This window comes from Noviherbaspirillum sp. ST9 (assembly GCF_048799745.1).
Lineage (GTDB): Bacteria > Pseudomonadota > Gammaproteobacteria > Burkholderiales > Burkholderiaceae_D > Noviherbaspirillum.
On sequence record NZ_JBLWFR010000007.1, the window covers coordinates 337,977 to 419,194 of the forward strand.

The window sequence follows — 81,218 nt, forward strand, 5'->3', positions numbered from 1 at the left end:
TTCTTGTTCAGTTGCGCGAGCATGCGCTGCTGGCGTTCGAGCTCGTCGATCCGGCGCTGGATGGCTTTCATCCCCTCGCCGTCCTCGGTGCGGCGCATGTCCGGCAGCGGCGACTTGGACCGGCCTGACTCCGCATTGCCTCCGCCGTCGAGATTGGCCTGCGCCAGCGCCTCCGCCTTTATCGGCTTGCGGTCATGCTTGGCATTGACGAGGATGACTTCAAGCCCGGGATCCATGGGCTTGAACTTGAAGGTGTCCGGCGGCGCAAATCGCACCGCCAGCATCGCACCGTGCAACAGGACCGACGCCGCGATAGCGATGGTCAACGTGCGGTTTTCAAGAATGAGCATGACGCGGGGACGGACTAGCGATTGCAGAAGCCTTGGATTTTACGATAAAGCCTGCCGCAAATCGGCTTAGTTTTCATTCCTGTACCGATTCTGCATTCGACTCGGTTTCGGCAATGGCAATTTCGTCATCTTCGATCGTGACAGCGTCCGTTTCAGCGGTCGCCGTTGTCACTTCGATCAGACGTGCTTCCACCGTCAGTTCAACTTCATCCCAGCGGATGAGGTCGAGCTTGACCTGCGTGCCGCGCGGCGATTGCGGCATGCCCGGCAGGCGGATGATCAGCGGGATATCGACCAGGCGCAGCACTTCATCCTTGAGCACGACGGCGTTGACGTGCTTGGCATTTTCCTGCGCCAGCCAGCGCAGGCACCAGTAGCGCTCCATGTTGGACTGGAAGTCCGCATAGGCGGCATAAGCAGCGTCGAATGCCGAGACGATCGCAAACAGGTCGGCGTCCTTCGGCTTGAATGGCGCGACCAGCGGCGCGGTCACGCCGTGCTCGGCGCAGGCGAGGATCTGCCACTGGTTGACGAGGTCGGTATAGCGGCGCAGCGGCGAGGTGCTCCACGCATACTGGTCGACGCCGAGTCCCTGGTGGGGGGCCGCATGCGTCACCATCCGCACCTGCATCTTGGCCGCCCAGCCGCCTCCGCCACCACCCTGGGCGCGATAAATGCCGGGCACGCCATGGTCGTGCATCAGCTTGCCCCAGGTGCTGTTGGCGAAGATCATCAGTTCGGCGACGATCTTGTCCAGCGGCGCGCCACGCTTGCGGCGGACGATGGATACGACGTCATTCTCGACATAGAAATTGAAGTCGACGCGATTGGTCTGCTCCGACTTCAGGCCGAAGCTTTCGCGCTTGGCCATACGGCCTTTTTCAAGCACCTGCGCCCATTGCCAGAGCAATTCGATGTCCGCCTTGTGCGCGTAATCGCCGGCGCCGGCAGCGAGATTTTCCTCGGTCACGACGTCATCGAGATCGTTGTGGCGCAGGTTGGCCGCAATCGGCACGGCCTCAGCGCGGGTCTCGGTCGAGATCACCGTCCAGGTCGCGGGATCCAGGGTCGCGTAAAGCGACAGGGCCGGGCAAGTGCGTCCCTCGGCAAGCGTGAAGGCTTCCACCAATTCGTCGGGCAGCATGGTGATTTTGTCGCCGGGCATATAGACGGTCGACAGACGCTGGCGGGCGATCGCATCGAGGGCATCGTTGCGCTTGATGCCGAGACCTGGAGCTGCAATGTGGATGCCCACGCGAACTTTGCCATCGGCAAGGTGTACGACGGAGAGCGCATCATCGATTTCGGTGGTCGTCACGTCGTCGATGGAAAACGCCTTGACGTCCGCGACGGGGAGCGAGGCCACTTCCGGAATCGAGATCGCGGGGAAGCGCGTCCCCTTCGGAAAATGCTCAAACAGGAATTTCGACAGGTGCAGTTGCTTGGGCGAGGTAATGCCGCCGGCAGCGAGCATCAGCCGTTGCTGCGTCGTTTGCATCGCGACGCTGGCTTCTTCGAGCGCCTTGTATTCAATGCTGTTCTTATCGGGCTTGAACAGCAGCTGCATGACGATCGGCCTGAGCGCCTCGGGAAGCTGGTTTGCCTTGAGCTGTTCGACGTACTGCGCCTGCACAAGTGCCTGCTGCTTCTTCTTTTCAATGCCGGCAAGAGCCGCCTTGAGCGATGCCTCGGGCGCGGCCTTGTACCGGCCCTTGCCCTTCTTGTAGAAGTAAATGGGGGAGGTATGCAGTTTCAGCAGCAGTCCGGCTGCTTCGTGCGGCTTCGGCTCGTGGCCGAAGTACTCGCTGCCGAGTTCGGCATAGCCGAACTCTTCCTGGCCCGCGACTTCCCACAGGAAATCGAGGTCGACTTCTTCCGCGACCGTCTTCGCCTCATTCAGCAGCTGGGCCGGCTCGGGCAAAGCGAACTGGAACAGAATGTCGCGTGCCTTCACCTTGGTACGCTTGCCGGTCGGTAGTTCGACTTGGTAAGCCTCGCCCTGCTGTGAAAGTACGGTACCGGCCTTGAAGTCGCCGGATTCCTCAAAAAATAAATTCATCGATTGCCAAGCCTGTCAGCTAGAGTAAGTTGCGTGCGCGGGGCCTTGAGCTCCGAGATCGCAGGCAGGAAGAGTTCCGTCACGAGCAGCACGCCATTCCTGCGGCGGTACAAGCAGCGCCGCGCAAAAAGCGGCGCCTTGAATCCCTCATGTCCCAGTGCGGCACGCGCCCGCTCCACCAACGGATGCTGTGCACTCAGGCGCGCGTACTGAAGACTGCCCCGAATGACACGGGGGTCGCCAAACAGCGTCGTGCCGAGCGAGCGTTCTCCCAAGGTGCCGAAGAACGGCCAGTCAGACGCCGTCGCGGTCAAGGGCACGATCGTGTGCGCAAACACCACGGGACGGCCGTCGCATTGCAGCAGCACTTCGCGCTCCTGCACATGGCTGCGGCGCGGCAACTCCACCATTTCGGCTTCGTCGGTCAGGCACATGCCGCGCTCCTGACGCAGGCGGCGCACGCGGAAATGCTCGCTGCGGCCCATGAGCTTTTTCGTCAACGACATCGTGTCCGTCAGCCAGCCACGCATTTCCCGCGTCGGATTGACACCGTTCACATGCCACACCCAACGCGCATGCCCAACTGCATGCCCCCTCACGCGCGCGCTCCCGCCGTGATGCCGCAGAATGCCAGCACTTCATCCAGGTACTGCGCGAATTCCGAAATGCCGTGGTCGCTGCCTTCGATGATGTGATGCCGCGCACCGGGGTAATGCGCGGTCATCTCGCGCCAATCGAGCACTTCGTCCCCGGTTGCCGCCATCAGGAAATAGCGCTCCGGGCGCGTGATCCTGCCCACGGCCAGTGCCTTCAACTGTTCGATGTATTCGCGCTTGAATTCGAAAGGCGCGTCGCTGTGGTACGCCGTCGTCACGCCAACATATTTTTCCAGGTCGCGGGGCGGCTTTACGGCCGGATTCAGCAAGACTGCCCGGCAGCCGAATTTTTCGGCCAGCCACGTCGCGTAATACCCGCCCAGCGAGGAACCGATCAGGGTCACATTGGCCGGATCTGCCGAAATCAGCCTCTCGGCAAGGGCTACGGCGTCGCGCGGCGAAGCCGGCAATTGCGGACACAGGTACGCGTTTTCCCGGCCGAGTGCCGCCATGCGCGCACCGATCAGGCGCGCCTTGAACGACAGCGGCGACGAACGAAATCCGTGCAGGTAGAGGATCATTGCGAAAGCGCGTCCAGGATCTTTTGATGGACGCCGCCGAATCCGCCGTTGCTCATCACCAGTACGTGGTCGCCCGGTTGGGCCGCTTTCACGATCGCCTGGACGAGGACGCCGAGATCGTCATAGGCGCCCGCCTTTGCGCCTAGCGGCGCCAGGGCCTCGCCGAGATTCCACCCCAGTGCGTCCTTGCCCGCCTTCGCGCCATAACCGAACACCAGGTCAGCGTCGGTCAGGCTGCCCGGCAAGGCACCTTTCATGGTGCCGAGCTTCATTGTGTTCGAGCGGGGTTCAAGCACCGCCAGGATGCGCTGGCCGCCGACCTTCTTGCGCAAGCCGCCAACCGTCGTCGCAATCGCGGTCGGGTGGTGGGCGAAGTCGTCGTACACCGTAATATTGTTAACGACGCCGCGCACTTCCATGCGGCGCTTCACATTCTCGAAGCGGGATAGCGCTTCGATCGCCAGTGCCGGCGGCACGCCAACGTGGCGCGCGGCGGCGATGGATGCCAGCGCATTAAGCCGGTTGTGTTCGCCCGTCAGCGACCACTCCACCGTGCCCTGCACTTCCCCGTTGAAACGCACGTCGAAACTGCCATCCTCGTGGTCCTTCAGCGACCAGCCTTCGCCGTCATTGCCACCGAACCATTCCTTCTCGCTCCAGCATCCGCGCGCGATCACGCGCTGCAGGGATTCTTCGCGGCCGTTGACGACCAGACGACCAACCTTGGGCACGGTGCGGACGAGGTGGTGGAACTGGGTTTCGATCGCGCCAAGGTCCGGGAAGATGTCGGCGTGGTCGTATTCCAGGTTGTTCAAGATCGCAGTCTTCGGCCGGTAATGGACGAACTTGCTGCGCTTGTCGAAGAAGGCCGTGTCGTACTCGTCGGCCTCGATCACGAAGAAATTGGAATCGTCGGCCTTGCCAGCCAGGCGCGCGGAAATGCCGAAATTCATCGGCACGCCGCCGATCAGGAAGCCGGGATCGTAACCGGCATCTTCCAGGATCCAGGCGAGCATCGACGACGTGGTCGTCTTGCCGTGCGTGCCGGCCACCGCCAGCACCCATTTATTGCGCAGGATGTGCTCGCCGATCCACTGCGGGCCTGATGTATACGGAAGGCCGCGGTTCAGGATCTCTTCCATGAGCGGATTGCCGCGCGAGACCACATTGCCGATGACAAAAAGGTCCGGATTCAGGTCGATCTGCTCCGGCCCGAAGCCTTCGGTCAGTTCGATGCCTTGCGCCTGCAGCTGCGTGCTCATCGGCGGGTAGACATTGGCATCGCAGCCGGTGACCTTGTGCCCTGCTTCCTTGGCCAGCACCGCGAGTCCGCCCATGAAGGTGCCGCAGATGCCGAGAATATGGATGTGCATTGTGAAGTTTCAGAATGAATAAAAAACTCTGACTGAAATCGGCCGCAAAAGGTCAAACACCATGCAGGCCGCCAAATTCCGCAGAACCCGCAATTTTACCCGAGCCCGGGTCCTGCGCCCCAGAACCTGTTCTAACGTATCATCGAGGCCCATGAGCAATTTCACCACTAATACAGAGATGCTGCGCGCGGAAATCGCCGCCGCCGCAGCCCGCCTCATCGCGGAGGACGGCGCGGATTACGCCACAGCCAAGAAAAAGGCGGCGAAACAGGTGCTCGGCAACACGAAGGTACGCGGCGAGATCATGCCGGATAACGCGCAGATCGAAGACGAAGTGCGTGTATACAATGAACTTTTCTTCGCGGACACCCAGCCCGCGCGCCTGCTCCACCTGCGCAAGCTGGCGGTGCGTCTCATGGACGACCTCGCCCGTTTTTCGCCCTACCTGACCGGCGCCGTCCTGAATGGGACAGCGGGAGAGCACTCCGATATCCATGTGCAGCTGTTTCCGGAAAGCGCAAAGGACGTCGAAATTTTCCTGCTAAACAAGAATGTGGATTTCGAAGTGTCGGAGTCCAACCATTTCGGCGGCCGGGCAGAACCGGTTGAAACCGTCAGTTTCATGTGGCACAACGAAGGCGTCCACCTTGCCCTGTATGAAGCCGACGATGTCCGCGGCGCGATGAAACCCGGACCCGATGGCCGTCCCGGACGCGCAAATGCGGATGCCGTGCGTGCTTTAATTGCAGACTCAGAGCAAAAATGAAGAAAAATGCTGTTCTTTTCGGCGGGGTTGCGATCCTCTTTGCCGTTTTCGGGATTTTTTTCGCCAACCAGCGGCTTTCTCCCGCCCCGGCGCAATCTTCTGCTGTCAGCTCATTTCTGTCGAAGTCCATGAAGGATCCAAACGGTCAGGAACAACCGCTCGGCCAGTGGAAGGACCGTACGCTCGTCGTGAACTTCTGGGCAACCTGGTGCGCTCCCTGCGTAGACGAAATGCCGGAGTTGTCTGCATTGCAACAGGAAATTTCTTCTCAAAATATCCAGATTCTTGGCATTGGCATTGATTCTGCTTCGAATATCGCCGATTTCGCCAGGAAATACCGAATCAGCTACCCGCTGTACGTCGGCGGAATGAACGGAAGCGAACTGTCTCGCGCACTGGGCAACCAGGGAGGCGGCCTGCCCTTTACGGTCATTATCGGACGCGACGGACAGGTAAAGAAGACCTATCTGGGCCGCCTGAAAATGGAGGAACTGCGGAAAACCCTTACTGGGCTCTAGTCGCGAAGGCATCTTTTTTCCTTGCCAGCGCGCATCATTTGGCGGCAAAATGCGGCATCCTCGTCAAACGGAGTTGTAACTCCATGGCAAAAAAACTTCTTCTGGTCAATGGCCCGAACCTGAACTTGCTGGGCACACGTGAACCGGAGGTGTACGGCTCGACGACGCTGGGTGATGTCGAACAGGCTGCGAACGCGCAAGCGACCGCAGCCGGCGCGACCATCGCCTGCTTCCAGAGCAACCATGAAGGCGCACTGATCGACCGTATCCACGCCGCGAAGGCCGAAGGCGTGGATGCGATCGTCATCAACCCGGGCGGACTGACCCATACCAGCGTCGCCCTGCGCGATGCCCTGGCCGGTGTCGCCATTCCGTTTGTCGAAGTACATATCTCCAATGTCCACAAGCGCGAGAGCTTCCGGCATCACTCCTATCTGTCCGCAATTGCGGTTGGCGTGATCTGCGGGCTGGGCGTCGACGGATACCATAGCGCGATCGAGTTCGCACTCAAAAAGCTGTAATTTTCAGTAATTTTCAATATCTCGCCTGCAATCAACTTATAATTGTGGCGATTCCAATTGTAATAAGTACACAAAACTGAGGGATTTCATATGGATCTACGAAAACTCAAGACGCTGATCGACCTCGTCGCCGAATCAGACATCGCCGAGCTGGAAGTCACCGAAGGCGAAAGCAAAGTCCGTATCGTCAAATCCTCGGGCGCACCGCAGAACCAAGTGGTGATGATGCAGCCGCAGTCCATGCCGCACACGGTGTCCGCCCCTGCCGCCGCACCCGTCGCCGCCGCTCCGGCCGCAGCGCCTGTCGCAGCCGCGCCGTCCGAACCCGAAGGCCACATCGTGAAGTCGCCGATGGTGGGCACCTTCTACCGCTCTTCCTCCCCGGGCAATCCGCCGTTCGTCGAAGTCGGCGCCACGGTCAAGGAAGGCGACACCCTGTGCATCATCGAAGCGATGAAGCTTCTCAATGAAATCGACGCCGACGCCTCCGGCGTGATTAAGCAAATCCTGGTGGAGAACGGCCAGCCCGTCGAATTCGGCCAGCCGCTGTTTGTGATCGGTTAAGAGGTGCGCATGCGGCCTCTCTATATATAGAAGCCGCGCACTTCCCCTCCTTCCAAAAAACGACACAAGCAAGACACCCCGCCATGTTCGAAAAAATTCTCATCGCCAATCGCGGCGAAATCGCCCTGCGCATCCAGCGCGCGTGCCGTGAAATGGGCATCAAAACCGTGGTCGTCCACTCCGAGGCCGACCGCGAAGCCAAGTACGTGAAGCTCGCCGACGAATCCGTCTGCATCGGCCCCGCGCCGTCGTCGATGAGCTACCTGAATATGCCGGCGATCATCAGCGCGGCAGAAGTGACCGACGCGGAAGCCATCCACCCCGGCTACGGCTTCCTCTCCGAGAACGCCGACTTCGCCGAGCGCGTCGAGAAATCCGGCTTCGTCTTCATTGGCCCGCGTCCCGAATCGATCCGCATGATGGGTGACAAGGTGTCGGCCAAGCACGCGATGATCAAGGCTGGCGTGCCCTGCGTGCCCGGCTCGGAAGGCGCGCTGCCGGAAGACCCGAAGGAAATCATCCGTATCGCTCGCAAGATCGGCTACCCGGTCATCATCAAGGCAGCAGGCGGCGGCGGCGGACGCGGCATGCGCGTCGTGCATACCGAAGCCGCGCTGCTCAACGCCGTCACCATGACCAAGTCGGAAGCCGGTGCTGCCTTCGGTAATCCGGAAGTCTATATGGAGAAGTACCTGGAGAATCCGCGCCACGTGGAAATCCAGATTCTCGCCGATGAATTCAAGAACGCCGTCTGGCTGGGCGAGCGCGACTGCTCGATGCAACGCCGCCACCAGAAAGTGATCGAAGAAGCGCCGGCGCCGGGCATTCCGCGCAAGCTGATCGAACGCATCGGCGACCGCTGCGCCGAAGCCTGCCGCAAGATCGGCTACCGCGGCGCAGGCACGTTCGAATTCCTGTATGAGAACGGCGAGTTTTACTTCATCGAGATGAACACCCGTATTCAGGTGGAGCATCCGGTGACCGAAATGATTACCGGCGTCGACCTTGTGCAGGAGCAGATTCGTATCGCGGCTGGTGAGAAGCTACGTTTCCGCCAGCGCGACATAGAACTGTCGGGCCACGCGATCGAATGCCGCATCAACGCCGAAGACCCGTTCAAGTTCACCCCGTCACCGGGCAGGATCGTTGCATGGCATGCTCCGGGCGGTCCCGGAATCCGCGTCGATTCGCATGCCTACGCCGGCTACTTCGTTCCGCCGACCTACGACTCCATGGTCGGCAAGGTGATCTCGTACGGCGCCACGCGCGAACAGGCGATTCGCCGCATGCAGATCGCGCTGTCGGAGATGGTGGTCGAAGGCATCCAGACCAACATCCCCCTGCACCGTGAACTGATGGTAGATGCGCGCTTTATCGAAGGCGGCACCAACATCCATTACCTCGAGCAGAAACTGGCAGACAAGCCCGACCTCCCCAAGGGCAACGGCAAGTCCTCCAAGTAAACAAGGCATCATTATGAGCTGGACCGAAATCGTCATTGAAGTTGCACGCGACCACGCGGAGGCATTGTCCGATGCGTTGATGGATGTAGGCGCGCTGTCGGTTTCGGTCGAAGATGCCGACGAAGGCACCGATGCGGAAAAGCCGATGTTCGGCGAGCCCGGCATGGAGCCGACGGAAGCGGCATGGGACCATAGCCGCGTCGTGGCACTGGCCGACGAAAGCGCGGACTTCGCGGCAATCGTCGCTGCCGCCGCGGCGGAATGCGGTATTGACGTCCCGCCGTACAGCTTGCGCGCCGTCGCCGAGCAGGATTGGGTACGCCTGACGCAGTCCCAGTTCGAGCCGATTCATATCGGCAAGAACATCTGGGTCGTGCCTAGCTGGCACGATGCGCCAGATCCGAATGCACTGGTCCTCGAACTCGATCCTGGCCTGGCCTTCGGCACCGGCAGCCATCCAACCACCCGCTTGTGCATGGAATGGCTGGAAGCGCATGCCGCGCAAGGCTTGTCGGTGCTCGACTACGGCTGCGGCTCCGGCATCCTCGCCATGGTCGCGAAGAAGCTGGGGGGCAATCTCGTCTGCGGCGTCGACATTGATCCGCAAGCAATCGAATCGGCGCGCTTCAACAGCGAACGCAACCGCTGCGAAATCGACTATTATCTTCCGGAAGAATTCTCCACCGCGGCCCAACAGAAGACCTACGATATCGTGGTTGCCAACATTCTCTCCAGCCCGCTGAAACTGATGGCGCCGATGCTGTCGTCCCGCGTCGCGCCGGGCGGTCGTCTGGTTCTCTCGGGCGTCCTTGAACGTCAGGCCGACGAGGTCGCCGCGGCCTATGCTCCCTTCATCAAGCTGTCCGTGTGGGCCGAGCGCGAAGGCTGGGTTGCCCTCTCGGGGCAGTCCGCCGCCAACTAAGCAGCAATGGCGCTTGCTACCCAGTGCCCGCATTGCCAAACGACATTCCGGGTCGCGCATGACCAGTTGAAACTGCGGGCCGGCCTCGTCCGCTGCGGGGCCTGCAAGCAGATCTTCAACGGCATCGAAAACCTGCTTCGTCCGGAAGAGCTGGAGCAGGCTGTCAGCCGTCCGGCACCCGACGTCGCCCGCCCTTCAGCCCCGGAACCGATAGCCGAACCGACTCCGCCTGTGCAGGAGAAAACTGCGCCGAGCGTGGATTTTGACCTCGGCGACACGGAGCCGGAGATGGAAACGCCCGCTCCGCCGAAGGTATTTCCGGACTCATCCGACACCACTTTGGCTGAAGCAGAGAAGGAAGAATTCGAAACATCGACTCCTGCAGATGCGCCGCAGAAGGATGATCCTCTGCTTCGCATGACGCTGATGGATTTTGCCCATGAGCGCCGCGAGCCCGTCATCGAAGCGCCACCGGACGAACCCACCGCAGGCGAAGAAGAAGACCCGATCGAACAGGCAATCGACGACCTCGAAAGCAAACCCTGGCGCAAAGAGCAGGATGCATCCGACTTGGCCGAGGGCGATGCGCTCGACCAGGCGGAAGCCGCGGAATACGAGGAACCAAGCTTCGTCAAGCAGGGCCGGCGCAAGGAACGCATCGGTCAGGCACTGCATGTGTTCATGGCCATCGGATCGATCGTGCTGTTCATCGGACTGATTGCGCAAGGCGGATACGTCTTTCGCGACCAGATTGCCGCATGGTTCCCATCAACCAAGCAGGCACTGATGAATGCCTGTTCCAAGCTGGGCTGCCAGGTCGGCCTGCCCGCGCAAATCGAATCCGTGTCCATCGAGTCCAGCGAACTGCAATCACTGGCCCCCGACACCAACACCTTCTCCCTCACCGTCCTGCTGCGCAATCATGGCGCGACGCCGCAAGCCTGGCCGAACATCGAGCTGACGCTCAACGACAATAACGAGAAACCGCTTGCGCGGCGCGTATTCGTTCCGCGCGAATATTTGTCTGAGCCGGCAGACTTGAAAAAGGGATTCAATCCGCGCTCCGAGCAGGCGGTCAAAGTGCATTTTGAATTGGCGCAACTCAAGGCGTCGGGTTATCGGGTTTATCTGTTTTATCCGTAACAAACTTTGAGGAAATCCCTGAGCGGAATCGCTGCGAGTCCGGCTACAATCACCCATCTTTCTTTGGCAGGCAACCATGACATCCTTAATTTGCGGCTCGCTCGCTTTCGACTCCATCATGATGTTCGGCGGGCGCTTTTCCGAGGCCCTGCTGGCTGACCAGCTGCACAAGATCAACGTCGCCTTCCTCGTGCCGGAACTGCGCCGCGAGTTCGGCGGCTGTGCGGGCAATATCGCCTACAACCTGAAGTTGCTCGACGGCGATCCGCTGATCATGGCGACCATCGGACAAGACGGCGCCCCCTATCTAGAGCGCCTCGACCGGCTGCAGATCTCGCGTCGCTGCGTGCGCACTATCGACAGCAGCTATACCGCCCAGGCATTCATCACCACGGACGCCAACGGCAACCAGATCACCGCTTTCCACCCCGGCGCAATGACGATGTCGCACCAGAACAAGGTGGCGGACGCCGGAACCGTGAAGCTCGCCATCGTCGCCCCGGACGGTCGCGACGGAATGCAGCAGCACTCGGTCGACTGCGTGGACCTCAACATTCCCTTCATCTTCGACCCGGGCCAAGGCTTGCCGATGTTCAACGGTGCCGAACTGGAACACTTCATTGAACTGGCCACCTATGTCGCGGTCAATGATTATGAAGCGGAACTCTTGACCGAACGCACCGGCCTGACGCTCGACCAGATCGCCAAGCGCGTATCCGCACTCGTTGTCACGCGTGGGGAACAGGGTGCAGAGATCTTCACCGACGGCCAGCGGATCAACATCCCGTGCGTGCAGGCCGACCAGGTGGTCGATCCGACGGGGTGCGGCGATGCATTCCGCGCCGGCTTGTTGTATGGGATCACGAATGGCATGGACTGGGTGACCACGGGTCGATTGGCCAGCTTGATGGGTTCGATCAAGATCGCATCCCAGGGCGGCCAGAATCACAAGCCGAGCCGGCAGGAGATCGAAGACCGCTTCCAGAAGGCATTCGGATACCGGTTCTGACATCCGCGGAGCCCGGCGTGATCGACGGGAGGTTGCATGCGTGTTCGTGTATCGAAACTTGTTCTTGCAATGACCATGGTCCTGCTTGCCGCCTGCTCCTCCAATCCCCCGGCCCCGGTCATGTCTACCAAAGGCAGCACGATCGTCGAGACCGGTCGTGTGACGGACGTACGTGACGTCACTATTCGCGGTGGCCGTCCTTCCGGCGTAGGCTCATTCATCGGCACCATCATTGGCGGCGTTGCGGGAAGCAAGATCGGAAGCGGCACGGGCAGCACCGTCGCAGGTATTGGCGGCGCTGTCGCCGGCGGAGTGGCGGGCCAGCGTGTGGAAGAAGCGGGCAAAAGCAATGCGTCCACTGAGCTCATCGTCGAGCTCGATAGCGGCGAGCGTCGTACCTTCAGGGTCAATCCGGGTGAACCCTATCGCATCGGCGATGCGATCAGGATTACGACGGTCAATGGTGTGTCCACTGTCGCCCGCTATTAAATCCGGTCTGACAGTACCGCTCGGACACCTGATTCAAATCAGCCGGCCTCACCCAGCAGCACTTTCCTGACGCGTTCTACAGTCAAGGACGAAGCGCTCACTTCAATCACTTTCCGTTTATTGGTATGACCGTGGGTGATCGCCACGGCACTCTTCGGCACCGACAGCATGTCGGCGAGGAAGCGAACCAGCGCTTCATTGGCCTTGCCTTCGATCGGCTGCGCCTGCAGCCGGATCTTCAGCACATCGTCCAGTACGCCGATGACTTCACTCTTCTTGGCATTGGGCGTGATCTGCACAGAAATCCGGATTCCTCCCTGCGCTTCCGAACACCAGTCGCGCGTCATGCGAGCGACATGACCAACTGGGTCACGAGCATCAGGCCAATGCGCAGCAGGATGAACAGGACAAGGGGAGAAAGATCGATGTTGCCGATCAGCGGGACGATGCGACGCAAAGGACGGAGTAGCGGCTCGTTCAGTGCGCGGATGAAGGGGGCTAGCGGCGCATGCGGGTTTACCCAGCTGAAGACGACCTCAATGAGGAGCAGGCCCATGAAGCCATAGAACACCCACTCGAAGAAACGCATCAGCGACAACAGCACCAGAAATTGCGGATGGAAGCGCGACGCGACGGCGAGGTCGATCGCCACGGCGATCACGATCACGACAAGAGCGGCAATCAGGCTGGCCCAGTCGTATCCGCCAACGCCCGGAAGCATGCGACGCAACGGCCGTACGAGCCAGTCGGTCAACTGGAACGTAAATTGTCCGAGCGCGGCCGGTGGCCGGACCCGCACCACCTGCATCCAGAAACGCAGGAGCAGCACGCCGCCCAATACGGCCGCGACGGTATCGACAATCAACGTGAGGATGCTGTTCAGCACTATCTGATCTCCAAAAATAAAAAGCCCGTCGTGCGGCAAGCGCCACACCACGGGCATTTTGCCTGAACTTAATCAGGCATCCAAGCAAGCTCGTCGCGATTACGGACGGGTGCCGGTCGGGAACGGCCAGGCCGCTGCCGGATTCAGCACAGTCTTCACAGCGGGAGCAGCAGCGGCTGCTGCAGCGGCAGGCTTGGCTGCCGGCTTCTTGGCAGCTGCCTTCTTGGGAGCAGCGGCCTTCTTCGGAGCTGCAGCCTTCTTGGGGGCAGCGGCTTTTTTCGCAGCAGGCTTGGCAGCGGCCTTCTTCGGCGCAGCAGCTTTCTTGGCTGCCGGCTTCTTGGCGGCGGCCTTCTTCGGCGCTGCAGCTTTCTTTGCTGCCGGCTTCTTGGCGGCTGCCTTCTTCGGTGCTGCTGCTTTCTTCGCTACCGGCTTCTTGGCGGCTGCCTTCTTCGGTGCTGCTGCTTTCTTCGCTACCGGCTTCTTGGCTGCTGCCTTCTTCGGTGCTGCTGCTTTCTTTGCTACCGGCTTCTTGGCGGCTGCTGCCTTCTTCGGTGCTGCTGCTTTCTTCGCTACCGGCTTCTTGGCGGCTGCTGCCTTCTTTGCTACCGGCTTCTTGGCGGTTGCGGCCTTCTTCGCTACCGGCTTCTTGGCTGCTGCTGCCTTCTTCGGAGCTGCTGCCTTCTTGGCGGCCGGCTTCTTCGCCGCGGCTGCTTTCTTAGCAGCGGGTTTCTTTGCTGTTGCCATTTGTTTCTCCTTCACGTGATGAGAAAGTTCAAACTACGAGGTTGGAAACCCGCATCGACCATCGCGATGATCCACGCGGATTATTCATCGGCACAAGCAAACTGCTGTTTGCGCTAATGAATTCGGCACCAGCTGAACTGCTGCATCACCTCAGACATGCAGCACTTCAGCCTCAATCGACTACGCCCTCTCTTCTTGAAATCACTGCCGCGCGTCGGCAGTGAAGGAGGTCATGGCCGCGCGCTCAAACGGCGCTGCGAACCGCGAAGCCAAAAAAAACGCCGGCAGCAAAGCCGGCGTGGGAATACAGTTTCTGAAAACCCAACAGGTTTTTCAAAGAAAAAGCCGCCTTGCCCGACAAAGTCGAGCACAGCGGCTGAATCACAGAAGATCGAATCGTTCGTCTACTGTCCATTAAGTTCGGTTGTAGCCTCTCGGTTTTGCAGTCTCTTTCCCGCTTTACCGATGGCGAGTCGACTGCTGTCTCTCCATCCGCTCGAAGCTATCGACACGGGATCGTTTCTTGTTCATTCCCAGCTCAGTGCACCACCGGTCTGGTATTCGATCACTCGAGTCTCGAAGAAGTTGCGCTCCTTCTTCAGATCGATCATCTCGCTCATCCACGGGAAGGGATTTTCTTCCTGCGGGAACAGCGGATCGAGTCCGATCTGCTGTGCGCGACGATTCGCGATGAATCGCAAGTACCCTTTGAACATCGGTGCATTCAATCCGAGTACTCCACGCGGCATTGTATCCTCTGCGTAGCGATATTCCAACTCTACTGCACGCAAAAACAACGCTTTGATCTCTTCGCGGAACTCACCAGTCCACAAGTGCGGGTTCTCGAGCTTGATCGTGTTGATGAGATCGATCCCGAAATTGCAGTGCATCGACTCGTCGCGCAGGATGTATTGATACTGCTCTGCTGCTCCCATCATCTTGTTCTGACGACCGAGCGCGAGGATCTGCGTGAAGCCGACATAGAAGAACAATCCTTCCATCAGGCATGCAAATACGATGAGTGAACGCAGCAGAGTCTGGTCCGCTTCGACGGTGCCAGTCTTGAATTCGGGATTGGTCAGCACGTCGATGAACGGGATCAGGAACTCGTCCTTGTCGCGGATCGATGCGACCTCATGGTACGCATTGAAGATCTCGCCTTCGTCGAGGCCGAGCGACTCAACGATGTACTGATACGCGTGCGTGTGAATTGCTTCCTCGAATGCCTGGCGCAAAAGATATTGGCGGCACTCGGGTGCGGTGATGTGGCGGTAGGTGCCGAGCACGATGTTGTTGGCGGCGAGCGAGTCGGCGGTGACGAAGAAGCCGAGGTTGCGCTTGATGACGCGGCGCTCGTCTTCGGTCAGGCCGTTCGGGTTCTTCCACAGCTCGATGTCGCGCTGCATGTTGATTTCCTGCGGCATCCAGTGGTTCGCGCAGCCGGCGAGGTACTTGTCCCATGCCCACTTGTACTTGAACGGGACGAGCTGGTTGACGTCGGTCTGGCCGTTGATGATGCGTTTGTCGGCGGCGTTCACGCGGCGCGTTGCGTCGCTGGCGGCGTGCGGCTTGGCGACCAGGGCCGGGTTCAGTGCGATGTCGGATTGGCTGGAGCGCAGAACCGAGGGCGTCACGGCGGCGAGCGCCGGCTGCGGTTGCGGAGCTTGAGCGGGTTTTGCGACCGGGGTTGCTTCGTCATCCCAACTTAGCATGGCTGTTCTTCCTTACAGAGGTATTGTAGTTGTCGTTGCGTGATGTTCAAGGAAACGGCGCGGCGAGGATGCCGCGCCGTTCACATGCAGCGTGTTACTGGCAGGCTTCGCACTCTTCGAATCCGGCGTCACCGGGGCGCAGCGTGCAGACCGGGCCGGCCACTTCGGTCGGGATCGACATGCCGGCAGCGGCAGCATCGGCCGTTGCGCTGCCCATGTTGGCGGACACCGCGTTGAGCGCGCCGGCCTTGGAGGTCGACTTCTCGGCATGGGTGGCGCCGATCGTGCGCAGGTAGTAAGTGGTCTTCAGGCCGCGCAGCCAGGCGAGCTTGTAGGTCTCGTCGAGCTTCTTGCCGGAAGCGCCCGCCATATAAATATTGAGCGATTGCGCCTGGTCAATCCACTTCTGGCGGCGCGAGGCGGCTTCGACCAGCCACTTCGGATCGACTTCGAACGCGGTGGCGTAGATATCGCGCAGGTCTTGCGGGATGCGGTCGATCTTGGCCAGGCTGCCGTCGAAGTACTTCAGATCGGCAACCATCACTTCGTCCCACAAGCCGCGCGCCTTGAGGTCGCGCACCAGGTTCTCGTTGATCTCGGTAAATTCGCCCGACAGGTTCGACTTCACATACAGGTTCTGATAGGTCGGCTCGATGCAGGCGGAGACGTCGATGATGTTGGAGATCGTCGCCGTCGGCGCGATCGCCACGCAGTTCGAGTTGCGCATGCCGTGGGTCTTGATGCGGTCGCGCAGCGCGGTCCAGTCCATCGATTCGGAGGTGTCGACTTCCAGGTAACCGCCGCGTTCTTCGGCCAGCAGCTTGAGGGAATCCTGCGGGAGGATGCCGCGATCCCACAGCGAACCGCGGTAGGAGCTGTAGCGGCCGCGCTCTTCCGCCAGTTCGGTCGATGCCCAGTAGGCGTAATAGCAGACGGCTTCCATCGAACGGTCGGCGAACTCGACGGCTTCCATCGACGCGTACGGTACGCGCATCATGTGCAGGCAGTCCTGGAATCCCATGATGCCCATGCCGACCGGACGGTGGCGCAGGTTGGAGTCGCGCGCTTTCTTGACGGCGTAATAGTTAATATCAATCACGTTGTCCAACATGCGCATCGCGGTGCGGATGGTTTTTTGCAGCTTGGCGTGGTCGAGCTTGCCGTCCTTCATGTGGGCAGGCAGGTTGACGGAGCCGAGGTTGCAGACCGCGATTTCGGAATCGTTGGTGTTCAGCGTGATCTCGGTGCACAGGTTGGAACTGTGGACGACGCCGACATGCTGCTGCGGGGAACGGATGTTGCACGGATCCTTGAAGGTGATCCACGGATGGCCGGTCTCGAACAGCATGGACAGCATCTTGCGCCACAGGTCCATGGCCTGGATCTTCTTGAACAGCTTCAGCTCGCCGCGGGCCGCCTTGGCTTCGTAGCCCAGGTAGGCTTCCTCGAAGGCGCGGCCGAACTTGTCGTGCAGGTCCGGGACGTCGGACGGCGAGAACAGGGTCCACTCGCCCTTTTCCATCACGCGCTTCATGAACAGGTCGGGAATCCAGTTCGCGGTGTTCATGTCATGGGTACGGCGGCGGTCGTCGCCGGTGTTCTTGCGCAGGTCGAGGAATTCCTCGATGTCCATGTGCCAGGTTTCCAGGTAGGCACAGACGGCGCCCTTGCGCTTGCCGCCCTGGTTCACCGCGACTGCGGTGTCGTTCACCACTTTCAGGAACGGGACCACGCCCTGGGACTTGCCGTTGGTGCCTTTAATATGGGCACCGAGTGCGCGCACCGGGGTCCAGTCGTTGCCGAGGCCGCCGGCGAACTTGGCCAGCAAGGCGTTCTCTTTAATAGCCTCATAGATGCCATCCAGGTCGTCCGACACGGTGGTCAGGTAACAGGAGGACAGCTGCGAACGCTGGGTGCCGGAGTTGAACAGCGTCGGCGTCGAGCTCATGAAATCGAAGGACGACAGCAGGTTGTAGAACTCGATGGCGCGTGCTTCGCGGTCGATTTCGTTGAGCGCCAGGCCCATGGCGACGCGCATGTAGAACGCCTGCGGCATCTCGATGCGGGTGCCCTGGATGTGCAGGAAGTAGCGGTCGTACAGGGTCTGCAGGCCGAGGTAGCCGAACTGCAGGTCGCGTTCCGGCTGGATGGCGTCGGCCAGTTTCTTCAGGTCGAACTGGGACAGTTTGTCGTCGAGCAGGTCGGCGGCGATGCCCTTCTTGATGAATTTCGGGAAGTAATCAATATAGTGTTGCTGCGCGTCGGCCTGCGCAACTTCCTGGCCGAAGACTTCCTTGCGGATGGTGTGCATCAGGAGGCGTGCGGTGACCTTGCTGTAGGCCGGGTCCTTTTCCATCAGCGCGCGCGCAGCCAGGATGGCGGACTTGTGCAGCTCTTCGACGGGCACGCCGTCGTACAGGTTCTTGACGGTCTCGGCCAGGATCGCTTCGGCGTCGACGTGTTTTTCGAGGCCGACGCAGGCGGAGGTGATCAGGCTGCGGACCTGGTTCAGGTCGAGCGGACGGCTCTGGCCGTTTTCGGTGACGTGCAGTTGCGGCGCATCGACGGCCTTGACGGATTGCTGTTGCGCACGTTCTTCCATGCGTTTGGCGCGATAGAGCACGTAGGCGCGGGCGACGTCGTGTTCGCCGGAACGCATCAGGGCCAGTTCGACCTGGTCCTGGACGTCTTCAATATGGAAGGTGCCGCCGGCGGGCTGACGGCGCACCAGCGCGGCGACCACGCCGGAGGTAAGCTGCTCGACCAGCTCGCGCACTCGCGCGGAGGCGGCACCCTGGCCGCCGTTCACTGCGAGGAATGCCTTGGTCATGGCGATCGAGATCTTCGACGGCTCGAAGCCGACGACCGCGCCATTGCGGCGGATGATCTTGTAGTCGCCGAGGCTGACCGAAAGGGTTGCCAGAGCTTCGGTCGTCGCTGCTTGCGGCGTGACCAGACCGAACTCGGTGGGGGACTTCATGGAAATTTCCTGGGACGTGTGCATCTAGCCTCCTTCGACTATAGGTGCCCGCAGCCATGCAGCTGCTTATTTATGGTTATTAATTAGAACGCCGGGTCATGCCGGGGTTCACGTACTGCAGATGGCGCTTGCGCGATGTCGAAGACAGGCATCGCTATGCGCATCCGGGGGCGGAGCTGTTCAGGACTCGCCCGCCAACACACTTTGCACTGAGGTACAAGCTGAACAGCCCATTCAATGGGAAATCGCAACACCACTATATCTAGTGGTATGCGTTGCGACTGAGACTAATTCTAGTGTCAGGTCTGGGAGAGCGCAATATCTTTTTTACTTGATCTGCAATAATTTTGACGCCGGCGGCCCGTTGACTTTTTTAATCTGCCATGAACGGGAATCGCGGAAGTGGTGCGCTCTGCGCACCCTGCCCTTTGTGAATCAAGGACTTGCGGAAATGCGGCCAATCGAAGAAGGGACCGGGATCGGTCTTGCGGCCGGGGGCGATGTGTTCGTGTCCTGCAACATCGGCAAGCGGGTAGCGCGCGCACAGCGCGAGGGTGAGTGAAGCCAGCGATTCGTACTGGCGTGGGTCGAAGTCCTCGAAGTCGGTGCCTTCAAGTTCGATCCCGATGGAGAAGTCGTTACAGCGTTCGCGCCCGCAGAATGTCGATGCACCCGCATGCCATGCCCGGTCATTGGCCGACACGAACTGGATCACCGCGCCGTCGCGGCGGATGAGGAAGTGCGCCGACACGCGCAGCGCGCGCAACTGGTCGAAGTACGGATGCGCATCGCAGTCCAGCCGGTTGAGGAACAGGTCCTCTATATAAGAACCGCCGAACTCGCCGGGAGGCAGGCTGATGTTGTGGATCACCAGCAGGCTGACCGCGGCGCCTTCGGCGCGCACATCGAAATTCGGCGATGGCGAACGCGTCACATCGGCCGCCCAGCCATCCTCTCCCAGTTGGAATTGCATCATGTGTCCGGTTCATGGATGTCCAGGCGCTGCATCCGGTAGCGCAGCTGGCGGAAGCTGATGCCCAGCAGCTCGGCCGCCTGGGTGCGGTTGAAGTGGGTTTTCGCAAGCGCGCGGCGGATGATCTCGCGTTCGACGTCGTCGAGGTAGTCCGGCAGCGAGTGCGGCAGTTCGCCCTCTGGAATGACCGGTGCAAGCACTTGCGGGCGATGGGGTGTAGCGGGGACCGGCTCCGGTGGCGGCACCGGAAGACTTTCCTCCTGCACTGGTTGCGGCGCGGCCGGAGCCGCGGTTTCCACTGGTGCAGGGCAGGATTTCAACGCCAGGTCCGCCACTTCGATGACGCCGTCATTGGCGAAGGCCAGTGCGCGCTCGAGGATGTTTTCCAGCTCCCGGACATTGCCGGGGAAGGCATAGGACTTCAGTGCATCGAGCGCCTCGGGCGACAAGACAGCCTTTCCTCCCGCGGGTGCGAGACGCTCGAGAAGCACGTCGGCCAGCAGGCCGATATCGTCGAGGCGCTCGCGCAGCGGCGGCAGGCGCAGCTCGATCACGTTCAGCCGATAGTAGAGGTCCTGGCGGAAACGACCCTTTTCGACACATTCGGCCAGGTTCTGATGCGTGGCGCTGATGACGCGCACATCGACCGGCTCCTCGACCGTCGCGCCGACCTTGCGCACGCGCCGTTCCTGGATGGCGCGCAGCAGCTTGACCTGCATCTGCAGCGGCAGGTCCGCCACTTCGTCGAGCATCAGGGTGCCCCCATTGGCCGCCTGGAAAAAGCCGTCGCGATCCTCGCTGGCGCCGGTGAAGGCACCCTTGCGATAGCCGAAGAACTCGGCTTCCATCAGGGCCTCGGGGATGGCGCCGCAGTTGACGGCAATGAAGGGTTTGTCCGCGCGCGCGCTGTGCGCGTGGATATCGCGCGCGGCCAGTTCCTTGCCACTGCCCGACTCGCCGGTAATCGATACCGGCGCCATGCTGCGTGCCAGGCGCGCAATCTGTGAACGCAGGTCCTGCATGACCGGAGACTGCCCTGTTAACCGGGAACGTGCCGCCGCCGCGGGCGTGCTCGATGGCCCTGCCCCGCCTTCAATCTTGTGCATGCGCAGCGCCGACTGCACCAGCAGGCGAAGCTGGTCCAGGCCGACCGGCTTGGAGAGGTAGTCGAAGGCACCTGCCTTGAGCGCGGCAACCGCATTATCGGCGCTACCGAAAGCGGTAATGACCGCGATTGGCGTGTTGCGGAAGGTACTGGCAACTTCGCGCACCAGCTCGATGCCCATGCCGTCCGGCAGGCGCATGTCGGTCAGGACGAGTGCGTATTCCGCCTGTGCGAGGCATGCCCGCGCCGCAGTCAGGGATTCGGCGCAGTCGACATCCAGGCCCATTTTTACCAGCGTGATGTCGAGCAATTCACGCAGGTCGGCCTCGTCGTCGACAACAAGAATACGGGGTGCAGTCATGGCGGAGATTCAGTTCCTTCAGCTTACAGCGAAGTCAGTTACGGACGGCAAAGCTGATGACGAACCGGCCGCTCGGCTCGTCGGCGCCATCGATCGACATCGACATGCGGTATTCATAATCCAGCATCGCATCGTTATTCAAACACAATTCACGCGCCACGTAGAGTCCCAGCCCGGTTCCCTTGCTGGACGTTGTATAGAAGGGTTCGAACAGGTGCGACCTGACCTCGGGCGTGATGGCGGGACCGTCGTCCTGCACGTGCAACTCCAGGCGATTGGCCTGGGGCGAAACCACTTCCAGGCGGATACTGCCATCCCGCCCGCTCGCATAGCGAAGGGCGTTGGTCAGCAAGTTCACCACCACTTCGCGCAGGTGCAGCGGGTCGAACCGGACGCGGATTCCCGCCATGCTCCCCAGCCTGATCATGTCTGGCGGCACGCGGTGACTTTCATGGAATTCGTCCAGAAGCTCTTCCAGGAAGGGCTCCAGTTCCAGCGGGTCGCTGTTCGCATGCGCCTTGCGCGACAGCTTGAGAATGTCTTCGATCATCTGGTTCAGGCGAACCACATTGTCCCCGACAATATTAAGCAGGCGCACCTGCGTCGGCTCGACTGCGTCCTCCTTGAGCAGCGAAGCGGCATGCGCGATGGCGGAAAGCGGATTGCGCACCTCATGGGCGATGCTGGCCGTCAGGCGTCCCATGGAGGCAAGCTTGAGCTGCTGCGCCTGGTTCTCGATCTCGGTCACGTCCTGGACGAAAATGACCGAACGGTCCTCGGCCAGGCCGGCGCTCTCGACCTTCCCGAAACGCAGCTTCAGGTGCGTCACGAGTTCACGCCGCAGGTCGCGCGGCATGCTGCTGGTCGTGTCGCCGGGTTTGATCATGACGAAAATGGGTGCGTCGGCATCGTCGTCCCGGCGGTTCCGCCACGCCAGGAATGCATCGGCGATCGGCGCCAGCGGCGGGAAGTCGGTAATCTTCCAGCGCGCCTTGCCATTTGGCATGGCAAACCCGAGCATCCGCTCGGCGGCCGGATTGCCGGCGAATACTTCCGTGTCGGCGCCGACGACCAGGATGCCGTCCCCCATGTCGGCGATCACCAGCCGGTTGATGGCTTCCTGGACCTGAAGCTCATGCCCGCGCTGGGCTGCCAGGTTTTCCTGCTTGATCAACTTGGCCGCGAGGCGGTTGATCACGAAGATCGCCGCAAAGAAGGCCGCGCCGTACAGGCCGGCGCGCGACGGCGAGACGTCGGACATGGAATGCAGCAGCTGATAGCCGCTTTCCGACAGCATGATCAGCGTCACGACCGAAACGAAGAACAATGCGAGGACCAGCGGCGCCAGCACCGCCGCACCGGCCAGCGGGAACAGGTACAGGATCGCCAGTCCGCTGCGTGCGCCGCCGGCCGTCACGTACAGCAGCGAAATCGCGGCGATATCGACCATCAGCTGCACCAGCAGCTGCGTGATGAAATGCCGCCGCCAGTACACCGACGACAGCGCGAAGACCACGGCCACGATGCCGTAGGCAAGGAATTTGTCCCAGCTGTCGGTCACTTCGACCGCTTCCACGCCACGGACGGCATTGAATCCAAAATAGAACAGCAGGACGACCGCAATGACGATCCGCGTCACGCAGAACGTTTGCAGCGTGCGCCAGAACGTTTCGCGGGTTTCCTTGAGACGGGGGACATGCATCATGCCCGCCCTGTGTGCACGCGGAAGGCGCAAGTCATGCGGAGGTGCCGGATGCGGAATGCTGCAAACGATGTTCTTCGCTGCAGAATTGCATCCCGGATGGCAGGGAGACGGCTTCCGAAGCCGGGATGTAGGTGCCGCAGTGGGCGCAGCGCACCATGGTTTCGGGGGCGCCAGGAGTGGACGGTTGCGGATTGTCGTGCGCGGCCTTCACGCGCTGCTTCTTGCCGTAGGTCAGCCACATCACGATCGCGAACGCGACCAGCACCCACAGCAGGATCTTCATGCAAGACCCCGGTGCAGCACGACTTCCATGACGAAGCGGCTGCCGACGTAGGCGAGCAGCAGGGTCGCAAAGCCGGTCAGCGTAAAGCGCAATGCGGTCTTCCCGCGCCAGCCGCGCCAGAAACGCCCCGCCAGCAAGGCGCCGAACAGCACCCAGGACAGCATGGTGAAGATCGTCTTGTGATCCCACTTGAAGGCGATGCCGAACAATTGTTCGGAGAACACGATGCCGGACAGTACCGTCAGCGTCAGCAGCACGAAGCCGAATCCGATCAGGCGGAACAGCAGCTTTTCCATGGTCAGCAGCGCGGGCAGGCGGTCAATCGCGAGTCCGAGCCACCCGCCCTGCCCTGCCCCGGGATGCGCATGAAGACGCGACTCCTGCAGCGCCATCAGGACAGCGTGGAAGGCGGCAATGGTCAGGCTGCTGTAGGCAAGGATGGCGATGGCCACGTGCCAGGGAAACAACGCCGACTTGCCCTCGAGGGGAACAACGCTGCCGGGGAACAGGACCGGAAGAACCACAGCAAGCGCGGCGGTGGGCAATACCAGCACGCGCAGGCCGTCCAGCGTCAGGTTGCGGTTTTCAAGCCAGTAGGCGCCAACGGAAATCCACAAAGTCGCCGACAGCATGATGGCGAAACCGATGCGCAGCGAACCGGGACCGACCATATCGACCCAGAGCGCGCCGCCATGGAGCAGCCAGGCCACTGCCGTGCCGGCGGAAATCGCGCCGCGCTGCCGTAAAGGCAAGAATGCGCAGGTCGCGTACAACAGTGCCGCCAGGACGAAGAAATAGGTATGCATTGCCGGATAGGGAGGTAAACAGACCCTGAGTTTACACCATGTCGGACCGCCGCCGGACCGGAAGGAAACGAACGGAGTCCGGACGATGCCGCTTCGTCAATCCGGCGCCCTGCCGGTCGAAAGCTGATACTTTTTCAACTTGTCATACAGGGTCTTTTTCGGGATGCCGAGCCGGTCCGCTGCGGCGGCAACGTTGCCCTCCTGCGCGGTGAGCGCTTCCGCGATCAGCGCGCGCTCATAGGTATCGACCCGTTGTGGCAGGGTGTCGCCTCCCTGTGCGTCAGGTGCCGTTGGCATTTCGGCCACGCCGAGGACAAGACGGTCGGCAAAGTTGCGCAGTTCGCGGACATTGCCTGGCCATTCGCGGGCCTGCCACTCCGCCATCTGCGCCATGCTCCATTGCGGCACCGGCCGCTGGTAGCGCAACGCCGCCCCCTGGACAAAGTGTGCCAGCAGCAAGGGGATATCCTCCCGCCGGTCCGCCAGCCGCGGGAGATCGATGCCTACGACGCCGATGCGGTAATAGAGGTCCTCGCGGAATCCCCCCTGAGCGCTCAGCCGCAGCAAATCCGCCTTGCTGGCCGCGACGATCCGGCAGTCGATGCGAATGGGGTCATTGCCGCCAAGCCTTTCCAGGCGGCGCTCCTGCAACACGCGCAACAGCTTGACCTGCAAGGCGAGCGGCATGCTTTCGATTTCATCGAGGAAAACCGTGCCGCCACTCGCATATTCCAGTTTCCCGATACGTCGCTTTACAGCGCTGGTAAAGGCGCCGGCCTCATGGCCGAAAATTTCGCTTTCGAACACGCTTTCCGGCAGTGCCGCGCAGTTGATCGCGACGAATGGCCCCGTACGTCCGCTGGCGCCGTGCAAATGCCGCGCGACGACCTCCTTGCCGCTGCCGGTCTGGCCATTGATCAATACATCCGCCGGGGTCGGTCCCACCGAGCGGATCATGGTGCGGACACGCTCAATGGCCGCCGACTGTCCGATCAGCGCGGGCATGTCGGGGTGTGACGCCCATGCGGCTTTCAGGCGCCGGTTCTCCATCACCAGCCGTCGCTTCTCCTGCGCGCGCCTGACTGTTTCCACCAGGCGTTCCGCGGCAAACGGCTTTTCGATGAAGTCGTAGGCGCCGGCGCGCATGGCCTCCACGGCCATGCTGACATCGCCGTGCCCGGTCACGACAATCACCGGCAGGTCGGGATCGCTGGCGACGGTATCGGCCAGCAATTCCAGGCCGGAGCGCCCCGGCAGCCGCACATCCGTAACGAGCACGCCATCGAACCCGGCGTGCAACCACAATCGCGCTAATTCCGCGCTTTCGCAGGCACGCACCGCGAACCCGCCCAGCTCAAGCGTCTGCGCGGTCGCCATACGTACCGCCTGCTCATCTTCTACCAGGACAACTTCGCCCGTTGTTTCATGCACTCGCAAACCTGCCTCCCTCCTGATTGGTCGCCTCGGCCGCGCCGGGCAGCCGCACGACGAACTCCGCACCGCCGTTCGCGTGGTTACGCGCGGTCAGTTGACCGTTCATGGCCTGCACGATCGACGACGAAATCGCCAGCCCAAGACCCAAGCCCTTGCCCGACGCCTTGGTCGTGAAAAACGGTTCGAACAGGTGTGGCGCGACCTGGTCCGGAATACCGGCGCCACTGTCGCGAATCGTCACGAGCGCATCGCCCCCTTCACGTTCGAGGCTCACCTCTACGCGGCGCACCGTGGCGTCCTCCACGGCATCCAGGGCATTTCGCATCAGGTTGATCAGCACCTGTTCCGTCCGCACGGCGTCGCCGATGACCTGCACCGGTTCGCGAATGTGGAGCGCAAACTGCACGTCATGGCGGCGAAATTCGCTGTCGAGCAGGAGCGCGGACGCCTGAATGGCCTGGGCCAGATCCACCGTCGACACCGTCCCGTGACTCTTGCGCGCGAACCCCTTCAGTTGACCGATGATGGCGCCCATGCGCGCGCTGGCGGCACTGATCTGCGCCAGGTTTTCTCCCGCCTTGTCGCCCTGCCCCCTTCCGAGGAAAGTCACGGCATTGTCGGCAAAAGCGCGAATAGCGGCCAGCGGCTGGTTCAGCTCATGCGTCATGCCGGCGGCCATCTGCCCCAGCATCGCCAGCTTGCCGGCCTGCACCAGTTCGTTCTGCGTCGTGCGCAACAGGTGTTCGGTTTCCTTCAGCTTCGCGTACTTCGATTCCAGTCGTTGGTTGGCTTCCAGCAGTTCCTGGGTGCGTTGCGCGATGTTCCGTTCGAGCTCGTCCGCCGCACGCTGCAGCGCCATGCGCGATGCGATTCGTTCTTCAAGCCGCCTGCGCCGCTGCTGCATGGCCCAGTAGGAGACACCTGCGACGGCCAGCAACAGCGTGGCAGCCAGCGCCGCCAGAGCGGCGGACTTATGAATGCGCGCCTGCGAGGGGAACAGCATCAACTGCCACCCGAGGCGCCCGACGGGCTTGGAGAGGTGCTCCCCGAAACCTGCCTGGTCGGATTTGTTCAGCGTGGCAATGGGCCGAATCTCCTGACCAACATATTGCAACGTGCCGTCCACGTACTTTCTTTCCTTCTCGTCCAGCCGGCGCATGCTGTGATACCGCCAGGCCGTCCGGTTGCTGAGGAAGACGACGCCGCTTGCGTCGGCAAGCGCGATCGGTTCTTCGCTGCTGCGCCACGTCTGCTCGAATTCGGAAAGGCTGATCTTGACTGCAATCACGCCGATGGGCGGCGCCGGTTTGGCCGCATTTTGCGCATGGACAGGCTGTGAAATGAAGTATCCAGGCTCGCTGGTCGTGTTGCCGATTCCATAGAAGCGCCCTGCACGGCCTTCGATGGCGTCGCGGAAGTACGGCCGGAAGGCAAAATTCTTGCCGACGAAGCTGAGCGGCTGGTCCCAGTTGCTGGAGGCGATGGTATTGCCGTTGCGATCCATGATGTAGATGGCACTGACCTTGGCCTGACGCTGGACCAATTGCAGGGTCAGGTTGAGGCGCTGGACGAGATCCCTGTCATTCGGGCGGGCAATCGCATTCGGGACATCCGGATGGTAGGCCAGGGTAAAGGGCAGGGTTTCGAACTTCTCCAGTACCGATTCGAGATCGAGCGCGATGATCTGCAGGTGGCGGTCTCCGGCAGCATGGATGTCCGCCCGCGCGCGGTGCATCGCCACCAGGTAGACGACAAGGACGACCGCCAGCACGCATGCCGCTGCAAGGCTGATGAGCGCCGGTCGTTTGCTGAACATACGGTCGTCCTGGCCGTCCTCGCCGTCATGGATGCCAATGCCGCCGTGCGAGGGGAAGAGACGGCTGCCGGCCAATACATCAATCTGGTTCGTAATATTACCCCCTGCTCGAATATGCCAGCACAACAAGTGTCAACGCAGGAAACGCCCATCCTTGCCGATCATGGTCAGCTCGACGAACTCGCTCCCTGTGTGGTCGTCCGGCCCGTAGGTCACCATCAATCCGCCGAAATCCACCTTGCGCATGGACTCCAGCCCTCGAATGAATGCCTCGCGGGTAAGTTGGCGGCCCGCCCTGCGCAAGCCTTCGACCAGCACCTTCGCCGCCACGAATCCCTCCATGGCGGCATAGGAGACGGTGGCGCCATGGGCAGCAGCGACCGACTTGAACTCCTGCCCGAGCGGCGTCGACACCAGGTGCGGTGCCGGTGTCACCTGCGACACGATGACGCCGATGCCGTCGGCGCCAAGGTTCTTGACGAAGGATTGCGAGGAATTATTCGAAAGGGTCATTACCTGCATACGGCTGCCGGCGGACCGGATTCCCTGGATCAACGCCGTCGTCGTCGTCGCGGATCCGACGATGATGATCGCTTGCGGATTGGCCTTGAGCGCCTCCTGCACGGCGGCCGAGGTATCCGGTTTGGCACGGTCGAACCGGCCGACGACGGCGGGAACCAGTTTGTACGCCTGCATCGCCGTGTTGAACCCCGCCAGCGCGTCGCGCCCAAAGGAATCGTCGACATGCAGGATGCCGATGTCGCGTATGCCGACCGTCGCAAAATGCTCTACGCCCTTGGCCACCTCATCCTGGTATTTCGCCCGGACGTTGAACAGCAGACGGTTGACCGGCGTATGGAATGCAGCTGCGCCCGTGCTGGGCGCCACCAACGGCACGCCGGCCGGAATCAGGACCGGAAGGATGGCCTCGGTATGCGGCGTCGCGCGATTGAGAAACATCGCAAAGACACGGTCCTGGCGTACCAGCTGCTCGGCATTGCGCGCAGTGACTGCTGGATCGAACCCGTCATCGAGCGTCCGTATCTCGATCTTTCGCCCATGCACGCCTCCCGCCCGGTTGACCGATTCGATATAGGCCTTTGCGCCCTCGTTCATTTCCTTGACGGCCCCGGCGACCTGGCCGGTCAGCGGCACGGTCTGGCCAATCAGGATGAGCTTGTCCGTGACGCCGTCCTCTGCCGAGACCGCGGTCGAAACGCAGAGAGCCAGCACCGCGGTAATGCGTCTTTTCCAGTTCGCTGCCATGGATTTTCCTCGCAAAGTCTCTGTCGAATGAACCGGGTCGCTTGTCCTCGGTCAACTGACTGCAGGCAATGCAGGCTCCGTGCCATCGCAAAGACACTCTCCCGAGCCGCGGATTTCCGTCGCCCCGTGTCTTCCCGAGAGCGAAAAGCCGCACTGCGGCGCTGTGCAATTTGCGGGTTTCCGCTTTGCCAGCGATGCCCGGGGTAACGAACCGTATCGGGTAAAATGGCGGCTGTCCTTGCAGCCGTGCCTCCCGCACCGGCCCTCCCCCATTTCTTGATACATCGTCATCCATGCTCGATAACCTGACACAACGACTGGCGAAAGTCGTCAAAACGATGCGCGGCGAAGCGCGCCTCACCGAGTCCAACACCGCTGAAATGCTGCGCGAAGTCCGCCTTGCGCTGCTCGAGGCCGACGTCGCCCTGCCCGCTGTGCGCGAATTCATTGCCAAGGTGAAGGAAAAGGCATTGGGCGAAGAGGTGATCGGCTCGCTCACCCCAGGCCAGGCACTGGTCGGCGTGGTCCAGCGCGAGCTGGCCTCGCTCATGGGCGCCGATCTCGGCCCGGAAGCCTCGCAGCTCAATTTCGCGACCCAGCCGCCGGCCATCATCCTCATGGCCGGCCTGCAAGGTGCAGGTAAGACCACCACCGTCGGCAAACTCGCCAAGTACCTCAGGGAAGAGAAAAAGAAGAAGGTCCTGACCGTCTCCGCCGACGTCTACCGTCCTGCGGCAATCGGCCAGTTGCAGACCGTCACCGGCCAGGTCGGCGCCGATTTCTTCCCTTCGTCGCCCACCGACAAGCCGGTCGATATCGCCATGGCCGCCCTGGACTACGCGAAGAAGCATTACCACGACGTGCTCATCGTCGACACTGCGGGCCGCCTCGGTATCGACGAAGCGATGATGCAGGAGATTGCCGCCCTGCATGCCGCCCTGAAACCGATCGAAACCCTGTTCGTCGTCGACGCCATGCTCGGCCAGGACGCGATCAACACGGCCAAGGCCTTCAACGATGCCCTGCCCCTGACGGGCGTGGTGCTGACCAAGCTTGACGGTGATTCCCGTGGCGGCGCGGCCCTCTCGGTGCGCCACGTCACCGGCAAGCCTGTCAAGTTCGCCGGTGTCGCGGAGAAGCTCGACGGCCTCGAAGCCTTCGATCCGCAGCGCATGGCCAACCGCATCCTGGGCATGGGCGACATCCTGGCCCTGGTCGAGGAGGCACGCAAAGGCGTCGACGTCGAGGCTGCCAAGGACCTGGCAGAGAAGATCAAGGGCGGCGGCAAGTTCGACCTGAACGACTTCAAGGCCCAGCTTTCCCAAATGAAGAAGATGGGCGGCCTCTCCGGCCTGCTCGACAAGCTGCCCGCGCAGCTCCAGCAGGCCGCGGGCAACGCGGACATGGGCCAGGCTGAAAAGCAGGTGCGCCGCATGGAAGGCATCATCAATGCCATGACGCCCCAGGAGCGCGCCAAGCCAGAACTCATCAAGGCATCCCGCAAGCGCCGCATCGCTGCCGGCGCAGGCGTGCAGGTGCAGGAGGTCAACCGCATGCTGTCCCAGTTCGAGCAGATGCAGTCCATGATGAAGAAGCTCAAGGGCGGCGGCATGATGAAGATGATGCGCAGCATGAAGGGCATGCTGCCCGGCGGCATGCGCTGATCCTCCTCTGGAAATACCTTGAAGGGTGCCCCGTCTGACAGGGGTATCCCTTCGAGAGAGAAGAAACTCCCTCCGACACGCCAGACTCTCTCTCCCGATCTCCTCTCTGCACCTCTCCACGCCAAGACGCAGGTAGTCCTACACGGGCTATCGGAACAGACACTCCCGCATCGCCTCCTCCCTCGAAGAACCAATGCCAGCAAGGCTCTTCGGCCCACTGCTCTATTCTGCAGCACTCTCGCAGAGGCACCTTCGACGCGCCCTCTGGCGCTCTCGAGAGGCGCCAGAGGGAAGCGCGCAGAGGAGAGTTGGTGTGCTCAATGCGCTCCGCTCACCGTTTTCTCCTATGAAGATCACGTGGCACAGAGTAGACAAATTCATGTGAAAACGATCAAAAAACACTTGCATCCCTATGAAAACCGCACCACTATTAGCGGTGCGTGATTTGACGCAATTTCCCAACACATTCTGTGAAGGAGGCTCGAAGATGGCAACAGCCAAGAAACCCGCGGCTAAGGCAGCCGCCAAGAAGGCAGCTCCGGCCAAGAAGGCGGCAGCTAAGCCCGCAGCAAAGAAGGCAGCTCCGGCCAAGAAGGCAGCAGCTAAGCCCGCAGCAAAGAAGGCCGCTCCGGCCAAGAAGGCAGCAGCTAAGCCCGTAGCAAAGAAGGCAGCAGCAAAGCCGGCAGCAAAGAAGGCCGCTCCGGCAAAGAAGGTCGCCGCCAAGAAGCCGGCAGCCAAGAAGGTAGCAAAGCCGAAGACCCCGCGTAAGCCGAACGCAGCGTTCATGAAGCCGATGACGCCGTCCGCAACCCTGGGTGCAGTGATCGGTGCAAATCCGCTGCCGCGCACTGAAGTGACCAAGAAGGTCTGGGACTACATCAAGAAGAACAAGCTGCAGGACCAGGCTAACAAGCGCATGATCAATGCGGATGACAAGCTCAAAGCTGTGTTTGGCGGAAAGAAGCAAGTGTCGATGTTCGAAATGACCAAACTCATTTCCAATCACCTGCAATAATCTGTCTTTCCCAAGGCCAAACAAAAACGCCCGCATCGCGCGGGCGTTTTTGTTTCCGGCCTTGAGCAGCTAGTGCTTCACCTTATAGTCGGCAATCCCCTTGCTGAGCGTTTCAACCTCCTCGCAGTGCCTCCCGCAGATCTTCTCCAGCCGCGCCAGGTGCTCCTCCGCCTTCGACAATTGATTCGTCTTCAAGTAGGCCCAGCCAATGTACTCGTTCGCACCGCGATGGGAAGGCTCCAGCCGTAAAGCCTCGTGGTAATGGCGGAACGCATCGTCCATGCGGTCGATCTGGCGATAGGAATAGCCGAGGTAGTTATGGATGTCCGCATTGCGCGGATCGTTCTTTACAGCCCGGCTGAATGCGTCCACCGCGGCCTGCCAGTTCTTGGCCTCCACGGCCTTTTTGCCGCTCGCGAAGTCGGCGTTCTGCACGTTCACTTGAGGGAGCCATTCAGTGTCGGCGGCCAGGCAGGAAAACGGAATTGCAAGCATGCATGCGATCAGCGTCCTTTTCATTCCGGCGTCTCCTTGTAGTAGGGATACACCGGAATATACGGGGGCTGGGGGCGAACCGGCCCCGGACGCTGAGAATTATTGAGGATTCGCCTGTGCCACTGCGGGGACTGCCTGGAATTCCCACTGCTTCCAGGCCGCCAGTACCGCGTTTGGGTATTCCGGCCGGCCGCGGCTGCCGTTGTAACGACCCAGGGCCAGGTAGAGATTGCCCGCCTCCTGGTCGAGATAAAGCCGCAGGATGGAGCACCCGTAGCGGAGATTGGTTTGCATATGGAAGAGCTTGCGGCGGTCGCCATCGCCGATTACACGCGTCCAGAATGGCATGACCTGCATGTAGCCATGCGCCCCTACGGGCGAAACCGCGTACTTGCGAAAGGCGGATTCAACCTGGACCAGGCCGAGCACGAGTGCAGGATCGAGCCCCGCACGCTTGGCCTCATACCAGGTTGTCTCGAGGAATTCCCGGCGCACCTGCCAGTCCGGCAGGCGCTTCTTGAGGCGCGTGGACATCTCGCCAAGCCAGTGCAGGTACTTGATGCGTTCTTCGATACTGACAAATTGCGGCTTGGGCGGGCGTGCATCGGCAATCGCGTTCGCCAGTGCCAGGCGGACGCCGTCTGCCAACGCTTCTTCTTTCTGGTTTCCGGCAAAGGTTGTCGCTGAAAGCGCCAGCAGGGCAGCAAGCACACATTTCTTCACAAGCCGCACCATGTGCCCTGCCCCTTTTTTATCACGCGGAAATACGCGCCTTGATGAAGCCAGCCATTTCCGCCATCGGCACGGCCGTTGCAGCCGTGTCGCGCCGGCCCTGATATTCCAGTTTGCCGTCCTTTAGGCCGCGGTCGCCGATGACCACACGATGAGGCACGCCGATCAGTTCCCAGTCAGCGAACATCGCCCCCGGACGTTCGCCACGGTCATCGAGCACCACGTCGACGCCGGCCGCCAGCAGAGCGTCATACAGCTTGTCCGTTTCGGCTTTCACCGCTTCGCTGCGGTCGTAGCCCATCGGGCACAGCACGACTTCGAAAGGCGCAATGGCGGTCGGCCAGATGATGCCCTTGTCGTCGAAATTCTGCTCGATGGCGGCGCCGAGGATACGGGTAACACCGATGCCGTAGCAGCCCATCTGGATCGACTGCGGCTTGCCGGTTTCATCCAGGTACGTCGCCTTCATGTCTTCGGAATAGCGCGTGCCCAGCTGGAATACATGACCTACCTCGATGCCGCGCTGGATGGCGAGCGTGCCCTTGCCGTCGGGCGAGGGGTCGCCGGCCACGACGTTGCGAATGTCGGCAACAACCGGCTCCGGCAAGTCGCGACCCCAGTTGGCGCCGGTGAAGTGATAATCCTCTTCGTTCGCGCCACAGACGAAATCGTTCATGTTGGCGACCGTGCGGTCCGCCACCACCTTGACCGGCTTCTTCGTGCCGATCGGCCCCAGGTAGCCCGGCTTGGTGCCAAAGCACTCGAGAATTTCGCTCTCGCTGGCGAAACGGAAGGTCGACAGTCCCGGGACCTTGCTGACCTTGACTTCATTCAGGTCGTGGTCGCCGCGCAGCAGAAGCAGCCAGATTTCGCTTTCCGCGCCTTCCTTGTCGACGGCGAGGACGATGGATTTCACTGTCTGCGCCAGCGGCAGGCCCAGCAGTTCGGCCACATGCTCGCACTTGGCCTTGCCGGGTGTAGGCGTCTTGACCAAGGGCTGCGTCGCTGCGTCGCGGGTCGCCGTCAGGGCGACGGCTTCCGCTGCCTCGATATTCGCTGCGTAATCGGATTCCGGGCTGTACACCAGCGCATCCTCGCCGGTATCGGCAATCACATGGAACTCGTGCGAGCCGGATCCGCCAATCGCGCCGTTGTCCGCAGCCACCGCGCGGAACTGCAGGCCGAAACGGTTGAAGATGGCGACGTACGCGTCGTACATGATCTTGTACGACCTCTGCATGCCCTCCACGTCACGATCGAAGGAATAGGCATCCTTCATGGTGAACTCGCGTCCCCGCATCAGTCCGAAGCGCGGGCGGCGCTCGTCGCGGAACTTGGTCTGGATATGGTAGAAATTGATCGGCAGCTGGCGGTACGATTTGATCTCGGTGCGCACCACGTCCGTGATCACTTCCTCGGACGTCGGCTGGATCGCATAGTCGCGGCCGTGGCGGTCCTTCACGCGCATGAGCTCGGGGCCCATCTTGTCCCAGCGATTGGTCTCCTGCCACAGTTCGGCCGGTTGCACGACAGGCATCAGCAGCTCGACGGCGCCGGCCCGGTTCATTTCTTCGCGAATGATGTTTTCCACCTTGCGGATCACGCGCAGTCCCATTGGCATGTAGGTATAGATGCCCGAACCGAGGCGTTTGATCATCCCCGCGCGCATCATCAGCTTGTGGCTGACGATTTCAGCGTCCGACGGAGCTTCCTTGAGAGTGGAAATAAAAAAACGTGATGCGCGCATGACGGTGAATTCTTTTTAAAAAGAGAGAGTTATAATCGACTCAATTTTAAAGGATTAGCTGGCTGATGCATCCTTTCCCGACATATTTGATTCACACCGGGCCCGCAGTTAGGGCACCGGATGATGGCTGCGTGTGATTACACGTGCAAAATTTGTAACGATGAGGATCGTCTAGCCGCAGAAAGTTTTGAGGTGCAACATGCTGGATCGTGAAGGCTTTCGCCCGAACGTCGGCATTATCCTGCTTAACGCCAACAACGAGGTGTGGTGGGGCAAGCGGGTGCGGGAACACTCCTGGCAGTTCCCGCAGGGCGGCATCAAGTTCGGCGAAACACCCGAGCAGGCCATGTTTCGGGAGCTCGAAGAAGAAGTCGGCCTGAAGGCCGAACATGTCAAGATCATTGGACGTACACGCGACTGGCTGCGCTACGAAGTTCCGGACCGTTTCATCAAGCGCGAGGTGCGTGGACACTATCGTGGACAGAAGCAGATCTGGTTCCTGCTGCGCATGGTGGGCCGCGATTGCGACATCAACCTGCGCGGAACCGACCATCCCGAATTCGATGCATGGCGCTGGCACGACTACTGGGTGCCGCTGGACGTGGTCATTGAATTCAAGCGTGACGTGTACCAGAAGGCGCTGCAGGAGCTGTCGCGCTTCCTGACCCGACCGTCGGGCGGCAATGCGCAGCGTAACGGCGCGCGCTACCTGAGGCAGAACCACGGCACACGCAGCACAGGCGGCAATGCGCAACCTGTTGCGGCAAAACCAAAGACTGAATCCTGATGGCAGATAAATTCCACACCGTGGTGGCGGCGACCCTCCTGATGGTCGCCGCCGTCGCCCATGCGCAGTCGCGATTCGAGGAAGATTTCGACGACAAGGATAAACCTTGGCAGGAGATTGCGGTCCAGTTGCCTGCGGCGCCCCAGCCGGGCGACCTCGTTCCGTTCTACGTCAGCGCCACGGCGACACAATCCTTTGCAATCGATACCCGCTCGGTGAGCGTGGGACAGGACGGCGTGATTCGCTACACCCTCGCTGCGGTGAGCGACGCGGGCGCAAAGAACATCAGCTACGAAGGCATCCGCTGCGCGACCTATGAGCGGAAGCTGTACGCATTCGGCCGCAATGACGGGAGCTGGTCGCGTTCGCATCGCGACCAGTGGGAGCGGATTCAGTCGAACGCCGCCAATCGACAGCACGCGGCGCTGACGAAGGATTTCTTCTGCGTGGAGAAAACGGTCGCCGGCTCGGCGGAAGACATCGTCCAACGCCTTCGCCAAGGGCAAACCCTGGCACCGCAAAGCAACCGTTGAATGGAAACCGGACTGCGCGTCCGGTGTTTATCAGAGCAGGACCAGGTTGTCCCGATGGACCAGCTCAGGCTCTTCCACGAACCCGAGGATCGACAGAATTTCCGTTGACGGCCTGCGCATGATGCGGCGCGCATCCGAGCTCGCGTAATTGCTGATGCCACGCGCAACCGGGCGGCCTGTTTCGTCGGTGCACGTGATGACATCTCCACGCCCGAATTCGCCCGACACCTCGATAACGCCAATGGGCAGCAGGGACTTTCCTTCGGCTGTCAGTTTCTGCACCGCGCCTGCATCCAACACAACCCTGCCCGCCGTCTGCAGATGATCCGCCATCCACTGCTTTCGCGCCGTGAGCTGAGCCGTCTGGGCAACCAGCTGCGTACCGATGGCTTCGCCGGCAGCCAGGCGCGTCAGGACCTGCTCCTCCCTCCCCCAGGCGATCACGGTGTGCGCGCCGGACGTTGCGGCACGACGTGCAGCCAGGATCTTGGTGAGCATGCCGCCGCGCCCAATGCCGGTCCCCGCCCCGCCTGCCATCGCTTCAAGAGCGGGGTCACCGGCCTTCGCCTCTCGCACCAGGGTCGCCGCCGGGTCCTTGCGTGGATCAGCGGTAAACAGCCCTTTCTGGTCGGTCAGGATGATCAGGGAATCACCCTCGATCAGGTTGGCGACCAATGCGCCGAGGGTATCGTTGTCACCGAACTTGATTTCGTCCGTCACGACCGTGTCGTTTTCATTGATGATGGGCACGACACCCAGTCGCAGAAGGGTGAACAGGGTCGAGCGCGCATTCAGGTAACGCTCTCGATCGGCGAGATCGGCGTGGGTCAGCAGGACTTGCGCGGTGCGCAGGTTGTGTTGGCGGAAGCTGGTTTCGTAAATCTGCGCGAGGCCCATCTGGCCAACTGCGGCACATGCCTGCAACTCGTGCACCTCCGTCGGGCGCTTGTCGAATCCAAGCCGCTGCATGCCTTCGGCGATCGCGCCGGAACTAACGAGCACGACCTGCTTGCCGAGCGACCGGAGATGCGCGATCTGCTCCGCCCACTTCGCGATGGCGGCGTTGTCCAACCCCTTGCCGTCGTTCGTCACGAGCGAGGAGCCGACCTTGATGATGAGGCGCTTGGCCTTTTGGATGACGGAATTCATTGTTCTTTATCAGAAACCGCCATCATGCCAGAGGATGGCGTGACCTGTTGTTATTCGATAACCTTGAAACGGGGATCGTCGGGATCGATCGACACGATGCCACGCGCCTCTTCCGCCATCTTCGTTTCTTCCGCGCGATATTCCTGGGTGCGTTGTTCGGCGAGGTATTCGTAGATCGCGATGATCAGGTCTTCACACCCCTCCCGCGTCAGCGCGGAGATCTCAAAAACCGGCCCCTTCCAGCCGAAGCGCTTGACGAAATCCTTGACGCGCTTCGTGCGCTCTTCTTCCGGCACCACATCAAGCTTGTTCAGCACCAGCCAGCGCGGCTTCTCATAAAGCGATTCGTCGTACTTCTTGAGCTCCTTGACGATTGCCTTTGCCTCTTTTACCGGATCGACCTTGTCGTCGAACGGGGCAATGTCAACGATGTGCAGGAGCACGCGCGTGCGCTGCAGGTGGCGCAGGAACTGATGCCCGAGTCCGGCTCCTTCCGCGGCACCCTCAATCAGGCCGGGGATGTCGGCAATGACAAAACTCTTCTCGTGGCTTACCCGCACGACCCCGAGGTTCGGGTGCAGCGTCGTGAACGGATAATCGGCGATTTTCGGCCGTGCGTTGGAGACCGCCGTGATGAACGTCGATTTGCCCGCGTTCGGCATACCGAGCAAGCCGACGTCCGCCAGCACTTTCAATTCCAGCTTGAGCTCACGACGCTCACCAGGCTTGCCGTCCGTCTTTTGGCGCGGTGCGCGATTGGTGGACGACTTGAAATGGATATTGCCCCAGCCGCCCTCGCCGCCCTTGGCCAGCATGACGCGCTGACCGTGCTCGGTCAGATCGGCAATGATTTCACCGGTGTTAATGTCGCTGATCAGTGTGCCGACCGGCATCCGCAGCTCGACGTCGTCTGCGCCCTTTCCGTAGCAGTCGGAGCCGCGGCCGTTTTCGCCGCTGCGCGCCTTGTGCAGCTTGGAATAGCGGTAATCCACCAGGGTGTTGATATTGCGGTCGGCGGTCGCCCAAATGCTGCCACCCTTGCCGCCGTCGCCGCCATCCGGGCCGCCGAACGGCCGGAATTTTTCGCGGCAAAACGACGCGACGCCGTTACCGCCGTCACCAGCAATCACTTCAATTTTTGCTTCGTCGATGAACTTCATGTTTTGCCGCCAAAAATGGCGCTTGATAGAGATGAATGAATATGATGCTACAAACTAAAAAGGCCCTACCATCGGCAGAGCCTTTTAGTCGAAGGCTTTCGCCTTTGCTGCCGTGTCAGTTCCGCATTAAGCCGGAACGACGGTCACGGTGTGACGCTGCAGCGGGCCTTTGGTGGTGAACTGCACCTTGCCGTCGATCAGAGCGAACAGGGTGTGGTCCTTGCCCATGCCGACGTTTTCACCAGCGTGCACGCGGGTGCCGCGCTGACGAATGATGATGCCGCCTGCATTGATTGCCTGGCCGCCGTAAACCTTGACGCCCAGTCGTTTCGACTCGGAATCGCGACCGTTGCGCGTAGTGCCGCCGCCTTTTTTGTGTGCCATTTCAGACTCCTTGGTATCCGGTGTGTTCGATCAGGAATTAAGCGTTGATCGAAACGATTTGCAGTTCGGTGTAGTTTTGGCGATGGCCTTGACGCTTCTGGTAGTGCTTGCGGCGGCGCATCTTGAAAATCTTCACCTTGTCGTGGCGACCGTGCGCCACTACCGTAGCCTGGACCTTGGCACCTTCGACCAGCGGAGCACCAAACTTGATGGTGTCACCAGCGCCCACTGCGAGCACTTGATCGAGAGTGATTTCGGAACCAATGTCAGCCGGTATCTGTTCTACTTTGAGTTTTTCGCCAGCAGCAACCTTATACTGTTTGCCGCCGGTTTTTATGACCGCGTACATGTGAAACCTCATCGAATGATTGTGAATGAACTTTTTCTCCTGGCACTCCGCTGAATCAGCTGGCGGAATCAGGAAAACCCCTAATTATACATAGACTTAGCTCTGGGGTCAAAACCTGCTTTCAGCCGCTGAATGGAGGGCAAAAATGCCAATTGAGAAAATGGCAACTACCATATCCATGGCAGAAGCGGGGGATTGTCAGCGTATAATTCACGAAATTCACGTTTTTTCGCAGGTTTACCTTGTCTGCCGCCCTCCAACCCACCTCCCAGAACACCATCATCCAGCCGATCAGCGCCGACATGGAAGCTGTCAACGCTGTCATCCGCCGCCAGTTGTATTCGGAAGTCCCCCTGGTTAACCAGATTGCGGAATACATTATCAGCGCCGGAGGCAAGCGGATCAGGCCGGTCCTGGTCCTCCTGGTGGCGAATGCCTATGGCTACAAGGGCACCCATCATCACGACTTGGCAGCAGTCGTGGAATTCATCCACACTGCCACCCTGCTGCATGATGACGTTGTGGACGAATCGTCCTTGCGCCGCGGACGCAAGACAGCCAACGCGCTGTTCGGCAATGCTGCTTCGGTCCTCGTCGGCGATTTCGTCTATTCGCGCGCCTTTCAAATGATGGTCGCGGTGAAAAACATGCGCGTGATGCAGATCCTCGCCGACGCCACCAATGTCATCGCCGAAGGCGAGGTGCTGCAACTGCTGAACATGCACGATCCGGACGTGACTGAAGAGCGCTACCTGCAGGTGATCCGCTCCAAGACCGCCAAGCTGTTCGAGGCAGCCGCGCAGTTGGGCGCACTGATCGCCGGGGCGTCCGACGATGCAATCGAAGCTGCGGCTGAATTTGGACGATCGATCGGCACTGCGTTCCAGCTTGTCGATGACGTGCTCGATTACTCCGGCAATGCAGCCGACATTGGCAAGAATGTTGGCGACGACCTTCGGGAAGGCAAGCCGACACTGCCTCTGATTTACCTCATGCAGAACGGCACGCCGACGCAACGCGATCTCGTGCGCGCCTGCATCGAGAACGGTGACGAGCAGCATTTCGACGAAATCTTGAGCGCGATTACGGGCTCGGGCGCCTTGGAATACACGATGCAGGCGGCCGAAAAAGCATCCGCGCGCGCAGCAAATGCAATTTCGTCGATGCCGCATAGCGTTTTCAAGGATTCTCTGCTACAATTATGCGCTTTCGCGGTTCATCGGAATCATTGATCATCCGTTGATACAGCAATCGGGGTGTAGCTTAGCCTGGTAGAGCGCTACGTTCGGGACGTAGAGGCCGGAGGTTCGAATCCTCTCACCCCGACCAATTTTGCATATGCAAACTTCCAATATGCAGATTTCCTTACGGTGACCCTTTGGATGCCGTTCCCTTATGGGCCCAGATTCTCGGGCTCGTCTTACTGTTACTCATCTCAGGTTTTTTTTCAATCTCGGAAACGGCGATGATGGCCTTGAGCCGTTACCGCATCCGGCATCTTGCCAATGCGGGCAATCGACGCGCCACGCTTGTCCTCTCCCTGCTTGAACAAACCGAACGTCTCCTCGGCGTCATCCTGCTTGGCAATAACATGGCGAACACGGCGACCTCCGCGCTCGCCGCAACCTTCGCAATCCACTACTTCGGTGAAAGCCAGTATGCTTTGGCCATCGCCTCGACCGGAGTGGCATTTGCCATCATCATTTTTGCAGAGCTGACGCCCAAGGTGATCGGTGCAACCTACCCTGAGCGCATCGCGCTTCTGATCGCGCCGGTACTGCGACTGCTGACGATTGTCATGAGTCCTCTGGTGTGGCTGACCAATTTGCTCGTCAGGCGCCTGTTGCGTCTGCTGCGCGTACCGGAAAAGCCGGTCGAGAACGCGATTTCGGCAGAAGAACTGCGCACCATCGTTCTCGAAGGCGGTAATTTCATTCCGCAAAAGCACAAGAGCATCCTGCTCAACCTTTTCGGACTCGAACAGATCTCGGTGGAAGACGTCATGACGCCGCGGTCACAGATCGAGGCGCTCAACCTTGCCGTTCCCGTGGAAGAAATCGTGCGCCAGCTGACCACCTGCTACCACAACAAGCTGCCGGTGTACGAAGGCGAGATCAATCGCATCGTCGGCATCCTCCACGTGCGCAAAGCGATGGCGCTTTTCAATCATGAAGAGACACTGACCGTCGAGCACTTCCGCGAACTGTTGACGCCACCCTATTTTATTCCTGAAGACACGGGCGTCTTTACGCAACTTCAGTATTTTCAGGAAAACCACGAACGCCTGGGCATCATCGTCGACGAATACGGCGAAGTGCAGGGACTTGTGACGCTGGAGGACATCATCGAGGAGATGATCGGAGAGTTCACCACATCCATGCCAGGCGCGTCGCGCACCGATTCGTTTGGATGGAACGAGCAAGGGGAGTGTTTGCTTGAAGGGGCGACGCCACTTCGCGAAATCAACAAGCATCTTGGCCTGAACCTCCCCCTGGACGGCCCGAAGACGCTGAATGGCTTGCTGCTGGAGGAGCTTCGCGACATCCCGGAAGCCCATGTGAGCCTGAAATTGGAGGGATGTATTGTCGAAACCATCCAGTCGCAGAACCAGGCAATCAAGGTTGTGAAAGTCATACGGATCTAATGCGGGTTTTACATACTGTTACAGATTTCCGCGAAAGACGTTTCTGTGGCGTCACACTCCTGCAGGATGATGATGACTGTTTGTCACATTATCTTTACAAATCAGATGCCTATAGGCATTATCTAACGCAACTTGGACGATTGTGACTCGAAATCCGGCTTATTAAATGGCGGCAGTTCTCCCCAATCAGGCTACCAGCCCGATGATGTCTGGTCTTGCACGCGCCTTAGTGCAAGCCGGGCGCCTGTCCGCTCAGCAAGCCGAGGCGCTTCACAAGCAATCTCAGGCGGACAAGACGCCATTCATCGACGTACTGCTGAGCAGCGCTGCCCTCGATGCGCGATCGCTGGCCGCGTTTTGCTCCGAGACCTTCGGTTATCCCATCATCGATGTGTCGGCCTACAACCTCAGCTATCTGCCTGAAAACGTCATCGACGCGAAGCTGATGCTGAAGGAGCGCGTCATCGCGCTCGCCAAGCGGGGCAACAAGGTATCGGTGGCGATCTCCGACCCGACCAATACGCATACCCTGGACCAGATCAAGTTCCAGACGGAGATGACGGTCGAACCGGTGATCGTCGAGCATCCGGTCCTGCTGCACCTGATTGAAAAGCTGAGCCAAAGCGCCGAGCAGCATCTAGACGAACTGATTGGCGACGATTCCGATATCGATTTCGGCGACGAGGAAGCAGCGGCGGCCTCGCCGCAAGCGGATTCCGGCAGCGACATCGATGACGCGCCGGTGGTCCGCTTCCTGCAGAAAATCCTGCTCGATGCGATCAACATGGGCGCGTCGGACCTTCATTTCGAGCCCTTCGAGAAGTTCTACCGCATTCGTTTCCGCATCGACGGCGTGCTGCGCGAAATCGCCCAGCCGCCGCTAGCAATCAAGGAAAAGCTCGCCTCGCGCATCAAGGTGATTTCCAAGCTGGACATCTCCGAAAAGCGCGTGCCGCAGGACGGCCGCATGAAACTGGTCGTGTCCAAGAACAAGGCCATCGATTTCCGCGTCAGCACCCTGCCCACCCTGTTCGGCGAAAAGATCGTGATGCGTATTCTCGATCCGTCCCAGGCGCAGATGGGTATCGATGCGCTGGGTTACGATCCGGACCAGAAGGAGTTGCTGCTCAAGGCGATTGAACGTCCCTATGGCATGGTGCTCGTGACCGGACCGACGGGCTCCGGCAAAACGGTGTCGCTCTATACCTGCCTGAACATCCTGAACAAGCCCGGCATCAACATTTCGACCGCTGAAGACCCTGCCGAAATCAACCTCCCCGGCGTCAACCAGGTCAACGTGAACGACCGCGCGGGCCTCACCTTCGCGGCTGCGCTGAAGGCATTCCTGCGCCAGGATCCGGACATCATCATGGTCGGTGAAATCCGCGATCTTGAAACAGCCGATATTGCAATCAAGGCAGCGCAAACGGGCCACATGGTGTTCTCGACGCTGCACACCAACGACGCGCCATCGACCCTCACACGTTTGATGAACATGGGCGTTGCCCCCTTCAATATCGCGTCGTCGGTCATCCTGATTACTGCGCAGCGGCTTGCCCGCCGCCTGTGCACCTGCAAACAGCCCACTGCGATACCGGACGAAGCCTTGCTCGAGGCAGGTTTCAAGGAAGAAGAGCTGGACGGCACCTGGATGCCGTACAAACCTGTCGGATGCGATCGCTGCAACGGCAGCGGCTACAAGGGACGCGTCGGCATATATCAGATCATGCCGATCTCCGAAGAAATTGAACGCATCATCCTTGCCCATGGAACCGCCCTTGAGATCGAGCACCAGGCCAAGGTCGAAGGCGTGAAGACGCTGCGCGAGGCAGGCCTGGTGAAGGTCAAGTCGGGGCTGACGAGCCTCGAGGAAGTGCTCGGCTGTACCAACGCATAAATTGTTAGGGGTAGAACATGGCAACTGGTGCCACTAAGACCGTAGGCGCGAAAGAACTTATCTACACCTGGGAAGGCAAGGACAAGGCTGGAAAAATCGTCAAGGGTGAGCTTCGCGCGGGCAGCGAAACCATTGTCAATGTGACGCTCCGCAGGCAGGGCATCCTGGTTACGAAGGTCAAGAAGAAGTCATTCAGTTCCAGCAAAAAGATTACCGACAAGGACATTACGCTGTTCACCCGGCAACTTTCGACAATGATGCGAGCCGGCGTTCCGCTGCTGCAATCCTTCGACATCGTTGGCAAGGGCCACTCCAATCCCTCCGTTTCAAAGTTATTGCAAGACATCAAAACGGACATCGAGACCGGCAGCAGCCTGAACCAGGCATTCCGAAAGTACCCCATGTACTTCGACGGCCTGTTCTGCAATCTCGTCGCAGCCGGCGAGCAGGCCGGTATTCTGGAAAGCCTGCTTGACCGCCTCGCAACCTACAAGGAAAAGACGCAGGCAATCAAGGGCAAGATCAAGTCCGCATTGTTCTATCCGATCTCGATTCTCGTCGTGGCGTTTGTTGTTACTTCGGTGATCATGATTTGGGTCGTACCGGCGTTCAAGGAAGTCTTCACGAGTTTCGGCGCGGATTTGCCGGCGCCAACGCTCATGGTGATGGCCATGTCCGACTTCTTCGTCGCCTACTGGTACATCATCTTTGGTGGTCTGTTTTCATCCCTGTATCTCTTTTTCCAGTCGTGGAAGCGCTCGGCAAAAGTGCAGCGTGTCATGGACAAACTACTGCTGCAGGCACCGATTTTCGGCGAAGTCATTCGCAAGGCAACGATCGCACGATGGACACGTACCCTGGCCACCATGTTTGCTGCGGGCGTCCCCCTTGTCGAATCGCTCGACTCCGTCGGCGGTGCATCTGGCAACATTCTTTACGTTGAAGCGACGAAGAAAATCCAGACCGAGGTAAGCACCGGTACGAGCCTGACAAGTGCCATGCAAAACGCGAACGTGTTTCCAAACATGGTCACACAAATGGTTGCGATCGGCGAAGAATCGGGCGCGCTTGATCAGATGCTCAGCAAGGTCGCCGATTTCTATGAGGCTGAGGTTGACGATGCGGTTGAGTCGCTTTCAAGCCTCATGGAGCCGCTCATCATGGCGATTCTGGGTGTTTTGATCGGCGGCATCGTCGTCGCGATGTACCTGCCAATCTTCAAGCTCGGCGCGGTTGTCTGATGCTCGATCTCATTTTTTCGGCTCCGCCTGCAACTACGTTTCCTACAGTCGTTGCCGCCATCTTCGGTCTGATGATCGGCAGCTTCCTGAACGTCGTGATCCATCGGATGCCCAGGATGATGCAGCGGGAGTCAGACAACTATGTCGCGCATGAAAGCGGCAAGGATTTGCCGCACACGGATCGATACAACCTGATGGTGCCGCGATCCGCCTGCCCCCACTGCGGGCACCGCATCACTTCGCTGGAAAACATCCCGGTCATCAGCTACCTCTTCCTTGGCGGGAAATGCCGCAAGTGCAAGGCCCCGATTTCCATCCGCTATCCGATGGTCGAACTGCTGACCAGCACGCTCTCGGCGATCCTGGTCTGGCGCTTCGGCAGCGGGATGGCAGGGCTGGCGACACTGTTGTTCGCCTACCTGCTGATCGCCATGACCTTCATCGATGCGGACACCCAGTTGCTGCCGGATGACCTGACCCTGCCGATGCTGTGGTGCGGATTGCTGGTGAATCTGAACGGCACCTTTGTTCCACTTCACGAGGCGGTCATTGGCGCGGCCGCCGGCTACCTCAGCCTGTGGACTGTCTACTGGCTGTTCAAGCTTGCGACCGGCAAGGAAGGCATGGGTTACGGCGATTTCAAACTCCTTGCCGCCTTGGGGGCGTGGCTGGGATGGAAGATGCTGCCGATTATCATCCTGCTGTCCTCTGTCGTCGGCGCGGTCGTCGGCATCTCGCTCATCCTGCTGTCCCGGCTGGGACGGCACAACCCTATTCCATTCGGCCCTTACCTCGCGGCCGCCGGCGTCATCGCCCTGTTCTACGGCAAACCGCTGGCACAGACCTATCTCGGGTTCGCGGTCTAGCATGACGGGTTCCACTGGCGGCACCCGCACGTTCTCCGTCGGACTTACCGGCGGAATCGGGAGCGGGAAAACAACCGTCGCCGACATGCTGGCGGCCCGCGGCGCGGCCATCATCGATACCGACCAGATTGCGCACGCACTGACCGCTCCCGGCGGCATGGCGATTAACGAGATCCGTGCGCAATTCGGCGACGCCTTCCTCACGCCGGAAGGCGCCATGGACCGGGCAAAGATGCGAGCCTACGTGTTCGCCGAACCGGCAGCGAAAGCGCGGCTCGAGGCGATTCTGCATCCCTTGATCAGGATCGAAACCGAAAAGGCCGCTGAGGCGGCCGGGGGGGCGTATGTCGTATTTGCCGTCCCGTTGCTCGTCGAGTCCGGCTCATGGAAGCAGCGCGTCACCCGCGTGCTCGTCGTCGATTGCGCTGAAGAGACGCAGGTGCGCCGCGTGATGAGCAGAAGCGGACTGCCCGAAGCGCAGATTCGCGCCATCATGGCGGCGCAGGCTTCGCGAAGCGACCGCCTCGCGGCAGCAGACGACGTGATCGACAACGACGGCGATGCGATGGCACTCGTGCCGCAAGTCGATAAACTCCATGCGCTGTATACTTCCCTGGCGGCGGCAAACGGATAACGTATTTGCAATGCCCGTCTCGGGGAGGATTTGCTTGACCTGCAATATTTGTATTTTTTTATGGGTTCGTTCAGAATCACGTAATTATTTCCAGCCCAACCTTTATTGCTAAAGGGACGCCACTTTGATCATCTACGAATACCCATTCAATGAGCGTATTCGCACTCTGCTGCGGCTGGAAGACCTTTACGAGAAGTTCATCTTTTTCCTGCACCAGGAGCATCCGCAGCAGCACCATGTTGCGCTCGCCACGATTTTCGAAATGCTCGAAGTCGCAGGCCGTGCCGACCTGAAATCGGACCTGCTGCAGGAACTCGAGCGCCAGAAGCAGACCCTGCTGGGTTTCAAGTCCAATCCCAATGTCGCGTCCGAACGCCTCGACGAAGTGCTTTCCGACGTGGATCGCAGTCTCGTGGCGCTCATGGGCTCCCAAGGCAAGACCGGGCAGAACATCCGCGACAACGAATGGCTGATGAGCATTCGCGGCCGCACGATCATTCCTGGCGGCGCCTGCGAATTCGACCTGCCCTCGTACTACGCGTGGCAGCAACGCTCGCCGCAGCAGCGCTTCAACGACATTTCCGGCTGGTTTGCGCCGCTGGTACCGCTCTTTGACGCGATCAGCGTCGTGTTGCGCCTGCTGCGCGAATCCGGCCGCTCCACCAAGACCATCGCGCAAGCCGGGAGCTACCAGCAAATGCTGCAGGGCAAGGTGTACCAGATGCTTCGCCTCGGTATTGACGATGCACTCGGAGCCATTCCGGAAATCTCCGCCAACAAGTACATGCTGTGGGTGCGCTTCACCTCGCAGGACGGCGACATGAAACCGAAGTCGTTCGAGAACGATGTACCATTCGAGCTGGCTTTGTGTAATTTCTGAGGTGTTTCATGGCAACCGTAGTTGATTGCCCCACTTGCGGCAAGAAAGTCGAGTGGACGGAGGCGAACAAGTACCGTCCGTTCTGTTCCGAGCGATGCAAGCAGATCGACCTGGGGGCGTGGGCGGAGGAGAAATACACCATCCCCGCCGTCAATCCTCCCAAAGAACTCGACGACGGTGACCTGCCGCACTGATCTTCCGTCTTACCGGTTTGATCCCGGAATCCCGTATTTCCGCAGTTTGTTCGCGATCATCGAGTGCGAGGTCTTGAGCCGCGCCGCGAGCTTGCGGCTGGACGGATACTGCGGATAGAGGCGCTCGAGAAAAGCGCGCTCGAAGGATTCCATCGAACTGTCCCAATCCTGTCCTTCATGGCCGTTTCCGGCCGCTTCCGCCGTCATGATGCTGCCCTCGGCAAGATCGAGGTCCGCAGCGTCGAGAACGCGCTTGTCGCTCATCGTAATGGCGCGGAATACCACGTTCTGCAACTGCCTGACATTGCCCGGCCAATGGTTTGCCACGAGTGCGGCGCAAGCTTCGGCGCTCAGCCGGCATATGGGCTTTTGCGCCTGCGCGCAGGCGCGTTCGATGAAGTGCCGTGCCAGCAGGAGGATGTCGTCGGGCCGTTCGCGTAAAGCCGGCACTTCCAGATGCAGCACGTTGAGGCGGTAGAACAGGTCTTCGCGGAAGGCGCCGTCGGCCACCATTTTCGACAGGTTGCGATGGGTGGCGCTGATGATGCGCACATTGACCTTGATTTCCCGGTCGCTGCCGATGCGACGGAATTTGCCGTCGTTCAGGAAGCGCAGCAGCTTGGCTTGCAGGTAGAGCGACATTTCCCCGATTTCATCCAGGAAAACCGTTCCGCCGTCGGCCATTTCGATCAGGCCGGGCTTGCCGCCGCGCTGCGCACCGGAAAACGCGCCGGACATATAACCGAAGAGTTCGCTCTCGGCGAGGCTCTCAGGCAACGCGGCACAGTTGAGTGCCAAAAATGGAGCGCCGCTCCGCGAACTGGCGGCATGGCACGCCTGCGCGACGAGTTCCTTGCCTGTACCGGTTTCTCCAGCGATCAACAGAGGCGCATCGACGATCGCGACGCGGGCGGCGCGAGCCTTCAGCGCACGGATTGGCTCGGAATCACCGATGATCGCGTCAAAACCGCCCCCGCCATGCTGGAGCGCGTGAAGACGGCCGCCAAGACGGCGCGGCGCGTGCAGGGTAATCACGCCACCGATGGTCTGTCCGATGGCCGAGTTGATCGGCTCCGAGACGGGTGTGACTTCGAGCAGGAAAGGCTGTCCTTGCAGGCGTACCTCGCGCGGTGGCGCCTGAAAGCCGGTTTCCAGCAATTCCGCCTGCAGGCTGGTTTCACCGAAGAGCTCGTGCAGGGATTTGCCGTTCAGCTCGCTCTCGCTCATGTCGGCGACAGCCGCCGCCGCGGCATTGGCAGCCACGATGCGGCCGTCCGCGTTCACGGCCATGACGGGATCGGCCAGGGCGGCCATCAGCGTGTCGAGGTGCAAGCGACGACGGGCGCCGGGCAGGACATCGACGACTTTGACGTCGAGCACGCCGGAGACGCGCATGAAGTCCGCGCGCAGCGACGGCACCAGGTTTTCCGTCAGTTCGGGAATGTCGATGAAGACGTCGGAGGAATCGACTTCCACTGCGACCACGTTCATGTTGCGGCGTGCCAGCACAGCCAGGATTTCGTGCGCAATGCCTACACGGTCGGCAAACTGGACATCGATACGCATGGTCGACGGTACTCGTTTCTCGGGAGCCAAAGGATGCGGAGCCGGGAAGGCTCCAATCGTGGCCACTTTACCTGCCCGCCGCACGGGCGACAAGCTATACCGGCTCGGCGATGTACGTCCGCGTCGAATAGGTGAAAGGATGCAGCCCGCCGGATGCGCGCACTGCCTTCAGCCGCCCAAGGTCGAAGGCCTGCAGGTGCTGCAGGACGACCTGGTTGATGGACATGGTGGCTTGCATCAGCAGCAGGTCGACGCTCTGCTGTGCGGCCGAGCGGGCCTCGTCCGCCGCAGGCTCGGTCTTTTTGCGCCGAGACTCCTCGGCGGCGCCGGCCACGCTGCGAAATACATCAGCCAGCGTAATCGTGCCCAAGGGTGACGCGCAATACCAGGCATCGCGCGTCTTTTCGTCACGGCTGAGCAGGCCGGACTGTGACAGGTTGCCGAGCAAAATGCGCACCGCGCGTGCGCTCTGCCCGAGGGACTCCGCCAGCGCCGTCGTCGTTACCGCCTTGGGATTGGCGATGACGATACGGGCCAGCAGTTCAATGGCCATGGAAAATCGTGCATGCAGTTGCTGGTCGCCGAATAGGAACTCCGGAATGCCAGGCGTCTCCATGGCACGGGCGTTCATGCACGCACCTCTTGCGGAACGACAATCGGGCGGTTGCTCTTGCCGTAACGATCCATGAACAGTCCCTCCGTATCGATTTCCGGCCGCTTGCCGGATACCAGGTCGGCCAGTACGCGGCCCGCGCCGCAGGCCATGGTCCAGCCGAGCGTGCCATGGCCGGTGTTGAGGAAAAGGTTGCGGTATGGCGTCGGCCCCATGACCGGCGTGCCGTCCGGCGTCATCGGACGCAGGCCGCACCAGAATTCCGCCTTCGCCACGTCGCCGCCCTTCGGGAACAGGTCGACCACCGAGTGTTCCAGGGTTTCGCGGCGTGCGTTGCGCAGGGTGAGGTCGTAGCCGGAGATTTCGGCCGTGCCGCCGACGCGGATGCGGTCGCCGAGGCGGGTGATGGCGACCTTGTAGGTTTCGTCCATGATGGTCGATTCCGGCGCGAACTTGGCGTCGTGGATGGGCACCGTGATCGAGTAACCCTTGATCGGGTAGACCGGAACGCGGATACCAATGTCGCGCAGCAGCAGCGGCGAATAGCTGCCCAGCGCCAGCACGTAGCTGTCGGCCTTCAGGTCGCCTTCCGAGGTGCGGATGCCGGTGATCTTGCGTTCGTCGGCGAGCAGACGCTGGATCGATACGCCGTACTTGAACGTCACGCCGGCCTGCTCGGCCATGGCGGCGAGCTGTTGGGTGAACTTGAAGCAGTCGCCAGTCTCGTCGTTCGGCAGGCGGAGTGCGCCGACGAACTTCTCGCGCACGTTGGCGAGCGCCGGCTCGACACCGACGCAGCCGGCCGGATCAAGGACTTCATACGGGACGCCATAACGCTGCAGGACGGCGATGTCGCTCGCGGACGCATCGAGCTGCTTCTGCGTGCGGAACAGTTGCAGCGTGCCTTGGGTACGGTGGTCGTAGCTGATGCCGGTCGCCGCACGCAGCGCGATCAGGCAGTCGCGGCTGTATTCGGCGAGGCGGACCATGCGACCCTTGTTGGTTTCGTAGCGCGACGTGGTGCAGTTGAGCAGCATCTGGAACACCCAGCGCCACATGTCGGGATCGACACCCGGGCGGATCACCAGCGGGCTGTGGCGCATCAGCAGCCATTTCATTGCCTTGACCGGAATGCCAGGTGCAGCCCAGGGCGCGGAATAGCCGGGAGAGACTTCACCGGCATTGGCATAGCTGGTCTCGAGGCCGGCCGCCGGCTGGCGGTCGATCACCGTCACCTCGTGGCCCTGCTGCGCCAGGTAATAGGCCGATGCGGTTCCGATGACGCCGCTTCCCAATACGATAACTTTCACGATAGTCCCTCTGCTAGGTGGTCAAATGCTGAATTCGGTTGATGGCTGGCGTTGCGCCGCGCGCGGTGTTTGCGTATCGACGTAGTCGCGGTGATAACGTGCGCCGAGGCTCGTCAGGATTTCGTAGCCGATGGTTCCCGCCAGTGCGGCGACGTCGTCCACGGGCTGCGAAGCGGAAATGAGATCGACATATGCGCCGGCGTGGACGCGGTCGGCCGACACGTCTGTCACATCGAGGGCAAGCGTGTCCATCGACACATTGCCGACGACAGGTACCGGAACGCCATCGACATGCGCGAAACCGCGTCCGCTGAAACTGCGCAGCCATCCATCCGCATACCCGGTCGCGATCGTAGCAATCCTTCGGCGCCCGGCCGCGCGATAGGTGCCGCCATAGCCCACGCAGTCGCCGCGGTCGATGACGCGTGTCTGGATTACCCGCGCCTTCAGCGTTACCACGGATTGCATGGGATTGGATGCGCCCTGGACGGGTGCGATTCCGTAAAGCGCCGCACCGGGGCGGACGAGGTCGCCATGGTATTTCTGACCGAGAAAAATTCCGGACGAATTGGCAAAACTCGTGCGGCATTGCGGAAGCTTTTTCCGCAATGCCTGGAATGCTTCCAGCTGCGCGGCATTCATCGGATGGTCCTGGCGCTCGGCACAGGCAAGGTGGGTCATGAGGTAGCACAAGTCGATGCCACGCAGGAAATCCGGGTCGTAGAGCCAGTTCTCGACTTCCTGGCGCGACAGTCCGAGACGCGACATGCCGGTATCGACCTGGACGACCGCGGGCAAGCGGCGAGCGGCGATACGTGCTGCCTGGCGCCAGCCGGCGACTTGCGACGCGCTGTTCAAGACGGGAATCAGGCGATGCTCGACGAACTCGAGCTCGGTGTCCGGCAGCGGTCCGTGCAGGACGAAGATGTCCGCAGAGGCTGGAAGGTGCGGACGCAGCGCGATGCCTTCATCGAGATGGGCAACGAAGAAGTGGTCACAGCCTTCCGCTGCGAGCGCCTTGGCAACGTGAATGGCACCGAGCCCGTAAGCATCGGCCTTGACGGCGGCACCGCAGCTTGCGCCGGCGAGTTGAGAGCGCAGGAAGCGATAGTTGGCGCGAATCGCCCCCAGGTCGATGGTAAGTACCGCTCCGGCTTGCTTTTCCCGATCCGCCATTGTCCCCTCGTTGCGTGTCATCGACCGGGCTAGGCCTGTACCGGTCATCTTTCGCAACAGTTCAGCAACTGGCGTGCCAGAAGAATTAGTTCAATTAATTCAAGGAGTTAGCTGAAATTCGAGCAATATGCCAGGCGAGCTGGGTGTATACAAAAATATACAGCGGACGTTCGGTCACGACCTAAGCAATTGAAAGGAAAGGATATTTACTGAGCGGAACAGGCTGTACAATAAAATGTACATCGTATTCAAAAGTATACAGGGTGTTACGCCGCCAGATCTGTATAGCGAATGCGATCCAGCCACTCAATCAGGGGGATGGTCGCCGGTAGCAGTGGCTCGACGCCGAGCGTCCCCTGCCAGGCAAACGCCTGCCCTTCCAGGCTTTGCGGCTCGCCGGACCATTCGCGGCTGATGTAGAAATGCAGGCGGACATGCGCGTGCGGGTAGACATGCTCGACACCACACCACGGTTCGGCCGAGAGCACCTGCACGCCAAGCTCCTCCACGAATTCGCGCTTGAGCGCATCGAGGATGTCTTCTCCCGGCTCCACCTTGCCGCCAGGGAATTCCCAGTAGCCGGCGTAGGGTTTGCCGTCGGGACGCTGGCCGAGGAGCACGTCGCCGTTCGGTTTCATAAGGATGCCGACGGCGACATCGATCGGTGATGCTGTTGGTTTTGACATGCGGGGAAAGCCTTATTGCCGGATCTTCCCGGCATGGTCCTTGGCGAATTGCCAGGCCACGCGGCCCGACCGGGAGCCGCGCTGCAACGCCCAGCGCAGGGCGTCGGCCCGGGCCTCCTCGATTTGCTGCGCGTTGCAGCCGAAGTGCCGCAGCCAGTGCCCCACGATGTCGAGGTAATCGTCCTGCTTGAACGGATAGAAGGACACCCACAGGCCGAAGCGCTCGGACAGCGAAATCTTTTCCTCGACCGTTTCGCCCGGGTGCAGGTCGCCGTCCTCGGTGTGCACGTAGGTTGCGTTGTCCGACATGCGCTCCGGCATGAGATGGCGGCGGTTGGAGGTCGCGTAGATGAGAACGTTGTCCGACTGCGCCGTCAGGCCACCGTCGAGCGCCACCTTCAGCGCCTTGTAGCCGCCCTCCCCTTCCTCGAAAGACAGGTCGTCGCAGAAGATGACGAAGCGCTCGGGTCGCCCCGCGACGAGATCGACGATGTCGGGCAGGTCACCCAGGTCGTCCTTGTCGACTTCGATCAGTCGCAGCCCCTGGGACGCGTACTGGTTCAGGCAAGCCTTGATCAGCGAGGACTTGCCGGTGCCGCGCGCACCGGTCAGCAGCACATTGTTGGCCGGGCGGCCTTCGACGAACTGCTTCGTGTTCTGCTCGATCTGCTGCTTCTGCGGCTCGATGTTGTGCAGGTCGGAAAAGGCGATGCGTGCCACATGGGCCACCGGCTGCAGGTAGCCCCGGCTGCCCTTGCCACCCGGCTTGCGCCAGCGGAAGGCGTTCGAAACATCCCAGTCCACGTCGCGCGCGGCGTGCGGCAGGAAGGCTTCGAGGCGCGTCAGCAGCGCTTCCGCGCGTTCGAGGAATTGATCGAGTTGCGTCATGTCAGGAACGATAGTCGGCGTTGATGCTCACGTACTCGTGCGAGAAGTCGCAGGTCCAGATCGTCGCGGCCGCATTGCCGCGGGCCAGTTTCACGCGGATCGTGATTTCGCTCTGCTTCATCACGCGCTGGCCGTCTTCTTCCTTGTAATCGGGATTGCGGCCGCCGTTCTTCGCAACCCAGACGTCATCGAGGTAGAGGTTGATCTTGCTGACATCCAGGTCGTCGATGCCGGCGTAGCCGATCGCGGCGAGGATGCGGCCCAGGTTGGGGTCGGAGGCGTAGAAGGCGGTCTTCACCAGCGGCGAGTGGCCGATGGAATAGGCAATCTGGCGGCACTCCTCGACCGAGGTGCCGTCTTCGACCGTGATGGTCATGAACTTGGTGGCGCCCTCGCCGTCACGCACGATCATCTGCGCCAGCTCCTGGGAAATCGCCGTCACGGCAGCGGCCAGTTCGGCATATTCCGGCGAAGCGATGTCGTTCACTTCCAGCTGGCCCGCGCCCGTGGCGATCACCATGAAGGAGTCATTGGTCGACGTGTCGCCGTCGATGGTGATGCAGTTGAAGGATTTGTCGGCCGCCGCCTTCACCATGTGGTCGAGCACCGACTGGGCGACCTTGGCATCCATCGCGAGGTAGCCGAGCATGGTGGCCATGTTCGGCTTGATCATGCCCGCGCCCTTGCTGATGCCGGTCAGCGTGACCTGTTTGCCGGCGATCGTCACGGTGCGCGACGCGGCCTTGGGCTGCGTGTCGGTCGTCATGATCGACTCCGCGGCGTTGTACCAGTTGTCGGCCTTCAGGTTGGCAATCGCGCTCGGCAAGCCAGCCTTGAGGCGGTCGACCGGCAGCGGCTCAAGGATGACGCCGGTTGAGAACGGCAGGATCTGCGAGGGTGCGCAGCCCAGCAGGGCGGCGAGCGCCTCGCAGGTCGCGTTGGCGTTGGCCAGGCCTGCTTCCCCGGTGCCGGCGTTCGCATTGCCCGTGTTGATGACCAGCGCCTGGATGGGCGCGCCGGACATGCGGACACCTTCGAGGTGCGCCTTGCACACCTGGACCGGTGCGGCGCAGAAGCGGTTCTTGGTAAATACACCCGATACCGTGGCAGTCGGCGCCAGCTTCATGACCAGCAAGTCCTTGCGGTTGGCTTTGCGGATTCCTGCTTCGGCAAAACCCAGTTCGATCCCTGCAACGGGTTTCAGGTTGGCGGCGATGGGAAGGGGGAGATTGACGGCCATGGCGTTCGGGTGGATTGAGTGACGGAAAAAGAACGCTATTTTAAACCGTCGCGGGAGGGGGCGCTCCGTTGCGGTGGTCACAACGGAGCAGGAGAAGCGGCCGTCAGGCGGCAGCCTTGGTGGACGGCGTCTGGTGCAGGATGATCTTCTTCAGCTCCGGCACGCAGGAACCGCAGTTCGTGCCGCATTTGAGCTGCCCCTGCAGCGACGCCAGGACGGCATCCGGTGTCCCCTGGTTGATCCAGTCGTGCTTCACCAGCGCCTCGTTGATTTCCGTCTCGGCAATGTTGAAACAGTTGCAGACGATCCTGCCGCGCGCCTTGAAACCTTGCGGCGCCTTGGTCGACGGCATCAGCAGGAGGCGACCGAGGGCGGCCACGGGCTGTTCACCTTCAAGGTATTCCTTCAGCCAATGCTCGGCCGAGGTGTCACCGGCGAGCGACACTGCCGCGAGTTTGCCGTCCAGAACGCGAATATGCCGCGCGTTGCCGCGACGGACATCGTCGTAGCGCAAAACTTCCGCGCCCGCGATGCCGAACTGCGTTTCGATCTCCTGCACCAGCGCCGGGTCGGCGGGATAGTCGTCCGCTGCGCGGAAGAAGACTCCGACCTTGTCGCGGCCGAACAGCGTGCAGGATGCATAGCTGAAGCGCCGCATGAACGGCCGCAGCGCCGCCTGCAGAGCGAGTGCCTTGTCCTGGTCGATCCAGCCGAACACCAGGAAGCGCCACGGCAGCTCCGCCTTCAGGATCTTGACCGCGGCATGCTTCAGTTCGGGTTGCTTGGAACTCGGGCAGAACGCCGGCAGGGTCAGCGCATTGACGCCGAAGGTACCCTTGCCGTCGCTGCCACGGCCGGACACGTATTCCTCGCCCCAGTGCATGCCGATGAAGGCTTGCCCGACACGGATATCATCGCTCGCCACAGCAGGCAGGATCTGCGAACCGCGCTTGCTGGTCACATGCACGAGGTCGCCGTTGGCGATCATGCGGCGGTCCATGTCGGTCTTCGACATCATGACGGCCGGTTCAGATGCGTGCGAGAACAATTGGGCCACCGTACCGGTACGGCTCATGCCGTGCCACTGGTCGCGCTGGCGCCCGGTCGTGAGGCGGAACGGGAAGCGCGCGTCGACCGGTTCGGCAACCGGCTGGTAGACGGTGTTGACGAATTTCGCCTTGCCGCTGGCCGTCGGGAACACGCCGTCCTCGTACAGGCGCTTCTTGCCCTCCGCCGCCCCCTCCGGGAACGGCCATTGCTGCGGCCCCTGCTCGTCCAGAATCTGGTACGAGAGGCCAGTGATGTCGAGGTCGCGGCCACGCGTGGATTCGCGGTGCTCGTTCCAGATTTCTTCGGTGCCAGCATAGGGGAAGATCGTCTTATCCTTGCCCATCAGCGTTTCCAGCCGGCGCGCGAAGTCGACCACGATTTCCCAGTCGTGCCGTGTTTCCGCAGGCTTGGGCAGCACAGATTTGAAGCGCGTGATGCGGCGCTCGGAATTCGTGACCGTGCCTTCCTTTTCGCCCCAGGTCGTCGCAGGCAGCAGCACGTCCGCGTAATCGACGGTGGCAGTCGTTTTATAGGCTTCCTGCACGATCACCAGCTCGGCCTTTTCAAGCGCCTCGCGCACCAGCTTCTGGTCGGGCAGCGATTGCGCGGGGTTGGTGCAGGCGATCCACAGGATTTTGATTTCGCCATTGCGCACGGCCTCGAACATTTCGACTGCCGTCTTGCCTGGCTTGGACGGTACGTCGTCGATGCCCCACAGGCGCGCGATCTCGGCGCGGTGTTCCGCATTGGCCATGTCGCGATGCGCAGACAGCAGGTTGGCCAGCCCGCCCACTTCGCGGCCTCCCATCGCATTGGGCTGCCCGGTCAGGGAAAACGGTCCCGCGCCGGGCTTGCCGATCTGATGCGTGGCAAGGTGGAGGTTGATCAACGCCGCATTCTTGGCGGTGCCGGACGTCGATTGGTTCAGGCCCTGGCAGTAAAGCGAGAGCGATGCCTTCGATTGGCCGAACCAGCGGGCAGCCGTCGCCAGGTCTTCCTGCGAGATGCCGCAGGTTTCGGCAACAAACTGCGGTGTGTAGTCGCGCACCGTGCGCTTCAGTTCGTCGAAGCCCTCGGTGTGCGCGTTGATGTAGTCTTCGTCGATCCAGCCTTCCCACAGGCAGATATGCAGCATGCCGTTGAACAGCGCGACGTCCGTTCCCGGAAGGATGGGCAGATAGAGGTCGGCGTCACGTGCCGTGTCGGTCCGGCGCGGATCGGCCACGATCATCTTCTGCGAACGGTTTGCCTTGCGCGCCGCTTCAATCCGGCGATAGATGATGGGATGCGCGTAGGCCGTGTTCGAGCCGACGATGAAGATCACTTCGGCGTGATCAAAGTCCTCATAGCAGGCCGGCGGCGCATCGGCGCCCAGCGTCTGCTTGTAGCCGGCAACAGCGCTCGACATGCACAGGCGCGAATTGGTGTCGATGTTGTTGGTGCCGACCAGGCCCTTGGACAGCTTGTTGAAGACGTAATAGTCCTCCGTCAGCAGCTGGCCGGAGATATAGAAGCCGACGCTGTCCGGTCCATGGTCGCGAATGGTGCTGGCAAACTTCTTCGCGATGAAATCCAGAGAATCGTCCCAGGACGCCTTGTCGCGCGCGCCATCACGCGAGACGCGCATTTCCGGGTACAGGGCGCGCGCCTGCTGCTGCAACACCGGATTGGCGGTCAGGTGGAGCGTGCTGCCTTTGGTGCACAACCGGCCGAAATTGGCGGGATGATCCGGATCGCCGCGCACGCCGGTGATCTTCTCGCCATCGCTCTCGACAATGACGCCGCACCCGACGCCGCAGTAACAGCAGGTGGCTTTCGTTTCGCGTAATGCACTCATTCGGCCTTGACCTCGATCGCCAGGGACTTCAATTCTTCGGCGTCGAGGAAGACCTCGCCGTCTTCCACCTTGACGCTGAATCTCTGCGTGCAGCCTTCATCGGGGGACACCGCACAGCCCGAATCAAGCTGGATGTTCCAGTTGTGCAACGGGCAGGCGACGCGCTCGCCGAACACGATCCCCTGCGATAGCGGGCCGCCCTTGTGCGGGCACTTGTCGAGCAGGGCAAAAATCTTGTCTTCGCTATTGCGGAAAATCGCCACGTCGGGCTTCGCTGCCCGGTTGACGACCCGTGCGCCGAGCACGGGGATGTCTGCGACGTTGCAGACGGCTTTCCATTGTTGCGGCATGTGCTTTCCTTTATTTCAATTGGACGATGTGCACGGGGGCGGCCCGGTCGAACGATCCATGGAGCATGCAGGTGCCGAGGATGGCGGAAGTGGCCGCGACGGCCAGCACGATGGCTGCAAGATAGATGGTCATGGTCGTTCCTTTCAAAAAAATCAATCGGAACCGCCCGGCGGATTGCTTCGTTACACGCTCAGCGGTTCAAACTGGCGCGCGTCAACCTGGGCCTTTTCCTGCTCATGCCAGGGGTCCGGCTCGCCGTCCAGCGAGAACAGCAGCCGCTCGTACAGCGCCTTGCGGTTCTCCGCGTCCTCCAGCACTTTCTTCTTCACATGGTCGAGGCCTACACGTCCAATATAGTGCACGGTGCGCTCGAGGTACCAGCCCTCTTCCCGGTAGAGCTGCAGGAAGGCGCCGGAATATTCCAGCACTTCCTCGTGCGTCTTCACCTTGACGAAGAAATGGGCAACTTCCGTCTTGATACCGCCGTTGCCGCCGACGTAGATCTCCCAGCCGGAATCGACGCCAATCACGCCCACATCCTTGATGCCGGATTCGGCGCAGTTGCGCGGGCAGCCGGAGACGGCGATCTTCACCTTGTGCGGCGCATACATCTTCCACATTGCACGCTCAAGCTGCTTGCCCATCTCGGTGGAATCCTGCGTGCCGAAGCGGCACCATTCCGAGCCGACGCAGGTTTTCACGGTGCGCAGCGCCTTGGCGTACGCATGGCCGCATGGCATGTCTAGCTCTTTCCACACGGCCGGCAGGTCTTCCTTCTTCACACCCAGCAGATCGATGCGCTGGCCGCCCGTCACCTTGACGGTCGGGATCTGGTACTTGTCGACGACGTCGGCGATGCGGCGCAAGTCCTTCGCAGTGGTCTCGCCGCCCCACATGCGCGGGATGACGGAGTAGGTGCCGTCCTTCTGGATGTTGGCGTGCGCGCGCTCGTTGATGAAACGCGATTGTGGATCGTCCTTCGCCTCGTGCGGCCAGGTGGAGATCAGGTAGTAGTTCAGTGCCGGACGGCAGGTGGAACAGCCGTTGGGGGTGCGCCATTCCATGAACTTCATGGTGTCGGCAATGCTCAGCAGCTTGTTCACCTTGATCGCATCGCGCACTTCCTGATGCGTGTGGTCGGTGCAGGCACAGACCGGCTTCGCCTTGCTCGACATGGAGTAATCGCCACCCGCGGTCGCCATCAGGATCTGTTCGACCAGCCCGGTGCAGGATCCGCAGGAAGCGGATGCCTTCGTATGCTTGCGCACGTCTTCCAGGGTGAACAGGCCCTTTTCCTTGATCGACTTGACGATGGTGCCCTTGCACACGCCGTTGCAGCCGCAGACCTCGGCGTCGTCCGGCATCGCTGCGGCACGGGTAAAGCCTTCATGGCCGGTGTCGCCCGGGCGGCCGGTGTTCGATTCGCCGAACATGAGCGTGTCGCGCATTTCGGTGATGTCGCGGCCTTCGCGCAGCAGCTTGAAATACCAGGTGCCGTCTACCGTATCGCCGTACAGGCAGGCGCCGACCAGCTTGTTGTCCTTGATGACCAGCTTCTTGTAGACGCCGCCTATCGGATCGGACAAGACGATTTCTTCCGTTCCTTCGCCCCCCATGAATTCACCGGCGGAGAACAGGTCGATGCCGGTCACCTTCAGCTTGGTCGAGGTGACGGAACCCTGGTAGCGCCCGATGCCGAAGTTGGCGAGATGGTTGGCGCACACTTTCGCCATTTCGAAGAGCGGCGCGACGAGCCCATACGCCGTACCGCGATGGTTCACGCATTCGCCCACGGCATAGATGCGCGGGTCGTAGGTTTGCATGGTGTCGTTGACAACAATGCCACGGTTGCAGAACAAGCCTGCCGATTCGGCGAGCGTCGTGTTCGGGCGGATGCCGACCGCCATGACGACCAGCTCGGCGGGGACTTCGAGGCCGTCGGTGAAGCGGATGGCTTTCACGTTGCCGTCGTCGTCGCCGACGATTTCCTTTGTGTTTTTATCAAGCAGGAATTTCAGGCCGCGGTCTTCCAGCGATTTCTGCAGCAGCTTGCCGGCGGTTGGATCGAGCTGGCGCTCCATCAGCCAGTTCGGCAAATGCACGACGGTGACGTCCATGCCGCGCAGCTTGAGACCGTTGGCTGCTTCCAGGCCGAGCAGTCCGCCGCCGATAACGACCGCGTGCTTGTGCACCGTAGCAGCGTCGATCATTGCGTTGGTGTCCTGGATGTCGCGGTAGGAAATCACGCCCTTCAGCTCCTTGCCGGGCACGGGCAGGAGGAAGGGATTGGAACCGGTGGCCAGCAGCAGGCGATCGTATTCCGCGGTGGTGCCGTCTTCCGCGATGACCTGGCGCTTGACGCGGTCGATCTTCGCGATCTTCTTGCCGAGGTGGAGGGTGATGTTGTTTTCCGCGTACCAGTCGACATCATTGAGCATGATGTCCTTGATCGTCTGTTCGCCGGCGAGCACCGGCGACAGCAGGATGCGGTTGTAGTTGGCGTAGGGCTCGGCGCCGAATACGGTGATGTCGTAAATATCCGGGGCGATCTTGATCAACTCCTCAAGTGTGCGCACACCGGCCATACCGTTACCGACCATGACTAATTTCAGCTTCTTCATTAAAGCTCCTTCTCCGCTCCGCTTCGCCATTGAAGCTACAAAAATGATCCTGATCGTTTCTTAGCAAGAGCGGTGCCAATACGAAAATCAGGTAAACGCACCGGGATGAAGAGAAAAGCGCACCGTTGCAGTGCAACACGAGCGCGTTGTGCATGGAGAGCGCACACCGGACCGTCGCGCGCCCTATTAATAGCAAGTTGACGCACGAAAACGTGTGGCACGCCGATTGCATAGAGCTCACCAATTCCAACTTCGGTGCAAAGGCGCATCATGAAAACGACGTCGTTTTGGAAGGCGGGTCATACGCCGACCCTCCTTGCTTCCTTTTTCTATTTCGACCTGAGCTTCATGGTCTGGGTGCTGCTCGGACCGCTCGCCGTGCAGATCTCCAAGGATCTCGCTCTTACGCCCGCGCAGAAGGGCCTCATGGTCGCCACCCCGTTGCTCGCAGGCGCGCTGCTGCGCATCGTGATGGGCGTGCTTGTCGACCACCTGAAACCCAAGAAAGCCGGCGCCATCGGCCAGGTTATCGTGATGTCCGGACTGGTATGGGCGTGGCTGGGACAGCTGAACAGCTATGAAAGCATGCTCACGCTCGGCATCCTGCTCGGTATCGCCGGTGCGGCGTTTGCCGTTGCGTTGCCGCTGGCATCCCGCTGGTATCCGCCTGAACACCAGGGCACGGCACTAGGCATCGCCGGCGCGGGCAATTCCGGCACCGCCTTCGCCGCCCTGTTCGCACCGTCGCTCGCCTTGGCGTTCGGATGGCAGAACGTATTCGGTTTTTGCCTGATCCCCCTTGGTGTTGCCTTTCTCGTGTACATGATCTTTGCGAAGGATTCGCCCACCGCACCGCCTCCCAAGGCCATGGTCGAATACCTGCACGTGCTCAAGGACAAGGATGCGTGGTGGTTCATGTTCTTCTACAGCGTGACCTTCGGCGGCTTCTCCGGCCTGGCTTCGTCGCTGACGATCTATTTCAACAGCCAGTACGGCCTGTCTCCGGTTACTGCCGGCTACTTCACCGCCGCCTGCGTGTTCGCCGGTTCGCTGGTCCGCCCGGTCGGCGGCATCGTCGCTGACCGTATCGGCGGCATCAAGACGCTGTCCCTGATGTATGTGCTGGCCGCCCTGTTCCTGTTCATCGCCAGCACTGGCCTGCAATCCTACGAACTTGCGCTAGTCGTCTTCGTGCTCGCGATGCTGTCACTCGGTACCGGCAACGGTGCGGTATTCCAGCTCGTTCCGCAGCGCTTCCGCAAGGAGATCGGCGTCATGACCGGCCTGGTCGGCATGGCGGGTGGCATTGGCGGCTTCTATCTCGCTTCCAGCCTCGGCTATTCGAAGCAGATCACCGGCAGCTACCAGCTGGGCCTGACACTGTTCGCATCGCTGGCCGTGCTGGCCCTCGTTGGACTTACCGTGGTCAAGGGACGCTGGCGCACGACCTGGGGCAGCGCTTCCATGACGACAGCGAAGATCTGATCCAAAAATTTGAGTAACATGGACGGCGGGAGCGGCGAATGCAGTTCGCCGCTCCCGCCGTTTTTTTATCGCCTCCCCCGGATTCCACCATGCCCCTTTCCGTCAGTATCGGACACAGCACCCTCGCAGGACTGCGCGAGAGAAACGAGGATTTCGTCGGCATGGTCACGCCGAACGATCCCGAACTGTCGACCAAGGGCTTGATCGCTGCCATCGCCGACGGCGTCTCCGGCAATGAAGGCGGCCGCGAAGCGTCCGAATACACGGTGCGCGGCCTGCTAACGGACTACTACGCCACGCCGGACACCTGGCCGGTGACGCAGTCGCTGGACAAGGTCATCAAGGCCATCAACAGCTGGGTACAGAAGCAGGGATCGGTGCGGCCGGAACTGGCCGGCATGGCCACCACGCTCACCGCAGTCGTCCTGCGGGGCAATTGCTATTACTTTTCGCACGTGGGGGACACGCGGCTGTACCTGTTGCGCGGCGGTGCACTTACCCGCCTGACGACGGACCATGTGTGGGATCGCCCCGAGATGCAGCACGTGCTGACGCGCGCGGTCGGCCTCGATACGCGCCTCGCAATCGACCATGGCATGGGCGAGCTGCGCGAGCGGGACGTGCTGCTGCTGGCGTCGGACGGTGTCTGGTCGAGCATGACGGAATACGACATCACCCACGCTCTTGCAGACGTGGCAATGGGCAGCTGGGACGCGTCATCCTGTGCGGACGCGCTGGTCAAGGGGGCGCTTGCATCCGGCTCGACCGACAACTGCAGCGCGCTCGTCCTGCGCGTTGACGGCCTGCCGGAAGAAAACCTGCGCGACGCCTTGTCCGTATCCGCGCAATTGCCGGTCCCGCCCAAATTGAAGCCGGGGCAGACCATCGACGGCTACGTCGTGGAAGCCGTCATCCACAGTTCGCCGGCAACGCTGCTGTATCGCGTCGTCGATCCCAAGACGCAGCGCCAGCTCGTCCTCAAGACCTTGCACCCCGATCGTGCCGGCGACCCGCACGAACGGTCCGCCTTCGCCCATGAGGAGTGGCTGGCGAAGCGCGTCGTCGCCCGCTTCTTCCCGCAGGTGATCTCACCCGAGCAGAAGAACTACCTGTATTACCTGACCACCTGGCACGAAGGCGAAACCTTGCAGCAGAAGCTGGATGTCGGGGCGCATTTCACCGCGCCGGAAACAGTCACGATCGGCGAGAAACTGGTACGCGCCGTGGGCGCCCTGCACCGCCGCAGCATCATTCATCGCGACATCAAGCCGGGCAACGTCCACTTGGGGACGGACGGCGAATTGCGCCTGCTGGATCTTGGGGTGGCGATGTCAGGACTGGAAGAGGAAGAACCGCTGAACGCGCCCCAGGCCGGTACGCCGTCCTTCCTGGCGCCGGAACAGTTCGAAAATGCGCCGCCGTCCCGGCAGACCGACGTGTACGCGGCCGGCGTCACGCTGTACCTGATGCTGACGCGCCATTACCCCTACGGGGAAATCGAACCATTCCAGCGCCCGCGCTTTGCTGAGCCGGTGCTGCCAAGCAGGTATCGACCGGAAATTCCCCTATGGCTGGAGAACGTCCTGCTGCGTGCGGTAGCGCGCGATCCCGCGGACCGCTTCGAAACCGCGGAAGAATTCCTGCTCGCCCTCGAACGCGGCGCCAGCAATCCTGTCCCGCCACGCGCTGCGGTTCCCCTCGCAAAACGCGATCCCGTGGCATTGTGGCGCGCGGTAGCGACCATCTCCGTCGTGATCAACCTGCTCTTGCTCTACCTCGTCGTCGCCAGATAAAAGACAACGGGGGCCGAAGCCCCCGTCGCCCATCCCCCTCGTCATACCTTGTCAGGCAGCTTCCTTCATCGCCGCCGGATGCGCCTGGCGGTGATACAGGAATTCCAGCACCGCGCTGCGGTACTCGATGTACAGCGGATCGTGCGCCAGCGCGACTCGGTCGCGCGGACGGTCGAGTCGCACATGGACGATGTCGCCGATCGTCGCTGCCGGGCCATTCGTCATCATTACGATGCGGTCCGACAGGAGCACGGCCTCATCCACATCGTGCGTCACCATGACCACCGTCGATTCCGTCTCGGCCACGATCTTCAGCAGCTCGTCCTGCAAATGCGCGCGCGTCAATGCATCCAGCGCACCGAAGGGCTCGTCCATCAGGAGCACCTTCGGTTCCATCGACAACGCGCGGGCGATGCCGACACGCTGCTTCATGCCGCCGGAAATTTCGTGCGGGCGCTTCTGCTCGGCATGTGTCAGACCGACCAATGCAAGTGCGGCCTTGGTGCGTTCTTTCAGCTTGGCCTTGCTTGCGGTCGCGCCAAAGACGCGCTCCACTGCCAGATAGACGTTCTCGTAGCAGGTCAGCCACGGCAGCAACGAATGGTTCTGGAACACGACTGCGCGTTCCGGGCCTGGGCCTGCGATCTCCCGATTGGCGCACAACAGGGTGCCGTCGGTTGCCGTGAGCAGGCCGGCAATCAGGTTCAGCAGCGTCGACTTGCCGCAACCCGAGTGGCCGATCAGCGTCACGAACTCGCCCTTCTTCACATTCAGGTTGATGTCGCGCAGCGCGTGGAAGGTTCCCTTGCTGGTGTGGAACACCATCTCCGCCTTCTGGATTTCGATGAACTTGCTTGTGTTGTCCATGATGCGCTCCTTAATTGCGGACGTCTTCGTAGGTGAATGCCTTGGCGATGGCGACCAGCGCCTGTTCCAGCAGGAGGCCGACCACACCGATCACGACGATGGCGATGATGATGTGCGGCACGTTCAGGTTATTCCACTCGTCCCACACCCAGAAGCCGATGCCTACGCCGCCGGTCAGCATTTCCGCCGCGACGATCACCAGCCATGCGGTGCCGATCGCCAGGCGCACGCCGGTCAGCATGTAGGGCAGCACCGATGGGAACAGGATCTTGGTCACGATCTTCCATTCGGACAGGTTGAGCACCTTGGCGACATTCATGTAATCCTGCGGCACGCGTTGCACGCCGACGGCGGTGTTGATGATCATCGGCCAGATCGAGCAGATGAAGATCGCCCAGATCGCCGCCGGATTCGCCGCCTTGAATACCAGCAGGCCGATCGGCAGCCATGCGAGCGGCGACACCGGTTTCAGCAGGCTGACGATGGGATTGAACATGCCCGCAAGGAACTTAAAACGGCCGATCATGAAGCCCAGCGGGATGCCGACCAGCGCGGCCATGCCGAAGCCCATACCGACCCGCTTGAGCGAGGACCACAGGTTCCAGCCGATGCCCTGGTCATTGGGCCCCTTCTGGTAGAACGGATCGGAGAACAGCTTGATCGCATGCTCCAGCGTCACCATGGGCGTAGGAAAGCCGTTGCTCTTGGCGGCGACGATTTCCCATACGAGGACCAGCAGGGCTAGGCCGAAGATGGGCGGAAGTACCGCAAGGACGAAGGGCTTCAAGGACATCTTCCTTTCAGGTGTGGGTGCCACGACCTGCTTCTTCGCCATTTTCTTTGGCGGTGATTCGGACACCGGCTCGACCGGCTTGTTCAGTACGTTTTCCATGACTGCGCTCATGATGGCCTCTTAAACTTTGATCTTGAAGGAACCTGCATACATCTTCGGGTTCTTGCCGTCCCACACCACGCCATCGATCAGTTTGGAGGACCGCATCGGATCCTTCGGCACGCTCACCTTGGCCATGTTGGCCGCATCCTTGTACAGGTCGATCTGGTTGATCTGCTTCGCAACGGCCAGGTAATCGACGTCTTCCTTCAGCAGTCCCCAACGGCGATGCTGGGTCAGGAACCACATGCCGTCGGACAGGTACGGGAAGTTCACATAGCCGTCATTGAAGAACTTCATGTGGTTCGGATCGTCCCAGGTCTTGCCCAGGCCGTTCTGATAGCGGCCGAGGATGCGCTGGTTGATGGCATCGACGCTGGTGTTGACGTAGGACTTGTCGGCCACGGTTTCGGCCATCTTCATCTTGTTCTGCAGTCCCGCATCGATCCACTTGCTGGCTTCGAGCACCGCGGCAGTCATGGCGCGCGCCGTGTTCGGATATTTCTTTACCCACTCGGCCGTCGTGCCGAGGACCTTTTCCGGATGGTCTTTCCAGATGTCCTGCGTGGTGACGCCGGTGATGCCGATGCCGTCCATGATGGCGCGATGGCCCCAGGGCTCACCCACGCAGTAGCCGTCCATATTGCCGACGCGCATGTTGGCAACCATCTGCGGCGGCGGCACGGTAATGATCTTTGCATCCTTCATCGGGTCGATGCCGTGCGCAGCAAGCCAGTAATACAGCCACATCGCGTGCGTGCCGGTCGGGAAGGTCTGCGCGAAGGTGTACTCGCGCTTCTCGGCCTGCATCAGCTTGGCCAGCGAAGCACCGTCCACGGCGCCCTTGTCGGAAAGTTTTTTCGACAGGGTGATGGCCTGACCGTTGTGGTTCAAGGTCATCAGCATTGCCATGTCTTTCTTCGGTCCGCTCATGCCGAGATGCAGGCCGTAGACGAGGCCGTACAGTACGTGCGCCGCATCCAGTTCGCCGTTGACCAGCTTGTCGCGCACCGCCGCCCAGGATGCTTCCTTGGTCGGCGTGATCTTGATGCCGTATTTTTTGTCGATGCCCAATACGGATGCCATGACGACCGAAGCGCAGTCGGTCAGCGGAATGAAGCCGACCTTGACTTCTTCTTTCTCAGGTTTGTCGGAGCCTGCGGCCCATGCGCCTTGCGTGGCCAGTCCTCCGAAGGCGCCTGCAGTCATTGCGGCACCTGCCTTGATCAGGCTGCGACGAGTCAGGTTCGTTTTGGATCCTTTTATAGTCATGATTTCCTCATGAATGATTTCGAAACTGGCAAAAAGAAAGGCGTCCGTCACTGCGAGTCGAAACGCGCGTGAACGGACGCCTTTGTCCAAACCACCCTCACCAACTTTGGTCAGGACGGGGTATTCAGTCGGTGCGCCGTCGTTGGCGCTTGATCCCTAATTGCAAGTGGTGTGCCAACGATTGTCAGCCGGTTTCCTACATATTTGATCCAGATTAAGCGGGATTGGCGCACTCATTTCGTGCGTTGCATTAAAAAAGGGCGCTCAGATGAGCAGATCGACGACATCGAGCATGCGTTGCGCCACTTCGGACAGCTTCAGGTTCTTGTCCATCGCGAGGCGGCGCAGCTTCTTGTATGCCTCGTCCTCGGTGCAATGATGGCGCTCCATGAGCAAACCCTTGGCGCGTTCGATGACCTTGCGTTCGGCAAGCTTGAGCTTGGTTTCGGAGAGCTCATGGCGAAGCTTCTGGTCCACCTCGAATCGCGCGATGGCCACGTCGAGCACCGCCTTCACCCGCTCTGCCGAGAGGCCTGCCACGACATAGGCAGAGACGCCTGCCTCAATGGCAGCATGCATCTTTTCCCTGTCGTTGTCCTCGGTGAAGCAGACGATGGGGCGACGATCATTGGCAGTGGCGGACACTACCTTTTTCAGCGCGGCGTCGGACTGTTCGTCGACGATGATCACGTCGGGCTGCAGTTGCGCGATTTGCTCTTCCAGGTCGGCATCCGGCGGCAGCGCCGCGAGGATGTTGTAGCCGCTTTCGAGCAGACCGATGCGGATCGCGCGGGCCCGTTCCGCCTGCAGTTGCGCGGCCCGGTCCGCGCCTTCGGGAACGACGAGTGAGTTGATGACAACGATCTTGAGCTGTTTGGAGTCGTTCATGGTATGAGAACCTCTGTGCGCTAATCCTATAAAATAGGGCTTTGCAAGAACCTTGCCATCCAGCCCCCCATCCCATGCTTGTCCTCGGCGTCGAATCCTCCTGTGACGAAACCGGCCTGGCGTTGTACGACACACAACGCGGCCTCCTTGCGCACGCCCTGCATTCGCAGGTCGCCATGCATGAGGAATACGGCGGCGTGGTGCCGGAACTGGCGTCGCGCGACCACATCCGGCGCGCGATTCCCTTGCTGGAACAGGTGTTGGCAAAAGCGGAAGTCACACGTCCGGCAATCGATGCAATCGCGTATACACAAGGACCGGGCCTGGCCGGCGCACTGCTGGTCGGCGCCTCGGTCGCCTGCGGACTCGGCCTCGCGCTCGACCGGCCTGTGCTGGGTGTCCATCACCTCGAAGGCCACCTGCTCTCCCCGCTGCTATCGAAGGATCCGCCCTCCTTCCCGTTTGTTGCCTTGTTGATCTCGGGCGGTCACACGCAACTGATGCGCGTGGACGGCGTTGGCCAGTACACCCTGCTCGGTGAAACGATGGATGACGCTGCAGGTGAAGCTTTTGACAAGTCGGCCAAGCTGCTCGGCCTCGGCTATCCCGGCGGTCCGGCAATTTCGCGCCTGGCCGAATTCGGCGATCCGGGCACCTACAAGCTGCCGCGTCCGATGCTGCACTCCAAGGATCTCAACTTCAGCTTCTCGGGCCTGAAGACCGCCGTCCTGACGCTCGTGAAAAACCATGTGGTGAATATCTGCGAACAGGACAAGGCAAACATCGCGCGCGCCTTCGTCGACGCCATCGTGGATGTGCTGGTCGCAAAATGCCTGTCCGCGCTGAAGGAAACCGGCCTGAAGCGGCTGGTGATCGCCGGCGGCGTCGGCGCCAACCGGCAGCTGCGGGAAGCGTTGAACGCGGCGGCGCAGAAACGGCGCTTCCGTGTGTTCTATCCCGAGCTGGAATTCTGCACCGACAATGGCGCGATGATCGCTTTCGCGGGGGCGATGCGCCTGCAGATCAATCCGCAGGCGGCCAAGCGCGATTATGGGTTCAATGTCCGTCCGCGCTGGCCACTGGACGAACTACGCGTGGTCTGACTTACTTCTTCTTGCTGCCGATCCGGCTTTCCTTGCCGGCCAGCAGGTTGGCGATGTTCTGGCGGTGACGGTAGATGAGCAGTGCGCTCATGATGCCGACCGCCAGCAACTTGGCATCCACGCCGAACAGCAGGCCGTAGTAAAACGGCGCAAAAATGCTGGCCACCAGGGCCGCCAGCGAGGAATAACGGAAGGCATACGCAATCACCAGCCACGTCACCAGCGTCGCAAGCCCGAGCCAGCCATTCAAACCAAGCAGCACGCCCAGTGCCGTCGCCACGCCCTTGCCGCCGACAAAGCGGAAGAACACAGGCCACAGGTGGCCAAGAAACACCGCCACTGCCACCAATGCGATACCTGCGTCGCCAACGCCATACTGCTCGCCGAAACGCATCGCCAGCCACACGGCAAGCCAGCCCTTGAAACCATCCCCCAGCAGCGTCAGCGCCGCCGCGGCCTTGTTGCCGCTGCGCAGGACGTTGGTTGCGCCCGGATTCTTCGATCCGTAGGTGCGCGGGTCGGCCAGGCCGAAGAGGCTGCTGACGACGACAGCGAACGAGACGGAGCCGATCAGGTAGGCGGCGATGGCAAACAGCACTGTGGACATTCTCTCCCTTTCAGATTGTTGGGTACGCGGCGCTCACTCGTCGAGCGCGCAATTGACCGTTTTGACCGGCAGGACGTTGGCGAGGGCTTTCGGATCGATGCCGACCAGATAGCCGCGCCTGCCGCCGTTGATATAGATCTTGTCCAGCGCGAGGATGCTTTCCTCGACATAGACAGGCATGGCCTTGCGGGTACCGAAAGGCGAGGTTCCCCCGACCAGGAAGCCGGAATGGCGGTTCGCCACCTCCGGCTTGCAGGGCTCGACGGACTTGCAGCCGATCTGGCGTGCCAGGTTCTTGGTCGACACCTTGCGGTCGCCGTGCATCAGCACGACCAGGGGCTTGGCCGCTTCGTCCTGCATGATCAGCGTCTTGACCACATGATGCTCGTCCACACCCAGTTCGCGCGAGGAGACGGCGGTGCCCCCGTGCTCTTCATAGGTGTAGGGATGCTCGGTGAATGCGACGCCCTGCTTGCGCAGGAATTGCGTGGCGGGCGTTTCGGATACGTGTTCTTTCTTTGCCATGGCACGTGCCAAAAAATTTTGGCCACAATTATGCAGCAAGAACAGCGGTTTTCGACCTTCCTTGCGCTTTTGTCATGCCGCCGACAGGAGCGGCTGGCGGCACAGCAGTTCGCAGAAAGCGGCCGGCGGCACTGGCTTGCTGTAGTAGTAGCCCTGTGCGAACACGCACTGCCGCGCGCGCAGGAAAGCGGCCTGATCGGCCGTCTCCACCCCCTCGGCAATCACTTTGAGGTTCAGGCTGTGCGCCATGGCGATGATGGCATTGGTGATCGCCGCATCATGCTGCGCCTGTCCGATCCCGCGCACGAAAGACTGGTCGATCTTGAGCGCATGGATGGGGAAACGCTTCAGGTAGGACAGACTCGAGTAACCGGTGCCGAAGTCATCCACCCAAAGCTGCACGCCCATTTCGCTCAGCTGCGTGAGCGGCACCAGGTTTTCCTCGCTCGGATGCATCAGGAAGTTTTCGGTGATCTCCAGCTCCAGCGCTGCCGCCGGCACGCCCGTTTCCAGCAGGATGCGCTCGACACTGCCGACAAAATCCGGCTGAAGCAATTGGCGCGCTGACAGATTCACGGCCATGCACAACTCCGTATGCCCTGCATCGCGCCAGCGCCGCAATTGCAGGCACGCCTCGCGCAAGACCCATTCACCGATCTGGGTGATCAATCCTGTTTCCTCGGCAATCGGAATGAATTCCGCCGGAGGAATGAAGCCGCGATCCGGCTGCAACCAGCGCAGCAGGGCTTCCGCTGAAACGATCTTGCCGCGCTCCATGTCGACCTGCGGCTGGTAATGCAGGCTGAATTCGCCGCGGGAGATCGCCTGGCGCAGCTGGTTGGCGATCGCAAGCCGGTACTGCGCGGCGACATTCAGGCTTTGCATGAAGAACTGATAGTTGCCGCGTCCCTTGCCCTTGGCATGGTACATCGCGGTGTCCGCCGCGCGCATGAGCGTGTCCGCATCCTCGCCGTCGTCGGGATAGAGGCTGATGCCGATACTGCAGCCTGCATGCAATTCGTGACTGTTGACGTAGAAAGTGCTCCTGAGTTCATCGAGGATTTTCTGCGCCACCGACGCGGCAGCATGGTCATCATCGATGGATGGCAGCACCAGCACGAATTCATCGCCGCCAAGGCGGGCAAGCGTATCGCCGCGGCGCAGGCATCGCTGCAAGCGTTCGGCAACCATCTGCAGCAACTGGTCGCCAACCTGATGGCCGAGCGAGTCATTGATGTGCTTGAAATCGTCCAGGTCGATGAACATCACCGCGACGGATTTCACGATGCGCTGCGATTGCGCAACCGCCTGCCGCAGCCTGTCCAGCAGCAGCGCACGGTTAGGCAGGCCGGTCAGGGTGTCGTGGTGCGCCATGTAGCTGATACGGTGCTCGGCCTGCTTGCGCTCGATCGCGATGCCGGCAATGCGCGCGGCAAAATCGGCCAGCCGCAATTCGGCCGGCAAGGGGGTGCGCACCTGCCGGTAATACATGGCGAAGGTTCCCAGCACCGTGCCCTGCTGCGACAGGATCGGCGTCGACCAGCACGCGCGCAAGTCGTGCCGCAAGGCGGCATCCCGATAGTCCCGCCACAAGGGATCGTGTTCGATGTCGTTGACAACCACGCGCCGGCCGAGATGCACGGCGGTGCCGCAGGAGCCGGCAGCAGGCCCGATGGGCATCGCTTCAAGAAGTTCAACGCAGGCGACCGGCAGGCCGGCCACCGCCCCCGCGCGCATGCGCTGGCCGTCTTCCGCAAGCAGCATCACCGATCCGATCATGCCTTCGGACTGCGACTCGATCACGCCGACGAGACAGGTCAGCACGTCATGCAGTGAAGCGCCAGTGGTAATCATTTCGAGCACACGTGCCTGGCCGACGTGCAATGCCTCGGCCTGCTTCTGTTCGCTGATTTCCTTGCCCGTGCCGCGGTAGCCGCGGAACACGCCGTCATCGTCGAACAGCGGTTCGCCGCTGATGCTGAACCAGTGCCACCGTCCGTCCTCCGCATGCACCTTGTATTCGAGGTCCCGGAACGGCAGGTGTGCCTTGAGGATACGCACGTGCTCCTCCCAGGCCGTCGGGTCGAGCGTGCCCTCATCGATGGCAAGATCGCGGCGCGTCTTGCCGATCAGGTGCTCCGGTACCATTCCGCCGACGCGACCGACACCCTCCGACATAACCGTAAACCGGAAATGTTCGTCCTGTTCCCAGTACCAGTCCGAGGACAAGTCGGTCAGGCTGCGGAAGCGCTCCTCGCTCCGGATCAGCGCCTGCTCGGCGCGCTTGCGCTGGATGAACTGGCCGATCTGGCTGCCGATGACCTGCATCATGCCGATCATTTCCTCGTCAGGCATGCGCGTTTCGCGGCTGAAGAATGCCATGACGCCGGCGACGCTGCCGCCCAGCAGGACGGGGACGGCAAAGCTGCCATGCAAGCCGATCTGCGCCGCTTCACGCGGACGCCGGAACGCCGGCTCCGCCGTCACATCGGGCACCCAGAGCGGTTGCTGCGAGCGGACGATCAGTGCAGGCAGTCCGGTAGACACCGAGACCGCATTCTTCCTCGCCGTCGCCACGAACGCGGTTGGGGCAACGGAGGCGGATTCCCATGCCTGCATCAGCCTGAACGTATCCGCGTTCTCGTCGACTTCCCACAGTTCACCGATTTCCCAGCCAAAGTTCGTGCAGATCGATTCGAGCAGCGGCAATGCCGCCTGGACCAGGGACGTGGCGTCGGCCAGGACACGCGTGACCGCGAACTGGACCGCCTGTCGCTGCTCCGCGCGACGCCTGTCGGTCATGTCGCGTATGTTGCATTGAATGACGCGTGCTTCGTCGACCTGGTACGCGCTGCTGACGAATTCGACGACGAGTTCATGCCCATCGCGCGTTTGCAGCGGCAGCGAGTCGTGCCGTACTGAATCTTTTTCCTGCAATTCCTGGAAGAGCGCATGGCATTCCGGCCGGTGCCTGAAGGGCATGACGTCGCGGATGCATTTGCCGACGAATTCCTCATAACGATAGCCGAGCATCTGGAGCAGGCAGGTATTCACATCCGTCACTACGCCAGACGCGGAATGCAGCAACAGGATGCCGTCCTTCGCCGTTTCGAACAGGCGGCGGTAATGCGCTTCGGACAGCTGGAGCTCACGCTCTATCCTGCGCCGCTCGGCGTTTTCCTCTTCCAGGTCAGTGTAGAGGCGGGCATTGTCGAGCGAGATGGCCGCCTGCGAGGAAAGCAGTTCCAGCACTCCGAGCGCGTCCGCCGAAAATGCGCCGGCGAGGAGGTTGTTTTCCAGGTACAGCAGGCCGACCAGTTCCGCCTGCCGGAAGATCGGCTGGCAAAGGACGGACTTCAGGTGGTTCGACGCAATATAGGGATCGGAGGCGAACCGCGCGTCGGCCACCGCGCTCTCGAGCAGGACTTTCTGTCGCGTGCGCCAGACATAGTTAACCAGGGTCACCGGCAACAACGGCGTCGACGACAGCCGGAGCGCATTGAGGCGACGTGCCTGCACGACGCCGCGCTCATCCAGCACCGCTTCCGCCTCGATCGCCAGGTCGGCGCCATGCTGAAGGATGACATACCCCTTCTGCGCGCCCGCCTGCTCGATCACAACCTGGAGCAACCGCGACAATAGCCGGTCGAAGGCAATCTCGCCGGACAGTGCCTGGGATGCCTTGATGACGGCAAGTGCGTCCAGCTGCAGGGTGCCTCGCGGCAGGGAGTCGTCGGCAAGGACGGTGTCGCTTCCCTGCAACTGCGGATACAACGATTCGAGCTGACGTACTTTTCCGGCTGCGCCCCAGCGCGCGTAACAGGCGTGCGCATGCCGAAGGTAGGCGTCCGCACTGCGCCCGGAACCGCGCGTACGATAAAAATAGGCGGCCAGCTCATTGGCAAGCGCCTCGTCCTGCATGAAACCGTGCAGCGCCGCAAGACGAATCGCCTGCTCGTAACGCTGCATCGCGTCAAGATCGCGGCCCTCGATGCGCGCCATTTCCGCAGCGACCATCGCATACCGGTGCAGGAAATTCTGCGGGCAATTTTTTGCCCACAGGCGCAAGCGTTTCTGATGCTCATTCAGGATGCCGGCATACTCCAGCTGCCGCTCTGCATCGACCTGGGTGTAGATCGCCGTCAACGTCAGCGCCTGGTAAAAGGTGCAGCTTGCCTCGATCGGCATCGACGTCATCACGTCTTGCATTTTCATTGCCAGCCGGGACGCATCGAGCGCATCCCCGTAGCGGCGATACAGGTAGCTCGCGATGAGCTTCATGACGTGGTAGAAGGCAGTCCCGGAGCGAAACCGCGTCCGCTCGAACGACTGCAGGCATTCCTCCTCGTCGAACCTGTCGTCGCTGAAGCCGGCCTGCTCTGTCGTCGCCCCCTTCATGCTTGCGACGAACTGTTGCTCGAGCCGGATCGCGCGCCACGCTGCATCATTGCGGCTTTGCTGCGCGAAGGCGGCGTATCCCTGCAAGCCCTTGGCGACTTTATCCAGGGAATCCCCCTTCTCGATCATCTGCCAGGGCGTCCGGTACGACGAGTAGCCCGCCCATACGAGATCGCCAACCTCGAGGCAGGCCCGGAACCCCTCTTCCATCAGGGCGATGTTGTCAGCGAAGGGCTTGTGCCAGAAGTTGAGGTAATTGCCGTGCAGGAAAAGCAATGCTCCCCGCATCCGCACATCATTGAATTTTTCGTTCAGGCGCAGGCCCAACCCGGAGAACGCATAGCCGGACGCAAGGTCGCCGAGCCGCGATGCGAGTAGCATGCCGTAGCCGCTGTAGGCCACGCAGGATTTTGCGGTGTTCCCATATTCCAGCGACAGATTCACTGCCTTGAGAATGAGCAGCGGATAGAGCCGATTGCGTGCGACAAAGGCACAGGGAAGCATCTCCACGAGCAACGCGATGGTGGCGGCTGCGGCCTTGTTCGCGGCGGCCGGCAGATCGAACAGGTCTGCCGGCGAGCGTCCGGCCAGACCGGCAGCGATGCGCACGCGTTCCTTATCTTCCAGCATGGCGATTTCCGTATCGTCGGACGGAATTGCGAGTCCGAAGAGTTGCAATCCGGCGCATCCTGCCGCTACCGCTTCGTCGAAGCGGCCTGCCGTCTGGCACAGTCCCATGCGTAGTCCGTAGACGCGCGCCCGGTCAAGTGGTGCGGAAGCGTGTTGCAGGAGGAGTCCGAACAAGGCCTCGGCGCGTTCGCCATCCCCGCTCAGGTACTCGCATTCGGCGAGTTCGAAATGAATGTCAAAAGCGCGCCCAGGATCCGTTGTCCAGATTTCGGACGCCAGAAGGGAGACCGATCTTCGGAGATAGTTGCGCGCGGCGGCGTAGGCAATCGCCGATTTGGCTTTCCTTCCGGCGAGCCGGTTGAGCCGGCAGAGCAGTTCTCGCTCGGTCCTGTCAATGGACGCCTCAGTGCACTGGTTGAATTGGTTAACGACGTCGAACACCTGCTCCTCTGCCTGTTCAGCAGTAAAGGCGGCAATGCAGGCCCGTCCGATGTCCAGATGAAGCGCACCGCGCCCGCTGGCATCAATCATGGAGTACGCGGCTTCCTGCACCCTGTCGTGCAGGAATTTGTAGTCGTCACCGACGCGCAGGACGAGGCCCGCGCGCAGCGGTTCCGCAAGCACTGCCGGCAGGTCCTGTGCGGCGCATTCGAGCGCCGCGGCCAACAGTTGGGCGCGGGCGCGTGTACCGAGGCAGGCAAAGCGTTGCAATGCTTGCTGTGCCTCGGGAGACATCCGCATGAGCTTGCCGATCATGAACTCGGCCACGTTATCCGTGAAACCGTACGCTTCGATTCGCGGCATGTCCCAGCGCCAGGCCGACAGTCTTCGATCGAACGCGATCAGGTGCTGCTCGTGCAATGCGGATAGGAACTGGATCGCGAAAAAGGGATTGCCTCCGGTCTTTTCGCTGATGAGCCGCGCGAGTGGCAGCGTGTGCTGTTCGTCGCAATGAAGCGCATCGGACAGCAGCGCATTGATCGCCCGGTCAGGTAGCGCATCCAGCACGATCTCGGTGACCGGCGCCCGTCCCTCGCGCAATGCATCGATACTCAGGCGGAAGGGATGCGCAGCGCTTACCTCGCTGCTGCGGTAGACGCAAACCGGCATGAAATAGCGCATGTCCGGGTGAAGCAGCAAGCTTTCGATCAGTGCAAGGCTGGCCGGATCGGACCATTGGAGGTCGTCCAAGAACAGGACCAGCGGATGCTCCTTCCGCGCGAACACGCCAATGAACTGGCGGAAGACGATGCCGAAGCGATTCCGTGCTTCCGTCGCGGGAAGCTCAGGCACAGGTTGCTGCGCACCGATGATCAGCTCGACCGTCGGGATGACATCGACGATCAGTTGTCCGTTGACGCCAAGCGCCTCCTGCAATTCATGACGCCATTGGCTGATGCGCTCCTCGCTTTGCGCAAGCAGTTCCAGCACCAGCGCGGCAAATGCCTGAACGATCGTGGAGTAAGGAATATCCCGCTTGTACTGGTCGAATTTCCCGGATGCGAAAAGCGCCTGCTCGCGGGCGATCGGTTTGTACAGCTCGTTGACGAGCGCGGATTTTCCGATGCCGGAGTAACCGGTCACCAGCACCAGTTCCGGACGCCCTTCGCCCACGACACGCTCGAACGCCAGGCGCAACAGTTCGATTTCCTTGTCGCGCCCGTACAGTTTCTGCGGCAACTGGAAGTGCGACGGCACATCGTGGCGGGCAAGGACAAAGGAATCGATGCTGCCATGCTCGTCCCACTGACGGCCACATTCCTGCAGGTCATGCAGGAGGCCCTCGGCACTCTGATAGCGCGCTTCCGGCTCCTTCGCCAGCAGTTTCATGACGATCGCCGACAACGCCGGCGGCAGGAGAAGATGCAAGTCCGACGGAGGAAGCGGCATACGCGCGATGTGGCAGTAAATCCACCCCATGGCATCGTCGGCCTTGAAGGGCAGCCGCCCTGTGAGCATCCGGTAGAAAATGACGCCGAGCGCATAAAGGTCCGTCCGCCGATCGGGTATCCGGTTCATCCGCCCGGTCTGCTCCGGCGCCATCGTGGATTGCGGTACACCCTCGTCGATTGCCGCATTCTGCTGCTGTCCGGGCAATGCTTCGGCATACCCCAGACCGACAAGGCATGCTGCTCCTGCCGCCTCGTCCACAAAGATGCAGCCAGGCTCCAACCCCTTGTGCATGATGCCCCGTGCGTGCAGGTCCGCGACGGCAGTGACGACTTGGGAAGCAATCGAAAGGAAGCGGCGCGGCTCCATTGGACTACCGCATAGCGCGGACAAGGGTTCGCCACCGGGCTCCCCCAGGATTAGTGCGGGCCGCCCTTCGCATGTGTCGATCGCCACATGTTTGGCGACGAACACGGAGTCGATTGCGCTCCCAATGGCAAATGCATTGCGCAGCCAGTCCACGTGGCGAGAGCCATAGTGCTCGGGGACGAGATGCACGAGAACGGAGCGGCCGTCATCCGTGCGCTGCCCCCGGCACAGAATCCCTATGCTGCCGACGTGCAGGATCTTGCTTACCGAATACATCCCGTCCCCGATCGTGCGCAAATGGCTTGCGCGTTTTCTTGTGCAGCCGATTTTGCTCGACTGATCCTGTTTCCAACTTGAAAGTCTCCTTCATCCAGCCTAATGGAGTATTTCTCCGGATACAAGTAGTAGCGCGCACGGTACGTTCTTTTGGAATGGCCTCTCTATTGCGGAGTTATCAAGTGAGCAAGACCGCGCATTCCTGTTGACCGGCCTCAAGGATGTGTTCAAAAGGCGCTTGCATTCAAGCCTGTTCGCGACGTGTGTGATAAATAAGGCAAGGCACTGCAGAACACCTTTAACGAAAGTTTTTTGTGCGGCGCACAAAAAGTGCTTGACATCGAAGAATCCATCCATAAAATAGGAATTGTTGCGGCGCACAATAACGTGGCCGCCCCTCATTCCCGCCTACTTTCAAGGAGCGAACCATGTTTACCCTTCCCGAACAGTTTTCCAATGCTGCCAAAGCCAATTTCGAAGCACAGCTGTCCCTGATCACCAACCTGACCAGCAAGGCGTTCGAGAGCGTCGAAAAGGTCGTCGACCTGAACCTGAACGTGGCGAAGGCTTCCCTCGAAGATTCGTCCATTGCCGCCCGCCAGCTGCTGAGCGCCAAGGATCCGCAAGAATTCTTCTCGCTGTCCGCCGCTCAGGCCCAACCCGCTGCCGCCAAGGCCATCGCCTACGGTCGCCATCTCGCAGGCATTGCGACCAGCGCCCAGGCTGAGCTGACCCGCGCGACGGAAGAGCAAATTGCTGAAACCGGCCGCAAGATGACGGCACTGGTGGAAGACGTGTCGAAGAACGCACCGGCAGGTTCCGAAAACGTGATCGCCATCGTCAAGTCCGCCATCGGCAACGCCAACGCCGGCTACGAACAGTTCAACAAGACTGCCAAGCAGGCCGCTGAAGTGATCGAAGCGAACGTGAATTCGGCAGTCAACCAGTTCACGCAAGCCGCAGAAAAGACCACCAGCCGCGCACGCAAGTAATCCTGCGCAGTGGCAGAAATGAAAACGGGCCGTTGGCCCGTTTTTTTTTGCAGTTCAGCGTCGCGCCGCCGGCGCCCTGCGATAGGGAGGCGAGCCCTCCACGCCTGTCATCACATCCGCGAATACTCGCTCAACGTCGGGCACGTCCTTCAGCCGACTCTCCATGTCGGATGCCTGCTCCCGCCGTTCGACACATCCTTCAATCCAGACAAAACGCCGCTTGACCGTGATCCACAGGCTAGCCGCACCGTGTACGGTCACATGCTTCCGGATATAGCGCGCGATCTCCGCGTCATACCGGTAGGCATTCGGTTCGACGCATGCACCAGACAGCCAGCAGGATGTGCCCCGCTCGGCCCGCGCATGCGATTCGGCTTTCATTTCAGTGTCGGTCAGCAAGGGACCAAGGGGTACCGGACACCCAGGCATGGTGTCGGCTATCTGGAAGAACGGATCGTCGAACCAGTTCCGAAGCGCGGTGTTGTCGGCATAGGCAGCGCCGGACGCTGTCAAGGCAAGCGCGAATAACAGGCGCATGCCGCGTCAGGGAAGTCAGATGTGTGTCACCAGATAGGTAGCCGCGAAGGTGGCGGCAACGAGGACAAGGTAAGAAATCGTACGCAAGCTTTCCATGGCAGTCATCCGGGGAAATTCACTATTGGTCAACTGTATCAACTTCTGCGCCTGGCTAAATTGAGATTAAGCAATGGTTTTCTGCCCCGATTCACTGTCCTGAAAAATGCGTGTCCTACTCCGTGTCCTGGGATGTATCAGTCACGTCCAGCGTCTTCATCCGCAGGATCATGATCGTGACACCGACAGCGATGGCAAGCAGCATGCCCTTGAGCAGGACAGGCTTGACGAGGTAAACCGAGTACAGCATGGAAGGCCATAAAAGCACCATGCTCACGATTTTCGCCCGCTTCGGCAGCGCCCGCTTGTCCTCGAAATTGCGGAGATATTCACCGAAGATCGGATGATTCCGCAGCCACCGGTGCATGCGGTCCGAGCCGCGCATAAAGCATGCCGATGCAAGCAGAAGAAAAGGCGTGGTCGGAAGCAGCGGCAGGAAAACTCCAAGGATCGCCAGTACGACAGCAATGCAACCAACGACATTGAGCAGGATTTTCATCTGGTGCTGACTGGCGGCTAACCGCGCGGATGATGCACCGCGTGCAACTTCTTCAAGCGCTCGCGAGCCACATGGGTGTAGATCTGCGTCGTCGAAATGTCCGCATGCCCCAGCAGCAGTTGCACTACCCGCAGGTCAGCACCGTGGTTAAGCAGGTGCGTGGCGAATGCGTGCCGCAGGGTATGCGGTGACAAGGGTGCATTGATTGCAGCACGTAGCGCATGCTTCTTGATGAGCGTCCAAAACATTTGGCGTGTCATGGCGCCGCCGCGTGCAGTGACAAACAGCGCATCGTCGACTTGCCCGTTGAGGATCGCGGGACGCCCCTCCTTCAGGTAACGCTCGATCCAGGCGCGCGCCTCTTCACCGAATGGCACGAGGCGTGTTTTGCTGCCCTTTCCGGTGATTCGGAGCACGCCTTCGTTCATGCCGACTTCGATCGTCTTGAGCAAGACCAGCTCGGAAACGCGCAGGCCGCTGGCATACATCAGCTCGAGCATGGTCCGGTCGCGCAAGCCCAACGGCGAATTTAAGTCAGGCGCCGCGAGCAATGCCTCAACTTGCGCCTCCGACAGCGTCTTCGGATATCGCGGCGGTTGCTTGGCCGACCTGATCTTGAGGCATGGATCTTCAGTGACTCGGTTCTGGCGCAGTGCAAGCTGATAAAAACGCTTCAACACGGCGAGCCGGCGATTTGCCGAAGTCGCCTTGGTGTCCGCGTGCCGAGACGCAAAATACGCATTGATATCGGCGTCGGCCGCCGCATACAGACTCTTCCCCCGTTCCGCATCGAGCCAGGTGGCAAACAAGATCATGTCTCGCCGATAGGCGTCGAGCGTATTCCTCGCGAGGCCGTCTTCCAGCCACAAGGTGTCGCAAAATTCGTCAATCGACGCCTGGCTTGCGGTTGGCGCGACTGTCATCGATAGCCCTTGACGCCCTCATGGACGAGCAGCCACCGCTTCACGCCGATATGGAAGCCGGTTTCGTCGTCATGATTGGAAAAGCCGCCCAAGCCACCAGAGGCGGTGACGCGATGGCAGGGAATAATGAGCGGAAACCAGTTGGCGCCACAAGCTTGCCCTACGGCGCGCGGCGCGGAGCGAATCAGCTTTGCCACTTGACCATAGGTCAACACCTCCCCGCGCGGGATGCCGGAAATGGCATCCCAAACACGGCGTTGGTACGCAGTGCCAACCTCAGGCAAAGGCAGGTCAAACCTGAAATCTGGATCCTTCAGGTATTGCTTCACCTGCCGGGCGGCACGTTCAGACAATGCGTCCGCAGGCGCTTTCTCATTAAAGCTGCGAGGGAGATACACCAGTTCGCGTAACACTCCCGCATTTGTGCGAATACCTAGCGCACCAAAGGGAGCCTCGATAATGGCGGAAAATAATTGGCTGTTCTGCTGTACATGCATCGCGCTAGGATAAATCAAAATCCCGGACGTTTCCGCATCTCGACGCGGAACAGGCCGCAAAGAAAATCGGCGTGTCCGTTTCCGAACACGCCGATTGGCTGGATGCTATCGAACTTACTCTTCGAATGCTTCCTCGCGCTTCTTGCGCAATTGCGGGCTAAGCACGACGATCATCGCCAACGCTGCGAGCACCAGCATCGTGGCCGAGATCGGACGCTGCAGGAAGACCATCGGATCGCTGCGCGACAGCAGCAGCGCGCGGCGCAGGTACTCTTCCATCATCGGTCCGATGATGAAGCCCAGCAGCATCGGTGCCGGCTCCATTTCCAGCTTGGCGCAGATGTAGCCGAACAAACCGAAGCCCGCCATCATGAACACGTCGAACTCGCTGTTGTTCAGGCTGAACACACCGATCGCACAGAACACCAGGATGCCCGGGAACAGGAAGTGGTACGGCACCATGATCATGCGCACCCACAAGCCGATCATCGGCAGGTTCAGCACGATCAGGAAGAAGTTGCCGATCCACATCGAGGCGATGATGC

General features: G+C 60.9%; 73 protein-coding genes and 1 tRNA gene (1 of these 74 only partly in view). 26 read left to right on the top strand and 48 right to left on the bottom strand.

Annotated elements, in window-relative coordinates:
• From ACNOHI_RS18215 to mpl, 5 genes are all read right to left on the bottom strand, one after another.
• On the bottom strand, nt 1-350 hold the 5' end (the start) of the coding sequence (locus tag ACNOHI_RS18215) for a cell envelope integrity protein TolA (RefSeq protein WP_420476096.1). 544 nt of this gene lie to the left of the window's left edge; the window shows 350 of its 894 coding nt (coding positions 1-350); it begins with the start codon at nt 348-350; the stop codon falls past the left edge of the window.
• Nucleotides 351-423: 73 nt separating this feature from the next.
• The gene (locus tag ACNOHI_RS18220) at nt 424-2,409 is read right to left on the bottom strand and encodes a ribonuclease catalytic domain-containing protein (protein ID WP_420476097.1); all 1,986 of its coding nucleotides are present in this window, start codon (nt 2,407-2,409) and stop codon (nt 424-426) included.
• Nucleotides 2,406-2,966, bottom strand: coding sequence for a chorismate--pyruvate lyase family protein (locus ACNOHI_RS18225; protein ID WP_420476098.1), 561 nt, complete (start codon nt 2,964-2,966; stop codon nt 2,406-2,408). Before ACNOHI_RS18225 ends, ACNOHI_RS18220 begins: the two co-directional genes overlap by 4 nt.
• A gap of 38 nt (nt 2,967-3,004) precedes the next feature.
• Nucleotides 3,005-3,586, bottom strand: a complete 582-nt coding sequence (locus ACNOHI_RS18230) for a YqiA/YcfP family alpha/beta fold hydrolase (RefSeq protein ID WP_420476099.1) — start codon at nt 3,584-3,586, stop codon at nt 3,005-3,007.
• Entirely contained in the window at nt 3,583-4,959 is a 1,377-nt protein-coding gene (gene mpl / locus ACNOHI_RS18235; RefSeq protein ID WP_420476100.1) for a UDP-N-acetylmuramate:L-alanyl-gamma-D-glutamyl-meso-diaminopimelate ligase, read from the bottom strand. Before mpl ends, ACNOHI_RS18230 begins: the two co-directional genes overlap by 4 nt.
• A 151-nt stretch (nt 4,960-5,110) precedes the next feature.
• On the opposite strand from mpl, the gene ACNOHI_RS18240 reads away from it, so the two are divergent.
• The 9 genes from ACNOHI_RS18240 (at nt 5,111) to ACNOHI_RS18280 (ending at nt 12,354) form a co-directional block, all read left to right on the top strand.
• Nucleotides 5,111-5,725 (top strand): hypothetical protein, encoded by a 615-nt coding sequence (locus ACNOHI_RS18240; RefSeq protein ID WP_420476184.1) that lies wholly within the window; start codon nt 5,111-5,113, stop codon nt 5,723-5,725.
• Complete coding sequence (locus ACNOHI_RS18245; RefSeq protein WP_420476101.1) at nt 5,722-6,243, top strand: TlpA disulfide reductase family protein; 522 nt, start codon at nt 5,722-5,724, stop codon at nt 6,241-6,243. Before ACNOHI_RS18240 ends, ACNOHI_RS18245 begins: the two co-directional genes overlap by 4 nt.
• Before the next feature lie 83 nt (nt 6,244-6,326).
• A complete protein-coding gene (aroQ, locus tag ACNOHI_RS18250) occupies nt 6,327-6,764 on the top strand; it encodes a type II 3-dehydroquinate dehydratase (protein ID WP_420476102.1) in 438 nt (145 codons plus the stop codon).
• A 90-nt stretch (nt 6,765-6,854) separates the two neighbouring features.
• Complete coding sequence (gene accB, locus ACNOHI_RS18255; RefSeq protein ID WP_420476103.1) at nt 6,855-7,328, top strand: acetyl-CoA carboxylase biotin carboxyl carrier protein; 474 nt, start codon at nt 6,855-6,857, stop codon at nt 7,326-7,328.
• Nucleotides 7,329-7,411: 83 nt separating this feature from the next.
• Complete coding sequence (gene accC / locus ACNOHI_RS18260) at nt 7,412-8,791, top strand: acetyl-CoA carboxylase biotin carboxylase subunit (protein ID WP_420476104.1); 1,380 nt, start codon at nt 7,412-7,414, stop codon at nt 8,789-8,791.
• Between the two features lie 13 nt (nt 8,792-8,804).
• Nucleotides 8,805-9,713 (top strand): 50S ribosomal protein L11 methyltransferase, encoded by a 909-nt coding sequence (prmA, locus tag ACNOHI_RS18265; RefSeq protein ID WP_420476105.1) that lies wholly within the window; start codon nt 8,805-8,807, stop codon nt 9,711-9,713.
• A 6-nt stretch (nt 9,714-9,719) separates the two neighbouring features.
• Nucleotides 9,720-10,856, top strand: a complete 1,137-nt coding sequence (locus ACNOHI_RS18270) for a DUF3426 domain-containing protein (protein ID WP_420476106.1) — start codon at nt 9,720-9,722, stop codon at nt 10,854-10,856.
• Between the two features lie 76 nt (nt 10,857-10,932).
• Nucleotides 10,933-11,865 carry a carbohydrate kinase family protein gene (locus tag ACNOHI_RS18275; protein ID WP_420476107.1) on the top strand — a complete coding sequence of 311 codons (933 nt, stop codon included), beginning with the start codon at nt 10,933-10,935 and terminating at the stop codon, nt 11,863-11,865.
• Nucleotides 11,866-11,901: 36 nt separating this feature from the next.
• Nucleotides 11,902-12,354 (top strand): glycine zipper 2TM domain-containing protein, encoded by a 453-nt coding sequence (locus ACNOHI_RS18280; RefSeq protein WP_420476108.1) that lies wholly within the window; start codon nt 11,902-11,904, stop codon nt 12,352-12,354.
• A 38-nt stretch (nt 12,355-12,392) separates the two neighbouring features.
• Here the strand turns inward: ACNOHI_RS18280 and ACNOHI_RS18285 are convergent, their stop codons facing one another.
• The 13 genes from ACNOHI_RS18285 to ACNOHI_RS18345 all read right to left on the bottom strand — a co-directional run bounded on the left by ACNOHI_RS18285 (nt 12,393) and on the right by ACNOHI_RS18345 (nt 28,425).
• Nucleotides 12,393-12,701 carry a DUF167 domain-containing protein gene (locus tag ACNOHI_RS18285; protein ID WP_420476109.1) on the bottom strand — a complete coding sequence of 103 codons (309 nt, stop codon included), beginning with the start codon at nt 12,699-12,701 and terminating at the stop codon, nt 12,393-12,395.
• Nucleotides 12,698-13,240: a YggT family protein gene (locus tag ACNOHI_RS18290; protein WP_420476110.1), complete on the bottom strand. Its 543-nt coding sequence runs from the start codon at nt 13,238-13,240 to the stop codon at nt 12,698-12,700. Before ACNOHI_RS18290 ends, ACNOHI_RS18285 begins: the two co-directional genes overlap by 4 nt.
• Before the next feature lie 99 nt (nt 13,241-13,339).
• On the bottom strand, nt 13,340-13,984 hold the full coding sequence (locus tag ACNOHI_RS18295; RefSeq protein ID WP_420476111.1) for a histone H1-like DNA-binding protein: 645 nt from the start codon (nt 13,982-13,984) through the stop codon (nt 13,340-13,342).
• A 527-nt stretch (nt 13,985-14,511) separates the two neighbouring features.
• Complete coding sequence (locus ACNOHI_RS18300) at nt 14,512-15,696, bottom strand: ribonucleotide-diphosphate reductase subunit beta (protein ID WP_420476112.1); 1,185 nt, start codon at nt 15,694-15,696, stop codon at nt 14,512-14,514.
• A 94-nt stretch (nt 15,697-15,790) separates the two neighbouring features.
• Entirely contained in the window at nt 15,791-18,700 is a 2,910-nt protein-coding gene (locus ACNOHI_RS18305; RefSeq protein WP_420476113.1) for a ribonucleoside-diphosphate reductase subunit alpha, read from the bottom strand.
• 349 nt (nt 18,701-19,049) lie between these two features.
• A complete protein-coding gene (ampD, locus tag ACNOHI_RS18310) occupies nt 19,050-19,652 on the bottom strand; it encodes a 1,6-anhydro-N-acetylmuramyl-L-alanine amidase AmpD (protein ID WP_420476114.1) in 603 nt (200 codons plus the stop codon).
• On the bottom strand, nt 19,649-21,115 hold the full coding sequence (locus ACNOHI_RS18315; protein ID WP_420476115.1) for a sigma-54-dependent transcriptional regulator: 1,467 nt from the start codon (nt 21,113-21,115) through the stop codon (nt 19,649-19,651). The genes ampD and ACNOHI_RS18315 overlap by 4 nt, the downstream gene beginning before the upstream one ends.
• 34 nt (nt 21,116-21,149) lie before the next feature.
• Nucleotides 21,150-22,820, bottom strand: coding sequence for a sensor histidine kinase (locus ACNOHI_RS18320; RefSeq protein ID WP_420476116.1), 1,671 nt, complete (start codon nt 22,818-22,820; stop codon nt 21,150-21,152).
• 31 nt (nt 22,821-22,851) lie between these two features.
• The gene (locus ACNOHI_RS18325) at nt 22,852-23,103 is read right to left on the bottom strand and encodes a PP0621 family protein (RefSeq protein ID WP_420476117.1); all 252 of its coding nucleotides are present in this window, start codon (nt 23,101-23,103) and stop codon (nt 22,852-22,854) included.
• Entirely contained in the window at nt 23,100-23,909 is an 810-nt protein-coding gene (locus tag ACNOHI_RS18330) for a cytochrome C assembly family protein (RefSeq protein ID WP_420476118.1), read from the bottom strand. Before ACNOHI_RS18330 ends, ACNOHI_RS18325 begins: the two co-directional genes overlap by 4 nt.
• Before the next feature lie 96 nt (nt 23,910-24,005).
• Nucleotides 24,006-25,286 carry a sigma-54-dependent transcriptional regulator gene (locus ACNOHI_RS18335; protein ID WP_420476185.1) on the bottom strand — a complete coding sequence of 427 codons (1,281 nt, stop codon included), beginning with the start codon at nt 25,284-25,286 and terminating at the stop codon, nt 24,006-24,008.
• Nucleotides 25,287-25,332: 46 nt separating this feature from the next.
• On the bottom strand, nt 25,333-27,159 hold the full coding sequence (locus ACNOHI_RS18340) for a sensor histidine kinase (protein WP_420476186.1): 1,827 nt from the start codon (nt 27,157-27,159) through the stop codon (nt 25,333-25,335).
• A gap of 132 nt (nt 27,160-27,291) precedes the next feature.
• The gene (locus tag ACNOHI_RS18345) at nt 27,292-28,425 is read right to left on the bottom strand and encodes an ABC transporter substrate-binding protein (protein ID WP_420476119.1); all 1,134 of its coding nucleotides are present in this window, start codon (nt 28,423-28,425) and stop codon (nt 27,292-27,294) included.
• 293 nt (nt 28,426-28,718) lie between these two features.
• On the opposite strand from ACNOHI_RS18345, the gene ffh reads away from it, so the two are divergent.
• Together ffh and ACNOHI_RS18355 are read left to right on the top strand one after the other, a co-directional pair.
• A complete protein-coding gene (gene ffh, locus ACNOHI_RS18350) occupies nt 28,719-30,089 on the top strand; it encodes a signal recognition particle protein (protein ID WP_420476120.1) in 1,371 nt (456 codons plus the stop codon).
• A 487-nt stretch (nt 30,090-30,576) separates the two neighbouring features.
• Complete coding sequence (locus ACNOHI_RS18355; protein WP_088709334.1) at nt 30,577-31,104, top strand: SWIB/MDM2 domain-containing protein; 528 nt, start codon at nt 30,577-30,579, stop codon at nt 31,102-31,104.
• 69 nt (nt 31,105-31,173) lie between these two features.
• Here the strand turns inward: ACNOHI_RS18355 and ACNOHI_RS18360 are convergent, their stop codons facing one another.
• The 3 genes from ACNOHI_RS18360 to ACNOHI_RS18370 all read right to left on the bottom strand — a co-directional run bounded on the left by ACNOHI_RS18360 (nt 31,174) and on the right by ACNOHI_RS18370 (nt 34,078).
• On the bottom strand, nt 31,174-31,623 hold the full coding sequence (locus tag ACNOHI_RS18360; RefSeq protein WP_420476121.1) for a tetratricopeptide repeat protein: 450 nt from the start codon (nt 31,621-31,623) through the stop codon (nt 31,174-31,176).
• A gap of 75 nt (nt 31,624-31,698) precedes the next feature.
• Nucleotides 31,699-32,334 carry a lytic transglycosylase domain-containing protein gene (locus ACNOHI_RS18365; protein WP_420476122.1) on the bottom strand — a complete coding sequence of 212 codons (636 nt, stop codon included), beginning with the start codon at nt 32,332-32,334 and terminating at the stop codon, nt 31,699-31,701.
• Nucleotides 32,335-32,353: 19 nt separating this feature from the next.
• The gene (locus ACNOHI_RS18370; RefSeq protein WP_420476123.1) at nt 32,354-34,078 is read right to left on the bottom strand and encodes a proline--tRNA ligase; all 1,725 of its coding nucleotides are present in this window, start codon (nt 34,076-34,078) and stop codon (nt 32,354-32,356) included.
• 199 nt (nt 34,079-34,277) lie between these two features.
• Between ACNOHI_RS18370 and ACNOHI_RS18375 the strand changes: the two genes are divergently transcribed.
• Together ACNOHI_RS18375 and ACNOHI_RS18380 are read left to right on the top strand one after the other, a co-directional pair.
• Nucleotides 34,278-34,865, top strand: a complete 588-nt coding sequence (locus ACNOHI_RS18375; protein WP_420476124.1) for an RNA pyrophosphohydrolase — start codon at nt 34,278-34,280, stop codon at nt 34,863-34,865.
• The gene (locus ACNOHI_RS18380; RefSeq protein WP_420476125.1) at nt 34,865-35,398 is read left to right on the top strand and encodes a CNP1-like family protein; all 534 of its coding nucleotides are present in this window, start codon (nt 34,865-34,867) and stop codon (nt 35,396-35,398) included. The genes ACNOHI_RS18375 and ACNOHI_RS18380 overlap by 1 nt, the downstream gene beginning before the upstream one ends.
• 30 nt (nt 35,399-35,428) lie before the next feature.
• Here ACNOHI_RS18380 and proB read toward each other — a convergent pair whose 3' ends face one another.
• From proB to rplU, 4 genes are all read right to left on the bottom strand, one after another.
• Nucleotides 35,429-36,547 (bottom strand): glutamate 5-kinase, encoded by a 1,119-nt coding sequence (gene proB / locus ACNOHI_RS18385; protein WP_420476126.1) that lies wholly within the window; start codon nt 36,545-36,547, stop codon nt 35,429-35,431.
• Between the two features lie 50 nt (nt 36,548-36,597).
• Entirely contained in the window at nt 36,598-37,707 is a 1,110-nt protein-coding gene (gene cgtA / locus ACNOHI_RS18390) for an Obg family GTPase CgtA (RefSeq protein ID WP_420476127.1), read from the bottom strand.
• Nucleotides 37,708-37,833: 126 nt separating this feature from the next.
• Complete coding sequence (rpmA, locus tag ACNOHI_RS18395; RefSeq protein WP_420476128.1) at nt 37,834-38,091, bottom strand: 50S ribosomal protein L27; 258 nt, start codon at nt 38,089-38,091, stop codon at nt 37,834-37,836.
• 37 nt (nt 38,092-38,128) lie between these two features.
• Nucleotides 38,129-38,440, bottom strand: a complete 312-nt coding sequence (rplU, locus tag ACNOHI_RS18400) for a 50S ribosomal protein L21 (RefSeq protein ID WP_057290114.1) — start codon at nt 38,438-38,440, stop codon at nt 38,129-38,131.
• A 242-nt stretch (nt 38,441-38,682) separates the two neighbouring features.
• On the opposite strand from rplU, the gene ispB reads away from it, so the two are divergent.
• The 9 genes from ispB (at nt 38,683) to yacG (ending at nt 46,796) form a co-directional block, all read left to right on the top strand.
• A complete protein-coding gene (ispB, locus tag ACNOHI_RS18405; protein ID WP_420476129.1) occupies nt 38,683-39,672 on the top strand; it encodes an octaprenyl diphosphate synthase in 990 nt (329 codons plus the stop codon).
• A gap of 20 nt (nt 39,673-39,692) precedes the next feature.
• Nucleotides 39,693-39,769, top strand: a tRNA-Pro gene (locus ACNOHI_RS18410).
• Between the two features lie 49 nt (nt 39,770-39,818).
• Entirely contained in the window at nt 39,819-41,084 is a 1,266-nt protein-coding gene (locus tag ACNOHI_RS18415) for an HlyC/CorC family transporter (RefSeq protein ID WP_420476130.1), read from the top strand.
• Between the two features lie 166 nt (nt 41,085-41,250).
• A complete protein-coding gene (gene pilB, locus ACNOHI_RS18420; RefSeq protein ID WP_420476131.1) occupies nt 41,251-42,981 on the top strand; it encodes a type IV-A pilus assembly ATPase PilB in 1,731 nt (576 codons plus the stop codon).
• Nucleotides 42,982-42,998: 17 nt separating this feature from the next.
• Nucleotides 42,999-44,222, top strand: a complete 1,224-nt coding sequence (locus ACNOHI_RS18425) for a type II secretion system F family protein (protein WP_420476132.1) — start codon at nt 42,999-43,001, stop codon at nt 44,220-44,222.
• Nucleotides 44,222-45,088 (top strand): prepilin peptidase, encoded by an 867-nt coding sequence (locus ACNOHI_RS18430; protein WP_420476133.1) that lies wholly within the window; start codon nt 44,222-44,224, stop codon nt 45,086-45,088. The genes ACNOHI_RS18425 and ACNOHI_RS18430 overlap by 1 nt, the downstream gene beginning before the upstream one ends.
• A 1-nt stretch (nt 45,089) precedes the next feature.
• Nucleotides 45,090-45,722 carry a dephospho-CoA kinase gene (gene coaE, locus ACNOHI_RS18435; RefSeq protein WP_420476134.1) on the top strand — a complete coding sequence of 211 codons (633 nt, stop codon included), beginning with the start codon at nt 45,090-45,092 and terminating at the stop codon, nt 45,720-45,722.
• Nucleotides 45,723-45,846: 124 nt separating this feature from the next.
• Nucleotides 45,847-46,602: a cell division protein ZapD gene (zapD, locus tag ACNOHI_RS18440; protein WP_420476135.1), complete on the top strand. Its 756-nt coding sequence runs from the start codon at nt 45,847-45,849 to the stop codon at nt 46,600-46,602.
• Between the two features lie 8 nt (nt 46,603-46,610).
• Complete coding sequence (yacG, locus tag ACNOHI_RS18445) at nt 46,611-46,796, top strand: DNA gyrase inhibitor YacG (protein WP_420476136.1); 186 nt, start codon at nt 46,611-46,613, stop codon at nt 46,794-46,796.
• Nucleotides 46,797-46,805: 9 nt separating this feature from the next.
• Here yacG and ACNOHI_RS18450 read toward each other — a convergent pair whose 3' ends face one another.
• From ACNOHI_RS18450 to nirB, 11 genes are all read right to left on the bottom strand, one after another.
• Nucleotides 46,806-48,362, bottom strand: a complete 1,557-nt coding sequence (locus tag ACNOHI_RS18450; protein ID WP_420476137.1) for a sigma 54-interacting transcriptional regulator — start codon at nt 48,360-48,362, stop codon at nt 46,806-46,808.
• 94 nt (nt 48,363-48,456) lie between these two features.
• Nucleotides 48,457-48,993 carry an Rrf2 family transcriptional regulator gene (locus tag ACNOHI_RS18455; protein WP_420476138.1) on the bottom strand — a complete coding sequence of 179 codons (537 nt, stop codon included), beginning with the start codon at nt 48,991-48,993 and terminating at the stop codon, nt 48,457-48,459.
• Complete coding sequence (locus ACNOHI_RS18460) at nt 48,990-50,285, bottom strand: D-amino acid dehydrogenase (RefSeq protein ID WP_420476139.1); 1,296 nt, start codon at nt 50,283-50,285, stop codon at nt 48,990-48,992. The genes ACNOHI_RS18455 and ACNOHI_RS18460 overlap by 4 nt, the downstream gene beginning before the upstream one ends.
• A 21-nt stretch (nt 50,286-50,306) precedes the next feature.
• The gene (gene alr, locus ACNOHI_RS18465; protein ID WP_420476140.1) at nt 50,307-51,461 is read right to left on the bottom strand and encodes an alanine racemase; all 1,155 of its coding nucleotides are present in this window, start codon (nt 51,459-51,461) and stop codon (nt 50,307-50,309) included.
• A 266-nt stretch (nt 51,462-51,727) separates the two neighbouring features.
• Nucleotides 51,728-52,147: an NUDIX domain-containing protein gene (locus ACNOHI_RS18470; protein WP_420476141.1), complete on the bottom strand. Its 420-nt coding sequence runs from the start codon at nt 52,145-52,147 to the stop codon at nt 51,728-51,730.
• Nucleotides 52,148-52,159: 12 nt separating this feature from the next.
• Nucleotides 52,160-53,035, bottom strand: a complete 876-nt coding sequence (locus ACNOHI_RS18475) for an ATP-binding protein (RefSeq protein WP_420476142.1) — start codon at nt 53,033-53,035, stop codon at nt 52,160-52,162.
• A gap of 1 nt (nt 53,036) precedes the next feature.
• Entirely contained in the window at nt 53,037-54,275 is a 1,239-nt protein-coding gene (argJ, locus tag ACNOHI_RS18480; protein WP_420476143.1) for a bifunctional glutamate N-acetyltransferase/amino-acid acetyltransferase ArgJ, read from the bottom strand.
• 103 nt (nt 54,276-54,378) lie between these two features.
• Entirely contained in the window at nt 54,379-57,162 is a 2,784-nt protein-coding gene (locus ACNOHI_RS18485) for a molybdopterin-dependent oxidoreductase (protein ID WP_420476144.1), read from the bottom strand.
• Nucleotides 57,159-57,512, bottom strand: a complete 354-nt coding sequence (gene nirD, locus ACNOHI_RS18490) for a nitrite reductase small subunit NirD (protein ID WP_420476145.1) — start codon at nt 57,510-57,512, stop codon at nt 57,159-57,161. The genes ACNOHI_RS18485 and nirD overlap by 4 nt, the downstream gene beginning before the upstream one ends.
• A gap of 10 nt (nt 57,513-57,522) precedes the next feature.
• Nucleotides 57,523-57,645: a hypothetical protein gene (locus tag ACNOHI_RS18495; protein WP_420476146.1), complete on the bottom strand. Its 123-nt coding sequence runs from the start codon at nt 57,643-57,645 to the stop codon at nt 57,523-57,525.
• 50 nt (nt 57,646-57,695) lie between these two features.
• A complete protein-coding gene (nirB, locus tag ACNOHI_RS18500) occupies nt 57,696-60,134 on the bottom strand; it encodes a nitrite reductase large subunit NirB (protein ID WP_420476147.1) in 2,439 nt (812 codons plus the stop codon).
• A gap of 270 nt (nt 60,135-60,404) precedes the next feature.
• Here nirB and ACNOHI_RS18505 point away from each other — a divergent pair, with 270 nt between their 5' ends.
• Entirely contained in the window at nt 60,405-61,619 is a 1,215-nt protein-coding gene (locus ACNOHI_RS18505) for a nitrate/nitrite transporter (RefSeq protein ID WP_420476148.1), read from the top strand.
• 89 nt (nt 61,620-61,708) lie between these two features.
• Complete coding sequence (locus tag ACNOHI_RS18510; protein ID WP_420476149.1) at nt 61,709-63,412, top strand: protein kinase domain-containing protein; 1,704 nt, start codon at nt 61,709-61,711, stop codon at nt 63,410-63,412.
• 51 nt (nt 63,413-63,463) lie between these two features.
• On the opposite strand, the gene ACNOHI_RS18515 is transcribed toward ACNOHI_RS18510, so the two are convergent.
• The 4 genes from ACNOHI_RS18515 to ACNOHI_RS18530 all read right to left on the bottom strand — a co-directional run bounded on the left by ACNOHI_RS18515 (nt 63,464) and on the right by ACNOHI_RS18530 (nt 67,331).
• The gene (locus ACNOHI_RS18515; protein ID WP_420476150.1) at nt 63,464-64,279 is read right to left on the bottom strand and encodes an ABC transporter ATP-binding protein; all 816 of its coding nucleotides are present in this window, start codon (nt 64,277-64,279) and stop codon (nt 63,464-63,466) included.
• A 10-nt stretch (nt 64,280-64,289) separates the two neighbouring features.
• Nucleotides 64,290-65,183, bottom strand: a complete 894-nt coding sequence (gene ntrB / locus ACNOHI_RS18520) for a nitrate ABC transporter permease (protein ID WP_420476151.1) — start codon at nt 65,181-65,183, stop codon at nt 64,290-64,292.
• 9 nt (nt 65,184-65,192) lie between these two features.
• Nucleotides 65,193-66,380 (bottom strand): CmpA/NrtA family ABC transporter substrate-binding protein, encoded by a 1,188-nt coding sequence (locus ACNOHI_RS18525; protein ID WP_420476187.1) that lies wholly within the window; start codon nt 66,378-66,380, stop codon nt 65,193-65,195.
• A 327-nt stretch (nt 66,381-66,707) separates the two neighbouring features.
• Nucleotides 66,708-67,331 (bottom strand): ANTAR domain-containing response regulator, encoded by a 624-nt coding sequence (locus ACNOHI_RS18530; protein WP_420476152.1) that lies wholly within the window; start codon nt 67,329-67,331, stop codon nt 66,708-66,710.
• Between the two features lie 74 nt (nt 67,332-67,405).
• On the opposite strand from ACNOHI_RS18530, the gene tsaD reads away from it, so the two are divergent.
• Entirely contained in the window at nt 67,406-68,434 is a 1,029-nt protein-coding gene (gene tsaD / locus ACNOHI_RS18535) for a tRNA (adenosine(37)-N6)-threonylcarbamoyltransferase complex transferase subunit TsaD (RefSeq protein ID WP_420476153.1), read from the top strand.
• Between the two features lies 1 nt (nt 68,435).
• On the opposite strand, the gene plsY is transcribed toward tsaD, so the two are convergent.
• The 3 genes from plsY to ACNOHI_RS18550 all read right to left on the bottom strand — a co-directional run bounded on the left by plsY (nt 68,436) and on the right by ACNOHI_RS18550 (nt 77,129).
• Nucleotides 68,436-69,041, bottom strand: a complete 606-nt coding sequence (gene plsY, locus ACNOHI_RS18540; protein ID WP_420476154.1) for a glycerol-3-phosphate 1-O-acyltransferase PlsY — start codon at nt 69,039-69,041, stop codon at nt 68,436-68,438.
• 33 nt (nt 69,042-69,074) lie between these two features.
• The gene (gene ybaK / locus ACNOHI_RS18545) at nt 69,075-69,566 is read right to left on the bottom strand and encodes a Cys-tRNA(Pro) deacylase (protein WP_420476155.1); all 492 of its coding nucleotides are present in this window, start codon (nt 69,564-69,566) and stop codon (nt 69,075-69,077) included.
• A 72-nt stretch (nt 69,567-69,638) separates the two neighbouring features.
• Nucleotides 69,639-77,129: an EAL domain-containing protein gene (locus ACNOHI_RS18550; RefSeq protein WP_420476156.1), complete on the bottom strand. Its 7,491-nt coding sequence runs from the start codon at nt 77,127-77,129 to the stop codon at nt 69,639-69,641.
• Nucleotides 77,130-77,557: 428 nt separating this feature from the next.
• On the opposite strand from ACNOHI_RS18550, the gene phaP reads away from it, so the two are divergent.
• Nucleotides 77,558-78,121 carry a TIGR01841 family phasin gene (phaP, locus tag ACNOHI_RS18555; protein WP_420476157.1) on the top strand — a complete coding sequence of 188 codons (564 nt, stop codon included), beginning with the start codon at nt 77,558-77,560 and terminating at the stop codon, nt 78,119-78,121.
• Nucleotides 78,122-78,175: 54 nt separating this feature from the next.
• Here the strand turns inward: phaP and ACNOHI_RS18560 are convergent, their stop codons facing one another.
• The 5 genes from ACNOHI_RS18560 to ACNOHI_RS18580 all read right to left on the bottom strand — a co-directional run.
• Nucleotides 78,176-78,658, bottom strand: coding sequence for a transporter (locus tag ACNOHI_RS18560; RefSeq protein ID WP_420476158.1), 483 nt, complete (start codon nt 78,656-78,658; stop codon nt 78,176-78,178).
• A gap of 211 nt (nt 78,659-78,869) precedes the next feature.
• The gene (locus ACNOHI_RS18565; RefSeq protein WP_420476159.1) at nt 78,870-79,253 is read right to left on the bottom strand and encodes a YbaN family protein; all 384 of its coding nucleotides are present in this window, start codon (nt 79,251-79,253) and stop codon (nt 78,870-78,872) included.
• Nucleotides 79,254-79,270: 17 nt separating this feature from the next.
• A complete protein-coding gene (xerD, locus tag ACNOHI_RS18570; RefSeq protein WP_420476160.1) occupies nt 79,271-80,176 on the bottom strand; it encodes a site-specific tyrosine recombinase XerD in 906 nt (301 codons plus the stop codon).
• Complete coding sequence (locus ACNOHI_RS18575; protein WP_420476188.1) at nt 80,173-80,673, bottom strand: methylated-DNA--[protein]-cysteine S-methyltransferase; 501 nt, start codon at nt 80,671-80,673, stop codon at nt 80,173-80,175. Before ACNOHI_RS18575 ends, xerD begins: the two co-directional genes overlap by 4 nt.
• 114 nt (nt 80,674-80,787) lie before the next feature.
• The coding region (locus ACNOHI_RS18580; RefSeq protein WP_420476161.1) for a tripartite tricarboxylate transporter permease at nt 80,788-81,218 on the bottom strand (431 nt) is incomplete at its 5' end.

Excerpts from the sequence above, each read along its gene's own strand:
- ACNOHI_RS18220 (WP_420476097.1), bottom strand. The coding sequence starts at position 2,409 with ATGAATTTATTTTTTGAGGAATCCGGCGACTTCAAGGCCGGTACCGTA.
- ACNOHI_RS18230 (WP_420476099.1), bottom strand. The coding sequence starts at position 3,586 with ATGATCCTCTACCTGCACGGATTTCGTTCGTCGCCGCTGTCGTTCAAG.
- mpl (WP_420476100.1), bottom strand. The coding sequence starts at position 4,959 with ATGCACATCCATATTCTCGGCATCTGCGGCACCTTCATGGGCGGACTC.
- ACNOHI_RS18240 (WP_420476184.1), top strand. The coding sequence starts at position 5,111 with ATGAGCAATTTCACCACTAATACAGAGATGCTGCGCGCGGAAATCGCC.
- ACNOHI_RS18245 (WP_420476101.1), top strand. The coding sequence starts at position 5,722 with ATGAAGAAAAATGCTGTTCTTTTCGGCGGGGTTGCGATCCTCTTTGCC.
- aroQ (WP_420476102.1), top strand. The coding sequence starts at position 6,327 with ATGGCAAAAAAACTTCTTCTGGTCAATGGCCCGAACCTGAACTTGCTG.
- accB (WP_420476103.1), top strand. The coding sequence starts at position 6,855 with ATGGATCTACGAAAACTCAAGACGCTGATCGACCTCGTCGCCGAATCA.
- accC (WP_420476104.1), top strand. The coding sequence starts at position 7,412 with ATGTTCGAAAAAATTCTCATCGCCAATCGCGGCGAAATCGCCCTGCGC.
- prmA (WP_420476105.1), top strand. The coding sequence starts at position 8,805 with ATGAGCTGGACCGAAATCGTCATTGAAGTTGCACGCGACCACGCGGAG.
- ACNOHI_RS18270 (WP_420476106.1), top strand. The coding sequence starts at position 9,720 with ATGGCGCTTGCTACCCAGTGCCCGCATTGCCAAACGACATTCCGGGTC.
- ACNOHI_RS18275 (WP_420476107.1), top strand. The coding sequence starts at position 10,933 with ATGACATCCTTAATTTGCGGCTCGCTCGCTTTCGACTCCATCATGATG.
- ACNOHI_RS18280 (WP_420476108.1), top strand. The coding sequence starts at position 11,902 with ATGCGTGTTCGTGTATCGAAACTTGTTCTTGCAATGACCATGGTCCTG.
- ACNOHI_RS18285 (WP_420476109.1), bottom strand. The coding sequence starts at position 12,701 with ATGACGCGCGACTGGTGTTCGGAAGCGCAGGGAGGAATCCGGATTTCT.
- ACNOHI_RS18295 (WP_420476111.1), bottom strand. The coding sequence starts at position 13,984 with ATGGCAACAGCAAAGAAACCCGCTGCTAAGAAAGCAGCCGCGGCGAAG.
- ACNOHI_RS18300 (WP_420476112.1), bottom strand. The coding sequence starts at position 15,696 with ATGCTAAGTTGGGATGACGAAGCAACCCCGGTCGCAAAACCCGCTCAA.
- ACNOHI_RS18305 (WP_420476113.1), bottom strand. The coding sequence starts at position 18,700 with ATGCACACGTCCCAGGAAATTTCCATGAAGTCCCCCACCGAGTTCGGT.
- ampD (WP_420476114.1), bottom strand. The coding sequence starts at position 19,652 with ATGATGCAATTCCAACTGGGAGAGGATGGCTGGGCGGCCGATGTGACG.
- ACNOHI_RS18315 (WP_420476115.1), bottom strand. The coding sequence starts at position 21,115 with ATGACTGCACCCCGTATTCTTGTTGTCGACGACGAGGCCGACCTGCGT.
- ACNOHI_RS18320 (WP_420476116.1), bottom strand. The coding sequence starts at position 22,820 with ATGATGCATGTCCCCCGTCTCAAGGAAACCCGCGAAACGTTCTGGCGC.
- ACNOHI_RS18325 (WP_420476117.1), bottom strand. The coding sequence starts at position 23,103 with ATGAAGATCCTGCTGTGGGTGCTGGTCGCGTTCGCGATCGTGATGTGG.
- ACNOHI_RS18330 (WP_420476118.1), bottom strand. The coding sequence starts at position 23,909 with ATGCATACCTATTTCTTCGTCCTGGCGGCACTGTTGTACGCGACCTGC.
- ACNOHI_RS18335 (WP_420476185.1), bottom strand. The coding sequence starts at position 25,286 with ATGGCGACCGCGCAGACGCTTGAGCTGGGCGGGTTCGCGGTGCGTGCC.
- ACNOHI_RS18340 (WP_420476186.1), bottom strand. The coding sequence starts at position 27,159 with ATGTTCAGCAAACGACCGGCGCTCATCAGCCTTGCAGCGGCATGCGTG.
- ACNOHI_RS18345 (WP_420476119.1), bottom strand. The coding sequence starts at position 28,425 with ATGGCAGCGAACTGGAAAAGACGCATTACCGCGGTGCTGGCTCTCTGC.
- ffh (WP_420476120.1), top strand. The coding sequence starts at position 28,719 with ATGCTCGATAACCTGACACAACGACTGGCGAAAGTCGTCAAAACGATG.
- ACNOHI_RS18355 (WP_088709334.1), top strand. The coding sequence starts at position 30,577 with ATGGCAACAGCCAAGAAACCCGCGGCTAAGGCAGCCGCCAAGAAGGCA.
- ACNOHI_RS18360 (WP_420476121.1), bottom strand. The coding sequence starts at position 31,623 with ATGAAAAGGACGCTGATCGCATGCATGCTTGCAATTCCGTTTTCCTGC.
- ACNOHI_RS18365 (WP_420476122.1), bottom strand. The coding sequence starts at position 32,334 with ATGGTGCGGCTTGTGAAGAAATGTGTGCTTGCTGCCCTGCTGGCGCTT.
- ACNOHI_RS18370 (WP_420476123.1), bottom strand. The coding sequence starts at position 34,078 with ATGCGCGCATCACGTTTTTTTATTTCCACTCTCAAGGAAGCTCCGTCG.
- ACNOHI_RS18375 (WP_420476124.1), top strand. The coding sequence starts at position 34,278 with ATGCTGGATCGTGAAGGCTTTCGCCCGAACGTCGGCATTATCCTGCTT.
- ACNOHI_RS18380 (WP_420476125.1), top strand. The coding sequence starts at position 34,865 with ATGGCAGATAAATTCCACACCGTGGTGGCGGCGACCCTCCTGATGGTC.
- proB (WP_420476126.1), bottom strand. The coding sequence starts at position 36,547 with ATGAATTCCGTCATCCAAAAGGCCAAGCGCCTCATCATCAAGGTCGGC.
- cgtA (WP_420476127.1), bottom strand. The coding sequence starts at position 37,707 with ATGAAGTTCATCGACGAAGCAAAAATTGAAGTGATTGCTGGTGACGGC.
- rpmA (WP_420476128.1), bottom strand. The coding sequence starts at position 38,091 with ATGGCACACAAAAAAGGCGGCGGCACTACGCGCAACGGTCGCGATTCC.
- rplU (WP_057290114.1), bottom strand. The coding sequence starts at position 38,440 with ATGTACGCGGTCATAAAAACCGGCGGCAAACAGTATAAGGTTGCTGCT.
- pilB (WP_420476131.1), top strand. The coding sequence starts at position 41,251 with ATGGCGGCAGTTCTCCCCAATCAGGCTACCAGCCCGATGATGTCTGGT.
- ACNOHI_RS18425 (WP_420476132.1), top strand. The coding sequence starts at position 42,999 with ATGGCAACTGGTGCCACTAAGACCGTAGGCGCGAAAGAACTTATCTAC.
- ACNOHI_RS18430 (WP_420476133.1), top strand. The coding sequence starts at position 44,222 with ATGCTCGATCTCATTTTTTCGGCTCCGCCTGCAACTACGTTTCCTACA.
- coaE (WP_420476134.1), top strand. The coding sequence starts at position 45,090 with ATGACGGGTTCCACTGGCGGCACCCGCACGTTCTCCGTCGGACTTACC.
- yacG (WP_420476136.1), top strand. The coding sequence starts at position 46,611 with ATGGCAACCGTAGTTGATTGCCCCACTTGCGGCAAGAAAGTCGAGTGG.
- ACNOHI_RS18450 (WP_420476137.1), bottom strand. The coding sequence starts at position 48,362 with ATGCGTATCGATGTCCAGTTTGCCGACCGTGTAGGCATTGCGCACGAA.
- ACNOHI_RS18455 (WP_420476138.1), bottom strand. The coding sequence starts at position 48,993 with ATGAACGCCCGTGCCATGGAGACGCCTGGCATTCCGGAGTTCCTATTC.
- alr (WP_420476140.1), bottom strand. The coding sequence starts at position 51,461 with ATGGCGGATCGGGAAAAGCAAGCCGGAGCGGTACTTACCATCGACCTG.
- ACNOHI_RS18470 (WP_420476141.1), bottom strand. The coding sequence starts at position 52,147 with ATGTCAAAACCAACAGCATCACCGATCGATGTCGCCGTCGGCATCCTT.
- ACNOHI_RS18475 (WP_420476142.1), bottom strand. The coding sequence starts at position 53,035 with ATGACGCAACTCGATCAATTCCTCGAACGCGCGGAAGCGCTGCTGACG.
- argJ (WP_420476143.1), bottom strand. The coding sequence starts at position 54,275 with ATGGCCGTCAATCTCCCCCTTCCCATCGCCGCCAACCTGAAACCCGTT.
- ACNOHI_RS18485 (WP_420476144.1), bottom strand. The coding sequence starts at position 57,162 with ATGAGTGCATTACGCGAAACGAAAGCCACCTGCTGTTACTGCGGCGTC.
- nirD (WP_420476145.1), bottom strand. The coding sequence starts at position 57,512 with ATGCCGCAACAATGGAAAGCCGTCTGCAACGTCGCAGACATCCCCGTG.
- ACNOHI_RS18495 (WP_420476146.1), bottom strand. The coding sequence starts at position 57,645 with ATGACCATCTATCTTGCAGCCATCGTGCTGGCCGTCGCGGCCACTTCC.
- nirB (WP_420476147.1), bottom strand. The coding sequence starts at position 60,134 with ATGAAGAAGCTGAAATTAGTCATGGTCGGTAACGGTATGGCCGGTGTG.
- ACNOHI_RS18505 (WP_420476148.1), top strand. The coding sequence starts at position 60,405 with ATGAAAACGACGTCGTTTTGGAAGGCGGGTCATACGCCGACCCTCCTT.
- ACNOHI_RS18510 (WP_420476149.1), top strand. The coding sequence starts at position 61,709 with ATGCCCCTTTCCGTCAGTATCGGACACAGCACCCTCGCAGGACTGCGC.
- ACNOHI_RS18515 (WP_420476150.1), bottom strand. The coding sequence starts at position 64,279 with ATGGACAACACAAGCAAGTTCATCGAAATCCAGAAGGCGGAGATGGTG.
- ntrB (WP_420476151.1), bottom strand. The coding sequence starts at position 65,183 with ATGAGCGCAGTCATGGAAAACGTACTGAACAAGCCGGTCGAGCCGGTG.
- ACNOHI_RS18525 (WP_420476187.1), bottom strand. The coding sequence starts at position 66,380 with ATGACTGCAGGCGCCTTCGGAGGACTGGCCACGCAAGGCGCATGGGCC.
- ACNOHI_RS18530 (WP_420476152.1), bottom strand. The coding sequence starts at position 67,331 with ATGAACGACTCCAAACAGCTCAAGATCGTTGTCATCAACTCACTCGTC.
- tsaD (WP_420476153.1), top strand. The coding sequence starts at position 67,406 with ATGCTTGTCCTCGGCGTCGAATCCTCCTGTGACGAAACCGGCCTGGCG.
- plsY (WP_420476154.1), bottom strand. The coding sequence starts at position 69,041 with ATGTCCACAGTGCTGTTTGCCATCGCCGCCTACCTGATCGGCTCCGTC.
- ybaK (WP_420476155.1), bottom strand. The coding sequence starts at position 69,566 with ATGGCAAAGAAAGAACACGTATCCGAAACGCCCGCCACGCAATTCCTG.
- ACNOHI_RS18550 (WP_420476156.1), bottom strand. The coding sequence starts at position 77,129 with ATGTATTCGGTAAGCAAGATCCTGCACGTCGGCAGCATAGGGATTCTG.
- phaP (WP_420476157.1), top strand. The coding sequence starts at position 77,558 with ATGTTTACCCTTCCCGAACAGTTTTCCAATGCTGCCAAAGCCAATTTC.
- ACNOHI_RS18560 (WP_420476158.1), bottom strand. The coding sequence starts at position 78,658 with ATGCGCCTGTTATTCGCGCTTGCCTTGACAGCGTCCGGCGCTGCCTAT.
- ACNOHI_RS18565 (WP_420476159.1), bottom strand. The coding sequence starts at position 79,253 with ATGAAAATCCTGCTCAATGTCGTTGGTTGCATTGCTGTCGTACTGGCG.
- xerD (WP_420476160.1), bottom strand. The coding sequence starts at position 80,176 with ATGACAGTCGCGCCAACCGCAAGCCAGGCGTCGATTGACGAATTTTGC.
- ACNOHI_RS18575 (WP_420476188.1), bottom strand. The coding sequence starts at position 80,673 with ATGCATGTACAGCAGAACAGCCAATTATTTTCCGCCATTATCGAGGCT.